The following is a 112,586-nucleotide window of genomic DNA, read 5'->3' as shown; positions in this document are numbered from 1 at the left end:
TGAAGTCCGGCGGGCGGGTCTCGCCTTCATCCTGATGCGCGAACGAATCGAGCGGCAGATGGAACAGCGCACGGCCATGCTGAACGGCGTCAGCCACGACCTGCGCACCATCCTCACCCGTTTCAAGCTGCAACTGGCTCTGGCAGGCGATAATCCGGACCTTGAAGGGTTGGACAAGGATGTCGAGGACATGCAGTCGATGCTGGAGGCCTATCTGACCTTTGCCCGCACCGATGTCGAAGAGGACGTCGGCACGCTCGAGCTTCCCGCACTTCTGGAGAAGATCGGCCATGATTTCGAGCTTCACGGCAAGAAATTCAGCTACGAGCTTTATAATATCGACCGCATCATCGCGCGCCCGAATGCTCTTTCCCGCCTCGTCGCCAATCTGGCGGAGAATGCCCGGCGTTATGCGACCAATCTGCACATCGATATCCGCAAGGCGCCGCGCTCCATCATCATGACCTTCGATGATGACGGCGCGGGTATTCCGGAAGCTTCTAGAGAGGATGTCTTCAAGCCGTTCTTCCGGCTGGATGAGGCGCGCAACCTCAACGCCTCCGGTACGGGACTTGGCCTCTCCATCGTCCGCGACATCGCCCGCAGCCATGGCGGCGACGTATCGCTGGATGACAGCCCCTTGGGCGGACTGCGGGTAATCGTCAAAATTCCGGCGTAGGACGCCGAACAGAAAACTGTCATGAGGCGTTCGGGAGTCCCGTGCTCAACCTGAAAGATCGAACGCCCGTGCTGCTGTCTCAGCACATTTTCTCGCCGTTCGGCACCGGCCGTTCAACGGCGGCAAGCACGATATCACCGTTACCGTCGGCAAAGCCGAGCGTCAGGACCTCGGAGCGGAACGGACCGATCTGGCGCGGCGGAAAATTCACCACAGCCAGCACCTGCCGGCCAACCAGACTTTCCGGCGTATAATGCACCGTAATCTGTGCTGAAGATTTCTTGATGCCGATCTCAGGTCCGAAATCGATTTTTACCTTGATTGCCGGCTTGCGGGCTTCGGGAAAGGGTTCAGCCTCAACGATCGTACCGACACGAATGTCCACCTTCTCGAAATCGGCGTAGGAAATTTCACCGCTCATGCCCTGCTCCCACCCGCCTGCAATGCTTCAACCAGCAAGTTCTTCGGCGCGTTTTTTTGCCGCCGCAACCGCCTTGTCGAACAGCGGCTGCATGCCATCCTCAGCCATCAGCACGGAAAGTGCCGCAGCCGTCGTGCCGCCCGGTGAGGTCACATTCTGGCGCAGCCGCGCCGCCTCATCGGGAGACTGGTGCAGCAACTCACCTGCGCCGGCCACGGTTTCTCGCGCCAGGCGCATGGCCACATCCGCCGGCAGACCGGCCTTACGGCCGGCTTCCGCCATGCATTCCACCAGATAAAAGACATAAGCCGGGCCGCTGCCCGAGACAGCGGTCACCGCGTCTATATCGCTTTCGGTTTCCACCCATTCGACCGGACCGCTGACCTTCAGCAATCCGTCCACCACAGCCTTAAGCTCCGGCGTTACCAGTTCATTGGCATAGGCGCCCGTCACACCGCGCCCCACCATGGCCGGCGTGTTGGGCATGGCCCGCACGGCGGCAACCGCGCCGAACTGCGACACGAAGGTGCCGATGGTCGTGCCGGCGGCAATCGAGACAACGACGGTATCCGGCCCCAGCAAGGGCTTGAGAGACGGTAGCACGGCTTCCATCATCTGCGGTTTCACCGCCACGAAAAGAATGCCTGCCTTGACGCCCTGCGGAACGCTTGGACTATGCGCCGCGCCGGCTTCGGCAATCGTCGTGCGCATGGCATCGGAAGGGCCCGGATCGACGACGATGACCTGAGATCCCGGCACGCCCTTTTTCAGCCAGCCCGAAAGCATGGCGCCGCCCATATTGCCGGCGCCGACGAGGACGAGCGGACCGGAAGCCTTGTACACCATCGTCACGCTTCTCCGACGGTCTCGAACATGACCGCTTCGATTGCACTTTTCGCATCCAGCCCCGACCAGACTACGAACTGGAATGCCTGATAATATTGTTCGCAGGCTTCCAGCGCGCTGGAAAGCAGCACTTCCACCTGCTGGTTGTTCGGTTCGGCACCACCAGCCAGAAGCAGGGACTGCCGGAAGATCACCACGTCTTCCTGCCGCCACAGATCGAAATGACCCATCAGCACCTGGCCGTTGATCTGCGAGAGCAGGCGAATGACTTCATTGACACGCTGGTCAGGTACCTTGATATCGAAGGCGCAAGCCAGATGCAGCGCTTCGAAATCCTCCATCCACGCAAAGGAAACGTGATAGTCGGCCCAGTGACCAGCCACCGTCATGGCGATCTCGTCTTCACCGGAACGCTCGAAAGACCAGTCGTTCGAGGCGGCGACAATCTCGATCATGTCCACGGGATTGGACTGACGCTCAATTTCAAATTCTATCAGGCTCATGCGGCACCTTCTCAGCCGGTATGGAATGTTCTGTTTTGAACGCCGGGCACAAAACGCACACACAAACCGGATTCAACATTTGAGACGATTGCCCGACACCAACAGAATTACGCATTCACCCTGTCCGGAGCTTACCAGGTCGTTTCGAATCATCATTTAAAATCAGTGTATAATGGCCGAGTCCTGCTGCCACCCCTCGTCCGCCATTTTTGCTTTTTGAACAGTGGATATCTTCTCCCCCATCACCTCAGGCGAGATACATAAGCGACTCTGGCGATTGCGTTTTTTGGAAGTGTCCACAGGCCCCAAAAAAATCGCGCTGGAGGCTGGTTACGGCAACCGGAGATTAGTTCGGGTTGCATGGCCCGCAAACAAAAAGTCCCGGAATCGCAGGCGATCCGGGACCCATCAGGAAAAAGCGCTAAAGAATCAGTCGTTAGTCGCCGAAAGCTTTGCTTCCAGAGCCTCGATGCGGGCGCGCAGCGCGTCGTTTTCATCGCGCGCCTTGATGGCCATTTCACGCACCGCGTCGAATTCCTCACGTTTGACGACATCAAGACTGTTCAGCCAGCGATCGGCCTGTGCATGAAGGGCGGCTTCCGCTTCCTTGCGCACGCCCTGCGCCGCGCCGGCCGCATCGGTCATCAGCTTGGCGAATTCATCCAGAATACGGTTGGTGCCTGTCGTGCTCATGGCGCTGTTCCTTCGTCGGTTCAGGGAGCGTTCCATTCCCTGCTGTTGATGCCTTTCAGGTAGGTGCTCGGCAGCCGCCTTGCAAGCGAAATCGAAAAATGCGGCCTTTCGCTGCAGCGCCCGGCATCGCAATCCGCTCACGAAAAATCACCTTGACCGCCGCCTCGGCAATCGCCATTTTCCTTGGCGTCAGGGAGACCGGTGAGCATCATCGCCCGGCCCCTTGAGGCAATGGATCATTCTGTTGTCCGCCCAGCAACGATGACGGAATATACGGATTGTTAGCCGCTCCCACTCAACTTGCCATCATGCCATTTCCCAATATCGATCCGGTTGCGCTCTCCATCGGGCCTCTGGCGATCCACTGGTATGGCATTGCCTACGTCGCCGGCATCATGCTCGGCTGGTTTTATGCCCGTCGCCTCGCCCGCACGGATCGCCTGTGGCCAAACGATACGTCGCCGATCTCGGCACAGCATCTTGACGATTTTATCCTGTGGGCAGCGGGCGGCATCGTGCTCGGCGGCCGCATCGGCTACATCCTGTTTTACGATCTCGGCGCCGTTGCCGCCAACCCGATACGCGCGCTGGAAATATGGAACGGCGGCATGTCGTTCCATGGCGGGCTTATCGGCACTACCATTGCCATGATCCTCTTTGCCCGCAAGAACGGCATCCCGGTCTGGAGCATGTTCGATGTCATTGCGGCCGTGGCACCCATCGGTCTGCTGTTCGGCCGCATCGCCAATTTCATCAATGGCGAATTGTGGGGGCGCATCGCCGACGTTCCATGGGCAGTCGTGTTCCCAACCGGCGGCCCGTTTGCGCGGCATCCGAGCCAGCTTTATGAAGCTGGCCTCGAAGGCCTTGTGCTCGTCATCATTCTGGCCATTGCCATCTATGCCTTCAAGGCGCTGAAGACGCCCGGCGTCGTCACCGGCATCTTCGTCTGCGGTTACGCGCTGTCGCGCATCTTCGTGGAATTCTTCCGCGAGCCGGACGCCCAGATCGGTTATCTGGCCGGCAACTGGCTGACCATGGGCATGGTGCTCTCCACACCCATGTTCCTTCTGGGGCTGTGGGCGGTCCTTCGCGCGCGCAGCGCGGCAAAAAGCGCCTGAGCGGTATGGCCTGCCATGACCACACCGCTTGCGCAACGCATCAAATCCCTTATCCGGCTCAACGGTCCGCTCAGCGTCACCGATTATTTCTCGCTTTGCCTCGCTGATCCCGAACACGGATATTACAAGAGCCGCGAACCCTTCGGCCGCTCGGGTGATTTCATCACCGCACCCGAGGTCAGCCAGCTTTTCGGAGAAATGCTCGGGGTTTTCGTTGTCCATGCCTGGCAGCGGCACGGCGCACCGGCTCAAGCGCAGCTGGTGGAAATCGGCCCCGGTCGCGGCACCATGATGTCGGACATGCTGCGCGTCATCCGCCGCATCGCCCCGCCGCTTTACGAAACGATGCGGGTACATCTGGTGGAAACCAGTCCCCGCCTTTCCGCAATCCAGAAGGAAACGCTTGCCGACCATGCCGACCGGCTGACATGGCATGAAAGTTTCGACGTGGTGCCCGAAGGCTTCCTGCTCCTCGTCGCGAACGAACTTTTCGACGCCATTCCGATCCGGCAATTCGTGAGAACACCGCAGGGTTTTCGCGAACGGGTCGTCAGTCTCGATGCGAATGACGAGCTTGTCTTCTCGACCGGCCTTGCCAGCATCGACCCGGCCCTTTTGCCGCCGCAGCCTGAACGACAGCCGCTTGGCACCATATTCGAAGTTTCACCCGCCCGCGAAGCCGTGATGACGGCCATCTGCCAGCGCCTGTCGGCCCATGGCGGTACGGCGCTCGCCATCGATTACGGCCATCTGGTCGCCGGGTTTGGCGATACCCTGCAGGCCATGCGCAACCATGCTTTCGACCCGCCATTGGCACATCCGGGCGAGGCCGACCTGACGAGCCACGTCGATTTCGAAAGCCTCGTAAAAACAGCGCAGGCAACCGGCGTCCATATCAATGGCACACTGAGGCAGGGTGACTTTCTCTATGGCCTCGGCCTTAAGGAAAGGGCGAGCGCACTTGCCGCAAAAGCAACACCTGACCAGACCCTGGACATAGCCGAAGCGGTCAACCGTCTCGCCGGCGAAGGGGCCGGCAAGATGGGGGAACTTTTCAAGGTCGTCGCCGTTTCGAGTCCCGCGCTTCATCTCATGCCGTTTCGTGCGGTGGATTGACAGCGCAATAACCTCTGGGCCAACATCGCCGCGACACACGAAGCAGGCACACTGCATCACACACGCCGCGCAACGCCGCAGCAACAGGAAACATCTCGCTTAACGCACCCACTGGCCAACAGCGATATTCTCCAAGGAACTCCCGCACCATGCAGAACGCAACGCTGCCGCTCCCCATCCAGAGTCCCCTGCTCGCCGCCTTTAGTGAAAACCGTGTTCGCCACGGTTTTTTCACCCGGCAGGGCGGCGTCTCCTCAGGGCTTTATCAGGGTCTCAATGTCGGTCTCGGCTCGCATGACGAGCCTGAACTTGTGCAGGAAAACCGGCGGCGCGTGGCGCAATGGTTCGGCCTGTCCGCGGAACGCCTCGCCACCGTGCATCAGGTCCATTCCCCTGATGTCCTCGTGGTCGACGAAAACTATGATGGCAACCGCCCGCAGGCCGATGCAATGGTGACGGCGACGCCGGGTTTCGTGCTCGGCGTGCTGAGCGCCGATTGCGGCCCGATCCTTTTTGCCGATGCCGAAGCCGGTGTCGTGGGCGCTGCCCATGCCGGCTGGAAGGGTGCATTGTTCGGCGTTCTAGAAAACACCATCGAGACCATGACAAAGCTGGGCGCCAGCCGCGAGCGCATCTCCGCCTCCCTCGGCCCCTCCATCAGCCAGAGCAATTACGAGGTCGGGCCGGAATATGTGGCGCGCTTCACCGATATCGATCCGGCTTACGCGGATTATTTCACCGAAGCGGATAAGCAGGGCCATGCCCTCTTCGATCTCAAGCGGTTCACCATCGACCGCCTGACCAAAGCCGGCGTAAAGGCGGAAAATCTCGGCCTCTGCACCTATCCTGACGAAGAACGTTTCTATTCCTACCGCCGCACGACCCACCGCGCCGAACCCGATTATGGCCGGCAGATTTCCGCAATCGCAATTCTGGAGGACTGACATGGCCCTGCACTTCGAGCTTTCGGAATTCGATGCCCGCCGCGAGCGGCTGATGGCGAAAATGGCGGAAGAGAAGCTGGATGCCCTGCTGCTTTTCGCGCAGGAAAGCATGTATTGGCTGACCGGTTACGACACCTTCGGCTACTGCTTCTTCCAGACGCTGGTGGTCAAGTCGGACGGCTCCATGACATTGCTGACCCGCTCGGCCGATCTGCGTCAGGCGCGCAATACCTCGATCATCGAAAATATCCTCATCTGGGTCGACCGGCCCAATGCCGACCCGACGCTCGATCTTAAAAATCTCCTGAGCGACCTCGACCTGCTCGGCGCAAAGATCGGCGTGGAATACGATACCCACGGCATGACCGGCCGTGTCGCCCGCCTGCTGGACAACCAGCTTGCCAGCTTCGGCCAGATGGTTGACGCCTCCTACCTCGTCAGCACGCTCAGGCTCGTCAAAAGCCCGGCCGAGATTGCTTATGCCCGCAAGGCCGGCCAGCTGGCTGACGACGCCCTCGACGCGGCGCTGCCGCTCATCAAGCCCGGCGCGGACGAAGCCGCAATTCTCGCAGCGATGCAGGGCGCGGTGCTGGCGGGCGGCGGCGATTATCCCGCCAATGAATTCATCATCGGCTCCGGTGCCGACGCGTTGCTATGCCGTTACAAGGCCGGCCGCCGCAGGCTCGATACCAAGGACCAGCTGACGCTGGAATGGGCAGGCGTCAGCGCCCATTACCACGCCGCGATGATGCGCACGGTGGTAATCGGCGAACAGGATTTCCGCCAGAAGGAGCTTTACAGCGCGTGCCTGCAAAACCTCACCGCCATTGAGGACGTATTGCGGCCGGGCAAGACCTTCGGCGATGTCTTCGACGTGCATGCCCGCGTGATGGACGAGCGCGGATTGACCCGTCACCGGCTGAACTCCTGCGGTTATTCGCTGGGCGCACGTTTCTCCCCTTCCTGGATGGAGCATCAGATGTTCCATGCCGGCAATCCGCAGGAGATTACCAGCGACATGACGCTATTCGTGCATATGATCGTGATGGACTCCGATGCCGGCACCGCCATGACGCTCGGCCAGACCTATCTGACCACGGACGGCGCTCCGGAGCCGCTCTCGCGCCATAGCCTCGATCTTCTCACAGCTTAAATCACTACCGGGTTTGACAGAGCGGGAAAACCGCCCTTACATTGCCGCCACCTTGGGCAAGAAGGAGCGGAACATGAGAGAAAACGTCACATGAGCCGGACGGGGTGTGTCTCCCCTTTCCCAGCCTTTGTCTTTCCAGCTCTTGCCGTTCCGGCACTGGTGCTGGCCCTTTCGGGCTGCAACACCACGGAGGCGCTGACCCCGCAGGTGGATGTTGGCCACAACGCCTCACAATCGACGCCGGTAACCCAGGGCGATCTCGACCAGATGGCCGCCGCTGCCGACCGCGCGCCGGCAGGCGCTTCAGCAACCGCATCTTCCGTGCCGGCCTATGCGCCGCAGAATTCCTTGCAGGCGCAGGCACAGGCGCTTTCCAGCGGCAGCCAGTATGGTGAGCCGCTTGGCCAGGCCCCTTCATCCGCACCATCCCCTGCGGGTGGCCAGCAACCGCCCCTGCAACAAACGGCCTCGCTTGCTCCTGCCGGTTCCGGCAATACCATCCGCTTCCTGCCGATCATCGGCGCGCCCGTTCAGGCCGTCACGCCACTCTCGCGGCAACTGGGTGCCGAAGCACGGGCGAAGGGACTGACCATCCGCGCCTCCAACGACAATTCGGCCGAAAACATCCTGAAGGGATATTTCTCCGCCTTCGCCGATGGCGGCAAGGTCAATGTCATTTACGTCTGGGACGTTCTGGATGCCAATGGTGTGCGGCTCCACCGTCTTCAGGGACAGGAGACAGTGGCCGCCAAAGGCAGCGATCCATGGGCCGCCGTGACCGACAGGGTCATGCAGGATATCGCCGCAAAAACGCTCAACGACTATTCATCATGGAAGCAGTCTCAAAGGGGATGAGGTGAAACGGCGGGAGAAGTCACAGAGATTTCATGAAAATCATTGCGAAAGCGCTGAGTCCTCTTGCAATCGGAAGCAACAGCGCTATTAAGGCGCGCATGGCAACAAGGCGTGTCCGGCAAAGGCTTTTCGGCCGGATGTTCCTCCCCTTGAACGACGCTTGGTTACGGCAGACAGACTTCCGTAGCGCAAGGCGATGGCATGGAAACAGGCGGCCGCAATGAAGGTTTTCGCAGGCAATTCGAACCGGCACCTTGCCGAAGCGATCTGCAAGTATCTCAACGTTCCTCTCGGAAATGCCACCGTAAAGCGGTTTGCTGATCAGGAAATATTCGTAGAAATCAGTGAAAACGTACGTGGTGAAGACGTTTTCGTCGTTCAGTCCACATCGTTTCCGGCAAATGATCATCTGATGGAACTGCTCATCATGATCGATGCCATGCGCCGCTCTTCGGCAAAGCGCATCACCGCGGTGCTTCCCTATTTTGGTTATGCCCGCCAGGATCGCAAAGCCGGCCCCCGCACCCCGATTTCCGCCAAACTCGTCGCCAATCTGATCACCGAAGCCGGCGCCGACCGCGTCTTGACGCTCGATCTTCACGCCGGCCAGATCCAGGGCTTTTTCGATATCCCGACCGACAATCTGTTCGCAGCCCCCATTCTGGCCCGCGACATCAAGGAACATTACGACACCAACAACGTCATGGTCGTTTCACCTGACGTCGGCGGCGTGGTGCGTGCCCGCGCCCTGTCGAAGCGTCTGGACTGTCTGCTGGCCATCGTCGACAAGCGCCGCGACCGTCCGGGTGAATCCGAAGTCATGAACGTTATCGGTGATGTTTCCGGCAAGGATTGCATCCTGATCGATGACATCATCGACTCCGGCGGCACGCTTTGCAATGCAGCCGAAGCGCTGCTGAAGAAGGGCGCCACCAGCGTCACCGCCTATATTACCCACGGGGTACTTTCCGGCGGCGCAGTTGCCCGCGTGGCCTCCTCGAAGCTGCGCGAACTCGTGATCACCGACAGCATCCAGCCGACCACCGGTGTGCAATCCGCGCATAATATCCGCGTCATCAGCACGGCGGGCCTGCTCGGTGAAGCAATCAACCGCACCGCGCAGGAACAGTCGGTGTCCGGCCTGTTCGACTGACGCTGCCGTTGCACATCATCTAAACGTCATCCTTGGGCTTGACCCAAGGATCTAAACACGTGAACGAAATCAAGCCGTTGCAGATCCTCGGGACAGGCCCGAGGATGACGTCGGAGTGCTTGGTAAGGTTTGCCATTCACCGGATGACACCCATACTTCATACGTGTCCGAAAGGTCGCGGCCTCTCTTCCCGGAAAATCATTGAAGCGCTAAAGCAGGGCCGCAAAAATTATTCTGCACCACTCAAGACGATGCCGCGCCCGCATCCGGCGGACGCTGCAGGCGTGTGGCGGCGGCCTTGATTTTCGGCCACCAGCGCCTGGCCCGCACACGCACGGCATGGCTGCCATTGCGCCACAGGCTGACGGTATCGGCCGTAACGGCATCACTCGTAAACAGATGTCGATGGCGACCGATTGCCAGCGCCCGGTAGAGAAACAGCGTCGTCAGGGCTGAAAACAGCACAGACATCACCACATCGCTGAGGAAATGCCCGCCGGCCGCGATACGAAGACCGGACATGAAGATGACTGCACCGGCGGCGAAGCTGCCCATCACAACACGACCGCGCCATTTCAGGCGGGGCCAGACAAGCGCGCAGAGCGGCAGGAAAAAGCTGGCGATCAGTGCCGTTTCCCCCGACGAAAACGAACAGTTCGAAAAACACTGCGTGCTGAACTGAAAGGGCGGCGTGAAAAGCTGCTGCCCGCCGAAATCGCTGACGCTGAATGGCCGGGCACGACCGACATTGGCTTTCAGCACGCCGTTGACCAGAAGCCCGGCACACAAAACAACCGGCCCACAGAGGAACGCCCAGACGCGCCAACCGGTACGCTGCACGGAACCGAGCCGGATGTTGCCGATAAAGACGATGAAGGCCAAAATGGTGGCGAGTTCCGTCAGCTCGCGCAATGTATCGCGAAACCACTCGGGAAGCGGTTCGCGGCCAGACCACAAACGCCCCTCGGGAGAAAAGAACAGGGAAGAAACCCCAAGATCGATAGAAGGAAAGGTCGCAAACAGGATGACAAGCGCCAGGGTAACGAACATTACCCAGATCGTGATCCGCATGTGCGAAAGATCATTGTCCATTGACGCCTCCCGGAATGCATTGCGGCGGCAGGCGCCATAGCCCGATTTCCCTGCCTTCGAGGAAGCCCGGCCCGGCGGTCCAGCGCACAACCGGCGCTTCGCCGGCCAGGCAGGCCGGCAGACCATCCATGCTTGCCAGGAACAGGGGATTTTTCGCCTCCCCGGCTTTCAACGGATAAAGAAGCGCGTAGTGGCTGGAAGGCACGCCGGTTTCCGGCAATGCGCGCGTCAGCACCTGTTTTTCGTCCCGCAACTGATAAAAAAGCTCGGCCAATATGGAGCGATCGGAAGCGACAATGGCATCCGCCCCCGTTTCCTTCGCCCGCGTAAAACCGGTAGACACCAATTCCGACCGGCCGAGATAACGCTTCATCGCCAGTTCACCGCTCGGTAGACGCAGTTCCGTCCCGGCAATTGTCATGACGGGCAGCACGACGGCGACAATACCACCAAGCACGAGGGTGGAAACCGTCAGCCAGCGTCGGGATGCCAGTACCGGCACCGCCAGAAGCACACCCGCCGCATAAGCCCCGACGGCCCAGTTGGCCAGCGCCCGCGACATCAACCCCTGCGCCGTGATCAACAGCACGATCGGCACCGAAAGAGCGACCAGCGCCCGGGTTTCGGCATTCTTGGCGCGCAATGTCGCTACAATCATGGCGACAAAGACGAACGGCCCGACAACACCCGCCTGCGAGAAGAAAAACTCAAGCGCCGGACCGATTTTCAGCTGAATGCCATGCCAGTTGGCATTGTCAGCCGTATGGCGCGCGGTCATGAAATCATGCGCCGCATTCCACCACAGATTGGGAGCGATGACCGCGACGCAAACAAGGGCGGCAACGCCTGCGTCCCGCAGCCGGATGCGCCAGCCCATGCAAAGCCAGCCAGCTGCGATGAAGCATGGCAGAAAATAGATCATCGCATATTTCGACATCAGGCCGAGGCCGAAACAGAGACCGAGCGCAACGCTCCAGCCCACCGCCGCCCTGCCCTCACTGCGGGCCTGCGCCAATTTGCGCACGCAGATCATCGACAGCACGATGAACAGCATCATCGGCGTATCGGTCGAGATCAGCAGGCTGCCAAGCGTCACGGCGGGCAGCGTCAGATAGACGACGGCGGCGAGCGAAGCCAGCCTGACATCGTAGATCATTCGTCCGAGAACAAGGATGGCCGCCGCAGCGATACCATGCACCACGGGTGCGGCCAGCCGCACCTGAAAAGTGCCCTCGCCGCCGCCCAGAATGCTGAAGGCGCGGATGAGCCAGCCGATCAGCGGCGGTTTGGAATAAGCGCCGAGAGCCATCTCCCGGCCCCACAGCCAATATTGCGCCTCATCAACGAACAGATCGGTTCGATTGAAGGCAAGACCGAGGACGCGCAGCGCCGTCACAAGCACGATGGCCGTAAGCGCCAGCGTCATCCATTGGCGCTGCTGGCTCGCCTGCGCATAGGGCAAAGCCGCTGTCCCGTCATGCATGCTGGCGGCGTTCTGCATGGATCAACCAGAGATTTCGGGCATAGATGAACAGGCCGGATGCCTGTCCGATGATAAAGACCGGGTCGCGACGCCACACCGCATAGGACAACAGCACCAGGCCGCCGAGAACGGAAAAATACCAGAACGCCACCGGGATGACCGAACGGTTGGCCCGTTCCGACGAAATCCACTGAACCAGAAAACGCATGGTGAACAGCATCTGGCCCATGAAGCCGGTCATGACCCAGAGAAATTCCTCCCAGCTGTTCACATGCAGCATGGACCATAAGGCCGGTGTATTCACGGCGATGTCTCCGTTTTGAAAGTTTCGGCCCAGCTTGCCCGCTTGCGCCGGCGCAACAGCCAGGCAACGCCGATCAGATCGTGGATGCCGACAAGCGCGCGGCCGATATTGGTGTAATGGGAATTGCCATGCTGCCGGGCACGGTGCGTCACGTCGACATGGGCGACCTGCCAGCCATCGCGATTAAACAACGCCGGGAAATAGCGGTGATGGTGATCGAAATAGGGCAAGGCGAGGTAGGCGTCGCGGCGGAAGGCCTTGAGGCCGCAGCCGGTGTCGCGCGTTCCGTCCTTCAATATCCGTGCCCGAAGCCCATTGGCGAAGCGGGAAGAAAGCCGTTTTCCAAGCGTATCGCGTCGGCCAACGCGTTGGCCGGCGACGAGCCCGAGACGGCCGGCGGCATTGGCGGAAAGAAGCGGCGCGAGAAGTGCAGGCAGATTGTCCGGCGGGTTCTGGCCATCGCCGTCAAGCATGCAGATAACAGGCGCGCGCGCCGCCTGTACACCACTATGGATCGCCGCCGATTGCCCGCCCTGACGGTTGTGCCGCACCAGCCGCAGCATGGGATAACGATCGCCGAGCGCAAGAACGGCATCCGCCGTGCGGTCGGAGGAGGCGTCATCCACCACCACGATCTCGAACTGGCCGACCGGCTGGCACGCAGCCACGATCTCCGCCACGAGCGTTTCCACACTCGCTTCTTCATTGTGCATGGGCACGATAACGGCGAAATCCGGCGTCGATCGCAAGGTGGCTCCGTCACATCCGTCTGCGCGGGTTCCGCAAACATCATCGATAGTGGCAGGAGATGGAGCGCGAAAAGCTTGCATGAACATGAACGACCGTTGAACTTTGCACGGTATGCGCCCGTTCTGTTGCAGTTTTATTACGGGCCCGACACCGCTGCAGGTCAGCGATTTTTTCGCGGTATGCGGGAAATAATCATACAAATTTCAGCCCTTTAACGTGGCCGTAAACAATTGTTGCGACGCTGCGGCAACGTTTTTTTGGGGGAGGAAACAGATGCCGGGTGCAAATCCGACTGCTGTCAGAGCTAAATCATTGTCAATCAAGGCTAAATTCGCGGCGCTCGTCACGGGCGCAACGCTGGTTTCCTGCCTGTCCGTGGGGCTGCTGTCCTATGAGATGGGCAAGTCGGGCCTGATCGACGCCAGCAAAATAAGGCTGGAGACGGTTGCAGGAAACCAGTCCAAGCAGCTTGATGCCTATACCCTGCGGGTTGAACAGAGCATTTCCGAACTGTCGCAAAATGCCGCTATCGCCCAGGCGCTGGAAACCATGACCAATGTCGTGCCGACGGAAAAGGATGCGATCATCCAGGCCTTCCGCCGCGAAGGTGTCTCCGAGGAGGAGCGCGCCTCCTTCAACGGCGAAGGATTGCGGTTGCTCTATGCCATTCGCCACGCGACAATCAACGCGACCATCGCCAGCGTCTGGCGCAACACCCGGGTCAGCGATATCTATGTGATCGACAAGACCGGGCTGATTATCTATTCCGTCACCAAGGGCAAGAACTTCCTGACCAATGTCACGGACCCGGAGAACAGCGCGATCAAGGAATTGTTCGACCGCGTGGAAGCCGGCAAGGACGGTATCGTCAGCACGACCGGATTTACCGGTGGAGCGAATGATTCGGCCATGGTCGGCATGCCGCTCGCGGTCTCCAACTGGGGCCAGTTGCAGCGCAAGGGCGCCGTCATCATGCGCATTTCAGCCGACCGCATCGGTGCGGTGGTCACGCCGGAGGAAACCGGCAAGTCCATCGATGACGCCGTTCTCTTGACTGCAGATGGCAAACGCCGGGCAGGCGTGCTTTCGGGCGGCGCAGACGCCGCCGTTTCCGAAAGCCTCGCGGCCCTCTCCGGCACCAGCGATGCCGGAACGCTAATGGCGCATACGCCTGCGGGCAACATCTTCTATGCCTATCGCCCGGTCTCCGTCTTCGGACAGAAGCATCTTCTGGCAATCGGCCAGCAGGAAAGCAAGGTTCTCGCCGCCGCCAATGATCTGGCCTTCTGGGCGACGCTGGCGACACTGGCGGTGCTCGCCGTCATGACACTTGTCGGTATCTTCGTGTCCGCCAGCCTCACCAAGCCGCTGACCGGCCTTGCCGGGCTGATGGAACGCCTGAACGGCGGTGAAAACAACATCGAAATCAAGGCGGTTTCCCGTGGCGACGAGATCGGCACCATGGCGCGCGCGCTGGAATCCTTCCGTCAGGGCATTCTGGACAAGCAGAACATGGAAGCCGAGTCCCATCGCAAGAGCGAGGAACTTGACGAGGAACGCGCCCAGCGGGAAATGGAAAAGGCGAGAAGCGCCAAGGAACTGGAAGAGGCGGTCGATGCGCTTGCCTCCGGCCTTGCCCATCTTGCAGCCGGCAGGCTCGATCTGCGTATTGAAAAATCCTTCGTACCTTCGCTCGATCATCTGCGCATCGACTTCAACAACTCGATGGCGGGGCTGGAAACGACAATCTCCAATATCGGCGAAAGCGCCAATGCCATCCGCTCCGGCTCCGGCGAGCTGAAAAGCGCATCGGAAGATTTGTCGCGGCGCACGGAACGTCAGGCGGCCGCCCTTGAAGAAGCCGCGGCGGCTCTCGGCGACATGACGCAGGCCGTCAATGTTTCGCTTTCACGCTGCGATGTCGCAGTCGGTACGACGGCGGAAACCATGCAGGACGCCCATAAATCCACGGCTGTCGTGAAAGAAGCGATCGTCGCCATGGAGCGTATCGAGACCTCTTCGTCCAAGATCCGCCAGATCATCGACGTCATCGACCAGATCGCCTTCCAGACCAACCTTTTGGCGCTGAATGCCGGCGTGGAAGCGGCGCGTGCCGGTGAAGCCGGAAAGGGCTTTGCCGTCGTGGCGCAGGAAGTTCGCGAGCTCGCCCAGAAATCGGCAGCCGCCGCCCGCGACATCACCACACTGATCGCCACCTCGGCGGGTGATGTGGAAAGCGGCGTGGCGCTGGTGCTGAAGACCGGCGAAAGCCTCGAGCAGATCCAGAAACGCATCCAGTCGGTCAACGACCAGATCGGCGCGATTGCCACCGCATCGCGCGAACAATCCGGCCGCCTTGGCGAGATCAATGCCTCGGTCAATGAACTCGATCATGTGACGCAGCAAAATGCGGCCATGGTGGAGGAAACCACGGCAGCAGCCTTCTCGCTGGCAAACGAGGCGGATGGCCTGACCGAACAGGTAGGGCAATTCTCCGTCGGCCATAGCCAACAGCGGGACCAGCGTTACGCGGCATAAGCCGCAACGAAAAAGGCCGGAGGCAAAACCTCCGGCCTTTTTATTTGTACCGGGCTCCCAGGGGCCAAAGCCCCTGGGAACGCGCCGGCGACGGGAGATCACGATGACCCTTGCCGGCTTCCGGGGAGGAGCTCAGAAGAAACCGACCTTGTTCGGGCTATAGGAAACGAGCAGGTTCTTGGTCTGCTGGTAGTGATCGAGCATCATCTTGTGGGTCTCGCGACCGATGCCCGACTGCTTGTAGCCGCCGAATGCCGCACCCGCCGGATAGACGTGGTAGCAATTGGTCCACACACGACCCGCCTCGATGCCGCGACCAGCCCGATAGGCGATATTGGTGTCACGGCTCCAGACGCCGGCACCCAGTCCGTAAACCGTGTCATTGGCGATTTCGAGCGCCTCTTCCACTGTCTTGAAGGTGGTGACGGAAACGACAGGGCCGAAGATTTCCTCCTGGAAGACGCGCATCTTGTTATTGCCCTCAAAGACGGTCGGCTGGATATAATAGCCGTCCTTGAGGTCGCCGGTCAGCGTCTTGCGGTCGCCGCCGGTCAGCACCTTGGCGCCTTCCTTCTTGCCGATTTCAAGATAGCTCATGATCTTGTCGAACTGTTCCTGCGAGGCCTGTGCGCCCAGCATGGTCGACGGATTGAGCGGATCGTCCTGGCTGATGGCCTGAACGCGCTTGATGGCCTTTTCCATGAAGCGGTCATAGATCGATTCATGCACCAGTGCACGCGACGGGCAGGTGCAGACCTCCCCCTGGTTGAGCGCGAAGAAGGCAAAACCTTCGAGCGCCTTGTCAAGGAAGGCATCGTCCTCGTTCATCACATCGGCAAAGAAGATGTTCGGCGACTTGCCGCCCAGTTCCAGCGTGATGTTGGTGACGTTGTCGGCCGCATAACGCATGATTTCCTTGCCGACCGAGGTGGAACCGGTAAAGGCGATCTTGGCGATGCGGTTGCTCTGCGCCAGTGGCTTGCCGGCTTCGAGGCCCGTGCCGTTGACGATGTTGAGGACGCCGGGCGGCAGCAGATCTTCGATCAGTTCCATCACCACCAGAATGGAAGCAGGTGTCTGTTCCGCCGGTTTCAGCACCACGCAATTGCCGGCGGCAAGCGCGGGTGCAAGCTTCCAGGCGGCCATGAGGATCGGGAAGTTCCACGGAATGATCTGGCCGACAACACCAAGCGGCTCATGGAAATGATAGGCGACGGTGTCGTTGTCGATTTGGCCGATCGTGCCTTCCTGCGCACGGATGCAGCCCGCAAAATAACGGAAATGGTCGATGGCCAGCGGAATATCCGCATTGGTGGTCTCGCGCAGCGGCTTGCCGTTATCCCAGGTTTCGGCCCGGGCGATGAGGTCGAGATTTTCCTCGATGCGCTGGGCGATCTTGAGCAGGATATTGGAACGCTCGGTTATGCTCGTCTTGCCCCATTTGTCGCGGGCCTTGTGGGCGGCATCCAGCGCAAATTCGATATCGGATGCATCTGAACGCGGAACTTCGCAGATCTTGTGGCCAGTGACGGGGGAAAGATTGTCCATGTAGCGGCCGGATTTCGGCTCCACCCATTTGCCGCCGATGTAATTGCCGTATTTCAGCTTGAAGGGCGCTTCGCCGGCTTTCTGCTGAACCTGAATATTCATGATTTCATCCTCCCTGATGAAAACGATCCGCGACGGACCGCATGAGAGGAAGGTGGGCCTAGATAGTACGGTCGGGTAGAGGGGCGGCGCGGTTCCGCAGCGCACATTGTCTCACATCTGCGACAGACCCGCCGCAGGACAGCTTAAACAGCCTCAATGCACGGCAAGCTTCTTCATCTTGCGATGCAGCGTGGCGCGGCTGATGCCGAGCAGGGATGCGGCCTGCGTGACATTGCCATTGGTGCGTGACAGAACCCGCCGCAGTGCCGAACGCTCCGCTTCCGCAAGGTCGGAACCGCTGTCATGACGCTCTTCCTGCAGAATATCGGCAGCGGGCAAACCCTGCGCGATGGCATGGTCGTCGAGCTTCAGCGCAAGACGGGCGGCACGTGTCGCACCGAGAACGAGATCGTCCTGATCCACCGCCAGCAGCGAAAGCGCCGCACCGAAACCGGTCGGCACAACGACGATGCGTGCGCCGGGAAAGGCACGGCGGAAAAGATTGCCCTCGATGCGCTGCGCCGCATCCCTCACCGCCTGGGTGACGAAGGAGAAAGTCATTTCATTGATGTCGTCACGGCAGGTGGAAATATCGAGCGCACCCGTCACCCGGCCGGTGTGATCGCGGATCGGCGCGGTGGTGCAGCAGAGTTCGGTGTTTGACGTGAAGAAATGCTGGTCGCGATAGACCACCACCGAGCGCTCGTCGACAAGCGCCGTGCCGATGCCATTCGTACCGACGCTCGCTTCGCTCCAGACGGCGCCGGACCAGAGACCGAGCGCCCGAAAATCCCGGTCGTCGCTGGCAGCACCCCGCCGTTCCAGCGCAACGCCCTGCGCATCGGTTAAAAGCAGGCAGCAGCCGGATTTGCCGACGCTGTGAAAGATACGATCGAGTTCGTCGGTGCTTTCGGCGATCAGGCCCGCAGCACTTTCGCGGGCGCGGCGAAATTCGAACTCGCTGAGGAAGATCGGTTTGCGGTTTTCCTCCGGCGCAAGACGATGCTTGACCATGCAGCGGCGCCATGAAGCGACAATCGGAGAACTTGCGGCTGCGGAACGGTGGCGCGCTGTTTCATACACGCGTTCTGCATGGGCGATGTCGGTCGGCATACGCTCCTCCCAAAGCTTTTCGGCGATGGTGCGCTGGAAGCGTTCATGTTTCAACTAAAAACTTTGCGACCGGCAAGGCCGGGCGCAACCGCGGGCTGCGGCCAGCCTATCGAGCCGTCTTGAAGTAACGCCGGCCGTCACTCACGTCGGTTTCCTCCTCAACCGAAAGAAACGTGTCATCGACGAGATTGGCGATGGAGTTCAGCGGACCGGGTTTGCCGAAAAAGAAGCCCTGCACCTGCAGGCAGCCTTCACGACGCAGGAATTCGATATGGGCCTTGGTCTCCACCCCTTCCGCCAGCACCGGAATATTGAGACTATGCGCCAGAATGAGCGTCGAGCGGACAATCGCCTCCGACTGCACGTTGGTCGCCAGGCCGTCGATGAAAGCACGGTCGATCTTGATCTTGTCGAAAGGGAAACTCTGCAGGGTCGATAGCGAAGAATAGCCCGTGCCGTAATCGTCCATGGCGATCTTGACGCCGAGCGCCTTGAGTTTGCGGATCGTGACAAGCGCGTGGCGATGGTCGGCGATGATGCTGCCTTCGGTGATTTCCAGCTCAAGCCTTTCCGGCGCAAGTCCCGTCTCCAGAATGATCCTCTCCACCTTTTCAGGGAAATCATTGTCCGCGAGCTGCTGCGGCGCGACGTTCACGGCGATGGCAAGCGATTTCTTCCACAGCGCCGCCTGCACGCAGGCTTCCCGCAGGACCCATTCGCCGAGTTCGACGATAAAGCCGGTCTGTTCGGCAATCGGAATGAACTCGGCGGGAGAGATCATGCCCCGCTCGGGATGTTTCCAGCGTAAGAGCGCCTCGAAACCGACGATGCTGCCGCTTTTGGTATCGTTCTGCTGCTGGTAATAAAGCTCGAACTCCTTATTGGCGAGACCACTGCGCATGGCAATGGCAAGCGCGTTGCGCTCGCGGGCGGCCTCGTCCATGGATTTGTCGTAGAAGCAGATCGTATCCGAACTGCCGCTTTTTGCCCGATACATGGCGACATCGGCCTGCGCCATCAGCGTATCGGCGTCAATGGCGCCGCTGTTGCGGACGGATATACCCACACTTGCGCCCACGGAAAATGTCTGCCCATTCCACTCGACCGGCTTGCTGATCTGCTCGATCAGTCTCTGGGCGAATTCCGCACCATCGGCGCGGGTATAATAGGAATGGGTCATCGCCACGAATTCGTCGCCACCCATACGCGCCAGAAACTCCCCGGCCTTCAGCACGGAACTCGCCCGGTCGGCAATGGCGCGCAGCACCGCGTCGCCCGCGGCGTGACCGTGCACGTCGTTGATCTCCTTGAAGCGATCGAGATCGATGGACAGAAGTGCGGTATGCGCGCCCAGGGAGAGATGGCGTGTGCGGCGGTTGAGATGTTCGATGAAGGCCGCGCGGTTGGGAATGCCCGTCAGCGGATCGTGCAGCGAAAGATGACGATAGCGGGCAACCGCCTGCTGGGTGGATTGGGCATCGATGACATAAGTGGAAAGACCGAGCGCCAGCAGCAGAAGCGTGACCGCGATGGCTCCTCCGCCCATAATGGCCGGCGGCAGCAGATTCTCGGGAATGACGACGCGAGGATCAAACGCGAAGGACATCGAGGCCATGCCGGTATAATGCATCGAGGCGATGGCCAGGATCAGAAACGTCACCGCACTATATTGGCAGAACCGGTTAAGCGGCCGCGCCACTCTGTTGACCGCAATCGCCCCCAGCACCGCCCCCAGCACCAGCGAGGCGATGACATAAGCCTGGTTCCAGAAAATCATGCCCTGTACATTATAAGCAGCCATGCCGGTGTAGTGCATCGCCGCAATACCAAGACCCAGGATGACGCCACCGGCTTCCACCAGCACGCTACGTCCGGCATAGGCGGAAATGCCGAAGCCGGCGGTCGTCGTGGTAATGGCGATAAGAAGCGAAAGTCCCGTCAGATAGGGATCGTAACCCACCTCGCCTGCCGCGGAATAACCCAGCATCGCCACAAAATGGGTGGTCCATATTGCAGCACCGCCATTCACGCCCGCCAGAAACAGCCAATTGACCTTCTGGAGCCCGGTCGCCAGACGCGCCCTCGAAAAAAGACGTATCGTCACGAAGCTTCCCAGCATGCAGACGAAGACCGCTGCGGCGGTGTATCGGAAGTCATGATCGATGGCGAGGCACTGGAGAACTGTCAGCATTGTTATCTACACAATTGGAATTTTGTGCAGCTTTATCATTTGCCAGGTTTTCAGCGAGTTTATATGCATGGATAAGCACATATTAAAAGTTGCAACAAACGAGTGAATTAGTTGTAACTAATAAAATCCTGACTAGACTCCCATGAAAAGCGGGCTGCTCTTGTCTTTATGGCCCTTTTGTATTATAGCGCCCGCACCCGTGTAGACACCCTTGGAGGCAACGCGGGCGGGATGGCTTTATGGCCTCTCCAGTTCAGGCCGCATTGTCGGCGTGAACTCTCCATATAACCTCGAAAGGAATTGCCATGAGCAAAGAATCGTATGAGCTCAAGGCCGAGGCGCGCGAACGAGTTGGTAAGGGGTCCTCTCGTGAACTTCGCCGCAACGGTTTGATTCCCGCTGTCATCTATGGTGACAAGCAGGCCCCCATTTCCATCGCCCTGTCGACAAACGAAGTCACCAAGCGTATCCACGCCGGCGGTTTCATGACGACGGTTGCGATCATCGACGTCGACGGCAAGAAGATCAAGGTTCTCCCGAAGGATTACCAGCTTGATCCGGTCCGCGACTTCACCATGCACGTCGACTTCCTGCGGGTTTCGGGCAACACGCTCGTCAACGTTGAAGTTCCGGTTCACTTCGAAAACGAAGAAAAGTCGGACATCAAGATCGGCGGCGTTCTGAACATCGTTCGCCACACGGTGGAATTCCACTGCCCGGCCAACGACATTCCGGAATTCATCACGGTTGATCTGTCTGGTCTGAAGATCGGCGACAGCGTCCACATTTCGAATGTGAAGCTGCCGAAGAACATCTCGCCTGTGATCGCCGACCGTGACTTCACGATCGCAACGATCGTCGCTCCGGCCGCAGGCGTTGCAGAAGAAACGACCGAAGAAGCTTCCGAAGAATAATCGGTGGCCGCAAGGCCGAATAGATTTGCGCATTGAGGCCCGTTCCGTTTTCGGAACGGGCCTTTTAGTTTTTATGAACTTTAAAGACAGAAAACCTGCGGACCATGCGGGATGCCCACCCTGTTTTAGCGTCGATTAACACTTCCATGAAACGATACCCTTGCGCCGTTGTGGAAACTCCGGACGGACGAAAATGGCGCGCAAAAATTCTGGGGCAAAGGGTAGCTGCAATCTAACATGGCTCATTCCGTCGAAAGCCGCTTTATCGCGATTGTTTCCGGCGCACTTCTTACAGTGGTCGCTCCGCTCTTTACGCTTTTGCTGACGCTCTCCTACAACGAGGCCATCCGTAGCCAGCGCAATCACCTTGAGATTCTGCTGTCGACAAATTCGCAGGCGCTCGCCCGTCCCCTTTGGGATATGGACGACGACACCATAAATCAGATTACCGGAACCCTTGTTTCCGACCCGATGATCAAGATGGTCGAGGTCAAGGATACGTCCGGCCAGCTCGATATCGTGCAGACGGCTGGTAGCGACATTATTCAGGATGCCGCCTCGACGACGCGCGAGGTGACCTACAAGACGACGAAGGGCACCGTCACCGTCGGTGAACTGACGGTCTATTACGACAATGTCAGCCTTCTCACCTCTCTCAGCCGCACCGAGATGGCTTTCATCACGATTTTCGTTCTGGCCATCTTGACCATCGTTCTGGCGGCCATTGCCGGCAACCGCTTCATGGTCATCCGCCCGCTGATGCGGCTTGCCGCAGCGATAGAGGCGACACGGCGTCTCGGCTCCCGCCACCATGTCGACTGGCGCTCAAAGGATGAAATCGGCCGGCTGGCGAAAAGCTTCAACGAAATGCAGACCCAGCTTGAAAAGGAAGAGCTGGAGATCAAGAACGCCCATGAGCGCAAGACGGAAATCTACAACCGGACACCCGCCATGCTGTTCTCGCTCGACAGGCATGATCGGATTGCCGCAGTCAGCGATTATTGGGTGCAGGCGACGGGTTATGACCGCGCCAGGATACTCGGCCTCAACTTCGCCGATCTTATCCACCCGGATGACCGTTCCCTGTTCCAGGAACGCAAGGCGACGCAACAGTTGCCCGAGGCTTCGCATGTCGGCATCACCATCCGCTTTCATTGCATGGGTGGCAGCGTCATGGATGCGCTCATCCTCGAAAAAGCCCTCGATTCCGGCGACGCGGCACAGCAGAGCACATGCCTCTGCGTCATGACTGACGTGACCGAATTGCGCCAGTCGGAAAAACGCAACCGCCAGCAGGCCATTTCCGACCATCTGACCGGCCTCTTCAACCGTCAGGGTTTTGAGTCGATCCTCGACCTGCAAATCCGTGAAGCGGACAGGAACGCTAGCGAGCTGGCCTGCCTGTTCATCGATCTGGACCGGTTCAAGGCCATTAACGACAATCTCGGCCATGCGGTGGGCGACGCGGTTCTGCGTGAATTCACGCTGAAACTCGAACCCCTGTTGACACCGCTGGACAGCGCGTCGCGTCTGGGCGGCGATGAATTCGCCATCCTGCTTGCCGGCGACACGGTAGAAGAGCGCGCCTTGCAGTTCTGCGAGCGGATTTGCGCCATACTGGATACGCCTTTTGAGATCGGCAGCAACAGCATCCGCCTCAGCGCCAGCATCGGCATGGCGGTTTATCCTCTGCACGCCAACAGCGCCGCCGAGCTTCTGCAAAATGCCGACATGGCCATGTATAGCCGCAAAAGAACGGGCAAGAACGGTTCGCAGATCTTCGACAGTTCGATCATGGACCGGGCGCGCGAACATGCGGAACTGGAGCGGGATATCGCACAGGCGCTTTCCGAAGACTGGTTCGAGGCGCATTTCCAGCCAATTCAAGACCTCGCAACCGGCGGAACGGCGGGCTTCGAGGCCTTGCTGCGTCTCAACCACCCGGAAAAGGGTCTGCTCTCCCCCGCCGCCATCATCAGCCTTGCGGAAGAAAACGGCACCATCCATCGCATCGGCAATGTCATTCTCGATCAGTCGATCGCCAATCTTGCCAGGCTGTCGCGTCTGCCGGGCCTGGAACAGACCTATGTGGCAGTGAATTTTTCACCGCTGCAATTCGAACCGGGCTTGCCGACGCGGATCGCCGGCGTTCTGCACCGGCACGGCATTCTTCCCAGGCGACTGGTCATCGAGATAACCGAGGCCGTCATCATGAAGGACGACCCGCAAATCCGGGCGATCCTCAACGCCATTCACCAGCTGGGCTGCCGCATCGCGCTGGATGATTTCGGCACGGGTTATTCCTCGCTCAGCTATCTCAGCCGTTTTCCGGTCGATATCGTCAAGATCGACCAGTCCTTTACCCGCTCCATCTGCGACGACGCAGTGGAAATCAGGCAGCGCAACCGCATGCTGGTCGAAGGCATAGCGGCCATCTCGCACAAGATGAACTGCACCGTCATCGCCGAGGGCGTCGAGACGGAAGAGCAGAAGGAACTTCTGACGGAAATAGGCGCTGACTACGGACAGGGTTATTTCTTCGCAAGGCCACAGCCCGTCGAACGGCTGATCACTACATTGGACACAATATCCAATATTGGCCGCGTCGCGGCACGGCAAGCGTGAGGCGGTGGGAAGAGCCATGGGATTGATCCGCATTTGTCTGATCTTTCTTGCTCTCGCACTCCCGTTCGCCCCATGGCCGGCCAGCGCGGCCAAGCTTTTCCTGACGACAGAAGTCTATCCCCCGTATAATCAGCAGGCTGCCGACGGCAGCGTCCACGGCGTTTATTTCGATCAGCTGAAGATCGTGCTGGAGGAAACCGGCACCAGCTATGAAGTCGCTGTCATGCCCTGGGCGCGGGCAATTGCCCTGGCCACGACACAGACCATGTATTGCGTCTTCGCCACAGCGCGGACGCCGGAGCGGGAAAAACTCTTCAAATGGGTATCGCCTATTCACAGCGATCGCAACATTCTCGTGGCGCGCCGTAAAGCGGATATCAATGTCTCCAGCCTTGAGGACGCGAAGAAATACCGCGTCGGCACCCAGCGTGGCGACTATACCGAAACCCTTCTGGAAACGCTCGGCTTCCCGCAGGTGGATGTCGGCGCTGATTTCCAGATCACGCTTCACAAGCTGAAAGCGGGGCGCATCGACCTGATGCCCATGTCGGAAAGTACCTTCAAAAGCCTGCCGGTTGGCACGTTCAGGGAAGTGATTACCCTGACGCGGCAACAGCTGGGCCTAGCCTGCAACAAAAGCGTTCCCGACGCGCTTATCGCAAAGTTACAGGCGCGGCTGGACAGGCTGATCGCTGATGGAACGCAGCAGCGGATATTCGACCGCTACAATCTCGTCAGCCCCTGAAGCGACATCCCGCAAATCCATAAAAAGATTGACAGCCGGCGGATTTCGGGATGGTGACAACAGCAGCATCAGGTAAAACGCGGACATGCCCCATGAAGATCATCGCAGGACTTGGTAATCCCGGCGCACAATATGCGGGAAACCGCCACAATATTGGTTTCATGGCCGTCGACGCGCTGCAGCGCCTGCCCTCCTTTTCGCCGTGGGCGAGAAAGTTCAAGGCGGAGATTTCCGAAGGTGAAATCGCCGGTGAGAAGGTTCTGCTGATGAAGCCGCTCACCTATATGAACCTTTCCGGCGAATCCGTCGGCGAGGCCATGCGCTTCTTCAAGCTGGCGCCGGGCGACATCATCGCCATCCATGACGAACTCGATCTTCTCGCCGGCCGCACGCGCATCAAGACGGGCGGCGGTCATGGCGGCCATAATGGCCTGAAATCGCTCGATGCCCATTGCGGCAAGGAATACCGCCGCCTGCGCCTCGGCATTGGCCATCCCGGCGACAAGGAGCGGGTGCACGGCCACGTGCTCGGCGATTTCGCCAAGGCCGACCGGGTCTGGCTCGATCCGCTTTTGGACGCCATTGCCGACAATGCCGCCATGCTGGTGAAGGGTGAGGATTCGCAGCTGATGAACAAGCTGGCACTTGCCACGGGCAGCAAGCCGGAGGCAGAAAAACCGGTGAAGGCGGCCAAACCCGCCGGGCAGTCCCACATCCATCAGGCGCGCAACAGCGCCCAGCCGAAAAAGCTGCCGGAAACCGGGCCGATGGCAGAAATGCTGAAGCGAATGTTCGGCAAGAAGGACTAGATCGCTAATGGCTTCAGAGACCATTGCCCTGCGCGACGCCGGTCCCGGCGATCTGCCCGGCCTGCTTGAGCTTTACCGGGCGCTCAATCCGTCGGACCCCGAATTGACGATGCATGAGGCTGGTGCGCCCTTCGCCGCCATGCTCAACCAGCCCGGCCTGACCGTGTTTTTGGCAATGCATGACGGACAGCCGGTTGCGACCGCCACGCTTCTGATTGTTCCAAACCTGACACGCGCCGCCCGCCCCTATGCTCTCATCGAGAATGTGGTGACGCTGGAAGCGCTGCGCGGCCGGGGATATGGCCGCATGGTCGTCCGCCATGCCATCGAGGCCGCCTTTGCCGTAAACTGTTACAAGGTCATGCTGCTGACGGGCCGCGACGACCCCGCGGTTCATGCCTTTTACGAAAGCTGCGGTTTTGTGCAGAACAAGACCGGCTTTCAGATCCGGCAGGACTAATGTTTACTCTTCCGGCTCGGTGGTGAACATCAGCGGAAAACCGGCCTCCTTGCCAAGATCGGTCGCTTCCTTGGCCTTGGTCTCGGCGATGTCGCGCTCACAGACGACAACCACCGCACTGCCGAAGCGATGCGCCGTCATCATCACCCGATGGCCGGTTTCCTCGCTCATGCGAAAGACGGCCTTCAGCACCACGGTGACAAATTCGCGCGGCGTATAGTCGTCATTCAGCAGCATGACCTTGTAGAGCTTCGGCCGCTCCAGCTTCGGTTTGACTTTCGGTTTCGGTTTGAGATCGACAGGACTGTCACTCATGATTGTCGCTCGTCATGGTGGTTCATCATCGTGGTTCAGGGGAAAATCCCGCTGGATGGCGAAAGATCGCGCTTTGGACCCGCTTATATTGCGCCGCAACCGCGCTATCGGCAAGCCTGCCCGGAAATCGTCACCTTTCGCAGGGCTTTGCCAGCCCAAATCGGCCCGCGGGCTTGACCTTGCCCTGCCCTTTCCGCAAAAGGCTCCTCAACGAATTCTTTCAAACGGACAGGTTTCAAGCCATGGGCTTCAAATGCGGTATCGTTGGATTGCCAAATGTCGGCAAGTCCACCCTCTTCAACGCGCTGACGAAAACGGCCGCCGCACAGGCCGCCAACTACCCTTTCTGCACCATCGAGCCGAACACCGGCGAGGTTGCGGTGCCCGATCCGCGTATGCAGCAGCTTGCGGCCATCGCCGGTTCGAAGGAAATCATTCCGACCCGCATCTCCTTCGTGGACATTGCCGGCCTGGTGCGCGGCGCATCGAAGGGTGAAGGTCTCGGCAACAAGTTCCTCGCCAATATTCGCGAAGTCGATGCCGTCGTACACGTACTGCGCTGCTTTGAAGACGACGATATCACCCACGTGGAAGGCCGCATCAACCCGGTCGGCGATGCCGAAACAATCGAGACCGAGCTGATGCTCGCCGACCTCGAAAGCCTGGAACGCCGCGTCGAGCAGACCCGCAAGCGCGCCAGCAGCAAGGACAAGGAATCCCTCGCCCAGCTTCCCGTCATGGAAGCCGTCATCGCGCTGCTGAACGACGGAAAGCCGGCACGCCTGCTTTTGAAGACGCTGGCGGCCGAGGAAATCGAAATCCTCAAAAGCCTCAATCTTCTGACGTCGCACCCGGTGCTTTATGTCTGCAACGTCTCGGAAGCCGATGCATCGTCCGGCAACGAGCACACCGAGGCCGTCGCAGCGATGGCAAAGCAGCAGGGCGCTGAATGCGTGATCATCTCGGCGGCGATCGAGGCTGAAGTTGCACAGCTTCCGGCCGATGAAGCCGAGGAATTCCTCTCGGCCCTCGGTCTTGACGAGGCCGGTCTCGACCGGTTGATCCGCGCCGGCTATCACCTGCTCGACCTCATCACCTATTTCACCGTTGGCCCGAAGGAAACACGCGCCTGGACGATCGTGCGTGGCACCAAGGCCCCCGCCGCCGCCGGCGTCATCCACACAGATTTCGAACGCGGCTTCATCCGCGCCTTCACCATCGGCTTTGACGACTACATCGCCTACAAGGGCGAAGTTGGCGCCAAGGAAGCCGGCAAGGGGCGCGACGAAGGCAAGGAATATGTCGTTCAGGACGGCGACGTCATCCATTTCCGCTTCAACACCTGATCTGGTTTGGGCGGGGTGGTGATCGGTCCGTTTCGTTATGTAACGCTAATCGAATTACCCCGGACATTGCCGCTTGTTTCTTCTCCCCGCCGGGGAGAAGGTGGCCCGAAGGGTCGGATGAGGGGGCAACGTTGCCGTACCTCTCGACCCTCGCCCCCTCATCCCGCTGCCGCGACCTTCTCCCCGGCGGGGAGAAGAAGCAAGACGCGCTAACTCTCTTCATATCACCTTCCCATTCCCACATTTCCGGCTTCGATTTGACCTTTACGTAAAGGGAAAAATCATCTTAGATGCGCCGACATTGACTGTGCGAAGGGAGGACGCCATGACGCCGGTCGCGATTTACACCTATGAGGATTTTTCCGTCGGGCGGGAATTCCCCCTCGGACCGCAATCGATTTCCGCAGAGCAGATCATTGCTTTCGCCAGCGAATTCGATCCGCAACCCATGCATCTTTCCGAAGAAGCCGGCCGTCAGAGCATTCTCGGCGGGCTGGCGGCTTCCGGCTGGCACACCTGCAGCCTGCTGATGCGGATGATGGCAGACAGCTATATTGCCAATTCAACCTCGCAGGGCAGCCCCGGCATCGATTACGTCGACTGGAAAAAGCCGGTTCTGGCCGGAGACACGCTTTCGGGAAAATCCATCGTTCTGGAACAGCGCCCTTCCGCGTCGCGCGCTGGCATCGGCCTCGTGAAATTCCGCCATGAGCTTTACAATCAGCGCGGCATTCTGGTCGCGCAGGGCGAAAACACCGTAATGTTCCTGATGCGGGCAGACGGAGGCCTTGCAGCATGAGACTGGCAGAATTATCCCCGATCGGCGAGCGCGTCACCCTCGACACGCTGCATTTTTCCGCCGAAGACATCATTCGCTTCGCCCGCGATTTTGATCCGCAGCCCTTCCATCTTGATGCCGAAGCCGCCAGGGACAGCGTTTTCGGCGGCCTCTGCGCCTCTGGCTGGCACACGGGCGCGGGCTGGATGAAGTGTTTCCTGTCCCATTGGGCAAAAGAGGTCAAAAGGCTGAAACAGCAGGGCATTGAGCCACCGCGGCTCGGCCCCTCTCCGGGGTTTCGAGAGCTCAAATGGAAGAAGCCGTTGTTTGCCGGTGATGATGTGACCTATTTCGTCACCCTGCTCGATGCCCGCCCGCTGGAATCAAGAGCAGGCATCTGGCTGAACACCACCTTCAATGAGGGCGTGAACCAGTCGGGCCAAACCGTGATGACCTTCCAGAGCGGCGTTCTGGAGTTCGAATAAACCCACCGGGGCAAAATGGCTGCTGCCGATTGCCCCGGACAGGCCTCAGAGCGTTTTCCCGACTCAAAAAAAGCGAAAACGCTCTGAGGCATGCGGGGCGTTACCCCCCCTCTGCCCTGCCGGGCATCTCCCCCTCAAGGGGGGAGATCGATTTGTGGCAAGGTCTCGCCCATCTCAACGTTTAAGAATGAAGCGGTGGGAGTACGTCTTGCCGATCTCCCCCCTTGAGGGGGAGATGCCCGGCAGGGCAGAGGGGGGTAACGCCCCGCACGCCTTAATGTCCCGAAAATTCCACCAGCGTCCGCACCTCGACGCCGAGGTCTTCGAGTTTCTTGCGGCCACCGAGATCGGGCAGATCGATGACGAAACAGGCGGAAACGATATCCGCGCCCATCTGCCGCAAAAGCTTGACCGCACCCTCCGCAGTACCGCCGGTCGCGATCAGATCGTCGACCAGAATGACCTTCTCGCCGGGCTGCACGGCGTCCACATGCATTTCCATTTCGTCCACGCCATATTCCAGGCTGTAGGCAACCCGTACCGTGGTGTGCGGCAGCTTGCCCTTCTTGCGGATGGGCACGAAACCGGCCGAGAGCTGATGCGCCACCGCCCCGCCCAGAATGAAGCCGCGCGCTTCCATGCCGGCGATCTTGTCGATCTTCGTTCCCGCATAGGGCTGCACAAGCTCGTCCACCGCCCGCCGGAAAGCCCGGGGATTGCCAAGCAATGTGGTGATGTCCCGAAAGATGATGCCCGGCTTCGGATAGTCGGGAATGGAGCGGATGGCAGCGGAAAGCTCCGAAGCGATAACGGTCATGGTATTTCCAGTTACAATGGGAAATGGATCAGAAGGTTCGGGGCACCCTATCAACTTGACGGCTGCGGACCAACTAAAAAGGACCAACGACCGTCAGCGCGCGACGCCACTGGCAGATATCGGGAGCGGATCACCGTCATGACATCCCAACACATGAAAAGGCCCCCAAGGTAAGACCGTGGGGGCCAGTGATTGCAGCCATTTAAAACCGGCTCAATGTTCCTTGCGGGCGTAGACCGATTTCTTGGTGAGATAGATCAGCGCCGTGAAGATGAACAGGAACACCATGACCATGAAACCGGTGCGCTTGCGCTGTTCCAGATGCGGCTCCGCAGCCCACATCAGGAAGGCGGACACGTCCTTGGAATATTGATCCACCGTCTGCGGCGCACCGTCGTCGTATGTCACCTGATCGGCGCTGATCGGCGGCGCCATCTTCAAGGAAGGACCGCTGACGAAATACGGGTTGAAGTGCGTGCCTTCCGGCACCTGGTAGTCCGAACCATCCGAGTTTTTGATACCCGTCGGCGCATCCTGATATCCGGTCAGCAGCGCATGGATATAATCCGGGCCGCCTTCCTGATAACCGCCGATGATCGGGATCATGTCGATGATGAATTGCGGGAACCCGCGCTCCACACCGCGCGCCTTGGCAAGCAGCGACATGTCGGGCGGTGCGGCCCCGCCATTGGCGGCGGCTGCCGCCTCATGGTTCGGGAACGGCGAAGGGAAATGATCGGAAGGCACAGCCTTGCGATTATACATTTCGCCATCGGCGTTCGGGCCGTCCTGCACTTCATATTCGGCAGCGAAAGCCTTCACCTGATCTTCCGAATAACCGAAATCTCCCAGCGTGCGGAAGGAAACAAGGCTCATCGAATGGCAGGCGGAGCAGACTTCCTTATAGACCTTGAGACCGCGTTGCAGCTGGCCCTTGTCGTATTTGCCGAAAGGTCCGGCAAAGGACCAGCTCTGCTCCTCGGGCTTGATGACCGGGAAGTGACTGCCGACAATAGCATGTTCGGTCTTGGTGGCGAGGTCGTGGCTTTCCTCCGCCGCAAAAGCGGCGGCGGAACAGCCAATGGCGGCGATAAGCGCGATGCTCGTGAGAAGCGTCTTCATTGTCGTCATCCTTCCTTCGCGCTCAGATCTGGGCGGCCGCTGGCGCGGCACCCTTCTTGGCGGCGTTCTTTTCAAGAACGGCCTCGGTAATCGAATTCGGAATACGCCGCGGCGTTTCGACCAGACCGAGGATCGGCATGATGACGAGGAAGAACCCGAAATAGTACAGCGTGCCGATCTGCGACATGACGACATAGAGGCCTTCCGCAGGACGTGAACCCAGCCAGCCGAGCAGGATGGCGTTGACCACGAAAATCCAGAAGAACAACTTGTACCACGGACGATAGACGGCAGAGCGAACCTTCGACGTATCGAGCCAGGGCAGGAAGAACAGCACGATGATCGCCCCGAACATCACGAGAACGCCACCGAGCTTGGAATCGATCGGCCCGACATTGAAGGTGATGGCGCGCAGCATCGCGTAGAACGGCAGGTAATACCATTCCGGCACGATATGCGCCGGCGTCGAGAGCGGATTGGCCATGATGTAGTTATCAGGGTGGCCGAGGAAGTTCGGCATGTAGAAAATGAACCAGGCATAGGCGATGAGGAACACCGAAACGCCGAGCGCATCCTTGAGCGTCGCATAGGGCGTGAAGGGAACCGTGTCGGTCTTGCTCTTCACTTCCACACCGGTCGGGTTGGTCTGGCCGGTCACATGCAACGCCCACACGTGCAGGATGACGACACCCGCGATCATGAAGGGCAGCAGGTAATGAAGCGCGAAGAAGCGGTTGAGCGTTGGATTATCCACCGCAAAGCCGCCGAGCAGGAACTGCTGGATCCATTCACCAATCAGCGGAAACGCCGTGAAGAAGCCGGTGATAACGGTCGCGCCCCAGAAGGACATCTGGCCCCAGGGAAGCACGTAGCCCATGAAGCCCGTCGCCATCATCAGGAGATAAATCACGCAGCCGAGAATCCAGAGGATTTCGCGCGGCGCCTTGTAGGACCCGTAATAAAGACCACGGGCAATGTGCAGATAGACCGCGATGAAGAAGAACGACGCGCCGTTGGCGTGCATATAACGCAGCAGCCAGCCGTGGTTGACGTCACGCATGATCTTTTCGACGGAATTGAAGGCAACCGTCGTTTCAGCGGCATAATGCATGGCAAGCACGACGCCGGTGAGGATCTGCACGATCAGCATGACGGAAAGCATCGCACCGAAGGTGTAAGCGTAGTTCAGGTTACGCGGGACAGGATAGGCAACGAAGCTGTCATAGATCAAGCGCGGCAAGGGAAGCCGCGAATCGATCCACCTCTCGATGCCGGTGGACGGCTGATAACTGGAATGGCCACTCATGAATATCTGTCCCCTTATCCGATCTTGATCACGGTATCGGATGTGAATGCAAATGTCGGGATGGCGAGGTTCTGCGGCGCCGGACCCTTACGAATGCGGCCCGCCGTATCGTAGTGCGAGCCATGGCAGGGACAGAACCACCCGCCGAAATCGCCGGCCTGGCCGAGCGGAACGCAACCGAGATGGGTGCAGGAGCCGATCATGACGATCCAGTTCTCCTTGCCCTCACCGGCCGAACGGTCAACATCCGTCGCCTGGGCGTCGACGGCGATATTGGCGTTGCGTGCCACCGGATCCTTGAGGTCGCCGAGAGCGACCGCCTTGGCTTCATCGATTTCCTTTTCCGTGCGGTTGCGGATGAAAATCGGCTTGCCGCGCCACTTCACGGTAAGCGACATGCCCGGCTCGACCGCCGCGACATTCACTTCGATGGAAGCGAGCGCCAGCGTCGATGCATCGGGACGCATCTGGTCGATGAAAGGCCATGCGACTGCAGCAGCGCCAACGGCGCCCGTCATTCCGGTTACTAGATAAAGAAAATCGCGACGGGTCGGTTCACCCGAGGCGTCGTGATTGGTTACGTGCTCGCTCACCGCTACACCATCCTCTGCGCTGTTTTTGCCGTAAATCGCATGAGTCCTCCCGCTATGATTTGATCCAGGACAAACTCCGTCCCATCGTCCTGGACACAACTGCGGCATCAAGAAACCGCGTCACTGTGTTTGATCGCAAAATATTGACTGACTTGGCAAGAGCAAAGCACACAAAGCTGCCGTAATTCTGCCTGAGGGGGCCGATTTGTTTCGCATTTTTCCCGAGCCTTGGCAGGTGGGCAACATTGTGCCCGCCTGTGCCCCATGTTACGAGACGCACAGGGAGAGCTCGGAAAGCAGGGATTCGAATGACGGCGAAGCTCGCTTGCATGGTCTCCACGATGGTGGCTGCCGTTCTTTTCATCGCCAGCCTGCGTTATGTGACGGATTTCTGGCTTCTCGCCTTCGTCACAAGTTTCCAGCTCCACATCGCCATTGTCTGTATCCTGTTGTCGTGCCTCGTCTTTTGGTTCACGCGCGACGCGGTTTCCGCCCTGCTCGTCGTCTGGTCACTGGCACTTGCCATCCACGCCATCGCCATGCTGATGGAATTCTCCACATCCGCCAATCCGGCATCGGATGCGAGGCCTTTCCGGCTTTTGTCCTTCAACGTGCTGATGGACAATGCCGCCAACGCGGATGCGATTGCCGACACCATTATCGAATCAGGCGCGGATGCGGTCTATCTGTTCGAGGCGGCAGCGCTGCAATCGGCTCTGCCACGGCTTGAGCAAACCTATCCCCACAGGCTCGGCTGTTATTCGGGAACGCCGACCTGCGACCTTTTGATCCTGTCGAAGCGGCCGTTGCTGGAAGGCCGTTTCCACAGCCTTAGCGATCTGCGCCGCGACCGTTTCGCAATTGCCAGCGTCGATGTCGACGGCACGGAACTGACGCTTGCCGCCGGGCACATCACCAAACCCTATTTCGACGATTATCACCGCGATGAGCTGGATGAGGTCAGCGAAATTCTCTTTCGCGTCACCGGGCCGCTCATTCTGGCGGGAGACTTCAATTCGGCGAGCATCGCCCCCGATATGCGCGCTTTCCTCGCCGCCAACGAACTGAAGAAAGCGACCTTCGAACCCGCCACCTGGCCAACGGAAGCCGGTCGCTTCGGCATCGCCATAGACCACATCTTCGCCCGTGCGCCGGCAATCCTGATGAAGACGACCCGCCTGCCCGACAGCCTCGGCTCCAATCATTACGGACTGATGGCGGATTTCATGATCGGAAAATAGCGCGCGCCTTTATTGGGCAGCTTCCTCGGCAGCGAGAAAACCACCCGATTGCCGCGCCCAAAGCTCCGAATAAAGTCCACCCTGCGAGACCAGATCGGAGTGGCTGCCCTGTTCGACGATGCGACCCTGATCCATCACGATCAGCCGGTCCAGCGCCGCGATCGTCGATAGCCGGTGAGCGATGGCGAGCACAGTCTTGCCCTGCATCAGCTCATCCAGATTGCTCTGGATCGCCGCCTCCACCTCAGAATCGAGCGCCGAGGTCGCCTCGTCGAGCACGAGGATCGGCGCGTCCTTCAGCATCACCCGGGCGATGGCAATGCGCTGCCGCTGGCCGCCGGAGAGTTTCACGCCGCGTTCGCCCACATGGGCATCGAAGCCGATGCGGCCGCGCTGGTCTTCCAGCCTCTCGATGAAATCATCCGCCTTGGCCCGGCGCGTTGCTTCCCGCAACTGCGCTTCGGTGGCATCCATCCGGCCGAACATGATGTTGTCACGGATGGAGCGGTGCAAAAGCGAGGTATCCTGTGTGACCATGCCAATATGGGCGCGCAGCGATTCCTGGGTCACTTTGGCAATATCCTGCCCGTCGATCAGGATACGGCCTTTCTCGACGTCGTAAAACCGCAGGAGCAGGTTGACGAGGGTGGATTTGCCCGCTCCGGAGCGTCCGACGATACCGACTTTTTCGCCCGCCTGGATCTCGAGATTGAGATTGTCGATGACGCCATTTGCCCGTCCGTAATGGAAGCTGACATTCTCAAAGCGGATACTCGGCTTTTTGACCTCCAGCACCGCCGCACCCGGCGCGTCAGTGAGGCCGATCGGTTGCGAGATCAACTCGGCGGCATTCTGCACCGTGCCGAAATTGCGCATGATGCCGTTGAACTGCGTCATCAACCGACCGAGCAGGAAGTTGAGGCGCAGCACCAGCGCCAGCGTGAAGGCCACCGCACCGGAACTGATCCTGCCGGACAGCCACAGATCAATGCACAGCGCCGCCATGGAGGTGATCATCACGCCCGACAGCAACGCCATGGAGGCGCGCACGCCGGTGATGAACCGCGTGAACGTCATGGTGGCATTCTGGAAGATGTCGAAGCCCTGCCGCATGTAGCGGTCATTCGCATCATCACGCCCGAACAGCCGCAGCGTCTGGATATTGCTATAGGCATCCACCATACGGCCGGAAAGCATGGAGGCCGCTTCCGCCGTCTCTTTTGAATGGTAGCGGATGCGCGGCACGAAATAACGCGCCAGCGCCGAAAAGATCAGCACCCAGACAAGCACGACGACCGCAAGCCGCCAGTCCAGCCCACCGATCAGAAACAGCATCGAGACGGAATAAATCCCGACGAACCAGACGCTTTCCATCAGCGAGGTGACGAGATCACCCGCCGCCTGCCCGCCCGACCAGACCTTGGTGACGATGCGGCCGGAGAAATCGTTCTGGAAAAAGGAAAGCGATTGCCGCGCCACATGCATGTAGGACTGCCAACGCACCAGATTGTAAAAGCCGGGCGTGATGATCTGCTGGTCCACCAGCGCCGTAATCATCGTGACGATAAAACGCACGACGCCGATCAACACCAGCATGCCCACCAGCTCGCCACCATGGGCGGAAAGCAGCCCGGCCCAGCCCTCTTCCGGCTTCACGGTCGAGAGAATATCCACCAGCCGCCCGACGAACCAGAACAGCGCCGCCTCGATGGCCGCCGTCAGCCCGCCCAGCACCAGCATGGCGAAAAACGGCGCCTTGGCCTGCGAAATATAAAACCAGATGAAAGCAAATGTGTTTTCAGGCGGCCGCAGGTCGTCCTTGCGGGCGAAGGGCCTAATCCAGTTCTCGAAGAACTCGAAGATGCGCGTAATGACCATCATCCGGATATAGGCGGATTCCCGTCGCCGGAACAGCCGCAGAGCCTTTGGGAAGAGATTATATTTCGGTAACATTCGTGAAATGAAAAGGGCGGGAATGAAAACGGATGTCAGGCGATCTTGCTACTTCAGGGCGATGAGTCCAGCGTCCGTAGGGCGGAACCCGCAGGCGTCGAAGTAGAATTGCCGGAGATGCGGGTCAAAATCCACGTGAAGCCACTCGCAGGCGGCATTTTTCGTCTGATTAACCGCCTCCCCTATCAGCACCTTTGCAATGCCCTGGCGTTGGAAAGCAGACGACACCATTGTATCGACAACAAACGCGTGGCCCCCGCCATCCCATGCGATGTTGACGAACCCGATGAGCCTCCCCAGATGGCGGGTGCACACCCAGCCGAGACTGAAGCGGTTGACCTGCGACCACCAGTCATCAGCGAGGAGCCGATGCGCAAAGCACTCGGCATGAAGGGCATTGACCTCAACATTCTCGAAGGCTCCACGCCACTCGGTCGTAAACTCGGAAGGGGTGGATTCTTGCGGTGATATCAGCTCCATTCGCATCCCTTTACTCCGGTTTCGAAGTCCGACACGTTCCGCGCCTGATCGCAAAAAAAATGCGTTTCTCACGGCGCAGACACGCCATGGCTGGATACCGGCTCAAGGCCGGCATGACGACAGAGAGGTTCAGGCCTTTGACAAAAGGGCGGGATCACTCCCGCCCTTTCTCTTTCTTTATTCCGCGGCCACTTCCGCTTCGTGGTCGGCGATGAAACCACCGGACTGGCGTCGCCACAGATCGGCATAGATGCCGCCCATCGCCACCAGCTCCGCATGGCTGCCCGCCTCGACAATCTGGCCCTTGTCGAGGATGATGAGTCGGTCCATTTCGGTCAGCGTCGAAAGGCGGTGGGCAATCGCAATCACCGTCTTGCCTTGCATCAGCGAGAACAGGTTCTCCTGGATCGCCGCTTCGACTTCACTGTCAAGTGCCGAGGTCGCCTCGTCCAGCACCAGAATCGGCGCATTCTTGAGGAACACGCGGGCAATCGCGATACGCTGGCGCTGGCCGCCTGACAGTTTCACGCCGCGTTCGCCCACCTGGGCATCGAGACCCTGGCGACCATGCATGTCGACAAGCGTTTCGATGAAATCCCAGGCATTTGCCCGCTTCGCCGCCGCGATCACCTGTTCGTCGGTGGCTTCGGGATGGCCATAGGCGATGTTGTCGCGTATCGAGCGATGCAGCAGCGAAGTATCCTGCGTCACCACGCCGATCAACTCGCGCAGGCTGTCCTGCGACACCTTCGAGATGTCCTGCCCGTCGATGGTGATCCTGCCTGCTTCCAGATCATAGAAGCGCAGCAGCAGGTTCATCAGCGTCGTCTTGCCAGCGCCTGAGCGACCGACGAGACCAACCTTCTCGCCCGGCTTGATATCAAGCGTCAGCCCGTCGATCACGCCCTTGTTCTTGCCGTAGTGGAAGCGGACATTGTCATAACGGATGGCGCCCTGCGGTGCCGCAAGCTGCGGCGCCTTGGCGACATCGACGATATCGTGCGGTTTCGTCATCATCGACATGCCGTCATAGACCGTGCCGATATTTTCAAACAGCGACGTGACTTCCCACATGATCCACTGCGACATACCGTTGACGCGCATGGCGAGGCTGATGGCGATGGCGACCGAACCGGCCGTCACCGAACCCTGCATCCAGAAATAAAGACCGAGCGCCGCCGTGGAAAACAGCACCACGGCATTGTTGAGGTCGATCAGGATGTTGAAGCTGGAGATCTTGCGCATCTGGCGGTGAACGGTTCCGAGAAACACATTCATACCCTCACGCGCATATCTCTCCTCGCGGCCCGCATGGGAAAACAGCTTGATCGTCGAGATATTGGTGTAGCTGTCGACGATCCGCCCCGTCATCATCGAGCGCGCATCGGCCTGTTCCTGCGCCAGCCGACCGAGTTTCGGCACGAAATAGGCGAGAATGCACATATAGATGCCGAGCCATGCCAGAAGCGGAATGACCAGCCGCCAGTCGGCCGCCGCCACCATGAACAACATCGAGACGACGAAGCTGATGGCATAGACGAAGACGTCAATCACCTTCAGCGCCACTTCGCGGATCGCCAGCGCCGTTTGCATCACCTTGGTCGAAACCCGGCCTGCAAATTCATTGGCGAAAAAGTTCATGGAGTGACGCAGCAGGAAACGATGCATTTTCCAGCGCGCGATCATGCCGAAATTGCCGGCAAGCGTCTGGTGCATCGTCATGGTGTGGACAGCACCCATCAGCGGCAGCACCACGAGCACCAGTCCGGCCATCACGATCAGATGCCAGCCCTCATCGGCAAAAAACGTCGCGCGATCGGCCGTGGAAAGCCAGTCGACGATATTGCCGAGGAATTTGTAGAGCATGGCTTCGGCAATGGCGATGCCCATGGACATCAGGCCAAGCAGCAGCAGCCACGGCCAGGCGGGCTTCACATAATGCCACAGGAACGGCAACAGCTTCTTCGGCGGCACATCCGGCGTCGAAGAGGGAAATGGATCGAGGCGTTTTTCAAACCAGCCAAACATAGGCCAAGCTCCGGCAATCAATCGCCCCATCGAAAGGTGAGCAAACGCAAATATGGCTCACGACGGAACGGAAAAGTCTTTGGATATGGCCGTGACAGCCACATGACGAATCGAGAAATGGGAAACGCGGTCAAACCGCGGAGTAACACCTAAGCCAGCAGCGGCACTACTGGGGCCGGGAGGCGAAAGCGAATGTGAATATCCATGAGAACCTCCCTAGCTGGTGTTGAAGATGTGGCCTTGTAGCGTAAAAATTAATCAATGACCAGTCGGAAAGATACTGGATGCGTCAGAAAACTCTCGATTGTGTCCAACAGAGCAAAATGGGCGGATTTACCCGCAAAGGTTACCGCCCATCACTCAATCTGAATATGTCGTCTTATTCGGCTGCGTCCTGCGCCTGCCCGCTTTCATATTCCGTAACGAGCTCAACCATGCCGGCCTGCGTATGACGCTTGAGTTCCCGGCGATCGCTGGGCTGCGGCGCGAAGGTGACAGTCAGACCGGTATCCCGCACCGTGCCGATGACAAAAGATGCACCCGACAGCATGCGTACACCCTCATGCAGCCACAGCGGATCGGTAGCGAAATGCTGGCCGATGCCGACGACAACGGGAATACCCTGCCAGTGCGACATGCGATCATAATGGATATGGCCCGCCAGAATGCCCATAACGTCGTGTTCGAACAGCACCTCGTCCAGCGCCTCGGTATCGTCGAAGGACAGGGATTCCCACTCCGCATCGGGACGGTCGAAATCCAGCGCCGGCGCATGGTGCATCACCAGAAGTTTCGGCAGGTCGGGATGGTTTTCGAGTTCTTCCTCGAGCCATTCGATCTGGCCGGGCTCGAAAGCGCCACCGACCTTGCCGGGAACGCTGGTATCCATGACGATGACATGGATATCCGAAATCACCTGCGAATGGTCGTAAGGTGCGTCCAGATCTTCGTGGCGGCCGAGCATGACGGGATAAAAACCGTCGCGGCGATCATGATTGCCAAGCGCGAAAAGCACCGGCACATCCAGTTCCGCCTCAGCCATCAGGCGCTTGAGTTCTTCATAGCTGCCGGCATCGCCCCGGTTGGTCAGATCGCCGCTGACCACGATGAATTCCGGCGGCGGCACCAACGCCTTGATCTGCGTGAGCGTGGCGGACAACGTAGCCGAGGTGTCGGAATAAAGATCATCATCCTGCAGCTGCGGATTGCCGATATGCAGATCGGTCAGATGGACAAAATTCACCCGTTCGGACATCGCGTCCTCCTGTTGTTATGTGCAGAAAATACGGCTCGAAAAGATATCGTGACGGCCACGACCGATGTTCCGGACAGGCCTGACGATGTGCTGGTGAATGGGTAGCCGCCCTGTGTGTCACGCGAATGAATATCCGGCCGACGACGGCACCGGAAAGGGACTTTTTGTGCCGCATCTGTTGCCCGCCCGCCGCTCGTGATAATCGGGCAGGCACTCCAATCGCCATGAGAAAACCATGCCCGAAATCAGAATCGCCCTTTATCAACCCGATATTCCCGGCAATACCGGCACCATCCTGCGATTGGCCGCCTGCCTCGGCCTCGGCGTCGATATCATCGAGCCGGCCGGCTTCGATATTTCCGACCGCAATCTGAAACGGGCGGGCATGGATTATATTGCCGCGGCGGCACTGACGCGCCATGTCAGCTGGGATCGCTTCGAGGAATGGCGTGCAGCCACCGGCCGCCGCCTTGTTCTCGCCTCCACCAAGGCCGCCCTGCCCTATACTGATATCAGCTACCGCACCGATGATATCCTGCTCTTCGGGCGGGAAAGTGCCGGCGTGCCAGACCACGTGCATGAAAAAGCGGATGAGCGAATCATCATCCCCATGGTGCCCGGACAACGCTCCATCAACGTCGCCATGTCGGCGGCGATGATCTCCGGCGAGGCCTTGCGCCAGACGGAATGGGCCTGACCTGCCATCTTTGCAGCCATTTTTTCAGGCAAATATGAAAATTGACCGATTTCATCGCGAAACTGTCGCAACATGGCCTGTACCGGACGCGTTCACGCTCCTATACTGATTAGCCGGGCAACTAAAAATCGCCCTCGCCGGGGCAATCCGCCGGCGGGTGTGAGGAGACGTAGCATGCAATCCACCATTGTCATCGTCAACCTTCTCGGCGCGGTCGCGCTGCTGCTTTTCGGCTTGGCGCAGGTCAAGGACGGCGTCACCCGCGCCTTCGGCATGAAACTCAGAAGCGTGCTGGCCACCGGCACCCAGAACGGCCCGCGTTCCTTCTTTTCCGGCTTCTTCGCCACCGTCGCGCTTCAAAGCTCGACGGCAACGGCGCTCACCGTCGCCTCCTTCGCCGAACGTGACTTCATCAAACCGCGCATGGCGCAGGTGGTGCTGCTTGGCGCCAATGTCGGCACCGCAGTCACCGCATGGATTGTGGCCGCCGGGGTGGAATGGCTGTCACCACTTTTGATCCTTTCAGGCATCATCCTCAAGAAAGGCAGTTCCAATGCCAGACAGGGCGGCGGAACGGCGGTGATTGGCATAGGCCTCATGCTCCTGTCGCTGCATCTTTTGAGCGGGGCCACCGAACCGATGCGCGCCTCCCCCGCCCTTGGCGTCTTCATCGGCCTGCTGGATGGCGCATGGCCCGTCGCGTTGATCTTTTCCGCGGTGCTGGCCTTCGTCTCCTCTTCCAGCCTTGCCGTCGTGGTGCTGATCCTGTCGCTGGCCGCCACCGGCACGCTTTCCGCCGGCCTCATCATCGTTCTCATTCTCGGCGCCAACCTCGGCGGCGCCATTCCGCCCGTCATCGCCACACTCTCCGGCCCCGCCTCTGCGCGGCGCATCACCATCGGCAACCTCGTGGTGCGTACCATCGGCTGCCTCATCGCCATGCCGCTCGCCTCTTACGGCGCGGCGTATTTGCAGCAATTGCCGCTTTCGCCCGCCAAGTTGCCAGTGGATGCGCATCTCATCTTCAACGTCATTCTGGCGGCGGTGGCCTGGCCCTTCTCCGGCCTGATATCCGACCTGATGGCGAAACTCGTGCCGGGCGATCCGAAGGCTGAAGACGGCCCGAATTTCCTCGACCAGCAGGCGCTTGATATGCCCGTCGTCGCGCTTGCCAACGCCACCCGCGAAGTCCTAAGCGTCGGCGACAGCATCGAGCGGATGCTGATCCGCGCCGAAAACGCCTTCAAGCACAATGATCTGGCGCCGCTTCAGGAAGTTTCCTTGCTCGAAAAGAAGGTCGACCGCCGCCAGCAGGAGGTGAAGGTCTATCTTTCACAACTGGGGCGCAAGGGGCTTGCCGACGAGGAAGCACGCCGTTCGATCGCCATCATCGACTATGCGATCAATCTCGAACATATCGGCGATATCATCGAAAAAGGCATCTGCGAGCAGATCCGCAAGAAGGTGCTGAACAGCTTCAAATTTTCCGACGACGGTTACGAGGAGCTGAAAACCCTGTTCGACATGACCATTGAAAATCTGCGGGCCGCGCAGAGCATTCTGGTCACCGGCGATTTCGATCTTGCTCGCCGGCTGATGGAAAGCAAGGTGGATATACGCCGCCTCGAAAAACAGTCCTCCAACCGCCATCTGGAGCGTCTGCGTGACGGGTTGGCAGAAAGCATGCAGACCAGCTCGCTGCACCTCGACATGCTGCGGGATCTGAAGCGCATCAACGCCCATATCGTTTCGGTGGCGCATCCCATTCTGGATGAAAGCGGCGTGCTGATCGAAAGCCGCCTGCGTTATGCCGAGCCGCGCGCCTGAGCCTTTCCAGGAAAAGCGGTCCTCGGTTTCCCGTCCGGAAATGCGAAACCGCTCTGAAACTCAATCGGCCGAGGGAAGCCTGCGCATGGTGAATTCAATGCGGTCGCCTTCCAGCAGCCGCCAGCTTTCCACTTCTGTCCAATAGGCGGCCTTCGGAAAGCTGTCGAACCATTCGCGCGCCTTGGCACGGGCCTCCTCACGCCCAAGACAGAAGGTCTGGCGCACGAACATGCCGTCCCGTTTTTGTTCGCCGCCGGCGCTTTCGCGTTCCTTGCGGTGATTGGCAATCCTGCGCTTCAGCCCGTCGAGGGGCGGTCCGGCAAATTTCGTCATGATATTCACCTCTGGCACCTACATCGATAAAGATAGTGTCGGCACGCCGCCTTGGCGAGTCGAATTTGTGCGCGGCGCAAACACCTGCTAGACGCGGCAGGGAACGGACTTCACCGCAGGAGAGAAGAGATATGGAACGGCCAATCTTGCCGAAGGGCTTGCCCGAGGACATCGAAGACAAGAAGGCCGTTGCCCAGGCGTGGTTCCAGCATCTGCGCGACACCATCGTCACCTCCTTCGAGACGCTCGAAAATGACCTGACCGGCCCCTTGTCGGATCAGGAGCCCGGCCGCTTCGTGCAGAAGGACTGGTTGCGTGACAATGGCGAAGGCGGCGGCGGCAGGATGTCGATGATGGAAGGCCGCGTCTTCGAAAAGGTCGGCGTGCACACTTCCACCGTCTATGGCGAATTTTCGCCGGAATTCCGCAAGCAGATACCGGGTGCGGAAGAAGACCCGCGTTTCTGGGCCTCCGGCCTCTCGCTGATCGCCCATCCGGTCAATCCCAATGTGCCGGCCGTGCACATGAACACCCGCATGGTCGTCACCACCAGCCACTGGTTCGGCGGCGGCGCGGATTTGACGCCGGTGCTGGGGCGCAGACGTGACGAACAGGACCCGGACACCCAGCTGTTCCACCGCGCCTTCGAGATCACCTGCAACCGTCATCCGGTCGCCGATTATCCGCGATACAAGACGTGGTGCGACGATTATTTCTTCCTGAAACACCGCAACGAGCCACGCGGCACCGGCGGCATCTTCTTCGACTGGCTGCACCCGGAAGAAGAAAAGGGCGGCTGGGACGCCAATTTCGCCTTTGTGCAGGATGTCGGCCGCGCCTTCAATCTGGTCTATCCGAAGATCGTCCGCGCCAATTTCAACCAGAACTGGACGGAAGAGGACCGCGACGAGCAACTTATCCGCCGCGGCCGCTACGTGGAATTCAACCTGCTTTACGATCGCGGCACCATCTTCGGCCTGAAGACGGGCGGCAACGTCGAATCGATCCTGTCGTCTTTGCCGCCGGTGGTGCGCTGGCCCTAAAAAACCTCACGCAAATTTGACGCTCATCAGCCAATTTGTCGCAAATGGCGCAAATTAGGACTTATGGAAAAATCAAGGCAGTGGTAGTCTCCTCCCGCAGACGTACTGGAGGAGCTATCGTCATGATTACTTCGAACAGCATGCCTATTTCTGCTTCCCCCGAGGCAGCACCGCAATCCATCGATACCCCTGATTTGATCGACCGCCTGGCAGCGGAAATGCGTGCCACGGGCGATCGCGAACTGCCGCATTCCTTTTATGTCGAACAGGTAAAGCGCACCCTTGCCGGACAAACGACGGCACGGCGGGCGGCCAATGACGAAATGCCTCGTACAAAAGTTCCGGCAGCCAGCACATCCTCTGTTTTCCAGTGCTGGGCGATGCCCGAATAGGGGCCTGAATAAGGTCGAAGGGCGCCGCTCTGGAACATAAGCGGCGAACATTCGTTTCTTGTGCGAGGGACAGCATGTTCATTCAATGCTGTCCCTCACTCGAAACAGGGAGGCAAAACCAATGAGACTGTTTGAATGTGGAACGCTCGTGCCCGGCTGTGCCTGGCATACACGCGCCGATGACGACGCAGAAGTTGTCCGCCGCACGGTGGAGCATATGCGCTCGGCGCATGGCGAAACCACGATCCGCGAAAATATGATCGACAACATCAAGGCCCGCATCCGCGATGAGGCAAATGCGGCTTAAGCCGAACCGCCGTCATCGCTGCGGCCTCAATTCTCCAGCATGGTTTTCAGCCGGGCGGTCAGCGCTGCCCGGTCCAGTGAGAAATTGACGTCGATCCACTTTTCCTCAAGGCTTTTCAGCACCTCGCCCACCTTCGGGCCAGATTCGACGCCGGCGGCCATCACATCCGCACCGCTCAAGGGAAATCCCGGCTTCTTGAATTTTTCCGCCCTCGTCAGCAGCGTCGAAAGACGCGCCACTTTCTGCATCGCCGCATCGCCCGCCGAAAGGTCGGCACGGGCCGAGGCAAGCGCGAGCTTCAGCCGCGTCTTCACACCCTCGACGCCCCGTCGATAAAGCAGCCGGTCAAGCGCCGTCTCCTTCATTTCAGGGTCGATAACCGGGGCGGAAGCCCAATTTGCAAGATATCCGGCCTCAGCCTTCGACAGCCTCAGGCGCGTTGCAAGCGCCGCCAACCGCTCCTTGTCGGGCGGCACGATGGCGGCAAGCCGCAACATGGGGTCCACGGCCCAGCCGAGGGACTGCTCCGTCGCCACCAGCCCGTGAATGGCATCGATGCCCCATTTCTCCGTTTCGGGCAGAATTTCCGCCAGAACACCCGATTGCCGCATCCACAGCAGGGCGCGGGAAGGATCGCGGGCGGAAAGCAGCTTTTTCAGCTCGCTCCAGACGCGCTCGGCCGAAAGCGTACCAAGCTTGTCCTTGGCCCGCGCGCTTGCCCGAAGACCATCTGCATCGGGGCGACCTGAGCCATAATGAGCGAAAAACCGGAAAAACCGGAGAATCCGCAGATAATCTTCCGAAATCCGCATCGCCGCATCGCCGATAAAGCGCACCGTGCGGGTTTCCACATCCGGAAGGCCATCGATGAGATCGATGATCTCACCCTTCTCGTCGGCATAAAGAGCATTGATGGTGAGGTCCCGCCGCTCGGCATCGGTCTGCCAGTCGGTGCCGAAGGCAACCTGCGCGTGGCGGCCATTGGTCTCGACATCACGGCGCAAAGTCGTGACTTCAAAACCTTCGCCATCGATCACCAGCGTTACCGTGCCGTGTTCGATGCCGGTCGGCACCGCCTTGATGCCCGCCGCCTTCGCCCGCTGAACCACCACATCAGGGGTAAGCGTCGTTGCCATGTCGACATCGACGACCGGCAGGTCCATCAGCGCATTGCGCACCGCGCCGCCGACGATCCGCACCTCGCCGCCATCGGCATTCAGAAGCGTGAAGATGCGCTTCAGCGCCGGTTTTTCGAACCAGTCACGCCCGGCAAGGCTATTCATGTATAAAACCTCTCGTAAATCGTCCTGACGATGCCCGCCGTAATGCCCCAAATGTAGCGTTCGCCATAGGGCATTTCGTAGAAAAACCGCTCCTTCCCCTGAAAGATGCGGCTGCCGCGCCCGTGATTGACCGGGTCCATCAAAAAGGACAGCGGCACCTCGAAAACCTCATCCACCTCCGTGGGATTAAGCGTCAAATCAAAGCCGGGACGGACGACGGACAGTACCGGCTTGATGCGAAAACCGGTCCCGGAAATATAATCCGGCAGTCGTCCGACCGTTTCCACGAAGGACCTGGAAAGGCCGATCTCCTCTTCCGTCTCGCGCAGTGCTGCCTCTTCCGGCGTGCGGTCCTCGGCATCGATGCCGCCGCCCGGAAAGGAAATCTGGCCTGAATGTTGGCGCAGGGTTGCTGTGCGCTGGGTAAAGATCACCCGCGCATCGTTGCCATCGTCGATAACCGGTATCAGCACTGCGGCATCCTTCAGCCGAATGCCGTTGCCAGAGAGCACCACGCCCGGATTGAGCACATGGTCGCCATTTTCCCGCTCGGCCACGCCCTCGCCTTCCTGCAGCACACGGCGGCGGAAATCGGCGGCGGTAAAAGCCTTGAGGCCCGTTGTCATCATCGTCATTGTGAAAGCCGTTCCAGTTCCTTTGCGGGCATCACCGGAAAGATTACCCCGCCCGAGCGCACCGCAAACATCTCGACGCCATCCACGTCGATCACCTCGCCGAGCGCAACGAGATCATACATCACGGCCCGCGAGACGAGCGCCTCCAACCGGCCGCGCACCAGAAGATAGGGTTTCAATTCGCGGTTTTCACCGAAAATTTCAAAGCGCAGCGGATGCTCCGGCCCCGCCTCCACAACGTCGCCGACATTGGTGCGAAAGGTCAGCAAGGATTCGCCATCCTCGACACCCGCATTCACCGTCATTTCCACCGCGACGAATGGTGCATCCACCACCCGGATGCCGACTTTTTCCACAGGAGTTACAAGATAGGTCTTGCCGTCCTCATCCTTGCGCAGAACGGTGGAAAACAGCCGCACCAGCGGCGCCCTGCCGATGGGGGTGCCGAGGTAGAACCAGGTGCCATCGGCGCGGATTTCCATGTCGAGATCGCCGCAAAAGGGCGGATTCCAGCGATCCACCGGGGCCGGCCCGCGCTTGGCGTCGCCGGTCTGTTCGGCGGCGCGGGAAATCATCGCCGCAAGCCCGGCCGCATCATCAGCCGAATTTATCGTCTCCGCTGCCATATTCGAGTCTCGCTTTGCCGATAAGGAAATACTAAGTCACGACATAGTCATTCGAATGGCGCTTGTCAGCGGCCAAGAGAGCAATAAGCTATATGCAGCGCAAAATCCGTCCCGGCCGACTGCCAGCAAAACCGGGATGCGACTGTGACAGCGGCGAAGGTATGAGGAGAGCGACATGGGCGTGATGAATACCGGCGAAACCCTCGATGAAAAGGCCATCGTCGCCGCGGCCGAAAAGGCGCTTTCCGACATCGCGGCCATCCGCACGGAAGTCTCCAAGGTCATTTTCGGCCAGGAAAAAGTGGTGCAGAACACGCTTCTCGCCATCCTCTCCGGCGGCCATGCGCTGCTCGTCGGCGTTCCCGGCCTCGCCAAGACCAAGCTCGTCACCACGCTCGGCACCGTGCTTGGCCTGGATGCCAACCGCATCCAGTTCACACCGGACCTGATGCCGTCGGATATTCTCGGTTCCGAAGTCATGGATCAGGACGAGAACGGCCGCCGTTCCTTCCGTTTCATCAAGGGTCCGATTTTCGGCCAGCTGCTGATGGCCGATGAAATCAACCGCGCCAGCCCGCGCACGCAGTCCGCACTTTTGCAGGCCATGCAGGAATATCACATCACCATGGCCGGCCAGACCTATGAGCTGCCGAAGCCGTTCCATGTTCTCGCCACCCAGAACCCGCTGGAACAGGAAGGCACCTATCCGCTGCCCGAAGCCCAGCTCGACCGCTTCCTGCTGCAGGTGGATGTCGGTTATCCCGAACTTGCCGCCGAACGCCAGATTCTTCTCGATACGACGGGCACCGCCTCCGGCGAAGCGCGCGGCGTGATCGATGCCGGGCGCCTGATGGAAATCCAGGCCCTCATCCGCCAGATGCCGGTCAGCGACAGGGTCGTGGATGCGATCCTCTCGCTCGTCCGCTCCGCCCGCCCCGGCCATGGCAACAAATTGACCGACAAGCACGTTGTCTGGGGACCAGGTCCGCGCGCCGGCCAGTCGCTGATGCTGACGGCTCGCGCCCGTGCGCTCTACGAAGGCCGGCTCGCCCCGTCGCTGGACGATGTCCATGCGCTGGCTGAACCGGTTCTGGAACACCGCATGGCGCTGACCTTTGCGGCCCGCGCCGAAGGCATGTCGGTGCGCGATGTCATCGCAGCCCTCGTGGAGCAGGCGAAGAACTAAAAAGACGCGTGCCTAACCTTTCGCGAAAGGAGTGCCTGTGGCATCCATCGGCCAGATCGTAGACAAGACGCCGGGTAGCGAAGTTCTGGCGCGCGCGCGCCAGCGTGCCGCACTGGTGCCGGACTGCATGGTCGAGGCAAAGCGCATCGCCAACACCGTCACCGCCGGCTGGCACGGCCGCCGCAAGCGCGGCATCGGCGAAAATTTCTGGCAGTTCCGCCCCTATGCCGAAGGCGAAAGCCTGTCGCGCATCGACTGGCGGCGCTCCGCCCGCGACGACCATACCTATGTGCGTGACCGGGAATGGGAAGCCGCCCACACCATCTGGCTTTGGGCCGACATGTCGCCATCGATGATGTTCAAATCCACCCTCGGCTCTGTCTCCAAGGAAAGCCGGGCGCTGGTGCTGATGCTGGCGCTGGCGGAAATCCTCGCACGCTCGGGCGAGCGCATCGGCTGCCCCGGCATCATGGAGCCGGTCTCGGCCAGAAACGCCGCCGAGAGGCTCGCCGCCGCCATCATGCATGCGCCGCTCACCACAGGCATGCCGGAAACGGGCATGATCCGCGGCGCGAGCGATATCGTCCTCATCGGCGATTTTCTCGATGATGCGAAAAACGTGATGGAGCGGATTTCGCCTCTGGCGCGACGTGGCCTGCGCGGCCATGTGGTGGAAATCGCCGATCCGGCCGAGGAAACCTTCCCCTATTCCGGCCGTACGGAATTCACCGATCCGGAAACCGGCGAAAAACTGGTGTCCGGCCGCGCCGAGACCATTCGTGAGGATTACACTCGCGCCTATCTCGCAAGGCGCGAGGCGCTGTCCTCATCGCTGCGCCGTCTCGGCTGGAACTTCGTCTTCCACCGCACCGATCATCTCGCTTCCGAGGCGCTTGTGGCCGTTCACATGTATCTTTCCGGCGCGCCAGCGCAAGACGGTGGGCACCGATGAGCGCATTGCCTTTCGTCTTCACCAGCCCCTATATCCTCTTCGGCCTCTTGGCGCTGCCCGCCATCTGGTGGCTGCTGCGGCTCACCCCGCCACGCCCCAAGGCGGAAGTCTTTCCGCCACTGAAGATATTGGCGACGGTGCTGAAGCGCGAGGAAACGCCATCGAAAAGCCCGTGGTGGCTGACCCTTTTGCGCATGGCGCTGGCCGCCGCCGTGATTTTTGCGCTGGCCGATCCGGTGGTGAACCCGCGCAACAACAGCATTGCTGGCAGCGGCCCGCTGGTGCTGTTGGTCGATAATGGCTGGGCCTCCGCACCCGACTGGGAAAGGCGCGTGGCCACCGCTCAGGCCCTGATCGGCGATGCGGAGCGGGCCGACCGCCCCGTCTCCATCAGCTTCACCGCCGATGCCGAACATGATGCCGTCTCGGGAACGACAGCCGTGGCGCTGGACAAGCTTGCCGCCGCCAAGCCGAAACCGCTGATACCGGACCGCGTGCGCACGGCCGAAGCCATCACCGAGGCGCTGAACGGCACGACCCCCGGCACGCTCGCTTATATTGCCGATGGTGTTCAGACCGCGCAGGATGAAAACGCGATGAGAACGCTTGCCAGCCTCTCACCCGCCGAATTCCGCATCGTGAAGGGCGACGGCAAGGCCATCGCCGCCATTACCGGCGCCACCAACAATGCCGATGCCATGAGCGTCACGCTTTCGCGGCTCGACACGGCCGAAGCCGCCCGGCTGACCGTCAATGCGCAAGACAGCCAGGGCCGCATCCTCGCCAATGGCATCGCGAACTTCGCGCCCGGCGCGGCCGAAACCACGGCAACGGTGGAAGCCCCCTTCGAACTGCGCAACGATTTTGCCCGCCTGTCCCTCGAAGGCGTGTCGACGGCGGGTGCGGTGCATCTTCTCGACGACGGCTTCCGCCGCCGTCGCGTGGCGCTGCTGGCCGGTGAAACCGGCAATGATTTCCAACCGCTGCTACAACCGCTTTATTACATCAGCCGCGCGCTTCAGCCTTTTGCCGATCTCATCCCGCAGCGGCAGGCCGATCTGGCGCAGGCGATCCCGGAAATCCTGCAATCCAACCCCTCCGTCATCGTCATGGCCGATATCGGCCGCCTGCCGCAGGAAACCTATGAGCCGATGCAGCGTTGGCTCGCCGGCGGCGGCACGCTCATCCGTTTCGCCGGGCCGCGCCTTGCCGCAGCCCCTGCAGACGATCCTCTGGTGCCGGTGACGCTCAGGCAGGGCGAACGTGCGCTTGGTGGCGCGCTCTCCTGGGCCGAGCCGCAGCCGCTTGCCGATTTCCCGAATTTCGGCGCTTTCGCCGGCATGCCGAAGGCGGATGGCATTCTCGTCAAACGCCAGGTTCTGGCCGAACCGACACCTGATCTGGCGGAACGCACATGGGCAAGCCTTGCCGATGGCACGCCGCTCGTCACCACCCGCACTGTCGAGGCTGGCCGCATCGTGCTCTTCCATGTCAGCGCTGAAGCAAGCTGGTCCGACCTGCCGATCTCGGGCCATTTCGTCGATATGCTGCGCCGTATCGTGCAATTGTCGAAGGCGGGCGGCGCTTCCGCCAACGCAAACGCCCCGGCCGCCGCCCTGCCCCCGTTCCGGCTGCTGACGGCCGAAGGCGCGCTTTCAGCCGAAATCGGCACTGCCCGGCCGCTGGAAATGCGCGCCGGCCAGCCGCCCCGCACCGGTTTCGACAATCCCCCCGGCCTCTATGGCACAGAGGATGGTTTCGTGGCTCTCAACCTCCTGCCGGCAGGTGCGACGCTGCGCCCGCTCGATACGTCCGTCGCCGGTGTCAGCACCACCAGCGAAGCGCTGATCGGCGAAACGGCGAAATCGCTGCGCCCGGCCCTGTTCATCGCCGCCTTTCTGATGCTGATTGCCGACAGCCTGATCGTGCTCTTCATGAACGGCGCCTTCGCACGCCTGCCGAAAGCCCGCAGCGCCACCGCCGCTACAATCCTCTTGGCCTTGGGCGCCTTTGCCGCCATGTCGCCAACGGATGCCCGCGCCGACGATCCGAAACCCGGCGACGAGCAGATTTTCGAGCGGCTGGATACGACGCATCTCGCTTATGTCCGCACCGGCGAAGACGATGTCGACCGCATTTCCGAGCAGGGTCTCCAAGGTCTCAGCGAATTCCTGACCTGGCGCACGACGCTGGAACCCGGTCAGCCGGTTGGCCTCGACATCTCCAAGGATGAATTGTCCTTCTATCCCATCATCTACTGGCCGGTTTCCGCCACGGCACCCATGCCGTCCAGCGCCGCCATATCGCGCATCGACGCCTATATGCGCGCCGGCGGCACGGTTTTGTTTGATACACGCGACCAGTTCACGTCGCTCGACACCGGCACGACAAGCGCTAATGGCGAGCGTTTGCAGGCGATCCTCGCCAATATCGATATTCCGCCGCTGGAGCCTGTGCCGGAAGATCACGTGCTGACGCGCTCCTTCTACCTGCTCACCAATTTCCCCGGCCGTTACAATGGTTCGCCGCTCTGGGTGGAATCCCGTCAGGGCGCGGCGAAGACCACCTCGGGCCTCTCCTCTTCCGGCGATGGCGTGACGCCGATCATGATAACGGGCAATGATTTCGCCGGCGCCTGGGCCGTCGATCCGCAGGGCGCACCGGTTCTGCCAACCGTGCCGCCGGACGAGATGCAGCGCGAACATGCCTTCCGCTCCGGCGTCAACATCATGATGTATATGTTGACCGGCAACTACAAGGCCGATCAGGTCCACGTTCCCGCACTTCTCGAACGGTTGGGGCAGTGACATGACATTGACCTTCTCCCCATTCCTGCCGTGGATCGTGATCGCCGTTCTGGCCGTCGCCGCTCTTGCGCTCTCCTTCATCGGCCTGTGGCGTGGCGTGCGTGGCGCATGGCTGCGCGGGCTGGCGCTTGCCGCCTTGCTGGCTGCCATCGCCAATCCGCTTCTGACGCAGGAGGAGCGCGAGCCGCTTTCCACCATCGTGCCCGTCATCGTCGATCGCTCGCAGAGCCAGGACGTGCAGGACCGGCCACAAATGACCGATACCGCGCTGGAGACGCTGAAAGACCGGCTGTCCCGCTTCCCGCGCATCGAACCACGCATCGTCGAAGTGCGCGACGATGGCGAGAGTGATTCGCCCTCGACGCAGCTTTTTTCGGCGCTCTCCTCCGCCGTGTCAGATGTCTCGCCGTCCCGTGTCGGCGGTGCGATCTTCCTCAGCGACGGCCAGATTCACGATATCCCGAATGCCCTGCCCAACGCCGAACAGGCGCTGGGCTTCCGCGCCCCCGTGCACGGGCTGATCACCGGCAAGGCCGATGAGTTTGACCGCCGTATCGAGATCGTCCGCGCCCCACGCTTCGGCATCGTCAACGAGGAACAGCAGCTGACGCTGCGCGTCTTTGACGACGGTCGCCCCGCAGGCGGCGGTGCGGCGGAAGTGACAGTGAAGATGAATGGCGAAGAAATCGCCACGCTTCAGGCCACACCCGGCCAGCCGACGCCGTTCAGCTTCAAGGTTCCGCGTGGCGGCAACAATGTCATGGAATTTTCCGTCGCCGAGCTTCCCGGCGAAGTGACGGCCGCCAACAACCGCGCCGTGCACCTGATCGAAGGCATCCGCCAGAACCTGCGCGTGCTGCTGGTCTCCGGCGAGCCGCATGCCGGCGAACGGGCGTGGCGTAACCTGCTGAAATCCGACGCCTCGGTCGATCTGGTGCATTTCACCATTCTGCGCCCGCCGGAAAAACAGGACGGCACGCCGATCAACGAACTCTCGCTGATCGCCTTCCCCACCCGCGAATTGTTCGTCGAAAAGATCGAGGATTTCGACCTCATCATTTTCGACCGCTACCAGCATCGCGGCGTGCTGCCGATCCTCTATTACGATTACATCGCCCAATATGTCGAAAAGGGCGGCGCGCTCTTGATCGCCGCCGGGCCGGAACATGCCGGTCAGGATTCGATCGCCATGACGCCGCTCGCCTCCGTTCTGCCGGCACAGCCGACCGGTCAGGTGCATCAGGCCGCCTTCTATCCGCGCCTTTCGGAAGCGGGCAAAAAACACCCCGTCACCCGCGGGCTGGATGGATCTGGCGTTGAGCCGCCGCAATGGGGCCGCTGGTTCCGCACCATCAGCGTCGACCCGCCGCAGGGCCAGACCGTGATGCTGGGCGACGGGCAGGACCCGCTGCTGGTGCTCAACCGTCAGGGCGAAGGCCGTGTGGCCATGCTGCTGTCCGATCAGGGCTGGCTCTGGGCGCGCGGTTATGAAGGCGGCGGCCCGCATGTGGCGCTTTACCGCCGCATCGCCCACTGGCTGATGAAAGAGCCGGAGCTTGAAGAAGAAGCACTGACGGCACGGGCCAATGGCCGCACATTGCAAATCACCCGCCAGACCATCGGCGACGATCCCGGTCAGGCAAGCCTGCGCTTCCCTTCCGGCAAGACCGAGAACATGGCCTTCACCAGCACCGAGCCCGGCCTCTACAGGATCGAGCGCCGTATGGACGAAACCGGCCTGTTCGAGATCAAAAACGGCGATTTCACCACCCTCGTCCATGTCGGCGCGGTGGATGCGCCGGAATTCAAGGCGATGATCTCGACCACCGAAACGCTGAAACCGCTGGCCGACGCCACCAGGGGCAGCGTGCACCGTGTCGCCGATAATTCCGGCCGCATCGCGCTGCCCGATATATTGCCGGTGCGGGGTGACATCAGGGTTGCCGACGAGGATCGCATGCTGATACGTCTGACCGACGAGACAGTGCTGAAAGGTGTCAACACCCTGCCGCTGTTTGCCGGTTTTGCCGGGCTTGCCGCCCTGCTGCTTGCCTTCTCCGCGCTCTGGTGGCGTGAAGGGCGGTAAGGGCGTTTCCAGCGAAGAGCTTAAGGCGCTTCACGTCTCGGAACGGAAAACGGGAAGCGGCCGCCGCCCGGCGGCCTGGGAAGATGAACATGAATTTCGTTTTGAGCGACGTCGCGGATGCAGAGGCCGAAAAGGCCATCCGCGATCCGCTGGTGGCCTATAATCTCGCCCGTTTCGGCGAAAGCGACAAACGCGACCTCAACATCACCATCCGCGATGACGAGAACACTGTGACAGGCGGTCTGGTGGGATATACCGGCCGCGGCTGGCTTTATGTGCAGCTTCTCTTCGTGCCGGAAACCATGCGCGGTCAGGGCACAGCTGCGAAGCTGCTTGCAATGGCGGAGGAGGAAGCCAGAAAGCGCGGCTGCATGGGGGCCTATATCGACACGATGAACCCGGATGCCCTGAGAACCTACGAACGCTACGGCTTCACCAGGATCGGCTCGCTCGGCCCCCTTTCCAGCGGCCAATCGATCACCTGGCTCGAGAAACGCTTCTAGCAGGCTGTTGAAAATCGTAGACGATCGCGCACGTCGTTACCCCCTCTGTCCTGCCGGACATCTCCCCCTCAAGGGGGGAGATCGGCAAGAGGCTTTCTCGCCGCTTCATTCTCGACCGTCGAGAGGTGCGAGACATCGCCACGGAACAATCTCCCCCCTTGAGGGGGAGATGTCCGGCAGGACAGAGGGGGTATAACGACACCCAGCGCCGTCGATGATTTCAAGTGTCGCGTACTGTGGAAGCAGATTAAATGCGACGCGCTTTATCTCTTTGTTTTTGTGCATGTCTCCCAAAACCGCTGCACAGTTTTGGGAGACATGCTCTAGGCGGCGATCCCCGAGACCCCAACATCCACATTGCGAACCATGGCCTCGCGGATTTGCTGGCGAAGCCACACGGCCCCGGCATCCGCGTCGGTCTGCAATGTCCAGACCATGGCAACGGGCGGGAAATTGAGCGTTACGGGCACCGGGCTTATCTCCAATCCGAGCATCGGCGCATAACGCAGCGCGATGCGCGAGGACACGGTGGCCAGCACCGCCGAAGATCGCGCCGTTGCCAGAACCGAGAGGAAATCAGGTGCGGCTGCGACCACATCGATTTCCAATCCGCTGAGTTCCAGCGCATCCTTGATGCAGCCATGCAGGCTGTCCGTCTGCGAGATAACCGCGTGTTTGGCCTCCATATAGGCGTCCAGTCCCACGGGATTGGGCAGATCGAGCAGGGCCGGGTTGAAACAGCAAAGCACGCTGGAGGAATAGAGCGGCTCGCAATGGTGACGCTGCTCTTTCGAATAGGTGCATCCCACCGCCATGTCGATCACACCCGTATCCAGCATCGCCGTGATTTCCTGCTCCTGCCCGCTGCGGGCGAGAATGCGGATGCCCGGGGCGATCTCGCGCAACCGCGCTGTCAGGTCCGGCAGCAGCAACAGTTCCACCTCGCTCGACAGGCCCAGCCGGAAGGTGCGTCGCTCCGTTGCCGGATCGAAAACATCCACAGTCATCACCGCCGCCTGCGCCTGCCGGAGCGCCTGCCGCACCGACCCGGCCAGATTAAGCGCCCGCGCCGTCGGCTTCATTTCCTGTCCCACGCGGATGAAAAGCTCATCCTGAAACAGCGTCCGCAGGGTGGAGATGTTGTGGCTCATGGCCGGCTGCTGGATTTTCAGCCGCCGCGCGGCGCGCGTGACATTCATTTCCTCCATCATCGCATCGAAAGCGATGAGAAGATTGAGGTCGAAGGAACGGAGATTGAAATGATCGATAGTTTGCATAAGTCACATCGATTTGATTGCTGGCCTCCCTACACTTAGCTGGAGTTCGGAAACTTTCAAGACGTTCCCCAAACCCAGGAGTTCCCCATGCCATCACGCCGCTCACTTCTCAAAGGCGCTGCCAGTGCCATCTTCGCCGCACCTTTCGTTGCGCCCACCGTCGCATTTGCCAAGGCGCCCCTGGCTGCCACGCAGGCACCCGCTTTTTATCGGCTGATGGTCGGCAAGGTGGAAGTCACCGCCCTTTCGGACGGCGTCATTGCGCTGCCGCTCGCCAAAATCTACACCAACACCACGCCGGAACATGCGGCCAAGGTGCTAAGGGATGCGTTCCTGCCGGAAGAGACACCGACGTCGGTCAATGCGTTTCTGGTCAACACAGGAGACAGGCTGGTGCTGATCGATGCGGGCACCGGCACCTATCTCGGCCCAAGCCTCGGCAGGCTCGTCGCCAATATCGAGGCCTCCGGTTACAAGGCCGACGAGATAGACGACATTATCCTCACCCATATCCATACGGACCATTCCGGCGGACTGTCGGCAGATGGCAAACGCGTCTTTGCCAATGCGACGCTCAGGGTCAATGCGCGCGAAGCCGCCTTCTGGCTTGACGAGGCAAAGGCCAAGGCAGCCCCTGAAGCGCTGAAGAAAGGTTATGCCGAAGCCAAGGAAAGCATCCAGCCCTATATCGATGCCGGTAAATTCGAGACCTTCAGCGATAATGCCGCACCGGTCTCCGGTCTCGGCTCGATCCTTTATGCCGGCCATACGCCCGGCCACAGCGGCATCGTTGTCGAAAGCGACGGCCAGAAGATCGTCTTCTGGGGCGATATCACCCATGGCGATATCCTCCAGTTCGATGAGCCTGATGTGGCCATCGAGTTCGACGTCGACCAGAAGGCTGCCGTCATCGCGCGTGATCTGGCGTTCAAACAGGCGGTGGAGGGCAGATATCTGGTGGCCGGCGCGCATATCGCCTTCCCCGGCATCGGCCATGTGCGCACCGACAGCACCAATTACGACTGGCTGCCGGTCAATTATACGACGCTGTAAGCGCAGAACAGAATGGTCTGATCGTGGATCAGATCAGGCCATCACCCCTAAGCGGCAGTCAGGTCAACGCCACCTGCCGCGTTTCCGCATTGATCATCGTGGCCGCGATGGCCGCCAGCACCAGCAGCCCGGCAAATATGCCGATCGCGACACCAAAGCCCTGCGCAATGGCATAACCGAGCAGAGACGGGGCCAGCAGGCCACCCAGCCTTGCCATGGCGCCTGCAGCCCCCATGCCGGTCGCCCGTGATTCCGTCGGGTAAAGCTCCGGCGTAAAGGCATAAAGCGCGCCCCAGGTGCCGAGCAGCGCAAAGCTCATGATGAGAAGCGAGGCGGCAATCATCGCACCGCCGGAAGCGAGCGTGAAAAGCAGGCATCCAAGCGCGGAGAGCAGGCAAAAACCGATCAGCGTCGGCTTGCGACCCCATTTTTCAACACCATAGGCGGCAAGCGCATAACCGGGAATCTGCGCCAGCGCCACCAGCACGAGGAACCCGTAACCGCGCACGAAGCCGAAACCGTCTCCCGCCAGCTTCGCTGGCATCCAGGTAAAGACGCCGTAATAGGAAACGGAGACGAGGAACCAGATGGTGAGGATCATCATGCTGCGCTGCCGGAGCGCCGGTGAAAATATCCCCTGCCCCTTGGCCACGTCAGGCTGGAAAAGTCCGGTCGCGGCATCGAGCGGCGCACGGCCATTCGTCACCAGCATACGGTTGACGACGGCCTTGGCCTCCTCCAATCGCCCGCTGCGCAGCAGGTAAAGCGGCGATTCCGGCACCAGAAAGCGAAGCCCAAGACCGAGGACGGCCGGAAAGGCCGTCACGGCAAAAATATAACGCCAGGCATCGGCGACGCCGGCGAGGCTGGCGCCCCAGGCCGCCAGCGCCACGATCAGCGTCCCGACGGCCCAGAAGCCTTCCAGAAAGACCAACCAGCGGCCGCGATTTTTGGCAGGCAGGAACTCGGCCATCATCGCGTAATCCACCGGCAGCGTGCCGCCCACGGCGGCACCGGTGAGAAAACGCAGGATGAGCAGAATGGTGAAATCGGGAGAGAATATCGAAAGCACGCCGAACAGGGCATCACAGGCCACGGTGACAATCAGCACCCGGCGACGGCCATAACGATCCGCCAGCCGCCCAAAACCGGCGGCACCCAGCAACATGCCGAAGAAGAACGCCGTTCCGGTCTGCAGCGCCTGCGGCACCGTCAGGCCAAAGGTTGCGGCAATCGAGGCGGCGGTGAAACCAACTGCCAGAACCTGCATGGCATCCGCCGCCCAGACGAGGCCGAAAATGCCCATCAGCCGCCGCTGATAGGCGCCTGCGCCCGCGCGCTCCAGCGCATCGTTCATGGTAATCGCCGTCATGCCCCGCCCCTTTGAAGAAATGTACTTTGATTTGCTATCGTATAGGGGGAGGAAACGGAATTGAATTCTGTGGAGGAGTGCGCTCGTTGAAACGAAATGCTCGGCGCAACGATAGGCGACCCCCTGCGCTCCCCCCTCATCCCTGTGCTTGTCACAGGGATCCAGCCAGCCTAAGTCCTTGGGCTGAAAAGAGTCTTCGCGTCGCGCGGACGCGCGTCGGCTAGATTCCTGTGACAAGCACAGGAATGAGGGAAGACAGAAGCACTGGCGAGAAAAGGCAAAGCTGCCCCTTCGGATAACCCCTCAGCCGTAAACCCTGAGCGGCTCCTCAAAACCCTCATCTTCCGCCGCAGCGGCCGGCATCACGGCCTCGCATTTGCGCCAGCCGATCCTGCCCTTCAGCCGCTGGTGCACGTCGTCACCGACAGGCACGACCAGCACCCGGTTCGGGTCGACCGGTCCCGGAAAATCGAGCGCCGCATAAGCGACCTTCTCGAAACCGAGCGGCATGTAATAGGGCGGATCGCCGATCAGGATCACGGCTTCGGAACCCTTCCGCCGGGCAGCCGCGATGGCGATCCGAACGAGTTCCCGGCCGATGCCCATGTTCTTGTGCGAGGGCCGAACGGCAAGGGGCCCGAGCATATGGCCCTTCACATCGCCCGCCAGAACCGGCGTCATGCGCACCGAAGCAATGGTTTCGCCGTCATCGGCGCAGACGAAGGACAGCGACCGGTCATGCGGCCCCTGCTCACGGATGCGTGCTGCCGCACGGGTGTGCCGGCCGGGACCAAATGCTTCTTCGTTGATGACGTCGATGATGGCGTCGTGCGACGCGTCCTCGGTGAGGTAGACAAGATCGTGCTTGGACATGAAGAGACCGAAACTTCCAGAATGCGGGTGCGACAATAGGTGACGGCTGCGCCGGTAAGGGCGTTCAGGAGCGTCAGCGTCGTCGGAGCATCCGTGGTTCGATCATAGTCAGTAATTTCCTCAGATTTGTGAAAATTGCAGTTATCAGGAAAATTCCCACCCGTCCAGAACAAATCTCGAAGCCATCTTATTCAGCCCAGGCAAGAGCGGAAACGCATTGTTCAACGCCTTGCGGGTTCGCGAGACGACAAGGAACGGTTAGGATCGCCGTCAAGGAAACAATCAAGGAGATCGTCATGGGCATGCTGGTGGAAGGCGTATGGAAAGACGTCTGGTACGACACCAAGGAAACCAAAGGGCATTTCAAGCGCGGCGCCTCGCAGTTCCGCAACTGGGTGACGGTCGACGGCACCCCCGGCCCTTCGGGCGAAGGCGGTTTCAAGGCGGAGAAGGATCGCTACCACCTCTATGTCTCCTTCGCCTGCCCCTGGGCGCACCGGACCCTGATCTTCCGCAAGCTGAAAAAGCTGGAAGACCTGATCTCGGTTTCCGTTGTCGATCCGCTGATGCTGGAAAATGGCTGGGAATTCAAGCCTGAGGGCGAACGCACCCCGGGCGCGACGGAGGACCACCTGTTCGGTTCCTCCACGCTCTGGCAGGTCTATACCCGGGCGGACCCCAAATATTCCGGGCGCGTCACCGTGCCGGTGCTCTGGGACAAACAGCGTGGCACCATCGTCTCCAATGAATCGGCGGAAATCATCCGCATGTTCAACTCTGCCTTCAACGACCTTACCGGATCGAACACGGATTATTATCCCGCAGCGCTGCGCGCCGAGATCGATGCGCTGAACGACGTGATCTATGACACCGTCAATAACGGCGTCTACAAGGCCGGTTTCGCCACCACGCAGGATGCTTATCAGCAGAATGCCGTGAAGGTGTTTGAAACGCTTGATACGCTGGAAGATCGCCTGAAAGACAGACGCTTCCTGTTCGGTACGGAGCAGACGGAAGCGGACTGGCGCCTGTTCACGACGCTGGTGCGGTTCGACCCTGTCTATGTCGGTCATTTCAAATGCAATATCCGCCGCATCCACGACTATCCGCACCTGACGGGTTACCTGCGCGACCTTTACCAGACGCCGGGCGTGCCTGACACGGTGGATATGCGCCACATCAAGGAGCATTATTACCGCAGCCACCGTACCATCAACCCGACCGGCATCGTGCCCGTCGGACCCGAGCTGGACCTGACCATGGCCCATGGCCGCGAGACGCTTGCCTGAAGGAAAGCCGCCGCCGTTACCAGTGATCGGTAACCGCCGCTCTGCCGGCAAGTTCCGCAAGGCGGCGGTGGGTGGCGGGTGTCACCCCTTCAGGCAAAGCCGAAAGGTCGAAAAAACCACTTTCGGCAATTTCATGATCCGGCTTTTTCGGCCGGGTCTGGATGACATCAAGCCGGTAAAGCGCGACATGGTCGCGATTGCTGCCTTCCAGATTGAGATAGACGTGGAAAAGCTCTGGCTTAGAAGCCGCTTCGAGATTGCCTTCCTCGCGGATTTCCTTGTGCAGCGCCGCAAGCAGGGTTTCGCCGCGCTCCACGCCACCGCCCGGCAGATACCAGCCGGGCAGATAGGTGTGCCGCACCATAAAAATCCTGCCATTTTCATCGAAACAGGCCGCACGCACCCCAAGCGTGGCGCCCCGCGTGAGCAGGAAAACGAAATGCAGAAAGCGGATGAAGACACGCATATGGAACGGACGGGCCTGTCGCTCGGTTGTCTCGTCATTCACCCTGGTTTCCCCCGCCGGCCGGCTTTTATTGGACGTGCGACATATCATAGGTTATCTCTGCCGCCATGTTCAAACTTGCGCATATTTCAGACGTCCATTTAGGGCCACTGCCGAAACTCACTTTCCGGGAACTTGCATCCAAGCGTATCACCGGTTTCGTCAACTGGCACCGCAACCGCCGCAAGCATCTCTTCACCGATACGCTGGAAAAACTGCTCGACGATCTCGAGAGCAAATCGCCGGATCATCTGGCTATTACCGGCGATCTCGTCAATCTTGCGACCGGCATTGAAATTCGTGCCGCCGCCGACTGGCTGGAGGAAGTGGGCGATCCTGAAAAGACGTCCGTCGTTCCCGGCAATCATGACGCCTACGTTTCCGGCGCGCACGACAAGGCCATGCAGGCCTGGTACCCCTATGTGCGCGGCGATGGCGACCCGCCGGAATGGGACGACGACCGCAAGATTTTCCCCTATATGCGCGTGCGTGGTCCCGTCGCACTGATCGGCTGCTCCACCTCGATTGCCACACCGCCCTTTTCGGCAACCGGCTATTTCGGCAACCGACAGGCGCGCGCGACGGCGGAGCTTTTGAAAAAAGCCGGTGAACAGGGCCTTTTTCGCGTTGTGATGATCCATCATCCGCCGATCCGGGGCGCCACTGCCGCCCATAAACGCATGTTCGGCGTTCGTCGCTTTGCCGCCGCTCTCGGCGTCGGTGGCGCGGAACTCGTGCTGCACGGTCATACCCATTTGAATACGGTGTACTGGCTGAACACCCATCACGGGGAAGACCACATCCCGGTCGTCGGCATTTCCTCCGCCAGCCAGGGACCGGGCGGTGAAAAACCGCGCGCGGCCTATAATCTCTTTCATATTTCCGGTGGTCCCGGCACCTGGAACGTCACCTGCGAGCGCCATAGTCTTGATGAGACGGGGACGGGCGTGGCGCTGGAGGATGTGCGGGTATTTTATGAAAACGGGCGGCCGCTGGGGTTTTCTTTGCCGAGGGAATAGGTTCGCGAGATCAAGGTTCGCGGGTGGGGCTTTACCCCCTCTGCCCGGCAGGGCAGAGGGGGTAAAGCCCCACCCTCAAAACAAGCTTACTTAGCCCGCTCTTCCAGCACCCGATTAGCCGCCGAAACAATCGCCTCCAGCGACGCCGCCACGATATTCGTATTGACGCCTGCCCCGAACAGCTTGCCGCCCGGATGCTCCATCTCGACATAAGCGATGGCCGAAGCATTGGAGCCATGCTGCAGCGAATGCTCGGAATAATCATTCACCGACAGATCAACCCCGAGATAGACCGACAGCGCATTGATGAACCCGTCGATCGGGCCGGTGCCCTTGCCCTCGATGCGCTTCACCTCGCCATTGTCGGTAATTTCGGCGGCAACGATGCGCACACCCTTGAAATCGCCGGCCGGATAGGTGTGGTGATCGACGAACTTGATGCGCGCATTCGGCTGCGTCACATAACGCTCGATAAAGCGTTCATAGATGCGCTTGGCCGGCAGTTCGACGCCTTCTTCATCGGTGATGCGCTGGATCTCCTCGCGGAATTCCACCTGCAGGTTGCGCGGCAGGTTGATGCCGTAATCCTGCTGGAGAATATAAGCGATGCCGCCCTTGCCGGACTGCGAGTTGATGCGGATGATCGCCTCGTAGGAACGGCCGACATCCTTCGGGTCGATCGGCAGATAGGGCACTTCCCAGACGGGATGGTTGGCAACCTTGATCGCCTTCATGCCCTTGTTGATCGCATCCTGATGCGAGCCGGAAAACGCCGTATAGACCAGTTCGCCGACATAAGGATGGCGCTCTGGAATCGTCATCTCGTTGGAATATTCATAGACGGCCTTGATGCGCTCGATATCGCGGCAATCCAGTTCCGGATCGACGCCCTGCGTATACATGTTCAGCGCCAGCGTCACGACGTCGACATTGCCGGTGCGCTCGCCATTGCCGAACAACGTGCCTTCGACACGGTCCGCACCAGCCATCAGGCCCAGCTCGGTCGCGGCGATGCCGGTGCCGCGGTCATTATGCGGATGCAGCGAGATGATGACGTTTTCGCGGTTGTCGATATTGCGGCACATCCATTCGATCTGGTCGGCATAGATGTTCGGCGTCGCCATCTCAACGGTGGAAGGCAGGTTCAGGATCAGCTTGTTGTCCGCCGTCGGCTTCACCACCTCGACCACGGCGTTGCAGATTTCCAGCGCCACTTCCAGTTCGGTGCCGGTAAAGCTCTCAGGCGAATATTCGAAGCGGAAACCACCACCGGCCTTGGCCGCCATGTCGGTGATCATCTTGGCGGCATCGACGGCAATCTGCTTGATGCCGTGCACATCCTTGCCGAACACGACACGGCGCTGCAATTCCGAGGTGGAATTGTAGAAATGGATGATCGGCTTGTTGGCGCCTCGCAGCGCCTCGAAGGTGCGGGTAATCAGCTCCGGGCGGCACTGCACCAGCACCTGCAGGGAGACGTCGTCAGGCACATTGCCCTCTTCCACGCACCAGCGGGCAAAATCGAAATCCGTCTGCGAGGCGGAAGGAAAACCGATCTCGATTTCCTTGAAACCCATTTCCAGCAGCAGCTTGAACATGCGGGCCTTGCGGTCGTGGCCCATGGGGTTGACCAGCGACTGGTTGCCATCGCGCAGGTCCACCGAGCACCAGATCGGCGCCTTGTCGATGGTCTTGCCCGGCCATGTACGATCGGGGATATTGATGGTCGGGTAAGGGCGATACTTCACGCTCGCGTCGTTCATGCCCTTGGAAATATTGGTGATCTTGCCGTCCATTTCGCTTCCTCCTTGCGCAGTCCGCGGGCTTCTTCAAGCCATCGGCGGATGCGCGGCCCTTTAGAGCCTAAATCCAGTATAAAATGAGATTTCGAGATGAGGAGCGTTTGCGCCAGCGGGCTTTCGGCCGCCGGGCGCTCCTCACTGGACCCGGCAACCGCGTGTAAGGTCGAGGCTAAGAAGCGAGAGTGCACCGCACGGCGAGGCCTTCGCAAAAATCTGCGCGCTCATGCCGAAAATGGTTGCGATGCTGTTGCTCATGGCGACGTGTATAAACAGCGGCTGGCGGTCTGACAAGTGATCTTGTGATGCGCAGGTTATTTTACTTGCCTGCCATTCTCTAGTCTTTCGGCGATCCACAATTTGACAAGCGACTGCCGGGTCACTCCGAGACGTCGCGCTTCGTTGTCGAGATCGTTGACGACCCATGTCGGAAAATCGATGTTGACGCGCTTGGGTTCGATGTTGAGATGCCGCGCCGTCGACCAGTCGAGATATTCGCTGATGTCTTCGCCATCATCGGCCACCCTGTCGAATTCTTCTACGCTTATGGTCTTCATAATGATGCCTCTCTAATTCACGGGCACGGCGCACGGAAATGATGCGAATACGGCCGCCTCGCAATGTATGGACAGCCAGCCACAATTTCTCTCCGAGAAGAGCGATGAGCGCGAGCCGCTCTTCTCCAATACCGTTCGCGGTAACCGTCAAACCGTATTTATCGTGCCACAATGCCTGCGCGTCGACAAAATCAATGCCGTGCTTGTCTTTATTCCCAGCGCTCTTTACCGGATCAAATTCGAATACCAGAAGAATATAATATAAAAACTATACCATTTCCACTACTTAACCACGCTTCACCAGCCGCTGCAACGCCATCATCAACCCGCCGCCGATCAGCCCCCAGAAAGCCCCGGAAACACCGCCGAAGGAGAGGCCCGAGGCCGTGATGAGAAAGGTGATCGCAGCCGCCTCTCGCGTCTCTGGCTCCTTGAAAGCCGCGACGGCAGAGCCAGAAAAGGCGCCGACCAGCGCCAGCCCTGCCACCGCCTGAATGAGAATGGGCGGCGCCAGCGCCACGAATGCCGTGACCACGCCAGCCAACAGGCCGAAGATGATATAACCGACACCGCCGATGATCGCAGCCCAATAGCGACGTTTGGGATCGGCATGGGCGTCCTCGCCCGCGCACATCGCCGCCGTGATCGCCGCAAGATTGACGGCATGGCCGCCGAAGGGGGCGGACAGCAGCGAGAAGAAGCCCGTCGTGGCGAAAAGCGGTCCGGGTTGCGGATCGTAATGATTGACCTTCAGCACCGCGATGCCGGGAATGTTCTGCGAGGCCATGGTGACGATGAACAGCGGCAGCGCTATGGAGACGACGGCGTGCAGGCTGAAGACGGGCGTTACCCATTCCATCGGCGGCGTCAGCGATTGCGCCACGCTATCGAGCGCGCCCGCCGGAATATCGACCCCGAAAATCATGACAAGCACGAAGGCAGCAAGCGCCGCAGGCACGGCGAAAAGCCGCCGGAAAGCCCCAACCACGATCCAGGCGAGAATGATCGGCAGGCCGAGCGCCGGGTTAAAGCCGATCGCCTTGATCGGCGCAAAGCACAGGCCGATGATGACACCTGACAGCATGGCATTGGCAAGCGGCGCGGGAATGGAGGCAACCGCGCGCCCGAGCGGCTTGAACAGGCCGGCGATGATGATCAGGACGGCGCAGATGATGAAACCGCCGACAGCCGCCGGAAATCCGCCTTCGATCACCCCGGTGGTTGCCAGAAGGGCCGCACCCGGCGTCGACCAGGCAATGCTGATCGGCAGCCGGGTGGTGACGGAAAGAACGATGGCGCAAAGCCCCATCGCCACCGAAAGTGCCATCAGCCCGGAGGCAGCCTCGAAATCCGTCGCGCCGACGGCTTTCAGTCCCTGCAGCACGACGGCAAAGGAGCTGGCAAACCCGACAAAGGCGGTAAGGCATCCCATGAACAGGCTCTGGACGGAAAAATCTTTCAGCATGAAGCACTCTGCGGGCCTGCTGCCAGTCGCAAGAACCGCAGCGGACCGCGGGGCGACAGGCAGGAACAAAATTTGAAGCGTAGGGCGCGAATCCGGACGGCGCGACACGCTTTGGATGAAGCATGACTATAGTCAGGATCAAAAAAGACAAGGCCTGGCAAGATGAACCGCCGGACTTCAGGTACGGAGATACGGAAAACGTCATCAAAGTTTAGCGGCAGGGCGCTAATCCTCGCGGCATCCATCCCAACAGGACCATCCGCCACAAGAGGGACCTTGCCATGTTTCGCATCGCCACCATCGCCGCTTTCTGCCTTGTGGCCCTTCCGGCCGCCGCCCAGACCCCGCCGCCGCCCGCCTTTCTCGGCCAAATCATCGTGCCTTCCGGCCTCTCGATCAATGGCGTCGCTTTCGGCGGCATTTCCGATCTGAGTTTTGATAGCGAAACCGGCCGTTATCTGGCTATTTCCGATGACCGTGTCGAAAAAGGCCCTGCCCGTTATTACGAGCTGGAACTGGCCGTCACGGAAGGTGTCGTCACGCTGAACATCGCCGCCACGCGCGAACTGAAGGACGAGACCGGCGCAGCCTTCGCGCTGAAGGGCATCGACGCCGAAGGCATCGCGCGCGACCGCAAGGCCGGCAAGCTCTACTGGTCCTCGGAACGCGACCTGAAAAACCAGCCGGCGATCTATGTGTCGGACCTCGATGGCGGCAATGTGAAACGGCTGGAACTGCCTGACGCCTATCTCGTCAATGATGCAAAGACCAGGGGCGTGCAGAACAATCTCGGCTTTGAAGGCCTGACCCTGTCATCCGACCGGCTGATCGCCGCCACGGAAAACGCGCTGACCCAGGACGGCCAGAAGGCAACCCCGCAGGCCGGCAGCCCGGCCCGTATCCTCGTCATCGACACGGCGACACTGAAGCCGGTCGCCGAACATGTCTATGTCACCGAGGCGATCTCCAAGACCCCGACAGCCGCCGAGCCGAAATACAACGACAATGGTCTCTCCGCCATCGCCGCCATGCCGGATGGTCGATTCGTCACTGTAGAGCGCAATTTCGCTTCCGGCGTCGGCAACCATATCCGCTTTTTCATTGCCGACCTGTCCGGCGCAGAAAACATCCTCGGCAAGGACAAGATCGAGGCGGCGAATGTGCGCGCCGTATCGAAAACCCCGTGGTTTGAGATCAACGAAGGCGATTTCGGGCTCGACATCGACAACATCGAAAGCTTCGCATTCGGACCGGTGGTGGATGGCAAGCAGCTTTTCTTCATCGCCTCGGACGATAATTTCAATCCTGGCAAGCAGTTCACCCAATTCGCAGCCTTCGCAATTCCCGCCAATCTGGGTCAGTGAAGTCAGTGACGGCATGAGATACCGGCTCCGGACCACGTTCGGAGCCGGCAAGAAAAGTGCCTTTCACCAGCGCAGAAAACGGGAACCCGCAAAGGCACCGATCAGGCCCATCATGAGAATGCCCAGCGAATACCAGATCAACACGAATGCCATGCCGTTTTCGGTGCAGAACCAGGAATAGACCCAGGCTCCCGCCGCACCCGCTGCAAGGCCACCGACAAAACCGGCAAGCGTGGGGTTAGCCGGGGCGGAGCGCTTGAGAACAGCGAAATTCGCCGAAAACACGGGAAGTGAAAAAGCCGCGATCAGAAACGGGCAATGCAGCGCCGACGATCCCAGAATAAGGGCGCGATAACTGCCCGGCACGGCAAAACCGAGTTGGACAAGCGCTATCGCCACCATCGCGACGAAAATCAGCGCAAGCCAAACAAAGAAAAGACCACTGTCCCCTTCGGGGCTGGAAAGGCGCCTGATGGCGACAAATGCAGCCACGGCCAGCACGGCATTGTAGGCTGACTTGATCCAGAAACCCAGTTCGGTGAAAGCATCATCCATATCGACGCGCAGCCCGAGAATGACGAGCATCAGCACCAGCGAAATGCCGAGTGCGGGCAAGACCGCAAGCGCGAGCCTGCGCTCCATCGCAAACGCGGATACGGGCCTGAGGTCACCCGCCAGTTGATCAATGATGTCGTCCGTCTTTCTCACGAATCTCCCCGCAATTTTGCCGCCAGGACTTTCAGCGTCCTGTGGATGCCGACCCTTGCCGCAAGCTCGGTCTGGCCGGATTTTTTTGCCGCTTCGGCAATCGACTGCCCCTCAAGCTTCACATTGCGAATGAGGTCGCGTTGCCGTTCCGGCAAGTCGTCGAGCAGCCGCTCCACATCCATGCGTGCCGTCACCGCATCGATGGTTGGCTCGGCCTCCAGCGTTTCATCGAGCTCGACTTCCGCCCGCATGCGCCCGCCCCTGCCACGATAGTGGTCGATGAGCTTGTAGCGCGCGATCGAAAAGAACCAGGCCGTGAACGGTCGCGCACGATCATAGGTCTCCCGTTTGGCGTGAAGCGACAAAAGGGTTTCCTGCACAAGATCTTCCACATCGCCTCTGGAAGTGGAGGCCATGCGCCGCCCGTAATAGGCAATAAGCAACCGGCGCAAGGCGTGGAGCAAATGCCTGTAGGCGCTATCGTCCCCGTCAAGGGAACGCAGCATCAATATCTTTAATGTTTCTTCCGAAAGGCTGCCTGTCATCGTCACTATCGGGTTATTCGCAGTCCGAAGGATATTGTTACATAATGGCTTTAAAAAAATCTCGCCCGAATATGCCGTCACAAGACCGTGAAGCTGTAACGATAGGCCGTTTCCGACCGAATGGAGAGTCGTGAACCCCCGGCACAACGCCGGCGGACACAAGATGACGTCCAGAGGAGACCTTTCATGACCCGCATTTCTGCAGCCGTTGCCGTCGCTTCCATGCTGTCCGCCCTGTCTTTCGCAGGCATCGTCCATGCCGACAGCATGAAAACCGATACGATGAAGAAAGACGCCATGAAGCCTGAGACAATGAAAATGGAACCGATGAAAAAGGACGGCATGTCCATGGCCAGCAAGAAGGACTGCATGCACAAGGCTGGCATGGAAATGGACAAGATGAAGAAGGCCGACATGATGAAGGCCTGCGACACCATGAAATGACACCAGAGCATTTTCGCTTTTCTCCGAAACGCGAAAACACTCCGTCTCTTTGTTTTTACGCATTGTCCTGACGTAAAACGATCCCGCTTTGGCTGGAAATGCTCTAGCCTGAATGAAAAAGCCCGCGCCGGTTTCCACCGGCACGGGCTTTTTCAACAGATAATCAGAAACTCAGAGTTCCGACTGGCTCTCGACGATCTTGCCGACGAGGCCGTAATCCTTGGCCTCGTCCGCGCCGAGCCAATAATCGCGATCGATATCCTTGGCGATCTTTTCTTCGCTCTGGCCGGTGGCCTTGGAGAAGATCTTGATCAGGCGCTGGTTCATCTTGATGATTTCGCGGGCCTGGATTTCGATGTCGGATGCCATGCCGCGCGTACCGCCGGAGGGTTGGTGCAGCAGGAAGCGGGTGTTCGGCAGGCAAAGGCGCCGTTCCTTCGGCACCGAAACATAGATCAGCGCGCCGGCGGAAGCGACCCAGCCCGTGCCGATGATATAGACCTTCGGCTTGATGAACTTGATCATGTCATGGATGGAATCACCCGATTCCACGTGACCGCCCGGTGAATTGACGTAAACGCGAATGTCATCGTCACTGGCGGCGGCAAGCGCGACCAGCTGCGTGCAGACCTTCTGCGCCAGTTCCTGCGTGATGCCACCATAGATGAAGATCGAACGCGACTTGAAAAGATTCGCTTCCGTTTCCTTGCCGATCGGCAGTTCCTTGCTCTTGTCGTCTTCGTCTTCGTTCATCAACGGCTCTCTCCAGCGTAATTCTTGCATGCCCTTCGGACATAGTGCGACTTGTTACGTAAGGCAATGAGCGAAAAAGACAAGGTTCGCGCCTGAACAATAAACAGCACCCCCGGCAGATGACGCATGGACAGCATATTTGCGTTCACGATATCGTTGACCCCTTATTGCAGCGCCGCCCGGCCCGGAAGCCCAGGATCCTGACCGGCGGCAACAATCAAAAGAGGGAAACATGCTGAAAAGACTAAGCCTTGCCGCTGCCGCGCTCGGCGTTACCGCCCTGCCCGCCTTTGCCCATTTGAACCCGGAAGAACACGGCTCCTTCATGGCCGGCGTTTCCCACCCCTTCTTTGGGGCGGACCATATTCTGGCGATGGTGGCCGTCGGCATATGGGCCTCGCAGATCGCTACGGCGGACAGTGACCGCAAAGCCCTGTGGATCGTGCCCTCCGCTTTTGTTGGCACCATGGCCGTCGGGTTTCTGATGGCGGTTTACGGTATCGGTCTTCCCTTCGTCGAACCCGCCATTCTCGCCTCCGTCATTGGTCTCGGCCTGCTGGTTGCCGCAGCGGCAAAGCTTCCCGCGGCGGCGGCGGCAGCGGTTGTCGGCGCGTTCGCGCTTTTCCATGGCTACGCCCATGGTGGTGAACTGGGCAGTGCAGGCGCCTGGCAATTCGGCCTTGGCTTCATGATCGCCACCACGCTGCTGCATCTGGCCGGCATCGCGCTTGGCCTTGGCATTTCCCGTTTCGGCTCGGCGGCAAGCCGCACCATCGGCGCGCTGACGGCAATCGCCGGCCTGTCGCTTGCCCTGGGCGGCTGACGATCATTACCGAAATTTAAAATTCGACCGCTTTGAAAAGCCAAAATTGAGGCCTACCTCCTTATCGTGGATTTACGCTTCACGGTAAGGAGGCAGCATATGTCACCGGAAGAAAGCCAGCTTCTCAAGGCCCTGTTCGACAGGACCAAAACCGCATCCGCCACCCCGCGTGACCGCGAGGCGGAAACATTGATCGCAGACGCCGTGCGCGATCAGCCCGCAGCCCCCTATTATCTCGCCCAGGCGGTGATCGTTCAGGAAAAAGGGCTGGAAGCGGCAGCAGCCCATATCAGGCAGCTCGAAGAACGCATCCATGCGCTGGAAAGCGGCAATGGCGCCCCGCAGACGGCCGCACAGGGCGGGTTCCTGAGTTCCATTTTCGGCACCGGCCAGCCTCAGCCACCCGCACCAACGCCAGCCCCTGCTGTGGCGCCAACCTCATGGCGCAACGATACCGCCGGTCAGACGGCCGGTCCGTGGGGATCTCAGGCGGGTCAACAGCAACCCAGCGGCCCCTGGAGCCAGCAACCTACTGCCGTTGGGCGTTCAGGTGGTGGATTTCTGCAGGGCGCGCTCGGCACGGCCGCCGGCGTCGCAGGCGGCATGCTGCTTGCCAATTCGTTGAGCGGCATTTTCGGCAGCCACATGTCGTCGCTCGGGCTCGGTTCACCCTTCGGCGGCGGTAATGCGGCGGGTAACGCCCCCGTCGAGGAAACCGTCGTCAACAATTATTACGGCGACAGCGCCAGCCAGCAGAATAACGACGACGATGACGACAATACACAGCAGGCCGATTATGATGACAGCGCCGACGATATGGATTCCGATTCAGGCGACGACGGTTCGTTCGCCTGAATCTTGATGCGTCTAAACAGCCGGATCAGCCCCGACCGCGATAAGGCGCGACGCCCTGATCCGGCAGCCACACGCCTTCGGGCGCCGCTCCGGTCTGCCAGAAGACGTCGATGGGAATGCCGCCACGCGGATACCAGTAAGCGCCGATGCGCAGCCATTTCGGCTGCAGCAGCTCCACCAGACGCTTGGCGATATAGACCGAGCAATCCTCGTGGAATGCGCCGTGGTTGCGGAAGGATTGCAGGAAAAGCTTCAGCGACTTCGATTCCACCAGGAAATCACCCGGAATATAATCGATGACGATATGAGCGAAGTCCGGCTGGCCGGTCATCGGGCAAAGCGAGGTGAATTCGGGCGCGGTGAAGCGCACGACGTAATCGGTGCCGGCATTGCCGTTCGGCACTTTTTCGAGAATGGCCTTTTCCGGGCTCTCGGGCGTATCGACCTTCGTGCCCAGCTGCGACAGGCCGGAAACATCCGTCACGGACATGGAAAACTCCTGTTCATTCATACAATGACTTTGACGCCATGCGCCTTTTCGCCTTCCGGCTCGACGTGAATGGCAAGGCTGGCGCCCGGTATGACCTCCCTTATGGCATCTTCAAGGCGGTCGCAAATATCATGCGCCTCCCGCACCGTCATCGTGGCGGGAACGACCACGTGGAAATCGATGAAAGCCGCAGAACCGGCGCGCCGGGTTCTAAGGTCATGCACGCCCATGACGCCGCCGGAATGTTCGGCAATCGCCTTCTTGATCGCCTCGTCTTCTTCCGGCTCCACCGCCCGGTCCATCAGCCCGCCAAGCGAATGCAGGATGACCTTCGATCCCTGAAACAGGATGTTGATGGCAACCAGTATGGCGAGCAGCGGATCGAGAATGGCGTAACCCGTCAGAAGCGCCAGAATGAGGCCGACGAGAACGCCCGCTGACGTCACGACATCGGACATGATGTGATGACCATCGGCGGCAAGCGCCGGGGAAGCGTATTTCCTGCCGACACGGATCAGGGTCGTCGCCCAGACGGCATTGATGACCGCTGCAAATGCGTTGATGGCAAGACCGAGAACCGGCGCTTCCGGCAGCCTCGGATTGAAGAGGCCGCCCCACGCTTCCTGCACGATCAACAGCGCGGCAACAACGATCAGCACGCCTTCCACGACGGCGGAAATATATTCCGCCTTGTGATGGCCGAACTGGTGGTCGTCATCGGCAGGTTTCTGCGCATACCGGATGACGAAATAGGCGATGAAGGCCGCGACCACGTTGACGGTCGATTCCAGACCATCAGACAGAAGTGCGACGGACCCCGTGACCCACCAGGCCAGAAGCTTGAGGCCCAGCACGCCGAAAGAAAGTGGAATGCCCCAGAATGCGAGCTTCCTTACCAGTGCATTGCCTTCACTGTTCATTTTTGCCCCCGTGCGGATGCGAACGAATTGCATGACCGACTGCCAAAACGCACGAACCGCGCGCACGGGGTCTCCGTGCGCGCGGTTCGCTATTGGGTTTTCTATCGTTCAAACCGCCGGCAAGGTCAAGAGCCTCAAGGTCGCATCAACGACCTCAATCCTCGCTTTTCTGTTCGCAGAAACGGATGCGGTTGCCGAAGGGATCGGTGATTTCCATCACATCGCCCCATGGCAGTTCTTCGACGCCCGGCTTCATGAAGCGATAATCATGTGCCGCCAGTTCCTGTTGAAAAGCGTGAACGCCGCGCATGGTGACAAAGATGTTGGAGCCCGGCGTCGCATCGCCGTGGTGGCCGCTGAGGTGCAGCCCCATTCCGGCGCGCGATACCTGCATATAAAGCGGGAAATTGTCGCCGAAGCGATGTTCCCAGTCGACCTCGAAACCGAGAAAATCGACATAAAACTCCCGCGCCTTGGCCTCGTCGAAAATCCTGACGATCGGGAATGTCCGCTCGAAACCGATTTCTGAAAGGCTGTGCTTCCCGGCGTCGCCCATTCTCACTGCCCCTTTTCAGGCCATAAAAGAAGACCGGCCGCAACGGGTGCGGCCGGTATCGTCAACTTATTCGGCGGCGACGATCTTGCCGTCCTGCCACTTGAAGAGCGAGAAGGTCTGCGACGTCAGGTCGCCATTCTCGCCATAGGTGACCTTGCCGATGGCCGTGGCGAAAGCATCGCCGCTCTTCAGAGCCTTGACAACCGCTTCGGCATCCTTGGCGCTTCCAGCCTTCTCGATGCCGGCCTTCAACACTTCAACGGCAGCATAGGCATTGAGGGTGAAGGCTTCCGCCGGAATGTTGGCGGCCTTCAGCGCTTCGGCTGCGGCCTTGCTGTCATCGTTCTTCAGCGCGTCGGAGGCGTTGGTGAAGATCGTGCCTTCGCCAGCCTGCGAACCAATGTTCCAGAACTCGCTGTTCGACAGGCCGTCACCGCCGATGACGGCGGCCTTGGAGCCGATGTCCTTCAGCTGGCGCACCAGAAGACCGGCTTCCGGATGGTAACCGCCGAAATAGACGATATCGGCATTGTCGGACTTCAGGCGGGCCGTCAGCGCGCCGAGATCCTTTTCGCCCGGTGTCAGCGCATCATAGAGAACTTCGGTCACGCCGCCGGCATTCAGCGTTGCCTTGAAGGCATCCGCGAGACCTTTGCCGTAAGCGCCCTTGTCGTGAATGATGGCGATCTTCTTGTCCTTGAGGTTGGCGAGAACGTATTTCGCCGCAACCTCGGCCTGCTGGTCGTCACGACCGCAGGTGCGGAAGACGTTGGAAAGGCCACGGTTCGTCAGGCCCGGCGCAGTTGCCGTGGGAGTGATCATCAGCACGCCGTTTTCGGCAAAGACATCCGATGCCGGAATGGCGACGCCCGACGTCACCGGACCAACGACGAAATGAATGCCTTCGGCAACGAGCTGGTTGGCCGCGGAAACGCCCTGCTTCGGCTCACCGCCATCGTCGGCCAGCTTCAGCACGATCTGTTCGCCGAGGATACCGCCCTTTTTGTTGATTTCATTGACTGCCGTCTGGGCGCCGTTCTTGACCTGGTCGCCATAGGCGGCGACAGGGCCGGTCAGCGGCGCAATCAGCCCGATGACGATTTCGGCATGGGCAAGGGGTGCGAATGCGAAGGACGCTGCAAGCGTCACGCTGGTCAATGTCTTCAGTTTCATCCTGGTGTCTCCTTAAAAGGGGTCGCGGACCCGGTGAGCGCCATGGGCGTTGATCGAATGAAACCTATCGGACGCCTCCCGGCGAAAACTCGTTCCATGTTTGAATTCCGAGCCTTCAATCTCAACTCATACGGAAGGTTTGATGATTTATGCAAGTCACCTTTGTTGGATAAGGTCTATTACCTGTAAATCAATCGCCCCGCCCGTCATGATTGCGCCATCAGAACCGATAATCGACCCTTCGTAAACCCTTGGCGTTTGCCTGCCAGAAGAGGATAATGCCGGCATGATCGCAGCAGATGACGCATTTCTGACGGGCCTCCCCGTCTTCCGGCATTTTGAAGACGTGGCAGACCCGGCGCTTTACCGCGCCCTGCCGCCGGGATGGGGATTGGCCATCGCCGATATCGTCGATTCGACGGCCGCAATCGGCGCCGGCAGATACAAGTCCGTCAACATGGCCGGCGCGGCGGTCATATCAGGCGTCTCGAACAGTCTTGGCCGCCACGACCTGCCCTTCGTCTTCGGCGGCGATGGCGCTGCCGTCGCCGTGCCCGCAAACGGACTGCCGCTTGCAGGCATCGCTCTTTCGAACGTGCAGCGCTGGGTGAAGGACGATCTCGACCTTTCGATGCGGGTCGCCCTGGTCCCGATCGAAGACATCCGCACAAACGGCTTCGATGTCAGGGTCGCACGCTTTCAGGCAAGCGAAGATGTTTCCTACGCCATGTTTTCGGGCGGCGGCAACAGCTGGGCGGAAGCGCGGATGAAAGACGGGCAATATACCCTGCCAGCCGCCGCAGCCGGTGAGCGGCCGGATCTCACTGGCCTCTCATGTCGCTGGAACCCCATTCCGGCCACCCATGGCAAGGTGGTGTCGATCATCGCCGTGCCGGGACCGTCGCAGGATATGCCCGCCTTCCGGCAACTGGTCGTCGATCTCGTTGACCTGGCCGCACAGGATGCAAGACATGGCCACCCCGTGCCGGAGGACGGACCGAAGCTCGGTTTTGTTGGAGAAGGCCTCGATCTGGAAGCAAAGGCCGGCGCGGCCTATCACGATGGCTGGGGGCAGAAGCGCCGTTCGCTGCGCATCCTCGGCGAAAGCCTGCTCGTCAATCTCCTCGGCCGGACGGGACTATCGCTTGGACGGTTCAATGCCATGCGTTACCGGCGCTCGGTGGCCAGCAATACCGATTTCAGAAAATTCGATGACGGGCTGAAGATGACGGTGGACATAGACGCCGCGCGGCTCGAAAAAATCCATGCCCGGCTGGAACAGGCCCGCTTGTCCGGAACCTGTTATTTCGGCCTGCACGAGCAGGGGGCTGCCTTGATGACCTGTATCGTTCCCTCGCCGCTTTCGCGAGATCACATGCATTTCGTGGACGGCGCAGATGGCGGATATGCGGCTGCGTCGAGCCGCCTCAAACGACAGATGCAGGCGGCGCCATCCTCCTGAAACCCGCCGGTGTGAGAGGCGCATCTCTTTGCCCTATGAACCCTCTGATGCAAACGCAGGACCCGAAAACGAAAAACCGGCGTCGTGCGCCGGTTTCAACGGATATGTTGCCGTAAAGGCCTGAAAATGGCCGTGGGATCAAGCGGCAGTCTTGCTGCTGCTCTTCTGCACCTGGCAATAAATTTCCTCGAGGGATGCGAGGATTTTTTTGACGGATTCGGAATTGCTGGAATAATAGATGGTCTGCGCATCCCGTCGTGTCTTGACCAGCCGTTGCGCACGCAATTTGGAAAGATGCTGCGAAAGAGCGGACTGGCTGAGACCAACCTGCGAAGCGAGAACACCGACCGGCACTTCCGTATCCACCAGCGTGCATAAGATCATCAGGCGCTTGGGATTCGCCATCGCTGAGAGCAAGTCTGCAGCGGCGATGCTATGTTCCGACAGAGATTGGTTATCCATACGCTCAAGTCTCCTGATGACAGTCGGAAAGACCGTCATGGTGGCTATAATAGGTGTTCCAAAAGAAGTTTTTATAATTCGGCGGATACGTTGTATATACCTAAATCTTGCTTATATCGTGTCCCTTTCAAAGACTATTCTTGATCATTTATTTACTTAAGACATCGCGACTAAATTATAATCTTTTTGCCTGATTTTTATCAATTTATCAATAACCTTATGTATTAGCGGTAGTATTTATAAGCAGCAAACGATCAGAATTTGAGCGTATAAATCCTGACGACCAGTGACCGGTTTTGAGGCTGCAATCTTATACCACCTTAAATTTAGCAACGGCCTACAGAATCTAGATTAACTTTGCGCAATTTTCTCGAAATTTGCAATATGATTTTTATTAGTAATTATTTTCATGCATAACTTGTGATACCAAAAATATTCTTTGCTACCATGGGAAGGTATAACTTGCGCTGCAAGGTCCGTTTAAAAGCATAAAGGGCCATCCATCACGGAAGGCCCTTTATGCTGTTCTCGCAGAAAAAAATATTATTTTTTTCGGTGACGGGTCAGCCCGGTCACGATCTCATCTGCGGAAATCGTGCCTATGATGGCGCCATTGTCGACGACACCGATCGCGCCCGAATGCTTCGCAAGCGCATCGAGAATGTCGATCAGCGGCGATGACGCAAGCGCAGTGGCCGCCACGGTCAGCCGCCCGTTTCGTTCGTCCACACCCGGCTTCATCACGTCGGCGGCGGTGAGCATCGAGATAGGGTTCATGTTCTGCACGAAGTCAGCGACATATTGCGTGGCCGGCTGCTTGACGATCTGCTGTGGCGTACCGCACTGGATGATGCGCCCGCCTTCCATCATGGCGATGCGATTGCCGATGCGGAATGCTTCGTCCAGATCGTGGCTGACGAAGAGAATGGTCTTCTTCAGCCGGCTCTGGAATTCCAGGAGCTCGTCCTGCAAACGGCTTCTGATGAGCGGATCGAGCGCCGAAAACGGCTCGTCCATCAAGAGAATCGGCGCTCCGGTGGCAAAGGCCCGGGCCAGCCCCACGCGCTGCTGCATGCCGCCGGAAAGCTCCCCCACCTTGCGGTCGGCCCAGGCGGACAGGTTCACCAGCTCCAGCTGCTCGGCCACCATGCGTTTGCGCTCTGCTTCCGGCACGCCGGAAAGCTCAAGCCCGAAGCCGACATTGTCGGCCACATTGCGCCAGGGCAGAAGGCCGAATTGCTGGAACACCATCGAAACCGTATGCGTGCGCAGGTCGCGCAGCGTCTTCGCCGGGCAGCGATAGGGATCGACATAACCGGACTTGGTCTTCACACCGACATTGCCGCGCACCACCGGCGCCAGACCATTAACGGCCCGAAGCAACGTCGATTTTCCGGATCCGGAAAGCCCCATGAGCACGAGGATTTCGCCTTCACTCACCGACAGCGAGGCATTGGCAACACCGAGCACCAGCCCGGTCTCGCTATTGATCTCGTCACGGGTACTGCCTTTGTCGATCATCGGCAGGGCGGCATCGGGCCGGTCACCGAATACGATATCGACATTTCCGAAGATGATGGCATCACTCATAGGTCATCCTCCGCACCGGGAAGTCGGAAAAGCCGGTCGAGAACGATCGCCAATATGACGATGCATAGTCCCGCCTCGAAGCCCATGGAGATATTGACGGTGTTGAGCGCACGCACCACCGGTACGCCGAGCCCGTTGGCGCCGACGAGAGCGGAGATGACCACCATCGACAGCGACAGCATGATCGTCTGGGTCAAGCCCGCCATGATCTGCGGTGCGGCGAAGGGAAGCTCCACCTTGCGCAGAACCTGAGAGGGCGTCGCACCGAAGGCGACCGCCGCCTCCACCAGCGCCGGCGGCGTCGAGACGATGCCGAGGCGGGTAAGCCGCACGGGGGCCGGAATGGCGAAGATGACGGTGGCGATGAGCCCCGGAACCATGCCGAGGCCGAATAGCACCAGCGCGGGAATGAGATAAACAAAGGTCGGGATGGTCTGCATCAGGTCCAGCACCGGGCGCATGCCGGCATAGATCCATTTACGCCGTGCCGCCAATATGCCGAGCGGTATGCCGATGATCATGCACACAGCGCTCGCGGCAATCACCAGCGCCAGCGTTTCCGTCGTGGCTTTCCAGTAACCGAGATTGATGATGAGCAGCAGGCCGAGCGCCGTGAAGAGCGGCATGCCGACCGAGCGGCGTGTCCAGGCCGAAAGCGCCGTCAATATCGCGACGATGATCAGCGGATGCGGCGCCTGCAAAACATAAAGCAGGGCGTTGATGACGCTTTGGAAGATGAAAGAAAGCCAATCGAAGAAAAAAGCGAGATTGCCGGTCAGCCAGTCGATGGCCTCCTTGGCATATCGGCCGACAGGCAGGCGGTTTTCAGGAGCGCTGAGCCATTCCACGGTAAGAAAAGACCTTTCGTGAACAAATGCAGAAACGACGGCCGGCAGCGAGACTGCCGGACGCGGTGCTGGCGCGTGACCTGCGATGCGATAAAATTCGCCGGCTGAGGTCATGCATGGGCATCGTTATTTCCCGCTGCGTCCGGCCTGTCGCACAGGCCGGACGCAGTCATGCATAGTCTTGCGTTAAAGGCCCAGTGCCTTCTTGGCGGCGGGCAAGGCGTCGGCACTGCCGTCCCTGGTCTTGACGTTGGCGAGCCAGGGCTCGATCGCTGCCGGATTGGCTTTCAGCCAGGCGGTCGCGGCCGCTTCGCCCTCAAGGCCGTCATTCAGGATCTTGCCCATGATCTCGTTTTCCATGGGCAGGGAAAATTGCAGGTTCTTCAAAAGAGTGCCGACATTCGGGCATTCCTCGACATAACCCTTGCGGACATTGGTATGGATCGTCGCGCCGCCGAGATTGGGGCCGAAGACCTCGTCGCCGCCGGTCAGATAGGTCAGCTTGAAATTCGCATTCATCGGATGCGGCTCCCAGCCGAGGAAGACGATCGGCTCGCCGGATTTTTCCGCACGGGCAACCTGCGACAGCATGCCCTGTTCGGAAGACTCCACCACCTCGAATGATTTCAGGCCGAAACTGTCCTTAGCCACCATGTCGAGGATCAGGCGATTGCCGTCATTGCCCGGCTCGATGCCGTAAATCTTGCCGCCAAGATCGGCGCTATGGGCGGCGATATCCTTGAAGTCCTTGATGCCGAGTTCCGCGCCCTTGGCGTTGGTCGCCAGCGTGTATTTCGCGCCCGTCAGGTTTTCACGCACCGTCTCAACAGATTTGTCCTCGCGGTAAGGCGCGATATCGCCTTCCATGGTCGGCATCCAGTTGCCGAGGAAGACGTCGATGTCCTTGTTTTTCAAGGATGTATAGGTAACGGGTACGGAGAGAAGCTTGACGTCGGTTTCATAACCCAGGCTTTTCAGAAGTACGGTGGCGGTCGCCGTTGTGGCCGTGATGTCGGTCCAGCCAACATCTGAAAAACGCACCGTACCGCAACTTGCCGGCTCGGCGGCACCGGCCACGCTGAACGTCATGGAGGAGATTGCTGCGGCCAAGGCCAGACAGCGACTTTTATTTGCAAACATCGCTTGCTCCCTGTTTTTTCGTTCCCTTGCCATTATCAATATCTGCCGGCCACAATCAACTCGCGTGCATTTGCGTGCTTTGGCCCACCGTTTGCGACAAAACCGTGAAAATGTCGGTCTTTAACGGCGTAAAGGCGAGAATGGCAGGCCGTGGAAATCTGTGTTTTTTCCATCGCCGCACTTTTCAACCCGCTTGTTCGCCGTCAAAAGACGCAGATTGCAACATCGTTCAGGAATGAGAATCGGTTTTGCGCAGGCGCGATGCGCCGATTCAAGAGGTTGGAGCATTGTTACGGCGCGTCCGAAGGACGCAAAGGCGCTTCGGGAGTGGATAATGGCAAAACTCTATTTCAATTATGCGGCAATGAATGCCGGCAAATCGACCATGCTGCTGCAGGCGTCCTATAATTATCAGGAACGCGGCATGCGCACGCTGATCTTCACGGCCGCCTTTGACGATCGGGCGGGTGCCGGCCGGGTGGCATCGCGCATCGGCCTTTCTTCCGACGCCCGGACCTTCGACGAAAGCACGGATATCTTCGCCGAAGTATCGGCCCTCAATGCCGAAGCGCCGGTCGCCTGCGTATTCATCGACGAAGCCAACTTCCTTTCGGAACACCATGTCTGGCAGCTGGCCGCCATTGCCGACCGGCTGAACATCCCGGTCATGACCTATGGGCTGCGCACCGATTTTCAGGGCAAGCTTTTTCCGGCCTCGAAGGAACTGCTCGCCATTGCCGACGAGCTTCGCGAAATCCGCACAATCTGCCATTGCGGCCGCAAGGCGACGATGGTTGCCCGTTTCGATAATGCGGGCAATGTCGTCAGGGAAGGCGCGCAGATCGATGTCGGCGGCAACGAAAAATATGTTTCCTTCTGCCGCCGCCACTGGGTGGAAACGGTGAAGGGCGGCTAGAGCATTTCCAGGAAAAGTGCCCCCATTTCCGTCCTGAAACGCGACTAAACAAAGAGTTAGAGTTTTTCGCCATCCGAAGAAAAGTGAAAGCGCTCTAAATCTGCGTCCGGTTGCCGCATTTGATTTTTCGCAAAGATGGCTGCCCTGCTCCTGCGCTAAGACCACCGAGACACATTCGCGTGGATGTGCTTTCTCTCAGGAGCAAAATTATGCAGAACAAAACTGCCAAATTCGCCAGCCTCGCCATCATCGCAGGCCTTTTCGCCTTTCCCGCCCTGTCCGCTGAAATCGAAGTAAAGATGCTCAACAAGGGCAGCGACGGTCAGGCGATGGTCTTCGAACCGGCAACCGTCAAGGCCGCCGTCGGTGACGTCATCACCTTCGTCCCGGTCGACAAGGGCCATGATGCGGCAGCCGTCAAGGAAATGATCCCCGAAGGTGTCGCCGACTTCAAGGGCAAGATGAACGAGACGGTGAAGGTCACTGTCGACAAGGAAGGCGCTTATGTCATCAAATGCACGCCGCATCTCGGCATGGGAATGATAGCGCTGGTCGTCGTCGGCGATGCGCCGCCAGCCAATCTGGATGCCGTCAAGAATGGCAAGCTGCCTAAAAAAGCCCGCGACCGGCTGAACGCCGAGATTGCCAAGCTCGGCCTGTAACAGCATATCCCCGCGGCTCCGCGACGGTAGTATCCGGTGAAGCAGTCTGAGCATGCCGGAACAGCCGACGCGGACCGCAGGTTGAGAAAAGTTTCGCAATCATGTTGTATCCCGGTTGACCGGGACATATCTGGAAGACAGTAAATGACCGTGGTTTTTCCGAAGCGCCGAAGGGCGCCCGGTTGAGCCGCGGATTTTCTTCCGGCGTCCAGCCCCACGGGCAGAGGAGACTATGACGACATGATCGACCGGATCACCGCATTGATTCAGGCAGCCTTCAGCGCCATTGGCAAGGCCGCCGGCATGGTCGTCGCCTGGCTTTTGTGGCCCTTCATGGCCGCCCATGGCTGGTATCGCGATCGCAACTGGATCATCAAGGGGCCGATTGCTCTGGTTCTCATCCTGCTTGCCGGCTTTTATGGATATTTCGTCTGGCAGACGCAGGTCTGGAGCAATTTCGACCCGGATTACATTTCCCGCTACAAGCTAGCCGAACGCACCGTGCCGCCCGGACAGGAATTGCCGACCGCCACCCCGGCTGCGGCCGCCGGCGCCACCGGCGCTGCCGCCAACACGTCCGCACCGGTGTGCCAGCGATCCGCCATCGTTGATGCCGCCGCCGATCTCACCGATTTCAACGTCAACCAGAACGCATGGATTTCCTCCATGCTGCTCTACCGTCTCGGCCTTTTCGGCATGGACTGGGACAGCACGCCGTTTCTGGACAACAAGGCGTCATTCCAGCGTGGTGTGAACCAGGCCGTGCGCCGCACCTCGGTGGAACTGGTGGATACGCTCGGCCGCGTGCGCGGAACCTCTGGTATCAACAACAATCTCCAGGAAGCGCGTGGCAACATGCAGTTTAGCGAATATTCCTGGTATTTCGGCCTTGATCCCTTCGGCCCGAAGACGCCGACGCCCAGCTATTACCGCGCCGCGATCCGCAGCTTCCAGGCCTTTAATGGCGAACTGACCGCCTGCAAGGCCGTCTTCGATACCCGTGCCGACAACCTCATCCAGTTCATCGACCGCATCGCCGGCGATATCGGCTCCACCTCTGCAATTCTGCGCGAGCGTTCGGAGAATTATAATGGCGGCTGGTTCGACACCCGCGCCGATGACCGTTTCTGGTTCGCTTATGGCCAGCTCTACGGATATTACGGCGTGCTTTCCGCCGCCGGATCGGACTTCGCGCAGGTCATCCGCGAGCGCAACCTGACCAACCTGTGGAACGACACGCTGGCGCAGACCCGCGCGGCGCTGCGCATCCAGCCGGCGATCATTTCCAACGGTGAGGAAAGCGGCTGGATCATGCCCTCGCATCTCGCCACGATGGGATTTTACGTGCTGCGGGTGCGCTCCAACCTCGTCGAGCTCCGTTCCGTCCTCGACCGCTGACAAGGGAGCCGGCTCTTCGCGGCCGGCTCAATCTATCAGGCGCTGACGTATGGTTTTTGCCACCAGCTGCGTACGGTTGACGCAGTCGAGCTTGCGCATGGCATTGTTCATATAGGTATTGACGGTGTGCTCCGAGATGGAGAGAAGCTCGGCGATCTCCACGGAGGTCTTGCCCTGCGCGGTCCAGCGCACCACGTCAAGCTCCCGTTTCGTGAGGGGCGACGGGCCTTTGGAGCCGATGCGGCAAAGACGATCATAGACCTCCAGAGCATGCAGCACGATCATGCCCAGCTCATTCAGCGATGCCTGTGACAGGGTATCACGATCACCCGCAAAATTCATCAGATGCCGGTTTCCGCTCATGCCGCTCACCGGCACCATGAGCCCGGAGGTGATGCCGATGCTGCCGAGCGAGGCCCCCGCTTCCGCCAGCGTTCCGCAGGCAATATCCGCGTCTTCCAGCGACCAGTATTGCGGCATCATCGATGAGGCGCCGCGCTTGATTACCGGACACTCGCCAAGCGCGCCATTCGCGGTCATCGCATTCACAACCCAGACCGGCAGGGTGCTTTCAACAACTGTTGGCAAGGCATAAGCATTGCTGCCACCGGGTAATTTCATCAGCGTCACATGCGCATAGCCGAATGCGTGCATTACCTCTTGCAGCGCCATCAACCATTGCTGCCTGTCGGCGGCGGCGGACAGGTCACGGCAAAGTCTGGCCTGGCGCTCCGTCTTCGACATTCAGCCACCACCACCCGATGGGCGCAAAATGTCCCAATGTGAGGAACAGACAGCAGAGGCGAAGACGGTTGCGACCTTCATGACGGGCGGACCACCTGGATTAAAGCGCGGGGTTTTCGGACTTGTCCTTCGGCTTGGCCATCAGTTTTTCCAGAAAACCGAGCATAACCGCCGAGACGACAAAAGCCAGATGGATGATGGTGAACCACATCAGCTTGCTGTCCGAATACTGGTTGGCGTTGAGGAAAATCTGCAGCAGATGGATCGACGAAATCGCCACGATCGACGATGCGACCTTGATCTTCAGACTGCCGGCGTCGAGCTTGCCCAGAAAAGAAACCTCGTCATCCGCATTGTCGAAGCGGCTGACGAAATTCTCGTAACCGGAAATCATCACCATGACGATCAGGCTGGCGACCAGCGCCGCATCGATCAACCCAAGCATGGCGAGGATCATATCCGACTCGTCGTAAATAAAGACGTTTTTTGCAACCTTCAGGAACTTGAGCGCGAAGGAAAACGCGTAAACCGCCAGCGCCGCGACAAGCCCGAGATAAAAAACGACGAGCAGCCAGCGGCTGGAGAGGATGATCCGCTCGACGAGCAGTTCAAGAGACTTCATTTCCGTATCCGATTAATAATCTGTTTATTGTTGGAGCATGCTTTCTTTCGCCATGTAAACTGGCTGCGAATATCCTAGCAAGCGGCAATGTCGGGACTTTGGCGGCACCGTGGCGTTTTTGCCGCATTCAGCACCTGGAAGACGCCACGGCGGCCCGTAACATTTCTGCAACATACCGTTATGCTTTAAAACATGATGCGAAAAGTCATATATAATATGTTGACAGTTATCATCATGTTTTCTAGTCCTCGCTTATCGGCTCGCCCGTAACAATTCAGAACATTTTAAGCCGCGCACAAGTGCGGCGCGTTTTCGCGCGCCGTGTCTATCCGCGCGCCTACCGGGGGTACTTAATGTCCATCTCGCGCACCCATTCCGCGCTGCTTCTGTGCACTGCCATGTCTCTTCTGCCGCTTGCCGGCCCCGCACGGGCACAGGATGCCGCGTCGCAGGCGGACGGCGCTACCACGCTTGAAAGGATCGTCGTCAAGGGCAAGCGCGTCAAAAGCGCCAATGCCGCCGCCGATACGCCACTGGCGAGCCAGACCACGGCGGAAGACATCCGCAAGAAGGACATCGGCAGCATCAAGGACCTTGGAAACAGCACGGAACCGGGCGTCGATTATGTGGATTCCAAGCCCGGCCGGCCCGGCGGATTGTTCATTCGCGGCCTCGGCGGCGCACGTGTCGTAACGCTGATTGACAATATTCCCGTTCCCTTCTTCGAAAACTTCGCCCGGCAGGGTCAGGCCACCACCACATTGAGCAATACGAATTCGAGCTTCGATTTTTCCTCGCTCTCGACGGTTGACGTGGTGCGCGGCGCAGATTCCAGCCGTATCGGCTCCGGTGCTCTCGGCGGCGCGCTGGTGCTGCGCACCCTCGAGCCGGAAGACCTGATCGGCGAAGGCAGGGATTGGGGCGGTGTCGCCAAGACCACCTATGACAGCGAAGACAGAAGCGTCGGCGGATCCCTCGCCGTCGCCAAGAAGATCGAGAACACCTCGGTCCTGTTCCAGGGTTCCTACAAGCGCGGCAACGAGACGGACAACAAGGGCACGGCCGATATCTACGGCACGCGCCGCACCAAGCCCAATCCCGCCGACACCTATGAAAGTAACCTGATGTTCAAGATCCGTCAGGATCTTGAAGGCGGCCATCGCATCGGCCTGACAGCCGAGCGCTATTCGCTGAGAAACCGCAGCGACATGAAGACCCTACAGGGCGTCAGCGTTTCGGGATCGACCTACCGCATCGGCGACTATAGGGGCTACGAGGATACCGAGCGTGATCGCGTATCCCTCGATTACGAATACGAAGCGCCCTCGACCGACGGCTTCATCGACGCCGCCAATCTTTCGCTTTACTGGACGCGTCTTTCCAAGGAGTCCGGCGCCGGAGACCGACTGACCAACAATTCGCTCTATATTCGCGAAGACAGCATGCGCAACAGCGCATTTGGCATCGTTGGCGGCCTTGAATCCGGTTTCGAACTCGGCGGCGTGCAGCACACGGTCCGTTTCGGCGGTAACGCCATGACGACCGATTTCAGCCAGGAGCTTTTCGCCAACACGGCTGGTTCAACCTCTTCGTCGCAATCAGACATGCCTGACGTGAGCGGCAAGAGCCTCGGCCTCTATCTCGATGACGAAATCGCATTTGGCAACGGCTTCCGCCTTACCCCCGGATTGCGCTTCGATTCCTATGATTACGATCCGGATGGTTCGGTATCCAGCAACAGCGGCTACAACACCTTCGGCCTGCCGAGCGGCAACAGCGGCTCGCGCTTCTCGCCAAAACTGCTTGCCACCTATGACGTGACACCGGAACTTCAGCTCTTCGCACAATGGTCCATGGCCTATCGTGCACCGACGATCAATGAATTGTACCTGAACTTCTCCAACGTCAGCTCCGGTTACGCAGTGGTCGGCAATTCCGCCCTCAACCCCGAGACCAGCAATGGTTTTGAAATCGGCGCGAACTATGCCTCCGGTGACCTCACGGGAAGCCTGACGCTGTTCCACAACAAGTACAAGAACTTCATCGAGCAGTACACGACCTCGACGACCCTGTTCCCCGGCTTTGGCGGTAGGGGCAACGGATCGCTCTTCACCTATCGCAACCGCAACAATGTCGAAATTTCGGGTGTGGAAGCAAAGGTCCGCAAGGACCTTGCAAACGGCTTCTTCGCCCATGCCTCGCTCGCTTACGCCTATGGCAAGGACACAGACACCAACGAGTTCATCCGCACGGTGGCCCCGTTCAAGTCCGTGCTCGGCATCGGCTACGCGCAGGAAACCTGGGGCACGGAATTCACCGGCATCTTCTCGTCCGGCATGCGTGACGACAAGGTCGCGACCACCTTTGACGCACCCGGTTACGGCATCTTCAACCTGACTGGCTGGTGGGAGCCGGAACAGACCAAGGGCCTGCGCATTCAGGCCGGCATCTACAACCTGTTCGACAGGCAATACTGGAATGCGGTCGGCGTTCGTGACGTCAATCCCAACACCGTCAGCAGCGTCAACCAGCCGGTCGACTTCTATACGGAAGCCGGACGCAGCTTCAAAATCTCTCTGACCCAGAAATTCTAAAACCGGGCCAGAACCATCATCTCCGGAACATCATCTCCAGTCGGGGCGGCCTTCGGGTCGCCCCTTTTTTGTCACCGGCAATAAAGGTATCCGCCCTTTCGCTCCAGGACGTCAAGATGCAGGTGATCCTGATGGGTGGCATCGCTGCCGGGAGAAAGAACGGTGCGGAAGAACAGGCAGGCAGCGGCCGTAATCGTGCGTTGGAAGGCGCCTTCCGGCGTTCCGTCCTCGCCGCGCGGCTTCATCACCAGCGGCTCGCCCTTATCGAAGGCGATGGTGGAAATATCCACCGCATTGCCCTTGGCATGTTCGGAAATCTTGCCCGTTTCGGCACTGTTACGGTTGCGGCAGATATAGGTCGACGCATTGGCGATGGCCGTCACCTTTTTCTCCGGCAGGGCAAGGGCCGCCGCCGGCAACACCATCTCCTTGGTCCAGCGGGAAAGGGCAAGCGCGGTTTCGCAGCGCATGGTGCCTGAAGGTTCAAGCTTTATATCAGGCAGAACCACGGAAAGCTCAATTGGCGCTTCAACGCCGCAGCCCTGCTCTTCGTCACGGATCGGCTCAAGTTTTTTGAATTCCGCGCCGATTTCCTTCAGCGCACCAAGGCAGGCCTCAAGTGCTGCCGGGTCTTCCGGCTTTACCGGCTCCGGTGGTTTCTCCGGTTTTGCCGCTTCGTCAGCTGGTTTCTGTTGTTCCCCGCCATCCTTGCCCTCGCTTTTCCCCTTCGCGTCATCGGCCCCCTTATCAGCGGGTGTCTTTTCACCATCCGGTTTCTGTTCTTCCGGAGCCTGCGGCTTCGGAACCGGTTTCGGCGCTTCCACCGGGTCTTGCGCCTTCCCGTCCGATGGCTTTTCCGAAGGGGTGGAGGATTGCCCCTCACCCGGCTTGGGCTGTGGCACAGGCACCTGGGGGGGCGGTTCCGAGGCGGAAATCAATGCAAGGCTGGCTACCAGAAGACACAGGCGATGAAGCATTATACGGGGTACTCCTGACCGTTTCGGCAGGAGAGCAACGCAGCAGCGGCAGGTAAGGTTCATTCCCTCACCGAAATCCGCTTGCCAAGGCGGATCGTGCACGCTAACAATTTTCCCATGAATATCGTGTCTATGAACATTGCTAACTGGTGGTGGAGCAGCTTTACGCGGCCTTGACCAGTCATGTCTTCAGACGAAGTCCAAGCCGCCCGAATTTTCAGGCGGCTTTTTTGTTATTTTGCCGCCTGTCATCGGGCTTGAACAACAGAAAGCATGCGCGCAAAAGTGCTTGGCGGTTTTGCGATAACGACATGCGACAAAATGAGTACGAAAGAAATGGTAACGATCATTCAGGATGACGGAGCGGAAACCTACGAGACGAAAGGCGACATAAAAGTCAGCCGGAAGCGTCGACCCGCCGATTATGCGACCGCCATCGATAATTACATCGAAAAGCTCGATTCTCACCGCGGCGCGGTTTTTTCGTCCAACTATGAATATCCCGGCCGCTACACCCGCTGGGATACGGCCATCATCGACCCACCGCTCGGCATTTCCTGTTTTGGCCGCAAGATGTGGATCGAGGCCTATAATGGCCGTGGCGAAGTGCTGCTCGGCTTTATTACCGAAAAGCTGAAGGCGACGCCCGATCTCACGCTCGGCGCATCCTCCGCCCGCCGTCTCGATCTTACCGTCAACGAACCGGACCGCGTCTTCACCGAGGAAGAACGCTCGAAAATCCCGACGGTCTTTACCGCGCTGCGCGCCATCGTTGACCTTTTTTATTCGAACGCGGATTCGGCCATCGGCCTGTTCGGCGCCTTCGGTTACGATCTCGCCTTCCAGTTCGACGCGATCAAGCTGTCGCTTTCGCGCCCGGAAGATCAGCGCGACATGGTGCTCTACCTGCCGGATGAAATCCTCGTCGTTGACCACTATTCCGCCAAGGCCTGGATCGACCGTTACGATTTCGAAAAGGACGGCGTAACGACGGACGGCAAGTCCTCCGACATCACGCCCGATCCCTTCAAGACCACCGATACGATCCCGCCCAAGGGCGATCACCGTCCCGGCGAATATTCCGAACTTGTCGTGAAGGCCAAGGAGAGCTTCCGCCGCGGCGACCTGTTCGAAGTCGTTCCCGGCCAGAAATTCATGGAGCGTTGCGAAAGCAATCCGTCGGCGATTTCGCGCCGCCTGAAGGCGATCAACCCGTCGCCCTATTCCTTCTTCATCAATCTCGGCCATCAGGAATATCTGGTCGGCGCTTCACCGGAAATGTTCGTGCGCGTTTCCGGCCGCCGCATCGAGACCTGCCCGATTTCAGGCACCATCAAGCGCGGCGACGATCCGATTGCCGATAGCGAGCAGATCCTGAAACTGCTCAACTCGAAGAAGGACGAATCCGAACTCACCATGTGTTCGGATGTGGACCGCAACGACAAGAGCCGCGTCTGCGAGCCGGGTTCGGTAAAGGTCATCGGCCGCCGCCAGATCGAGATGTATTCGCGCCTCATCCACACCGTCGACCACATCGAGGGCCGCCTGCGCGACGATATGGACGCCTTTGACGGTTTCCTCAGCCACGCCTGGGCCGTCACCGTCACCGGTGCACCCAAACTGTGGGCCATGCGTTTCATCGAAGGTCATGAAAAGAGCCCGCGCGCCTGGTATGGCGGCGCAAGCGGCATGGTCGGCTTCAACGGCGACATGAATACGGGGCTCACGCTGCGCACCATCCGCATCAAGGACGGCATCGCCGAGGTGCGTGCGGGTGCGACGCTGCTCAACGATTCCAACCCGCAGGAAGAAGAAGCCGAAACCGAACTGAAGGCGTCGGCCATGATCGCAGCCATTCGTGACGCAAAAGCCACCAACTCGGCGGCCACCAAGCGCGATGCCGCCAAGGTGGGCACCGGCGTCAAGATATTGCTCGTCGACCACGAAGACAGCTTCGTCCACACGCTGGCGAATTATTTCCGCCAGACGGGTGCCACGGTCTCCACGGTCAGATCGCCGGTCGCCGCAGACGTGTTCGACCGCTTCCAGCCCGATCTCGTTGTGCTGTCTCCCGGCCCCGGCAGCCCGACGGATTTCGACTGCAAGGCGACGATCAAGGCCGCCCGCGCCCGTGATCTGCCGATTTTCGGTGTCTGCCTCGGCCTTCAGGCTCTGGCGGAAGCCTATGGCGGTGAGTTGCGCCAGCTTGCAGTGCCGATGCACGGCAAGCCTTCGCGCATCCGCGTGCTGGAACCCGGTCTCGTCTTCTCCGGTCTCGGCAAGGAAGTGACCGTCGGTCGTTACCACTCGATCTTCGCCGACCCCGCCACCCTGCCGCGTGATTTCATCATCACCGCGGAAAGCGAGGACGGCACGATCATGGGCATCGAACACGCCAAGGAACCGGTGGCCGCCGTTCAGTTCCACCCGGAATCGATCATGACGCTCGGCCAGGACGCCGGCATGCGCATGATCGAGAACGTCGTGGTGCATCTGACCCGCAAGGCGAAGACGAAGGCGGCATGATGGCCGCAGCCGGCGCCATTGCCATAGAACCCATCCGGGCGGAGCACGTTGAAAGCTTTCACCGTGCTCTCGATACGGTTTCGCGTGAGCGGAAATATCTGAGCTTCCTGGAGGCGCCGCCGCTCGATTCTGTCCGCGCCTTCGTTCTCGACATGATTGAAAACGACCATCCGCAATTCGTGGCGATTGCGGATGGCGAAGTGGCCGGCTGGTGCGATATTCGCCGCCAGAGCAGAGCAACCCGCGCCCATTGCGGCACGCTCGGCATGGGCATCCTGCCCGCCTATCGCGACAAGGGGCTGGGTGGACGGCTGATGCGGCAGACACTCGATGCCGCCCGTCAATGCGGGCTGCATCGTGTCGAGCTAAGCGTACATGCGGACAATGCCAGAGCAATTGCGCTTTATGAAAAGATCGGTTTTGTGCATGAAGGCCGGGGCCGTGACGCCGTTCTGATCGACGGGCGTTACATCGACAGCCTGAACATGGCGATCATTTTCGGCACCTAACCCCTCGGCAGCGAGGCGGAAATACACAGCGCGAATTTCTTCAGAAGCTGCATGTCGAAATGCCCTTCCCGCCGCAGCATCCAGGTCAGCGCGTCATTCGCAGTCCAAGGCTTCTTGTAGGGCCTGACCGAAGTGACGGCATCATAAACGTCGCAGATCGCCGCGATACGCGCGTAAAGGCTGATCTCGCTGCCCGCACGGCCACTCGGATAACCGCCGCCGTCCATTCGCTCATGATGGTTGAAGCAGACATCAAGCACCATGCCAGGCATCTGTGCGTTGCGCGACAATATATCCCGGCCGAATACGGGGTGAAGATTGATGATCTCCCGCTCATTGGCGCTCAGCCCCTCCGCCTTGTTGAGGATAGAAGAGGGGATTTCCACCTTGCCGATGTCGTGCAGCAAGCCGCTGATGCCGAGCAGATCGACCGCTCCCCTGTCCAACCCGAGATAATTACCGAAAAGAATCATCAGACCGCTGACGGAGACCGAATGAACGAAGGTCGTTTCGTCTTTCGATTTCAGGCGGGTGACCCCGATGAAAATCGCCGGGTTCGACTGCACCGCATCCGAAATCTTGCTCGCCGCGGCAGCCATGCCCTTCAACGAAACACAGCCGCCAGCTTCGGCGGAGGCGAAGGTCTCGGCAATCGCATCGGCGGCCGAGCGCACGGCATGGGTAACGGCGGCGACGGTTTCCGGGCAATTGTCCGATTGCGGCGAAACGGTCGCGGAGCGAGCGCTGCCTTCGGTATCATGTCCCTTGGCCGTATTGATGATAATGCTTTCGGCGCCGCTTAATTTCAATTGACGCATTAATTCCTCGTGCCGCAAAAGAAAGCGGTGCCGCTTTAAAAATCCCTGGTTCGAAAGCGTTCCTTCGACCGCTTCGATAAACATGCCAATCGTCAGTTGCTGGCTGGAAATTCGTTTGAGCATCAGATGCTTTTATTTTCCTTCCCGGGAATGATAACCTGAAACCGTAATTCGTAAAAAATGTCGGCACGCAACCGCCTAAAATATAAAGGTGAAGTTAAGCCTTCCCGATTTTACCTAAACTTGGACCTCGAAAGATTAGATAACACAAATATGAAAATATTTTACTCCGGATATATTTAAAACTCAAAGCATAAATTCGAATAGACCAATAATCAACCTTGGAATGTAAATAGTGAAAATTCTCGCATACGACGTAAACCAGGAGCCGAAGAAACCCGCATGAATTCCAGACTTGAAACGCGCATCGATCAGGGTACGGGCCGTGAACCGGCGGACATGGTTCTCAAGGGCGGACGTTTCTTCGACCTCGTCACCGGAGAACTCGTCGCCTCGGACATCGCCATCTGTGGCGACACGATCGTCGGAACCTGCGAGAACTATAAAGGCATCAGGGAAATCGACATTTCCGGAAAGATCGTCGTTCCGGGTTTCATCGATACACATCTCCACATCGAATCGTCACTGGTGACACCACACGAATTCGACCGCTGCGTTTTGCCCTATGGCGTTACCACCGCCATCTGCGACCCGCATGAGATCGCCAATGTTCTCGGTGTGGAGGGGCTTCAGTTCTTCCTCGACAGCGCCATGGAAACAATCATGGACATCCGCGTGCAGCTTTCCTCCTGCGTGCCCGCCACCCATCTGGAAACCGCCGGCGCCGATTTGCCCATCGAAAAGCTGCTGCCGTTCCGCGATCATCCGAAGGTCATCGGTCTTGCCGAATTCATGAATTTTCCGGGCGTCATCCACAAGGACCCGGTGTGCATGGCAAAGCTTGCGGCCTTTCAGGGCGAGCATATCGACGGACACGCGCCGCTTCTCTCCGGAACGGCGCTCAACGGTTATCTCGCCGCCGGCATCCGCACGGAACATGAATGCACCAGCGCCCCGGAAGCAATGGAGAAAATCCGCAAGGGCATGCATATTCTGGTGCGTGAAGGCTCGGTCTCAAAAGACCTGCACGCCCTGATGCCTATTATCACCGAGCGCCTGTCGCCCTATCTCGCGCTCTGCACCGATGATCGCAACCCGCTCGATATCGCCGAACAGGGCCATCTCGATTATATGATCCGCACCGCCATCGCCAGCGGTGTGGAACCGCTCGCCATCTACCGCGCCGCTTCCATTTCCGCCGCAAAAGCCTTCGGCCTGCGCGATCGCGGCCTCGTCGCACCCGGCTGGCGCGCCGATCTCGTGGTCATCGACAGCCTGCAGAACTGCAAGGCCAGCATGGTGTTATCAGGCGGACGGATCGTCGATGACGCCCTCTTTGCCACACGCAAACCGGTCGCCCCCGTCGGCCTCGACAGCGTCAAGGCAAGACCGGTGCTCGCTTCCCATTTTGGCGTGCCTGTCACCGAAGGCGAAACACCCGTCATGGGCGTGCTTCCCGGCAAGATCATTACCGAGCACCGCCGCTACAAGCTGCCAACGGATGGCAACCAGACCACCGTCGATCTTGCGAACGACATCATCAAGGTCGCCGTCATCGAACGCCACGGCAAGAACGGCAACCATGCCAATGGTTTCGTTCAGGGCTTCGGCCTGAAGAAAGGCGCCATCGCCTCCACTGTCGGCCATGACAGCCACAATATCTGCGTCGTCGGCGTCAACGAGGACGACATGGCGCTCGCCGCCAACCGGCTCGGCGAAATCAAGGGTGGTTTCGTGGTGGTGGAAGACGGCAGGGTAACCGGCGAGATCGCTTTGCCCGTCGCGGGGCTGATGAGCCTCGAACCCTATGAGACGGTGCGCGACACGCTGCATACGCTGCGAAAGGCGGCCTATGCACTCGGCACAACGCTGGAGGAGCCTTTCCTGCAGGTGGCCTTCCTGCCGCTGCCCGTCATTCCGCATCTGAAGATTTCGGATATGGGCATGGTGGACGTGGACCGGTTTACGCTGATTTGATGGTGGTTTAGCGACCAGAGGCGGCGGATACGCTCAATCTGCGTTGAGGCCGCGAGAGCGGCCTCATGCTTTCGTCTCCGAAGGCCAGGTGACGTAATAATATTTGCCTGCAACCCTGCCAAAATAGGCGTGTTTTCCCGTCGCCTTGTCGACATAGCTGCCGCTTCCATCCCTGGAAAGCGCGCCGTCTTCGCTGCGCTTCAGCTGCGTGTTGAGGAAGTCGACCCAATTGGTCTTGGCGATGTCAGTGGCTGTCGTCGGCTTGGCGTTTTTCTGGTTCGGATCCCAGGCGTCGATCGTTTTGCCCTGGGTGGGGGTCGAAACCTGCAGGGCCCCGCGCTCGAGAGCGCCCATCATCGACCGGGCGCCCAGATATTGCGCCGGATCGTCCCCCGCCAACGAAAGCTTGGCCTTCAGATTCCGCATGAAGGCCGGCGATGCGATATAGTCGGCTGAAGCGGTTTTCGGGGCTGGATTCGGTGTGGATGCGCGGGCCGCCGACTGCCCGGAAAGGAAGACGTCTCTGATGGATGGAGGGGCGGCCTGAGCTTTGGCACGGGAGGATGTGGCATTAGCGGTACTGGACTGATTAAAACTCTTGATTGAAACGGACATGACAATCCCTGCTTCACTTTATGGGTGGAAACCGAAAATCTGTGGGTTTCAATTCATTAATAATGGAAGCTTGCCCGAGGATCGCTAACAACGAAGTAATTATGAAAAAATTACTTCGCGGTATCTATTAATAAGAACATACATAGGTTTTTACCATGAACTAATTTAAGTTTAAGATATTATAAAATTCACAAATACCTAAATAGTACTATTCAACACCCGAGACGCGACTATGGTTCCGCATTTGGGCGTCAGAACGCACCCGCGAAGACTGACATCGTCTGCTGGCTGAACAGTGCCGGGAGGTTATGAACCCAGAGGCAGAGACTTACGGAAATAAACCACCCGCTGCGTTTCCTCAAACCCCAGCGCCGCATGCATGCGGTGTGAATCGACATTGGAAATATCGGCATCGGAAGCAAGCTCGCTCACGCCCCTGCTGATCGCCCAACGGGTCACCTCGGCAATCAATGCAGCCGCAACGCCCAGTTTGCGAAACGCCTCCTCCACATAAACACCTTCGAGAAACGCCACGGGCGAGGTGTCGCATCCGTTGACATAGTCCTGCCGCAGGCTGGCTTCGGCAAAACCGATGGCCGCACCCGCCGGATCATGGGCAATAAATCCAACTTCATTGTCGGAGAAGTCCTGCAATTCCGCCCGGTATTCAGCGGGTGAGGCGTCGGGCCACAAGCGGTGCCGCAGGAGGGACCAGTCATCGAGCGATGTTTCGCCCGCAGTCTCGATGACAAATTGCCGGCTCATGCGACGACCCCGCAAAACACATCCAGCCCATCGAGCTTTACAATCCCCCCATCGAACAGCGGCGAGAAACCGGGCATCGGCAATATATCCGTGACCCGCATCGCCTTCGGTATCGGGAATTCCACCGCCTCACGGGTCAGGTTGAAAACGAACAGCAATTTTTCATCGCCCTTCTGGCGTGTGAAGGCCAGCACGTCGAGATTGGTCTTGATGAAGTGCATGTCGCCATCGCGCAGCGCGCCGTGACCTTTGCGGAAAGACAGAACCGCGCGATAATGATTGAGTACCGACTCCGGTTTGCGCTCCTGCGCATCAACGGCCTGCATGGCATGGGCATAGGGCACCGGCAGCCAGGGCTTTTCAGCGCTTGAAAAACCGGCATTCGGCTTGCCGGTCTCCCAAACCATCGGCGTGCGGCATCCGTCCCGCCCCTTGAAGGCGGGCCAGAAACGAATGCCATAGGGGTCGCGCAAATCCTCAAAGGCAAGTTCGGCCTCCGTCAGCCCCAGTTCCTCGCCCTGATAGAGGCATATGGAACCGCGCAGGCTGGCGAGAACGCAGATGGCGAGCTTCGCTACCCGTGTCTGCTCCTCCACGCTTTCGGAAAAGCGGCTGAGATGGCGCACCACATCATGGTTGGAAAAGGCCCAGCACACCCAGCCATCCGTCACCACCTTGCCGAAGGTCCCCACCGAGCCGCGCAGGTGTTTTGCGCTGAAATCCGGCCCGAGAAGATCGAAGGTGTAACACATGTTGAGTTTGTCATTGCCGGACGTATAGGCCGCAACCGTCTTCAGCGAGCGAGCGCCGTCTCCCACCTCACCCACGGTGGCGCGGCCCTCATAGTCATCGAGCAGTGCGCGAAAACGCTTCAGGAAAGCAACATTTTCCGGCCGCGTCTTGTCGTAGAGATGGTCCTGCATGCCATAGGGATTGACGTCGGAGGCATCGAGACCAAAGCTCTCCTCGTCAAAAAGCGGCGGGTTGTCTCGCAGCAGCTTGTCATGGAAATAATGGTTGACGGTATCGAGCCGGAAACCGTCCACGCCGCGATCCAGCCAGAAACGCACGGTTTCCAGCAGCGCATCCTGAACCTCGGGATTATGGAAATTCAGATCCGGCTGCGAGGCAAGGAAACTGTGCATGTAATATTGCTTGCGCACGCCGTCCCATTCCCATGCCGGCCCGCCAAACACGGAAAGCCAGTTGGTGGGTGCGGTGCCATCCGGCTTGGGATTGGCCCAGACATACCAGTCGGCCTTGCTGTTGGTGCGGCTGGCGCGGCTGTCCACGAACCACGGATGCTGATCTGACGTGTGTGAAATGACCTGGTCGATGATCACCTTCAGCCCCAGCCGATGCGCCTCGGCCATCAGCGCATCGAAATCGGCAAGCGTGCCGAACATCGGATCGACATTGCAATAATCGGAAACGTCATAACCCATATCGGCCATGGGCGAAGTGAAGAACGGCGACAGCCAGATGGCATCAACGCCGAGCGAGGCGATATAGGGCAGCCGTTTCGTCACCCCGGCAAGATCGCCGTAACCGTCACTGGTCGTGTCCTGAAACGAGCGCGGATAGACCTGATAGATCACCGCTCCCTTCCACCAGTCCGATTGCGCGTGGGGTTTGTGGACCGGGGCATGGGTTGGCGTCATGGGCGATCTCCTGATGGCGGTTCATTCGAGAATATAAAGCCGTTGCGCCCGCGTAAACCGGAACTTCGCAGATGCACAATCGGCCAGAACCGCCCTTGTCAGCGGCGCGCACTCGTCGTAAGCCGCATGGCTGGAAAAAACGGGAGGATGACGGCGTGGGCGGACGGTTTCTGTCGATTGGCGAATGCATGGTGGAATTGTCGCAGGCCGGCAACGGGCTGCTGCGCAAGGGTTTTGCCGGGGATACGTTCAATACCGCCTGGTATGCCCGCGCCTGCCTGCCGCAAGACTGGTCGGTCGATTATTTCACCGCGCTCGGCGACGATCCGCTTTCGGAAGACATGCTGGCCTTCATTGCGGAAGCCGGCATCGGCACGGAAACAATCCGCCGCATCAAGGGCGGCACGCCCGGCCTTTACCTCATCAACCTGAAAGACGGCGAACGCACCTTCAGCTATTGGCGTAATGCCGCCGCCGCAAGGCAACTGGCGGCCGACGCTGACCATCTGCGCAGAACTGTTGAGAGCGCTGACGTCATTTATTTCTCCGGCATCACCCTCGCCATCCTCGCCTCCGCGCATGATGTCGATACGTTTCTGGCCGAGCTGCGCCGCGCCAAGGCGGCGGGCAAACCCGTGGTCTTCGATCCGAACATCCGCCCGCGCCTCTGGGCCGACAAAGACGTGATGCTCGCGACAATTACCAACGGCGCACGCGCCGCAACGCTTGCGATGCCGAGCTTCGATGACGAGGCCAGCCATTTCGGCGACGGATCGGTCGAAGCGACCATCGACCGTTACCGTTCGCTTGGCGTCGAGAACATCGTGGTGAAAGACGGCGCGAAGGGTGCGACGCTCGATTTCGGCGGCAGCCGCAGTCACGCCCCGGCGGTGAAGGCCGTGGACGTGGTGGATACGACAAGCGCCGGCGACAGCTTCAACGGCGCTTTCCTCGCCCGTTATGTGACCGGCAGTTCGCCGGAGGAAGCGGCCACCTTCGCGGCAAGGGCGGCGGCAACCGTCATCGGTCACCACGGCGCGCTGATCAGCCCCGAGCTGCTGCCGCTGGTGGGATAAGGCTCCGCCGCACTGGGAAGCGCCGTGAACAACCGCAAACTTCTGCACGAAAACCCCACTTCCCCACCGTCACATGGCCTGACATGATCCTGTAACACGCGCGCCGCATATACGGGCGGAAGCCGGGCAATGGGGAATCGCCTGCGCGCAGATGAGCAGGATCAGTGTTTCATGACGAGAATCACGATTGTCACAGATGCCTGGCACCCGCAGGTCAACGGCGTGGTTCGCTCGATAGAAAACACCAATACCGAGCTGGCGCGGCTGGGTGTGGATGTGAACATGGTCACGCCCCAGAGTTTCTACAGCATTCCCTGCCCCACCTATCCGGAAATCCGCCTCTCGGTCGCCGGCTATCGCCGTGTTGCGGCCGAGATCGAAAAAAGCCAGCCCTCCTTCGTGCATATCGCCACCGAAGGGCCGCTGGGTTTCATGGCGCGGCGCTGGTGTGTGAAGAACCATATGCGTTTTTCCACCAGCTATCACACCCGCTTTCCCGAATATGTCGCGGCGCGTTTTCCAATCCCGGAAAGCTGGCTTTATGCTTTCGTGCGCTGGTTCCACAATGGCGGCAACACCTGCATGGTGGCGACGCCGAGCCTCGAGACCGAGCTGGAAGCGCGCGGCGTCAAGAACCTGAAGCGCTGGAGCCGGGGCATTGATGCCGAACTGTTCCATCCGCGCCCGAAAACCACGCTGCCTTTCGATCTGCCACGGCCGATCTTCATGACGGTCGGTCGTGTGGCGGTGGAGAAGAACCTGCCGGAATTCCTGGAACTCGACCTGCCCGGATCGAAGGTCGTCATCGGCGATGGCCCGGCCCGCCATGAGTTGCAGGAAAAATATCCCGGCGTGCTGTTTACCGGCGTCAAGACCGGCGAAGAGTTGGCCGATGCCTATGCGCAGGCGGATGTCTTCGTTTTCCCCTCGAAGACCGATACCTTCGGCAACACCATTCTGGAAGCGCTGGCAAGCGGCGTACCCGTTGCCGCCTTCCCCGTCACCGGGCCGATTGACATTCTCGGCGGCAACCCGGCCGCCGGCGCGCTGGATGACAATCTTCGCAATGCCTGTCTGGCCGCACTTCATTGTTCACCGCAGGAGGCGCTGGCGCTTTCCAAAAGCTACAGCTGGGAAAAGGCGTCGCGGCAATTCCTCGACAACGTCATTCACGCGGCTGGAAAATCCCTGCCGCTCCTGTCCCGTTCACGGCTGGCCTGAAGGTAAACACATCCCCCGGTTTTTTCTGCAAGGACAGTGGACGAAACATGACGGGAATGTCACAAGGCGATCAGGACGCGACTGCCGTTATCTTTAGAACGGGGTCGGGCTGCTGATTGACGTCAGGCGGTTGCCGCGAGATTACGCTGGCCGTCCTATTTCCAGATGATACCCCGCCAGCTCATTGGGATGCCGCTTCAGGATATAGGAAGAAGCTCTTTTTGCTGGGCTGCGGACCATTGGTTGATCTTCTCGATAATGTCCTTTGGAGCGATCGGCAGGGCGCTGTTCGGTATGACAGCCACCGTTCCGTGAAAAACCAGCACCAGACTGTCCGGCGGCGTGATTGCGAGATGATAGCGCGCCCAGCTTAAGTGCACGGTGTCCAGCCGTGTGACCTGCTTGAAGCCTTCGGGCCCGATTTCGATCAGCGAATGAGGCGAATACATGCGCTCGTGCGCGATATTCCAGTGTGCCAGAACCTCGTAATAGGATTTCGCCTCCCGTCTCGCGCCCTGCCAGATAATGCACCATATGACGAGGGCCACGATCGGTGCGGGTGCAAACACCCAATAACCGACCACCGGCCAGACACCCGGGAACCATGGCAGGCTTAGGGAATAGATGAAACCGGCAGCCAGTCCCGCAAATATCGACAGCTTCACTCTTGCCGAGGCAAGATGGCGCGTCCACGACTTGTCGAGAATCATGCTGTAATTTTCATACGCCTGATGTTGATAACCGTGGACATAGTCGGGGATATGTTTCGGGTCGGGCGTGAAGCTTATTGAAATCGTTTCATCGGCCATAGGAGCACGTCATCCCGTCCCTGTGCAGTTTAATCTGCGTAGCAGGGTTGCCCTTATAAATCAAAAGACCTTTCGCTGCCGAAACCTTTGGGGATCAGCGCCGTGCGGCGGAACCTGCCTTCACCATGCTCCGGTAAGCATTTGCCCGGAAAGCGGCACAGTCCGCGGCTTGCCGTCCTTATCCGTCACCGACAGCGATGCCGACATCTGCTTCGGCGATTTGCGGAACCAGTTGGCGGCGACGCTTGCCATATCCCCGAGCATGGCGTGGTGGTGCCAGTCGGCAAAGCGTCTTGCCGTCGCTTCAGGTTCTGAACGGTAGAAGAAATCACCGGATTGCCCGAGATCGTTGATTGATGCCGCCATCGTGGATAGTGGGCGTTGAAACATCTTCGGCGGCACGGACAATCCCCGGGCACCATCGGCAAAAGCCGGCGCCATGAAATCGATCGCCCATCCATCCGCCTCGACCCAGCAATGGAAATTGTCGCCCGCACCCGTCACGTAACCATCGTCACGATGATCCGCAAACAGCAGGACCTTTCCATCCAGATTATAGGCGGCAAGCCCACCCTTCGGCAAAGCCTTGACCTTGTAGTGCTGCTTGAGGATGAAAGCGCCGAAGGTACTGAAATACATCGAGGCCGAAGCGGGATCGGCATTCTGGCTGAGGAGCAGGCTGTTGATGACCCGGTAAATCCGGTGATAGTCGGTCTGCTTGATCAGCATGGTCTTTTACTCTTCAAAACAAGACGTTGGACGAGCACCCGCCGCTTGTTTCTTCTCCCCGGGGGGAGAAGAAATGCGCGGCGACCCTTCACGTCAAAATCAACGCCTCTTCTTCGCCTTGCTCTCGAACGGATTATCCGACCCACGATAATGCACCCGGATCGGCACGCCAGGCATGTCGAAATCCTTGCGCAAACCGTTCACCAGATAACGCGTATAGCTCTCGGGAATGGCTTCCGGGCGGGTGCAGGAAATCATGAAGGCGGGCGGGCGAGCCTTGACCTGCGTCATATATTTCAGCTTCAGACGACGGCCGGAAACGGCCGGCGGCGGATGCTGCGTGGTCTGCCCATCCAGCCAGCGGTTGAGCCTGGCGGTGGAGATACGGCGGTTCCAGACCTTGTCCGTATCGATGATGCTCTGCATCAGCCGGTCGAGGCCATAACCCGTCTGACCGGAGATCGGCACGGCGCGGATGCCACGCGCCTGCGGCAGCAGCCGCTCGGTCTTTTCACGCAGATCGGCCAGATAGGCCTGCGGGTCTTCCACCAGATCCCACTTGTTAAAGGCGAGCACGGCGGCGCGGCCTTCGCGGATAACGAGGTCGACCAGCTGCAGATCCTGTTTTTCGAACGGGATGGTGCTGTCGAACACAATCACCACCGTCTCGGCAAAACGGATGGAGCGCAGCGAATCCGCCACCGAGAGCTTTTCCAGCTTCTCCGTCACCTTGGCCTTGCGGCGCATGCCGGCCGTATCGAACATCTTGATGGTGCGGCCGCGCCAGTCCCATTCGACCGAAATACTGTCGCGGGTAATGCCGGCTTCCGGGCCGGTCAGCAGCCGGTCTTCACCGAGGAAACGGTTGATGAGTGTCGATTTGCCCGCATTCGGTCGGCCGATAATGGCGACGCGCAGCGGCTTGGTCTCGTCATAGACGGGCTCTTCGTCTTCCTCTTCCTCGCTGCCCGGCTCCGTGCGTGGCAGAACGATATCCGTCTCCGCCTCGTCCACTTCAGGCGGGAAGGCGGCGTCTTCGCCGATCGCCGCAACGATGGCGTCGCGCAGGTCGATCATGCCCTGACCGTGTTCGGCCGAGATCGGGCAAGGCTCGCCAAGACCGAGCGTGAAGGCATCGTAGAAACCGGCGTCAGAACCGCGCGCCTCGGACTTGTTGGCCACCAGCACGACAGGCTTGCCGCGACGGCGCAGCATTTCGCCGAGCGTCTCGTCGGCGGGCGTCAGCCCCGCCTTGGCGTCAACCACGAACAGCGTTACATCGGCTTCATCGATTGCGGCTTCCGTCTGCGCCCACATGCGGCCCTGAAGCGTTTCCGGCCCGGATTGCTCCAGACCGGCGGTATCGATGATGGTGAAACGCAGATCGACAAGCTTCGCGTCGCCGGGGCGGCGGTCACGGGTCACGCCTGGCGTGTCGTCCACCAAGGCCAGCTTCTTTCCGACCAGACGGTTGAAAAGCGTGGACTTGCCGACATTGGGGCGCCCGACTATGGCGACGGTGAAGCTCATTGTTGTCTGTTCCTTAGAGCAAGTCTGCCCAAAACGTTACCTGTTTTGGGCAAAAGACATGCGTAAAATAATCAGTTGGATCGCTTTGGCAATGCGAAGAAATGCCGGGGCGATAGCTCGGAGAGCGGCTTTAAGCAGCTTTGCCCGAAGCGGTGATATTGTCGAGCATGATCTGCGCACGGCTCGTCACGTTGCGCGGTGCCTGCGTGTCGTTGACGATCTGCTCGAACCATTGTTTGGCCTTGACGAAATCACCAGCCTTGTAGGCAGCAAGGCCGAGTGCCTCGCGGGCCGACGCCCGCATCGTCTGGCCTTCGGCGCTTAACGGCTCGGCCAGCGCAACCACCTGATCATAGGTGCCGTTATCGACCAAAAGCCAGGCCGCCCGCACCTTGGCCGTGTCGCGGAAGACCTGCGGCGCAGATGTATCGTTGCCGATGGCGGTGAAGGCAGCGATGGCGCCGGCCGCATCACCCTTCTGCGACAGCAGCGTGGCCGAACGGAACTTCGCCAGCACAGGATAATTGCCGTGACCGGAGGTTTCGAGATCGGCAAAGGCCTTCAGCGCCTCATCCGTCTTGTTTTCAGAAGCGAGCGTCAGCGCCGCAAGGAACTGGTCACCGGAATTGGAAGCGCGGCTGGTGTTCCAGTATTCGTAAATGCCGGCGCCGGCAGCGCCGAGAACCACGAGAACGGCGGCGCCCGCAACCACGATACCGTAACGGCCCCAGAAGCGCGACAGCTGCTCGGAGCGGATCTGCTCGTTCACTTCGCGGATAAAGGTATCATTTTCGTTTGCCATCAAATTCTCCGTTACCCGCGCGGAGATCGTCGCCGATCCATCCGTCCGCGGACATACCAAGCCGCTTACCCGGGCAAGCACAAGCGTGGCCGACCGGGTCATGGTCGGCCTTCTAGCCTATTTTGCCTGATATGTAAGGGGGAAACGTTGATTTCCTACATCGCGATCGGCTGAACGCCGATCAACCATTCGTGCAGTTTCAGGATGAAAGCCCCCCAGAGAACGATGCCGCCGACAATGGCCACCACATCATAGCGGCCCGAGACGAAGGGACGGAGTACTTTTTCGCCCGCCCTTTCGCGCCGCTTCAGCGAAATGCGCATCACCACACCCCAGGCAAGGAACGACGCAAAAAGCAGGATCGAAGAGGTTTCGCCATTCGCCAGAAGATGGGCGAGCGCCCAGATCTTGACGGAGAGAATGAGCGGATGCTTCGTCTTCACCGCGATGTGGCCAGCCGGTATGAGGCTGGCGATAAGACAGATCATCGCCGGCAGCATCAACGTCACGGCAAGATGGCTCGTCCAGACCGGCGGATACCACAACATGCCCGTCTCCTGCCGGGCTTCCCCAAAGGCATAGATGACGAGGCCGAGCGTGATGAGGCTGGCGACGGAATAAAGCCCCTTGAAAGGACCTTCACCCAGCTTCGCGATCATCCGCGCGCGAAACTGCGGCGCAAACACCTTCAAAAGATGCGTCAGGAAAAACAAGGCAAGACAGAGTACGAGAAAAAGCATGGAACACGGTCCCCCGGTGGATCGGAACGCGGCCCTATCACCGCGAGGCAGAACAGGAATTAGGCTGAAAGACGTAAAAAAGCCAGACTATTCAAAGCTTCGCCTTATTCCACCCGCAAAAGGCCACGGTGTATCATATGACGGATGACTGATGTTTCGCCCATTTACCGCTTTTTCCCTGTCGCTTCTCACCGCCCTGCCCGCTTTCGCCGAAAATACGGAAAAGCCGAAGCAGCTCGTCATCGTCTCCTTTGACGGTGCGGGCGACAATACGCTGTGGGAAAGAAGCCGGGCGACGGCGAAGGAAGTCGGCGCGCATTTCACCTATTTTCTCGCCTGCACGCTGGTCATGGACCGCAAGACCAGCGCCAAGACCTATCAGGGTCCGGGCCAGAAGGCCGGTCGCTCCAATGTCGGTTTCGGCCAGTCGCCGGAAGAGGTGGAGACGAGGCTCAGAAACATCTGGGCCGCCTATCGTGAAGGCAACGAGATCGGCAACCACACCTGCGGCCATTTCGATGGGGGCCAATGGACCGCCGAACAATGGGACGGCGAATTCACCACCTTCACTAGCACGCTGGAAAATGCCTGGCAGATGATCGGCAAGAAGGGCGAAGAGCCCGAAGGCTGGCGCGACATGGTGAAGAACATCAACGGTTTCCGTGCGCCCTATCTGTCGCAGGGACCGGCTTTGACCACCGCCCAGAAAAAACACGGCTTCGTTTACGATGCCACCAGCATCACCAAGGGGCCGGAATGGCCGGCGGAGCGCGACGGCATAGAGCATTTCGGCCTGCCGCTCATTCCCGAAGGGCCGGGCAACCGTCCCATCATCGCCATGGACTACAATCTCTTCATCCGCCACTCCATCGGCGTCGAGACGCCGGATCGCGCCAGGGAATTTGAAGACCGCGCCTATGCGGCCTTCCGCAATGCCTTCGACAGACAGTACAATGGCGAGCGCATTCCGCTACAGATGGGCTTTCATTTCGTGAAGATGAATGGCGGCGCCTATTGGAACGCCTATGAACGCCTGCTGCGCGAAGTCTGCCGGAAAGACGATGTCGCCTGCGTGAGTTATGCTGAGGCCATGCCGATGATCGAGGCCCGCAAGAAGCAGAAGACCGAGGGCTGAAACCTCTTGGCACCCGACAAAAAAGGCGGCCATCCGGCCGCCTTTTTTGTTTGCCTCAGGGCCGATTGGCCTCCATCGGACCACCCTCTGCCTCGCGCTGCAGATAGCGCTGGTCGATATCGGGCAGCGGCTGATCGTCGATCGCGGACTCGAAGGCCACCAGACGCTTGCGGATCGACAGAAGCTCGATGATCGTCGACCAGGAGCTCACCAGATACTGGAAACTATCGCTTACCTGCCCAAAGGCGGTGGCGATCTGCTGCCAGATACCCATCGTGATCTTGGCTGCCACGATGGTCGGGATCAACATGAAGGTTAGAATGAGAGCATCAAGCTGGCCGAATGTGTAGCGGGCAACGTTGAAATAGAGATAGTGCCAATACATGCGGAAATAATTCTTGCGCACATTGGCAAAAAGCTCCCGCATGGTCGGCGGCTGAGCACGGTCCTCATGGTCTTCGCCATAGACCAGTTCCTTGCGGAATGCCGCCTCGACACGCTGGTTGCGGAACTGCAGTCCCGGCAGCTTGATACCGACAACGGCAAGCAGCACCGTGCCGAAAACTGACCACAACAAAGCCAGCCAAAATAGCGAATGCGGAATGGCGCCAAGGAAGGGCAGCTCCGTCACATGCGCCGACATCTGGAACAGCAGCGGCAGGAACACCACCAGCGTCATGACCGAGTTGATGAGCACGACACCAAGCCCCTCGACAATGGACGCAAATCGCATCGTATCTTCCTGCACACGCTGCGAGGCACCTTCGATGTGACGCAGCTTGTCCCACTTTGACAGGTAGAAATCATTCATGGCCGTGCGCCACCGGAATACATAGTGGCTGGTGAAAAAAGCGGTGATGACGTTCATCGCGACGCCAACCATGCCGATTTCAAGAAAACGCAACTGAAGTGAATAGAATTGGTCTGCCGTAATACCGGGCTGCTTTTCTAGCGCGCGCTGGAAAAGGTCGAAGAACGGACCACGCCAATTATTGATCGCAACCGAAACCTGCACCGCAAAATAGGCGATGAAAATGATGAAGGCCGAACCCCAGATCGACCAATTCGTCCAAGGGTGGTCTCTGGCGATCAATTGCCAGGCGACGCCGAAAATCCCGACGAAAATCGTGAAATAAAGATAGAACCAGACATTATCTCGCGAAAAGAAAAAGGCGATACCGAGAGGCGCGCTTTCTCCGGGAGCCAGAGGTGGCATACCGAGGGCGGCGCCCATTTGCGGACCGACGCTGTACCAGACAAGAATACAGACAACAGTCCACAGCGCAGCGGAGGTGAAGAACAATTTCGGCTTGGGAAAGAAAGAATGAAACACGTTTTCGAACTCACGCGCGTTTGAAATCAGCCATTATTGGCGAAGCACTAGATGGCCCGAACCTAGGGCAGAAATTTGTGCACAGCAACGGCGAAGCGCGGACCTTAACAAGATGTAAGACGAAGTTGGCGAAACGAGCCAAGATGGAACACCGCAGAAAGGCTGGGAAAGACGGCCCGCGCCTAACGCTTCCGCTCTGTGGCGAGCACCGGCAGCATCAGCACAATACTGACGACAAGCACGGCGGAGGCGAGAATGCTGGGTGCGGTAAAACTGCCCGTCACCTCGGCGATCCAGCCGGCGGCCAGTGGCCCGACGATCTGGCCCGTTCCGAAGGCCGCCGTCATCAGCGCGAAGGCGCGGCGCGGGCTTGGCCCGGCAAATTCCCGGCCGAGCTGCAGGCCATAGGCGGTGATGACCATGAAGGTCAGCCCCAAGAGCAGGCCACCCGCCAGAACGCCCGGCACGGGTGGCAGCATCACGGAAGCAAAAACACCGATGGCTTCGACGGCAAGAACGATCACGAAAGCGCGCTTCAGCCCCTGTGACTTCAGCACCGGTTTCCAGAGAAACAGGGAAACGGCGGCGGCGCAGCCGGTGATGAACCAGGCCAGAAATTCCACGAAGGCACCGGCAGCAGCCATGCGGGCAATCGCCACAATGAAGGTGGCGGTGATGACATAACCAAAACCGAAAAGCCCATAGGCGAGCGTTGTCAGAAACAGCGGCCGCGTCCAGTTGAGCGGCGGCTCCGCCGCCGAGGATGCATGTCGCGGCGGGCCTGCGGGCAGCACCCGCCAGACGAGAAGGAATGTGGCGAAGGAAAAGGCAGCACCTGCGATCCACTCCTCACGCCATGAGGAACCCCCGCCATCAAAAACGACGCCGATCAGATAGACCGCAAGCGAGGAGATGGCGATGCCCGCGCCGACACCGCCATAATGCAACGCCTGGATATTATCCCTGCCCGCTTTGACGGCATGGCCGATGACGATCTGCGAGGTGAAGATCATGGTCAGTGCGCTGGCAACACCGGCAAGAAACCGGATGACGGTGAAGGCCGCGACGGAATTGAAAGCCGCCATGGCCAGCAGCAGCGCAGCGGTGGAAAACAGACCGCCAAGTGCTACCAGCCGCTCCCGTCCAGAGCCCCAGGAATAGGCCGAAAGCACCGCACCCGCCAGATAACCGGCAAAATTGCCCGCCGCCACAATGCCCGCATCCCCCGCCGAGAGCGGCACATCCGCCATCATGCCGGGCAGGATGGGGGTGAAGGAAAAGCGGCCGAAACCCATGGCGGATGCCATCATCAGCGCCCCGGAAAATCCGAGTGCGGTCAGATGTCTGGCGGAAAGTGGCTTGTCGGTGATCATGCATGGCTTATCGCAACCGGGCGGATGAGGGACAAGCGAGTTATTTTGATCGGCCTCATAAGCCGACTTTATCTGTCACGCGGCGATGCGTTCGAAGGGTGCCGCGTATTCTTCTCCCCGAGGGGGAGAAGGTGGCCCGAAGGGTCGGATGAGGGGGTACGTTGCCGGAATTCGGGGAACTTGCCCCCTCATCCCGCTACCGCGACCTTCTCCCCCTCGGGGAGAAGAAACGAGCGGCACGCGCTCGCTCCGACCTTAAAATCGAGGATGACGGAGGCAGGTGTAGCTGTCACTCCGCAAGCGTCAGAACCAACGGCCCGTTCTTCGTCGCAACCACGGTGTGCTCATACTGCACCGTCGGCGCGCTCGGGTCGCTATAGAGCGTCCAGGGATCGTCATCGCCGTCTTCAGCCCAATAAGCGCCTGTCGAGAGAAATGGCTCGACAGTGAACACCATGCCTTCCTGCATGATGCGCCGTTCGTCCTTGTCGGGCCAGGTCGCCAGTTCCTTCGGCTCTTCATGCAGCGAGCGCCCGATACCGTGGCTCGCCAGATTGGTGATCAGCGTATAGCGGTTCTTTTTCGCAAAAGCGCCGATGGCATTGCCGATATCGGCAAAGGGCCGGCCGGTTTTCACCTGCTGCAGGCCTGTCCACATGGCGCGTTTGCCATCGCGGCACAGCCGTTCGATCTCCTTCTTCACCGGCGGCACGGCGAAGGACGAACCGGTATCGCCAAAGAAGCCGTTCTTCACCGCCGAGACATCGATATTGACGAGATCACCCGCCTTGATGATGCGTGGCCCCGGAATGCCGTGGGCCACTTCCTCGTTGACGCTGATGCAGGTCGCGCCGGGAAACTTGTAGCAGAATTCCGGCGCCGATTGCGCACCGTTATCCTCCAGAACCTTGCGGCCGATAGCATCCAGCTCGGCCGTGGTGATACCGGGTTCCAGCGCGTCCGCCATGGTCTGCATGGCAACGGCGCACAAACGGCCGATATCCTTCAGCAGAACCAGTTCTTCTTCGGTGGAAATGACCATGTCTCTGTCCGTCGTTCTATATGGCGGGTCTCAAAACGCCCGCCTTGGTAATCATCAGGCCGTGGCTTTCACCGGATCGGCACTCCCCGTCAATTCTTTTCTGACGATCGGCGCGACTTTCGTACCATAAAGCTCGATGCCGCGCATAATCTGGTCGTGCGGCATCAGGCCGATGGCCATCTGCAACAGGAAGCGATCATTCTTGAACACGCCATGTGCCTTGATGATCTTTTCCGCCACCAGTTCGGGCTCGCCGAGGAAGAGATTGCCCTCCGGCCCGCGCGCCGCATCGAAATGCGCGCGGTTCGTCGGCCCCCAGCCGCGCTCGCGGCCGATGCGGTTCATCACCTCCGCCTGCGGGCCGTAAAACTGGTCCGCCGCCTTGTCTGTTGTGTCGGCAATGAAGCCGTGCACATTGATGCTGGTGCGCAGCGCGGTCTTTTCTTGACCGGCCCGGCGCGCCGCCTCATGGTAAAGATCGAACAGCGGTGCGAAGCGGCGGTATTCGCCGCCGATGATGGCAAGCGCCACCGGCAGGCCCATGGCCCCGGCACGCGCGACCGATTGCGGCGTGCCGCCCACCGCGATCCACACCGGCAGACGCTCCTGCAGCGGGCGCGGATAGACCCCACGCCCATTGATGGCCGGATGTTTGGTGCCGGACCAGGTGACGATTTCCTGTTCGCGCAACGCCAGCAGCAGATCGAGCTTTTCGGCGAAGAGCACGTCGTAATCTTCAAGATCGTAACCGAACAGCGGGTAGGATTCGATGAAAGAGCCGCGCCCGGCCATGATTTCGGCGCGACCGTTCGACAGAAGGTCGACGGTCGAAAATTGCTGGAACACCCGCACCGGATCATCCGAACTCAACACCGAGACGGCGCTGGTGAGACGGATGTTCCTGGTTTTCACCGCCGCCGCCGCAAGCACGGTGGAGGGTGAGGAAGCGACATAATCCGGGCGGTGGTGCTCGCCCAGACCGAAAACATCGAGCCCGACCTGATCGGCAAGCTCGATTTCCTCGAGAAGATCCTTCAGACGGCGCGCGCCTTCCGGCCCGCGGCCATCGGCGGGATTGGGATTGACATCCGCGAATGTGTAAAGACCGAGTTCCATAAACGATACCTCTGTTTGCTTGCCACAGAGATAGGCACGGACAGCCCCCCAGACAAACGCAAAATCTGGAAGCTTAGCTTCGAAAAAATGGATAGGCGCAGCCGGATTCACCACCGCGCCAGCCTTCCCTGAAATGCCCCCCGAAATCGCGCCCCAAATGACGATTGCCAGCCCGCCCCCTTTGGGCATAACCTGCTTAAACATGTGCGAAGTAATGCAAAAAGGGGAAAGCATGCATCGGACAGTTATCGTGACAGGCTCCACAAGCGGTATCGGCCTTGGCATCGCCCAGCGGTTTGCAAGGGAAGGCGCCAATCTCGTACTGAACGGTTTCGGCGAAGAGGACGAGATCGAAAAACTTCGACTTTTGCTGGAAGCCGAAAGCGGCGGGCGCGTGCTTTATCACCCGGCGGATATGACGAAACCGGACGAGATCGCCGACCTCATCAATTCCTCCCATGAAAAGCTCGGCTCGGTGGATGTGCTCATCAACAATGCCGGTATCCAGCACATCGCGCCCATCGAGGACTTCCCGACGGAAAAATGGGACTGGATCATCGCCATCAATCTGACCAGTTCCTTCCATACCATGCGCGCCGCGATACCGCTGATGAAGAAGGCCGGCAAAGGCCGCATCATCAACATTTCCTCGGCCCATGGTCTCGTCGCCTCGCCGTTCAAATCGGCCTATGTGGCGGCCAAGCACGGCATCATGGGCCTGACGAAGACGGCGGCGCTGGAACTTGCGCAGACCGGCGTCACCGTCAACGCCATTTGTCCCGGTTACGTGCTGACACCGCTGGTCGAAAAGCAGATACCGGAAATGGCCAAGGTGCGCGGCATCAGCGAAGAGGCGGTGAAGAACGACGTGATGCTGGAATTGCAGGCGACCAAGCAATTCGTCACCGTCGATGACGTGGCGGCGGCGGCCCTGTTTCTGGCAAGCGACGCCGCAAGCAATATCACCGGCACGCATATTTCCGTGGATGGCGGCTGGACGGCGCAATAATTGCCGGATTTTCTTTCCGTTCTGGAAACAATGAATTGCCAAAACGGAAATCGATATGCGCGCACGGGCGTGCATAGATGTATCGGGAAAATGACAAGAAACCGGCTCGGCAGCCGGACAAAAAGCAGGGCATTGCATGAAAGACGCGATCAGCTTCATCCTCAACAGCGAAACCATCTCGCTGAAGGATTTCGGACCGACGGACACGCTTCTCGATTACCTCCGCATCAGCAAGCGGTTGACCGGGACAAAGGAAGGCTGTGCGGAAGGCGACTGCGGCGCCTGCACGGTGCTGGTCGGGCGGCTGCTCGATGGTTCGCTGCGTTATGAAAGCGTCAATGCCTGTATCCGCTTTTTGGGCTCGCTGCACGGCACTCATATCGTCACGGTGGAGCATCTGGCCGCGCGCGACGGCACGCTTCACCCCGTGCAGCAGGCCATGGTGGATTTCCACGGTTCGCAATGCGGCTTCTGTACGCCGGGCTTCATCATGTCGCTTTATGGCCTCTGGCTATCAAGCGAAAAACCCGGCCGCGCCGATATCGAAAAGGCGCTGCAAGGCAATCTCTGTCGATGCACGGGCTACGAGCCGATCGTGAAGGCCGCCGAAAAAATCGCCGCGGCCCGCCCGAGTGCGCTCTTCGACCCGCTGCAACGTGACCGCACCGACATCATGGCAAGGCTCTGGGCGATCCGCGAAAACGAGACGATCACGGTCACCAGCGGTGAGGATCGCACCATCATTCCGGCGACGCTTTCCGATTTGACCGAGATTTACGCCGCTGAACCAAAGGCCACCATCGTCGCGGGCTCCACCGATGTCGGCCTGTGGGTGACGAAGCAGATGCGGGCGCTGAACCCCGTCATCTTCATCAACAATCTCGGCGATTTGCAGGCGATTACGGTGGATGAGGAGGGCGTGACACTGGGTGCCGGCGTCACCTACAGCCAGGCCTTCAAGACCATTGCGACGCATTTCCCGCCGCTTGCACAGTTGTTTAACCGCCTTGGCGGCGAACAGGTCCGCAATATGGGCACCATCGGCGGCAACATCGCCAACGGCTCGCCCATCGGCGACACGCCGCCGGCGCTGATTGCGCTTGGCGCGACGCTGACCCTGCGCTCGTCTTCCGGCGGCCGCAGCCTGCCGCTGGAAAGCTATTTCATCGACTACGGCAAACAGGACCGGCTGAGCGGCGAATTCGTCGAAAAGCTCTTCATCCCGTTCCAGAAGCCGGAAAGCCATTACGCCGTCTACAAGATTTCCAAGCGGCGCGACGAGGATATTTCCGCGCTCTGCGCCGCTTTCAATCTGACGCTTGATGCCGATGGCGCGGTGGAAGACATCCGCATCGCCTTCGGCGGCATGGCCGGCACGCCGAAACGGGCCGCGCATCTGGAGGCAGCCCTTCTCGGCAAGGCGTGGTCGCAGGATACCATCGATGCGGCGCGCGATGCGCTGGATGAGGATTTCACACCGCTGACCGACTGGCGCGCCACCGCCGAATATCGGCAGCTGACGGCCAAAAACCTGCTGACGCGGTTTTTCCTCGAGACTTCGGGCGAAAAGCAGGAACTTGTACGTTTTGCACTGGAGGAGGCTTGAACCATGGACACCACAAGCTTCGACAAGACCAAGACCGAAATCGACGGCCCCATCCACACGTCGCTCCGGCACGACTCCGCCCATAAGCATGTGACCGGCAGCGCCGAATATATTGATGATATCCCTGAGCCCGCCGGCCTCATCCACGGCGCGCTCGGCCTTTCCGACCGGGCGCACGCCGAAATCGTCTCGATGGACCTTTCCGAAGTCGAGGCCACACCGGGCGTCCTGTGGGTCATGACAGGCAAGGACGTGCCCGGCGAAA

Annotated in this window: 107 protein-coding genes (2 of these 107 only partly in view); 48 read left to right on the top strand and 59 right to left on the bottom strand. The window is 59.6% G+C overall.

Features of this window, described 5'->3' with window-relative positions:
* Positions 1–679, top strand: partial view of an ATP-binding protein gene (locus ACQZ5F_RS01885; protein WP_225246569.1) — the 3' portion only. The gene continues 701 nt to the left of window position 1, outside the view; only the last 679 of its 1,380 coding nucleotides appear in the window; the start codon falls outside the window, past its left edge; the stop codon is at positions 677–679.
* A 79-nt stretch (positions 680–758) separates the two neighbouring features.
* On the opposite strand, the gene ACQZ5F_RS01880 is transcribed toward ACQZ5F_RS01885, so the two are convergent.
* From ACQZ5F_RS01880 to ACQZ5F_RS01865, 4 genes are all read right to left on the bottom strand, one after another.
* A complete protein-coding gene (locus ACQZ5F_RS01880) occupies positions 759–1,100 on the bottom strand; it encodes a tRNA-binding protein (protein ID WP_046797977.1) in 342 nt (113 codons plus the stop codon).
* Positions 1,101–1,127: 27 nt separating this feature from the next.
* Complete coding sequence (proC, locus tag ACQZ5F_RS01875; RefSeq protein WP_052818066.1) at positions 1,128–1,946, bottom strand: pyrroline-5-carboxylate reductase; 819 nt, start codon at positions 1,944–1,946, stop codon at positions 1,128–1,130.
* A gap of 2 nt (positions 1,947–1,948) precedes the next feature.
* The gene (locus ACQZ5F_RS01870) at positions 1,949–2,449 is read right to left on the bottom strand and encodes a type III secretion system chaperone family protein (protein WP_046797975.1); all 501 of its coding nucleotides are present in this window, start codon (positions 2,447–2,449) and stop codon (positions 1,949–1,951) included.
* A 429-nt stretch (positions 2,450–2,878) separates the two neighbouring features.
* Positions 2,879–3,142, bottom strand: a complete 264-nt coding sequence (locus ACQZ5F_RS01865) for an accessory factor UbiK family protein (RefSeq protein ID WP_046797974.1) — start codon at positions 3,140–3,142, stop codon at positions 2,879–2,881.
* 308 nt (positions 3,143–3,450) lie between these two features.
* Here ACQZ5F_RS01865 and lgt point away from each other — a divergent pair, with 308 nt between their 5' ends.
* The 6 genes from lgt (at position 3,451) to ACQZ5F_RS01835 (ending at position 9,484) form a co-directional block, all read left to right on the top strand.
* Positions 3,451–4,263, top strand: coding sequence for a prolipoprotein diacylglyceryl transferase (gene lgt / locus ACQZ5F_RS01860; protein WP_225246591.1), 813 nt, complete (start codon positions 3,451–3,453; stop codon positions 4,261–4,263).
* Between the two features lie 15 nt (positions 4,264–4,278).
* A complete protein-coding gene (locus ACQZ5F_RS01855; protein ID WP_309581578.1) occupies positions 4,279–5,379 on the top strand; it encodes a class I SAM-dependent methyltransferase in 1,101 nt (366 codons plus the stop codon).
* Positions 5,380–5,528: 149 nt separating this feature from the next.
* Positions 5,529–6,323: a peptidoglycan editing factor PgeF gene (gene pgeF, locus ACQZ5F_RS01850; protein WP_448731013.1), complete on the top strand. Its 795-nt coding sequence runs from the start codon at positions 5,529–5,531 to the stop codon at positions 6,321–6,323.
* Position 6,324: 1 nt separating this feature from the next.
* Positions 6,325–7,476: a M24 family metallopeptidase gene (locus tag ACQZ5F_RS01845; protein ID WP_046797970.1), complete on the top strand. Its 1,152-nt coding sequence runs from the start codon at positions 6,325–6,327 to the stop codon at positions 7,474–7,476.
* 90 nt (positions 7,477–7,566) lie between these two features.
* Positions 7,567–8,331 carry a hypothetical protein gene (locus tag ACQZ5F_RS01840; RefSeq protein WP_225339678.1) on the top strand — a complete coding sequence of 255 codons (765 nt, stop codon included), beginning with the start codon at positions 7,567–7,569 and terminating at the stop codon, positions 8,329–8,331.
* A 220-nt stretch (positions 8,332–8,551) separates the two neighbouring features.
* Entirely contained in the window at positions 8,552–9,484 is a 933-nt protein-coding gene (locus ACQZ5F_RS01835; RefSeq protein ID WP_046798416.1) for a ribose-phosphate pyrophosphokinase, read from the top strand.
* Between the two features lie 243 nt (positions 9,485–9,727).
* On the opposite strand, the gene ACQZ5F_RS01830 is transcribed toward ACQZ5F_RS01835, so the two are convergent.
* Genes ACQZ5F_RS01830 through ACQZ5F_RS01815 form a run of 4 tightly spaced genes read right to left on the bottom strand, consistent with a single transcriptional unit; the run spans position 9,728 to position 13,199 of the window.
* Positions 9,728–10,576, bottom strand: a complete 849-nt coding sequence (locus ACQZ5F_RS01830) for a phosphatase PAP2 family protein (RefSeq protein WP_046797968.1) — start codon at positions 10,574–10,576, stop codon at positions 9,728–9,730.
* Positions 10,566–12,059, bottom strand: coding sequence for an ArnT family glycosyltransferase (locus tag ACQZ5F_RS01825; RefSeq protein ID WP_225339677.1), 1,494 nt, complete (start codon positions 12,057–12,059; stop codon positions 10,566–10,568). The genes ACQZ5F_RS01830 and ACQZ5F_RS01825 overlap by 11 nt, the downstream gene beginning before the upstream one ends.
* The gene (locus ACQZ5F_RS01820) at positions 12,052–12,339 is read right to left on the bottom strand and encodes a lipid-A-disaccharide synthase N-terminal domain-containing protein (protein ID WP_046797966.1); all 288 of its coding nucleotides are present in this window, start codon (positions 12,337–12,339) and stop codon (positions 12,052–12,054) included. The genes ACQZ5F_RS01825 and ACQZ5F_RS01820 overlap by 8 nt, the downstream gene beginning before the upstream one ends.
* A 20-nt stretch (positions 12,340–12,359) precedes the next feature.
* Positions 12,360–13,199, bottom strand: a complete 840-nt coding sequence (locus ACQZ5F_RS01815; protein ID WP_046797965.1) for a glycosyltransferase family 2 protein — start codon at positions 13,197–13,199, stop codon at positions 12,360–12,362.
* A gap of 187 nt (positions 13,200–13,386) precedes the next feature.
* Between ACQZ5F_RS01815 and ACQZ5F_RS01810 the strand changes: the two genes are divergently transcribed.
* Positions 13,387–15,651, top strand: a complete 2,265-nt coding sequence (locus ACQZ5F_RS01810) for a methyl-accepting chemotaxis protein (protein WP_349506711.1) — start codon at positions 13,387–13,389, stop codon at positions 15,649–15,651.
* 132 nt (positions 15,652–15,783) lie between these two features.
* Here ACQZ5F_RS01810 and adh read toward each other — a convergent pair whose 3' ends face one another.
* The 3 genes from adh to ACQZ5F_RS01795 all read right to left on the bottom strand — a co-directional run bounded on the left by adh (position 15,784) and on the right by ACQZ5F_RS01795 (position 20,605).
* On the bottom strand, positions 15,784–17,301 hold the full coding sequence (adh, locus tag ACQZ5F_RS01805) for an aldehyde dehydrogenase (protein WP_046797963.1): 1,518 nt from the start codon (positions 17,299–17,301) through the stop codon (positions 15,784–15,786).
* 153 nt (positions 17,302–17,454) lie between these two features.
* Positions 17,455–18,414, bottom strand: a complete 960-nt coding sequence (locus ACQZ5F_RS01800) for a helix-turn-helix domain-containing protein (protein ID WP_046798415.1) — start codon at positions 18,412–18,414, stop codon at positions 17,455–17,457.
* A gap of 106 nt (positions 18,415–18,520) precedes the next feature.
* A complete protein-coding gene (locus tag ACQZ5F_RS01795; RefSeq protein ID WP_046797962.1) occupies positions 18,521–20,605 on the bottom strand; it encodes a putative bifunctional diguanylate cyclase/phosphodiesterase in 2,085 nt (694 codons plus the stop codon).
* A gap of 305 nt (positions 20,606–20,910) precedes the next feature.
* Here ACQZ5F_RS01795 and ACQZ5F_RS01790 point away from each other — a divergent pair, with 305 nt between their 5' ends.
* The 5 genes from ACQZ5F_RS01790 (at position 20,911) to ACQZ5F_RS01770 (ending at position 26,158) form a co-directional block, all read left to right on the top strand.
* Positions 20,911–21,519: a 50S ribosomal protein L25/general stress protein Ctc gene (locus tag ACQZ5F_RS01790; RefSeq protein ID WP_046797961.1), complete on the top strand. Its 609-nt coding sequence runs from the start codon at positions 20,911–20,913 to the stop codon at positions 21,517–21,519.
* Between the two features lie 237 nt (positions 21,520–21,756).
* Positions 21,757–24,144, top strand: coding sequence for an EAL domain-containing protein (locus ACQZ5F_RS01785; RefSeq protein ID WP_225339675.1), 2,388 nt, complete (start codon positions 21,757–21,759; stop codon positions 24,142–24,144).
* Positions 24,145–24,160: 16 nt separating this feature from the next.
* Positions 24,161–24,889, top strand: coding sequence for a substrate-binding periplasmic protein (locus ACQZ5F_RS01780; protein ID WP_046797959.1), 729 nt, complete (start codon positions 24,161–24,163; stop codon positions 24,887–24,889).
* Between the two features lie 92 nt (positions 24,890–24,981).
* Entirely contained in the window at positions 24,982–25,698 is a 717-nt protein-coding gene (gene pth / locus ACQZ5F_RS01775) for an aminoacyl-tRNA hydrolase (RefSeq protein ID WP_225339674.1), read from the top strand.
* Between the two features lie 7 nt (positions 25,699–25,705).
* The gene (locus ACQZ5F_RS01770) at positions 25,706–26,158 is read left to right on the top strand and encodes a GNAT family N-acetyltransferase (RefSeq protein WP_225339673.1); all 453 of its coding nucleotides are present in this window, start codon (positions 25,706–25,708) and stop codon (positions 26,156–26,158) included.
* A gap of 3 nt (positions 26,159–26,161) precedes the next feature.
* On the opposite strand, the gene clpS is transcribed toward ACQZ5F_RS01770, so the two are convergent.
* Positions 26,162–26,473: an ATP-dependent Clp protease adapter ClpS gene (gene clpS, locus ACQZ5F_RS01765; RefSeq protein WP_046797956.1), complete on the bottom strand. Its 312-nt coding sequence runs from the start codon at positions 26,471–26,473 to the stop codon at positions 26,162–26,164.
* A 242-nt stretch (positions 26,474–26,715) separates the two neighbouring features.
* Here clpS and ychF point away from each other — a divergent pair, with 242 nt between their 5' ends.
* The 3 genes from ychF (at position 26,716) to ACQZ5F_RS01750 (ending at position 29,082) form a co-directional block, all read left to right on the top strand.
* The gene (ychF, locus tag ACQZ5F_RS01760; RefSeq protein ID WP_448731014.1) at positions 26,716–27,819 is read left to right on the top strand and encodes a redox-regulated ATPase YchF; all 1,104 of its coding nucleotides are present in this window, start codon (positions 26,716–26,718) and stop codon (positions 27,817–27,819) included.
* 325 nt (positions 27,820–28,144) lie between these two features.
* Positions 28,145–28,618 (top strand): MaoC family dehydratase, encoded by a 474-nt coding sequence (locus tag ACQZ5F_RS01755; protein WP_052818077.1) that lies wholly within the window; start codon positions 28,145–28,147, stop codon positions 28,616–28,618.
* Positions 28,615–29,082 (top strand): MaoC family dehydratase, encoded by a 468-nt coding sequence (locus tag ACQZ5F_RS01750; protein WP_448731015.1) that lies wholly within the window; start codon positions 28,615–28,617, stop codon positions 29,080–29,082. Before ACQZ5F_RS01755 ends, ACQZ5F_RS01750 begins: the two co-directional genes overlap by 4 nt.
* Before the next feature lie 274 nt (positions 29,083–29,356).
* Here ACQZ5F_RS01750 and ACQZ5F_RS01745 read toward each other — a convergent pair whose 3' ends face one another.
* The 4 genes from ACQZ5F_RS01745 to petA all read right to left on the bottom strand — a co-directional run bounded on the left by ACQZ5F_RS01745 (position 29,357) and on the right by petA (position 32,920).
* Positions 29,357–29,899 carry an adenine phosphoribosyltransferase gene (locus ACQZ5F_RS01745; RefSeq protein ID WP_045019026.1) on the bottom strand — a complete coding sequence of 181 codons (543 nt, stop codon included), beginning with the start codon at positions 29,897–29,899 and terminating at the stop codon, positions 29,357–29,359.
* A 213-nt stretch (positions 29,900–30,112) separates the two neighbouring features.
* Positions 30,113–31,021, bottom strand: a complete 909-nt coding sequence (locus tag ACQZ5F_RS01740; protein ID WP_149900039.1) for a cytochrome c1 — start codon at positions 31,019–31,021, stop codon at positions 30,113–30,115.
* 22 nt (positions 31,022–31,043) lie between these two features.
* Positions 31,044–32,327 (bottom strand): cytochrome b, encoded by a 1,284-nt coding sequence (locus tag ACQZ5F_RS01735; protein ID WP_149900038.1) that lies wholly within the window; start codon positions 32,325–32,327, stop codon positions 31,044–31,046.
* A 14-nt stretch (positions 32,328–32,341) separates the two neighbouring features.
* A complete protein-coding gene (gene petA / locus ACQZ5F_RS01730) occupies positions 32,342–32,920 on the bottom strand; it encodes a ubiquinol-cytochrome c reductase iron-sulfur subunit (RefSeq protein WP_046797949.1) in 579 nt (192 codons plus the stop codon).
* Between the two features lie 308 nt (positions 32,921–33,228).
* On the opposite strand from petA, the gene ACQZ5F_RS01725 reads away from it, so the two are divergent.
* On the top strand, positions 33,229–34,161 hold the full coding sequence (locus ACQZ5F_RS01725) for an endonuclease/exonuclease/phosphatase family protein (RefSeq protein ID WP_052818079.1): 933 nt from the start codon (positions 33,229–33,231) through the stop codon (positions 34,159–34,161).
* 9 nt (positions 34,162–34,170) lie between these two features.
* Here ACQZ5F_RS01725 and ACQZ5F_RS01720 read toward each other — a convergent pair whose 3' ends face one another.
* The 4 genes from ACQZ5F_RS01720 to ACQZ5F_RS01705 form a co-directional block, all read right to left on the bottom strand.
* A complete protein-coding gene (locus tag ACQZ5F_RS01720; RefSeq protein ID WP_062654279.1) occupies positions 34,171–36,039 on the bottom strand; it encodes an ABC transporter ATP-binding protein in 1,869 nt (622 codons plus the stop codon).
* A 123-nt stretch (positions 36,040–36,162) separates the two neighbouring features.
* Positions 36,163–36,594 carry a GNAT family N-acetyltransferase gene (locus tag ACQZ5F_RS01715; RefSeq protein ID WP_225246582.1) on the bottom strand — a complete coding sequence of 144 codons (432 nt, stop codon included), beginning with the start codon at positions 36,592–36,594 and terminating at the stop codon, positions 36,163–36,165.
* A gap of 177 nt (positions 36,595–36,771) precedes the next feature.
* Positions 36,772–38,622: an ABC transporter ATP-binding protein gene (locus tag ACQZ5F_RS01710; RefSeq protein WP_225339670.1), complete on the bottom strand. Its 1,851-nt coding sequence runs from the start codon at positions 38,620–38,622 to the stop codon at positions 36,772–36,774.
* Positions 38,623–39,001: 379 nt separating this feature from the next.
* Complete coding sequence (locus ACQZ5F_RS01705) at positions 39,002–39,877, bottom strand: phosphodiesterase (RefSeq protein WP_225339669.1); 876 nt, start codon at positions 39,875–39,877, stop codon at positions 39,002–39,004.
* A 235-nt stretch (positions 39,878–40,112) separates the two neighbouring features.
* On the opposite strand from ACQZ5F_RS01705, the gene ACQZ5F_RS01700 reads away from it, so the two are divergent.
* Together ACQZ5F_RS01700 and ACQZ5F_RS01695 are read left to right on the top strand one after the other, a co-directional pair.
* Positions 40,113–40,574 carry a tRNA (cytidine(34)-2'-O)-methyltransferase gene (locus ACQZ5F_RS01700; protein WP_046797945.1) on the top strand — a complete coding sequence of 154 codons (462 nt, stop codon included), beginning with the start codon at positions 40,113–40,115 and terminating at the stop codon, positions 40,572–40,574.
* A gap of 174 nt (positions 40,575–40,748) precedes the next feature.
* On the top strand, positions 40,749–42,401 hold the full coding sequence (locus ACQZ5F_RS01695; RefSeq protein WP_448731016.1) for a Na/Pi cotransporter family protein: 1,653 nt from the start codon (positions 40,749–40,751) through the stop codon (positions 42,399–42,401).
* Positions 42,402–42,461: 60 nt separating this feature from the next.
* On the opposite strand, the gene ACQZ5F_RS01690 is transcribed toward ACQZ5F_RS01695, so the two are convergent.
* Positions 42,462–42,734: a hypothetical protein gene (locus ACQZ5F_RS01690; protein ID WP_046797943.1), complete on the bottom strand. Its 273-nt coding sequence runs from the start codon at positions 42,732–42,734 to the stop codon at positions 42,462–42,464.
* A 131-nt stretch (positions 42,735–42,865) separates the two neighbouring features.
* On the opposite strand from ACQZ5F_RS01690, the gene hemF reads away from it, so the two are divergent.
* The 3 genes from hemF (at position 42,866) to ACQZ5F_RS01675 (ending at position 44,476) form a co-directional block, all read left to right on the top strand.
* Positions 42,866–43,777, top strand: coding sequence for an oxygen-dependent coproporphyrinogen oxidase (gene hemF / locus ACQZ5F_RS01685; RefSeq protein ID WP_225339668.1), 912 nt, complete (start codon positions 42,866–42,868; stop codon positions 43,775–43,777).
* A 122-nt stretch (positions 43,778–43,899) separates the two neighbouring features.
* The gene (locus tag ACQZ5F_RS01680; RefSeq protein WP_046797941.1) at positions 43,900–44,169 is read left to right on the top strand and encodes a hypothetical protein; all 270 of its coding nucleotides are present in this window, start codon (positions 43,900–43,902) and stop codon (positions 44,167–44,169) included.
* Positions 44,170–44,290: 121 nt separating this feature from the next.
* Positions 44,291–44,476 (top strand): DUF1059 domain-containing protein, encoded by a 186-nt coding sequence (locus ACQZ5F_RS01675; RefSeq protein WP_046797940.1) that lies wholly within the window; start codon positions 44,291–44,293, stop codon positions 44,474–44,476.
* 26 nt (positions 44,477–44,502) lie between these two features.
* Here the strand turns inward: ACQZ5F_RS01675 and ACQZ5F_RS01670 are convergent, their stop codons facing one another.
* From ACQZ5F_RS01670 to ACQZ5F_RS01660, 3 genes are read right to left on the bottom strand one after another with little or no spacing between them, the layout of a single operon-like run.
* Positions 44,503–45,759, bottom strand: coding sequence for a CCA tRNA nucleotidyltransferase (locus ACQZ5F_RS01670; protein ID WP_225339667.1), 1,257 nt, complete (start codon positions 45,757–45,759; stop codon positions 44,503–44,505).
* Positions 45,756–46,394 (bottom strand): NUDIX hydrolase, encoded by a 639-nt coding sequence (locus ACQZ5F_RS01665; RefSeq protein WP_046797938.1) that lies wholly within the window; start codon positions 46,392–46,394, stop codon positions 45,756–45,758. Before ACQZ5F_RS01665 ends, ACQZ5F_RS01670 begins: the two co-directional genes overlap by 4 nt.
* Positions 46,391–47,020, bottom strand: a complete 630-nt coding sequence (locus ACQZ5F_RS01660) for a DUF1285 domain-containing protein (protein WP_137084976.1) — start codon at positions 47,018–47,020, stop codon at positions 46,391–46,393. Before ACQZ5F_RS01660 ends, ACQZ5F_RS01665 begins: the two co-directional genes overlap by 4 nt.
* Before the next feature lie 175 nt (positions 47,021–47,195).
* Between ACQZ5F_RS01660 and ACQZ5F_RS01655 the strand changes: the two genes are divergently transcribed.
* From ACQZ5F_RS01655 to ACQZ5F_RS01635, 5 genes are all read left to right on the top strand, one after another.
* On the top strand, positions 47,196–48,206 hold the full coding sequence (locus tag ACQZ5F_RS01655) for an AAA family ATPase (protein WP_225339666.1): 1,011 nt from the start codon (positions 47,196–47,198) through the stop codon (positions 48,204–48,206).
* A gap of 37 nt (positions 48,207–48,243) precedes the next feature.
* Entirely contained in the window at positions 48,244–49,158 is a 915-nt protein-coding gene (locus tag ACQZ5F_RS01650; RefSeq protein WP_052818086.1) for a DUF58 domain-containing protein, read from the top strand.
* Positions 49,155–51,965 carry a DUF4159 domain-containing protein gene (locus ACQZ5F_RS01645; protein ID WP_225339665.1) on the top strand — a complete coding sequence of 937 codons (2,811 nt, stop codon included), beginning with the start codon at positions 49,155–49,157 and terminating at the stop codon, positions 51,963–51,965. The genes ACQZ5F_RS01650 and ACQZ5F_RS01645 overlap by 4 nt, the downstream gene beginning before the upstream one ends.
* Before the next feature lies 1 nt (position 51,966).
* Complete coding sequence (locus ACQZ5F_RS01640) at positions 51,967–54,051, top strand: hypothetical protein (protein WP_225339664.1); 2,085 nt, start codon at positions 51,967–51,969, stop codon at positions 54,049–54,051.
* Between the two features lie 89 nt (positions 54,052–54,140).
* Entirely contained in the window at positions 54,141–54,554 is a 414-nt protein-coding gene (locus tag ACQZ5F_RS01635; RefSeq protein ID WP_225246589.1) for a GNAT family N-acetyltransferase, read from the top strand.
* 323 nt (positions 54,555–54,877) lie between these two features.
* On the opposite strand, the gene ACQZ5F_RS01630 is transcribed toward ACQZ5F_RS01635, so the two are convergent.
* Entirely contained in the window at positions 54,878–55,831 is a 954-nt protein-coding gene (locus tag ACQZ5F_RS01630) for a LysR family transcriptional regulator (protein ID WP_448731017.1), read from the bottom strand.
* 87 nt (positions 55,832–55,918) lie between these two features.
* On the opposite strand from ACQZ5F_RS01630, the gene ACQZ5F_RS01625 reads away from it, so the two are divergent.
* Positions 55,919–56,884: an MBL fold metallo-hydrolase gene (locus tag ACQZ5F_RS01625; RefSeq protein ID WP_448731018.1), complete on the top strand. Its 966-nt coding sequence runs from the start codon at positions 55,919–55,921 to the stop codon at positions 56,882–56,884.
* Between the two features lie 58 nt (positions 56,885–56,942).
* Here the strand turns inward: ACQZ5F_RS01625 and ACQZ5F_RS01620 are convergent, their stop codons facing one another.
* Entirely contained in the window at positions 56,943–58,256 is a 1,314-nt protein-coding gene (locus ACQZ5F_RS01620) for an MFS transporter (protein ID WP_046797932.1), read from the bottom strand.
* Positions 58,257–58,559: 303 nt separating this feature from the next.
* Positions 58,560–59,129: a GNAT family N-acetyltransferase gene (locus tag ACQZ5F_RS01615; protein ID WP_046797931.1), complete on the bottom strand. Its 570-nt coding sequence runs from the start codon at positions 59,127–59,129 to the stop codon at positions 58,560–58,562.
* Between the two features lie 296 nt (positions 59,130–59,425).
* Between ACQZ5F_RS01615 and ACQZ5F_RS01610 the strand changes: the two genes are divergently transcribed.
* Positions 59,426–60,418, top strand: a complete 993-nt coding sequence (locus tag ACQZ5F_RS01610) for a glutathione S-transferase family protein (RefSeq protein ID WP_448731019.1) — start codon at positions 59,426–59,428, stop codon at positions 60,416–60,418.
* 16 nt (positions 60,419–60,434) lie between these two features.
* Here the strand turns inward: ACQZ5F_RS01610 and ACQZ5F_RS01605 are convergent, their stop codons facing one another.
* Positions 60,435–60,926, bottom strand: coding sequence for an NUDIX domain-containing protein (locus ACQZ5F_RS01605; RefSeq protein ID WP_052818093.1), 492 nt, complete (start codon positions 60,924–60,926; stop codon positions 60,435–60,437).
* A 65-nt stretch (positions 60,927–60,991) separates the two neighbouring features.
* On the opposite strand from ACQZ5F_RS01605, the gene ACQZ5F_RS01600 reads away from it, so the two are divergent.
* Positions 60,992–61,942 (top strand): metallophosphoesterase family protein, encoded by a 951-nt coding sequence (locus ACQZ5F_RS01600; RefSeq protein WP_046797928.1) that lies wholly within the window; start codon positions 60,992–60,994, stop codon positions 61,940–61,942.
* A gap of 86 nt (positions 61,943–62,028) precedes the next feature.
* Here the strand turns inward: ACQZ5F_RS01600 and leuA are convergent, their stop codons facing one another.
* From leuA to ACQZ5F_RS01580, 4 genes are all read right to left on the bottom strand, one after another.
* On the bottom strand, positions 62,029–63,738 hold the full coding sequence (leuA, locus tag ACQZ5F_RS01595; protein WP_225339210.1) for a 2-isopropylmalate synthase: 1,710 nt from the start codon (positions 63,736–63,738) through the stop codon (positions 62,029–62,031).
* A 317-nt stretch (positions 63,739–64,055) separates the two neighbouring features.
* Positions 64,056–64,298 (bottom strand): type II toxin-antitoxin system BrnA family antitoxin, encoded by a 243-nt coding sequence (gene brnA / locus ACQZ5F_RS01590; RefSeq protein WP_046797926.1) that lies wholly within the window; start codon positions 64,296–64,298, stop codon positions 64,056–64,058.
* On the bottom strand, positions 64,255–64,548 hold the full coding sequence (locus ACQZ5F_RS01585; RefSeq protein ID WP_080841934.1) for a BrnT family toxin: 294 nt from the start codon (positions 64,546–64,548) through the stop codon (positions 64,255–64,257). The genes brnA and ACQZ5F_RS01585 overlap by 44 nt, the downstream gene beginning before the upstream one ends.
* 36 nt (positions 64,549–64,584) lie before the next feature.
* Entirely contained in the window at positions 64,585–65,763 is a 1,179-nt protein-coding gene (locus ACQZ5F_RS01580) for a benzoate/H(+) symporter BenE family transporter (RefSeq protein WP_225339211.1), read from the bottom strand.
* Positions 65,764–66,044: 281 nt separating this feature from the next.
* On the opposite strand from ACQZ5F_RS01580, the gene ACQZ5F_RS01575 reads away from it, so the two are divergent.
* Positions 66,045–67,127: an esterase-like activity of phytase family protein gene (locus tag ACQZ5F_RS01575; RefSeq protein WP_225339212.1), complete on the top strand. Its 1,083-nt coding sequence runs from the start codon at positions 66,045–66,047 to the stop codon at positions 67,125–67,127.
* 63 nt (positions 67,128–67,190) lie between these two features.
* Here the strand turns inward: ACQZ5F_RS01575 and ACQZ5F_RS01570 are convergent, their stop codons facing one another.
* Together ACQZ5F_RS01570 and ACQZ5F_RS01565 are read right to left on the bottom strand one after the other, a co-directional pair.
* A complete protein-coding gene (locus ACQZ5F_RS01570; protein ID WP_225246173.1) occupies positions 67,191–67,835 on the bottom strand; it encodes an NrsF family protein in 645 nt (214 codons plus the stop codon).
* Positions 67,832–68,347, bottom strand: coding sequence for a sigma-70 family RNA polymerase sigma factor (locus tag ACQZ5F_RS01565; protein ID WP_046797921.1), 516 nt, complete (start codon positions 68,345–68,347; stop codon positions 67,832–67,834). Before ACQZ5F_RS01565 ends, ACQZ5F_RS01570 begins: the two co-directional genes overlap by 4 nt.
* Before the next feature lie 219 nt (positions 68,348–68,566).
* Here ACQZ5F_RS01565 and ACQZ5F_RS01560 point away from each other — a divergent pair, with 219 nt between their 5' ends.
* Positions 68,567–68,824, top strand: coding sequence for a pentapeptide MXKDX repeat protein (locus ACQZ5F_RS01560; protein WP_046797920.1), 258 nt, complete (start codon positions 68,567–68,569; stop codon positions 68,822–68,824).
* 171 nt (positions 68,825–68,995) lie between these two features.
* Here the strand turns inward: ACQZ5F_RS01560 and ACQZ5F_RS01555 are convergent, their stop codons facing one another.
* Entirely contained in the window at positions 68,996–69,577 is a 582-nt protein-coding gene (locus tag ACQZ5F_RS01555) for an ATP-dependent Clp protease proteolytic subunit (RefSeq protein WP_046797919.1), read from the bottom strand.
* Between the two features lie 232 nt (positions 69,578–69,809).
* Here ACQZ5F_RS01555 and ACQZ5F_RS01550 point away from each other — a divergent pair, with 232 nt between their 5' ends.
* Entirely contained in the window at positions 69,810–70,400 is a 591-nt protein-coding gene (locus ACQZ5F_RS01550) for a HupE/UreJ family protein (RefSeq protein WP_225339213.1), read from the top strand.
* Between the two features lie 99 nt (positions 70,401–70,499).
* Complete coding sequence (locus tag ACQZ5F_RS01545) at positions 70,500–71,255, top strand: DUF2076 domain-containing protein (protein ID WP_225246171.1); 756 nt, start codon at positions 70,500–70,502, stop codon at positions 71,253–71,255.
* A 25-nt stretch (positions 71,256–71,280) separates the two neighbouring features.
* Here ACQZ5F_RS01545 and queF read toward each other — a convergent pair whose 3' ends face one another.
* The 4 genes from queF to ACQZ5F_RS01525 all read right to left on the bottom strand — a co-directional run bounded on the left by queF (position 71,281) and on the right by ACQZ5F_RS01525 (position 74,394).
* Positions 71,281–71,745 (bottom strand): preQ(1) synthase, encoded by a 465-nt coding sequence (gene queF, locus ACQZ5F_RS01540; RefSeq protein ID WP_052818355.1) that lies wholly within the window; start codon positions 71,743–71,745, stop codon positions 71,281–71,283.
* A 17-nt stretch (positions 71,746–71,762) separates the two neighbouring features.
* Complete coding sequence (locus tag ACQZ5F_RS01535) at positions 71,763–72,665, bottom strand: cation diffusion facilitator family transporter (RefSeq protein ID WP_225339345.1); 903 nt, start codon at positions 72,663–72,665, stop codon at positions 71,763–71,765.
* 154 nt (positions 72,666–72,819) lie between these two features.
* A complete protein-coding gene (locus ACQZ5F_RS01530; RefSeq protein WP_225339214.1) occupies positions 72,820–73,221 on the bottom strand; it encodes a glyoxalase superfamily protein in 402 nt (133 codons plus the stop codon).
* Positions 73,222–73,287: 66 nt separating this feature from the next.
* Positions 73,288–74,394, bottom strand: coding sequence for a branched-chain amino acid ABC transporter substrate-binding protein (locus ACQZ5F_RS01525; protein ID WP_046797915.1), 1,107 nt, complete (start codon positions 74,392–74,394; stop codon positions 73,288–73,290).
* Positions 74,395–74,680: 286 nt separating this feature from the next.
* On the opposite strand from ACQZ5F_RS01525, the gene ACQZ5F_RS01520 reads away from it, so the two are divergent.
* Entirely contained in the window at positions 74,681–75,856 is a 1,176-nt protein-coding gene (locus ACQZ5F_RS01520) for a DUF3095 domain-containing protein (protein WP_046797914.1), read from the top strand.
* Positions 75,857–75,994: 138 nt separating this feature from the next.
* Here ACQZ5F_RS01520 and ACQZ5F_RS01515 read toward each other — a convergent pair whose 3' ends face one another.
* From ACQZ5F_RS01515 to ACQZ5F_RS01500, 4 genes are all read right to left on the bottom strand, one after another.
* Entirely contained in the window at positions 75,995–76,318 is a 324-nt protein-coding gene (locus tag ACQZ5F_RS01515; protein ID WP_046797913.1) for an ArsR/SmtB family transcription factor, read from the bottom strand.
* A 543-nt stretch (positions 76,319–76,861) separates the two neighbouring features.
* Positions 76,862–77,908 carry a choline ABC transporter ATP-binding protein gene (choV, locus tag ACQZ5F_RS01510; RefSeq protein WP_046797912.1) on the bottom strand — a complete coding sequence of 349 codons (1,047 nt, stop codon included), beginning with the start codon at positions 77,906–77,908 and terminating at the stop codon, positions 76,862–76,864.
* Positions 77,905–78,756: a choline ABC transporter permease subunit gene (gene choW / locus ACQZ5F_RS01505; RefSeq protein WP_046798408.1), complete on the bottom strand. Its 852-nt coding sequence runs from the start codon at positions 78,754–78,756 to the stop codon at positions 77,905–77,907. The genes choV and choW overlap by 4 nt, the downstream gene beginning before the upstream one ends.
* 186 nt (positions 78,757–78,942) lie before the next feature.
* A complete protein-coding gene (locus tag ACQZ5F_RS01500; protein ID WP_432704568.1) occupies positions 78,943–79,845 on the bottom strand; it encodes a choline ABC transporter substrate-binding protein in 903 nt (300 codons plus the stop codon).
* A gap of 385 nt (positions 79,846–80,230) precedes the next feature.
* On the opposite strand from ACQZ5F_RS01500, the gene ACQZ5F_RS01495 reads away from it, so the two are divergent.
* The 3 genes from ACQZ5F_RS01495 to ACQZ5F_RS01485 all read left to right on the top strand — a co-directional run bounded on the left by ACQZ5F_RS01495 (position 80,231) and on the right by ACQZ5F_RS01485 (position 82,872).
* A complete protein-coding gene (locus ACQZ5F_RS01495) occupies positions 80,231–80,812 on the top strand; it encodes a thymidine kinase (RefSeq protein ID WP_137085008.1) in 582 nt (193 codons plus the stop codon).
* A 209-nt stretch (positions 80,813–81,021) separates the two neighbouring features.
* Positions 81,022–81,474, top strand: coding sequence for a pseudoazurin (locus tag ACQZ5F_RS01490; RefSeq protein WP_046797909.1), 453 nt, complete (start codon positions 81,022–81,024; stop codon positions 81,472–81,474).
* A gap of 240 nt (positions 81,475–81,714) precedes the next feature.
* The gene (locus ACQZ5F_RS01485) at positions 81,715–82,872 is read left to right on the top strand and encodes a DUF2333 family protein (RefSeq protein ID WP_046797908.1); all 1,158 of its coding nucleotides are present in this window, start codon (positions 81,715–81,717) and stop codon (positions 82,870–82,872) included.
* Positions 82,873–82,899: 27 nt separating this feature from the next.
* On the opposite strand, the gene ACQZ5F_RS01480 is transcribed toward ACQZ5F_RS01485, so the two are convergent.
* Both ACQZ5F_RS01480 and ACQZ5F_RS01475 read right to left on the bottom strand, forming a co-directional pair.
* Positions 82,900–83,616 carry a helix-turn-helix transcriptional regulator gene (locus ACQZ5F_RS01480; protein WP_052818119.1) on the bottom strand — a complete coding sequence of 239 codons (717 nt, stop codon included), beginning with the start codon at positions 83,614–83,616 and terminating at the stop codon, positions 82,900–82,902.
* A 100-nt stretch (positions 83,617–83,716) separates the two neighbouring features.
* Positions 83,717–84,238: a TIGR00645 family protein gene (locus ACQZ5F_RS01475; protein ID WP_046797906.1), complete on the bottom strand. Its 522-nt coding sequence runs from the start codon at positions 84,236–84,238 to the stop codon at positions 83,717–83,719.
* 353 nt (positions 84,239–84,591) lie between these two features.
* Here ACQZ5F_RS01475 and ACQZ5F_RS01470 point away from each other — a divergent pair, with 353 nt between their 5' ends.
* Positions 84,592–86,832 (top strand): TonB-dependent hemoglobin/transferrin/lactoferrin family receptor, encoded by a 2,241-nt coding sequence (locus tag ACQZ5F_RS01470; protein ID WP_225339216.1) that lies wholly within the window; start codon positions 84,592–84,594, stop codon positions 86,830–86,832.
* Between the two features lie 71 nt (positions 86,833–86,903).
* Here ACQZ5F_RS01470 and ACQZ5F_RS01465 read toward each other — a convergent pair whose 3' ends face one another.
* Positions 86,904–87,809: an extensin family protein gene (locus ACQZ5F_RS01465; RefSeq protein ID WP_225339217.1), complete on the bottom strand. Its 906-nt coding sequence runs from the start codon at positions 87,807–87,809 to the stop codon at positions 86,904–86,906.
* Between the two features lie 336 nt (positions 87,810–88,145).
* On the opposite strand from ACQZ5F_RS01465, the gene ACQZ5F_RS01460 reads away from it, so the two are divergent.
* Positions 88,146–90,335 (top strand): anthranilate synthase, encoded by a 2,190-nt coding sequence (locus ACQZ5F_RS01460; protein ID WP_448731044.1) that lies wholly within the window; start codon positions 88,146–88,148, stop codon positions 90,333–90,335.
* Positions 90,332–90,844, top strand: coding sequence for a GNAT family N-acetyltransferase (locus ACQZ5F_RS01455; protein WP_046797902.1), 513 nt, complete (start codon positions 90,332–90,334; stop codon positions 90,842–90,844). The genes ACQZ5F_RS01460 and ACQZ5F_RS01455 overlap by 4 nt, the downstream gene beginning before the upstream one ends.
* Here the strand turns inward: ACQZ5F_RS01455 and ACQZ5F_RS01450 are convergent.
* Positions 90,841–91,785: an HD-GYP domain-containing protein gene (locus ACQZ5F_RS01450; protein WP_448731020.1), complete on the bottom strand. Its 945-nt coding sequence runs from the start codon at positions 91,783–91,785 to the stop codon at positions 90,841–90,843. The two genes, ACQZ5F_RS01455 and ACQZ5F_RS01450, sit on opposite strands and share 4 nt — an antisense overlap.
* 279 nt (positions 91,786–92,064) lie before the next feature.
* Here ACQZ5F_RS01450 and ade point away from each other — a divergent pair, with 279 nt between their 5' ends.
* Positions 92,065–93,759, top strand: a complete 1,695-nt coding sequence (gene ade / locus ACQZ5F_RS01445; protein ID WP_444552238.1) for an adenine deaminase — start codon at positions 92,065–92,067, stop codon at positions 93,757–93,759.
* A gap of 63 nt (positions 93,760–93,822) precedes the next feature.
* Here ade and ACQZ5F_RS01440 read toward each other — a convergent pair whose 3' ends face one another.
* The 3 genes from ACQZ5F_RS01440 to bglA all read right to left on the bottom strand — a co-directional run bounded on the left by ACQZ5F_RS01440 (position 93,823) and on the right by bglA (position 96,800).
* Positions 93,823–94,185 (bottom strand): hypothetical protein, encoded by a 363-nt coding sequence (locus ACQZ5F_RS01440; protein ID WP_448731021.1) that lies wholly within the window; start codon positions 94,183–94,185, stop codon positions 93,823–93,825.
* A 495-nt stretch (positions 94,186–94,680) separates the two neighbouring features.
* The gene (aac(6'), locus tag ACQZ5F_RS01435) at positions 94,681–95,139 is read right to left on the bottom strand and encodes an aminoglycoside 6'-N-acetyltransferase (RefSeq protein ID WP_448731022.1); all 459 of its coding nucleotides are present in this window, start codon (positions 95,137–95,139) and stop codon (positions 94,681–94,683) included.
* Positions 95,136–96,800, bottom strand: a complete 1,665-nt coding sequence (gene bglA / locus ACQZ5F_RS01430; RefSeq protein WP_448731023.1) for a beta-galactosidase BglA — start codon at positions 96,798–96,800, stop codon at positions 95,136–95,138. The genes aac(6') and bglA overlap by 4 nt, the downstream gene beginning before the upstream one ends.
* Positions 96,801–96,955: 155 nt before the next feature.
* On the opposite strand from bglA, the gene ACQZ5F_RS01425 reads away from it, so the two are divergent.
* A complete protein-coding gene (locus tag ACQZ5F_RS01425) occupies positions 96,956–97,876 on the top strand; it encodes a sugar kinase (RefSeq protein WP_448731045.1) in 921 nt (306 codons plus the stop codon).
* 171 nt (positions 97,877–98,047) lie between these two features.
* Positions 98,048–99,097, top strand: a complete 1,050-nt coding sequence (locus ACQZ5F_RS01420; protein ID WP_080842530.1) for a bifunctional monoglucosyl/glucuronosyl diacylglycerol synthase — start codon at positions 98,048–98,050, stop codon at positions 99,095–99,097.
* A gap of 197 nt (positions 99,098–99,294) precedes the next feature.
* Here ACQZ5F_RS01420 and ACQZ5F_RS01415 read toward each other — a convergent pair whose 3' ends face one another.
* The 5 genes from ACQZ5F_RS01415 to ACQZ5F_RS01395 all read right to left on the bottom strand — a co-directional run bounded on the left by ACQZ5F_RS01415 (position 99,295) and on the right by ACQZ5F_RS01395 (position 103,707).
* Positions 99,295–99,906, bottom strand: coding sequence for a hypothetical protein (locus ACQZ5F_RS01415; RefSeq protein WP_225246163.1), 612 nt, complete (start codon positions 99,904–99,906; stop codon positions 99,295–99,297).
* A gap of 120 nt (positions 99,907–100,026) precedes the next feature.
* A complete protein-coding gene (locus tag ACQZ5F_RS01410) occupies positions 100,027–100,635 on the bottom strand; it encodes a DUF2026 family protein (protein ID WP_225246162.1) in 609 nt (202 codons plus the stop codon).
* Between the two features lie 99 nt (positions 100,636–100,734).
* Positions 100,735–102,165, bottom strand: a complete 1,431-nt coding sequence (der, locus tag ACQZ5F_RS01405; protein WP_225339223.1) for a ribosome biogenesis GTPase Der — start codon at positions 102,163–102,165, stop codon at positions 100,735–100,737.
* Between the two features lie 130 nt (positions 102,166–102,295).
* Complete coding sequence (locus tag ACQZ5F_RS01400) at positions 102,296–102,967, bottom strand: tetratricopeptide repeat protein (protein ID WP_052818143.1); 672 nt, start codon at positions 102,965–102,967, stop codon at positions 102,296–102,298.
* Positions 102,968–103,122: 155 nt separating this feature from the next.
* Entirely contained in the window at positions 103,123–103,707 is a 585-nt protein-coding gene (locus tag ACQZ5F_RS01395) for an NnrU family protein (protein ID WP_046797890.1), read from the bottom strand.
* Between the two features lie 151 nt (positions 103,708–103,858).
* Between ACQZ5F_RS01395 and ACQZ5F_RS01390 the strand changes: the two genes are divergently transcribed.
* On the top strand, positions 103,859–104,842 hold the full coding sequence (locus ACQZ5F_RS01390) for a polysaccharide deacetylase family protein (protein WP_225339224.1): 984 nt from the start codon (positions 103,859–103,861) through the stop codon (positions 104,840–104,842).
* A gap of 55 nt (positions 104,843–104,897) precedes the next feature.
* Here the strand turns inward: ACQZ5F_RS01390 and sbmA are convergent, their stop codons facing one another.
* The 4 genes from sbmA to ACQZ5F_RS01370 form a co-directional block, all read right to left on the bottom strand.
* Entirely contained in the window at positions 104,898–106,175 is a 1,278-nt protein-coding gene (gene sbmA / locus ACQZ5F_RS01385) for a peptide antibiotic transporter SbmA (protein WP_225246159.1), read from the bottom strand.
* 182 nt (positions 106,176–106,357) lie between these two features.
* The gene (locus tag ACQZ5F_RS01380; protein ID WP_225339225.1) at positions 106,358–107,548 is read right to left on the bottom strand and encodes an MFS transporter; all 1,191 of its coding nucleotides are present in this window, start codon (positions 107,546–107,548) and stop codon (positions 106,358–106,360) included.
* Between the two features lie 289 nt (positions 107,549–107,837).
* A complete protein-coding gene (gene map / locus ACQZ5F_RS01375) occupies positions 107,838–108,590 on the bottom strand; it encodes a type I methionyl aminopeptidase (RefSeq protein ID WP_003510360.1) in 753 nt (250 codons plus the stop codon).
* Positions 108,591–108,644: 54 nt separating this feature from the next.
* A complete protein-coding gene (locus ACQZ5F_RS01370) occupies positions 108,645–109,706 on the bottom strand; it encodes an LLM class flavin-dependent oxidoreductase (protein ID WP_137085028.1) in 1,062 nt (353 codons plus the stop codon).
* 232 nt (positions 109,707–109,938) lie between these two features.
* Here ACQZ5F_RS01370 and ACQZ5F_RS01365 point away from each other — a divergent pair, with 232 nt between their 5' ends.
* The 3 genes from ACQZ5F_RS01365 to xdhB form a co-directional block, all read left to right on the top strand.
* Positions 109,939–110,715, top strand: a complete 777-nt coding sequence (locus ACQZ5F_RS01365) for a 3-hydroxybutyrate dehydrogenase (protein ID WP_225339226.1) — start codon at positions 109,939–109,941, stop codon at positions 110,713–110,715.
* Between the two features lie 136 nt (positions 110,716–110,851).
* Complete coding sequence (gene xdhA / locus ACQZ5F_RS01360) at positions 110,852–112,321, top strand: xanthine dehydrogenase small subunit (RefSeq protein ID WP_225339227.1); 1,470 nt, start codon at positions 110,852–110,854, stop codon at positions 112,319–112,321.
* A gap of 3 nt (positions 112,322–112,324) precedes the next feature.
* Positions 112,325–112,586, top strand: partial view of a xanthine dehydrogenase molybdopterin binding subunit gene (gene xdhB / locus ACQZ5F_RS01355; RefSeq protein ID WP_225339228.1) — the 5' end (the start) only. Its footprint extends 2,078 nt past the window's final position; 262 of the gene's 2,340 nt are visible here — the first part of the coding sequence; it begins with the start codon at positions 112,325–112,327; its stop codon lies off the right edge, out of view.

It is taken from the genome of Agrobacterium sp. 22-210-1, from assembly GCF_053522525.1.
This window is presented reverse-complemented; position numbering and strand designations above follow the sequence as displayed.

Excerpts from the sequence above, each read along its gene's own strand:
- ACQZ5F_RS01790 (WP_046797961.1), top strand. The coding sequence starts at position 20,911 with ATGAGCAAAGAATCGTATGAGCTCAAGGCCGAGGCGCGCGAACGAGTT.
- ACQZ5F_RS01740 (WP_149900039.1), bottom strand. The coding sequence starts at position 31,021 with ATGAAGACGCTTCTCACGAGCATCGCGCTTATCGCCGCCATTGGCTGT.
- ACQZ5F_RS01750 (WP_448731015.1), top strand. The coding sequence starts at position 28,615 with ATGAGACTGGCAGAATTATCCCCGATCGGCGAGCGCGTCACCCTCGAC.
- ACQZ5F_RS01495 (WP_137085008.1), top strand. The coding sequence starts at position 80,231 with ATGGCAAAACTCTATTTCAATTATGCGGCAATGAATGCCGGCAAATCG.
- ACQZ5F_RS01515 (WP_046797913.1), bottom strand. The coding sequence starts at position 76,318 with ATGGATAACCAATCTCTGTCGGAACATAGCATCGCCGCTGCAGACTTG.
- ACQZ5F_RS01420 (WP_080842530.1), top strand. The coding sequence starts at position 98,048 with ATGACGAGAATCACGATTGTCACAGATGCCTGGCACCCGCAGGTCAAC.
- ACQZ5F_RS01635 (WP_225246589.1), top strand. The coding sequence starts at position 54,141 with ATGAATTTCGTTTTGAGCGACGTCGCGGATGCAGAGGCCGAAAAGGCC.
- hemF (WP_225339668.1), top strand. The coding sequence starts at position 42,866 with ATGGAACGGCCAATCTTGCCGAAGGGCTTGCCCGAGGACATCGAAGAC.
- bglA (WP_448731023.1), bottom strand. The coding sequence starts at position 96,800 with ATGACGCCAACCCATGCCCCGGTCCACAAACCCCACGCGCAATCGGAC.
- ACQZ5F_RS01780 (WP_046797959.1), top strand. The coding sequence starts at position 24,161 with ATGGGATTGATCCGCATTTGTCTGATCTTTCTTGCTCTCGCACTCCCG.
- ACQZ5F_RS01735 (WP_149900038.1), bottom strand. The coding sequence starts at position 32,327 with ATGAGTGGCCATTCCAGTTATCAGCCGTCCACCGGCATCGAGAGGTGG.
- ACQZ5F_RS01670 (WP_225339667.1), bottom strand. The coding sequence starts at position 45,759 with ATGAATAGCCTTGCCGGGCGTGACTGGTTCGAAAAACCGGCGCTGAAG.
- ACQZ5F_RS01680 (WP_046797941.1), top strand. The coding sequence starts at position 43,900 with ATGATTACTTCGAACAGCATGCCTATTTCTGCTTCCCCCGAGGCAGCA.
- pth (WP_225339674.1), top strand. The coding sequence starts at position 24,982 with ATGAAGATCATCGCAGGACTTGGTAATCCCGGCGCACAATATGCGGGA.
- ACQZ5F_RS01830 (WP_046797968.1), bottom strand. The coding sequence starts at position 10,576 with ATGGACAATGATCTTTCGCACATGCGGATCACGATCTGGGTAATGTTC.
- ACQZ5F_RS01645 (WP_225339665.1), top strand. The coding sequence starts at position 49,155 with ATGAGCGCATTGCCTTTCGTCTTCACCAGCCCCTATATCCTCTTCGGC.
- ACQZ5F_RS01600 (WP_046797928.1), top strand. The coding sequence starts at position 60,992 with ATGTTCAAACTTGCGCATATTTCAGACGTCCATTTAGGGCCACTGCCG.
- ACQZ5F_RS01865 (WP_046797974.1), bottom strand. The coding sequence starts at position 3,142 with ATGAGCACGACAGGCACCAACCGTATTCTGGATGAATTCGCCAAGCTG.
- leuA (WP_225339210.1), bottom strand. The coding sequence starts at position 63,738 with ATGGACGGCAAGATCACCAATATTTCCAAGGGCATGAACGACGCGAGC.
- ACQZ5F_RS01795 (WP_046797962.1), bottom strand. The coding sequence starts at position 20,605 with ATGCTGACAGTTCTCCAGTGCCTCGCCATCGATCATGACTTCCGATAC.
- ACQZ5F_RS01370 (WP_137085028.1), bottom strand. The coding sequence starts at position 109,706 with ATGGAACTCGGTCTTTACACATTCGCGGATGTCAATCCCAATCCCGCC.
- ACQZ5F_RS01380 (WP_225339225.1), bottom strand. The coding sequence starts at position 107,548 with ATGATCACCGACAAGCCACTTTCCGCCAGACATCTGACCGCACTCGGA.
- ACQZ5F_RS01855 (WP_309581578.1), top strand. The coding sequence starts at position 4,279 with ATGACCACACCGCTTGCGCAACGCATCAAATCCCTTATCCGGCTCAAC.
- ACQZ5F_RS01815 (WP_046797965.1), bottom strand. The coding sequence starts at position 13,199 with ATGTTCATGCAAGCTTTTCGCGCTCCATCTCCTGCCACTATCGATGAT.
- ACQZ5F_RS01705 (WP_225339669.1), bottom strand. The coding sequence starts at position 39,877 with ATGTCCGAACGGGTGAATTTTGTCCATCTGACCGATCTGCATATCGGC.
- ACQZ5F_RS01625 (WP_448731018.1), top strand. The coding sequence starts at position 55,919 with ATGCCATCACGCCGCTCACTTCTCAAAGGCGCTGCCAGTGCCATCTTC.
- ACQZ5F_RS01820 (WP_046797966.1), bottom strand. The coding sequence starts at position 12,339 with ATGCTGCATGTGAACAGCTGGGAGGAATTTCTCTGGGTCATGACCGGC.
- ACQZ5F_RS01490 (WP_046797909.1), top strand. The coding sequence starts at position 81,022 with ATGCAGAACAAAACTGCCAAATTCGCCAGCCTCGCCATCATCGCAGGC.
- ACQZ5F_RS01460 (WP_448731044.1), top strand. The coding sequence starts at position 88,146 with ATGGTAACGATCATTCAGGATGACGGAGCGGAAACCTACGAGACGAAA.
- ACQZ5F_RS01665 (WP_046797938.1), bottom strand. The coding sequence starts at position 46,394 with ATGACGATGATGACAACGGGCCTCAAGGCTTTTACCGCCGCCGATTTC.
- ACQZ5F_RS01800 (WP_046798415.1), bottom strand. The coding sequence starts at position 18,414 with ATGCCGACCGACATCGCCCATGCAGAACGCGTGTATGAAACAGCGCGC.
- queF (WP_052818355.1), bottom strand. The coding sequence starts at position 71,745 with ATGTCCGTGACGGATGTTTCCGGCCTGTCGCAGCTGGGCACGAAGGTC.
- ACQZ5F_RS01400 (WP_052818143.1), bottom strand. The coding sequence starts at position 102,967 with ATGGCAAACGAAAATGATACCTTTATCCGCGAAGTGAACGAGCAGATC.
- ACQZ5F_RS01710 (WP_225339670.1), bottom strand. The coding sequence starts at position 38,622 with ATGTTTGGCTGGTTTGAAAAACGCCTCGATCCATTTCCCTCTTCGACG.
- ACQZ5F_RS01455 (WP_046797902.1), top strand. The coding sequence starts at position 90,332 with ATGATGGCCGCAGCCGGCGCCATTGCCATAGAACCCATCCGGGCGGAG.
- ACQZ5F_RS01720 (WP_062654279.1), bottom strand. The coding sequence starts at position 36,039 with ATGGTCATTACGCGCATCTTCGAGTTCTTCGAGAACTGGATTAGGCCC.
- ACQZ5F_RS01395 (WP_046797890.1), bottom strand. The coding sequence starts at position 103,707 with ATGCTTTTTCTCGTACTCTGTCTTGCCTTGTTTTTCCTGACGCATCTT.
- adh (WP_046797963.1), bottom strand. The coding sequence starts at position 17,301 with ATGAATATTCAGGTTCAGCAGAAAGCCGGCGAAGCGCCCTTCAAGCTG.
- ACQZ5F_RS01450 (WP_448731020.1), bottom strand. The coding sequence starts at position 91,785 with ATGCTCAAACGAATTTCCAGCCAGCAACTGACGATTGGCATGTTTATC.
- ACQZ5F_RS01475 (WP_046797906.1), bottom strand. The coding sequence starts at position 84,238 with ATGAAGTCTCTTGAACTGCTCGTCGAGCGGATCATCCTCTCCAGCCGC.
- ACQZ5F_RS01440 (WP_448731021.1), bottom strand. The coding sequence starts at position 94,185 with ATGCGGAATCTGAAGGCCAAGCTTTCGTTGGCGGGGGACGATCCGGCG.
- ACQZ5F_RS01845 (WP_046797970.1), top strand. The coding sequence starts at position 6,325 with ATGGCCCTGCACTTCGAGCTTTCGGAATTCGATGCCCGCCGCGAGCGG.
- ACQZ5F_RS01715 (WP_225246582.1), bottom strand. The coding sequence starts at position 36,594 with ATGGAGCTGATATCACCGCAAGAATCCACCCCTTCCGAGTTTACGACC.
- xdhA (WP_225339227.1), top strand. The coding sequence starts at position 110,852 with ATGAAAGACGCGATCAGCTTCATCCTCAACAGCGAAACCATCTCGCTG.
- ACQZ5F_RS01835 (WP_046798416.1), top strand. The coding sequence starts at position 8,552 with ATGAAGGTTTTCGCAGGCAATTCGAACCGGCACCTTGCCGAAGCGATC.
- ACQZ5F_RS01485 (WP_046797908.1), top strand. The coding sequence starts at position 81,715 with ATGATCGACCGGATCACCGCATTGATTCAGGCAGCCTTCAGCGCCATT.
- ACQZ5F_RS01390 (WP_225339224.1), top strand. The coding sequence starts at position 103,859 with ATGTTTCGCCCATTTACCGCTTTTTCCCTGTCGCTTCTCACCGCCCTG.
- ACQZ5F_RS01785 (WP_225339675.1), top strand. The coding sequence starts at position 21,757 with ATGGCTCATTCCGTCGAAAGCCGCTTTATCGCGATTGTTTCCGGCGCA.
- ACQZ5F_RS01410 (WP_225246162.1), bottom strand. The coding sequence starts at position 100,635 with ATGCTGATCAAGCAGACCGACTATCACCGGATTTACCGGGTCATCAAC.
- ACQZ5F_RS01575 (WP_225339212.1), top strand. The coding sequence starts at position 66,045 with ATGTTTCGCATCGCCACCATCGCCGCTTTCTGCCTTGTGGCCCTTCCG.
- brnA (WP_046797926.1), bottom strand. The coding sequence starts at position 64,298 with ATGAAGACCATAAGCGTAGAAGAATTCGACAGGGTGGCCGATGATGGC.
- ACQZ5F_RS01675 (WP_046797940.1), top strand. The coding sequence starts at position 44,291 with ATGAGACTGTTTGAATGTGGAACGCTCGTGCCCGGCTGTGCCTGGCAT.
- ACQZ5F_RS01825 (WP_225339677.1), bottom strand. The coding sequence starts at position 12,059 with ATGCATGACGGGACAGCGGCTTTGCCCTATGCGCAGGCGAGCCAGCAG.
- ACQZ5F_RS01700 (WP_046797945.1), top strand. The coding sequence starts at position 40,113 with ATGCCCGAAATCAGAATCGCCCTTTATCAACCCGATATTCCCGGCAAT.
- clpS (WP_046797956.1), bottom strand. The coding sequence starts at position 26,473 with ATGAGTGACAGTCCTGTCGATCTCAAACCGAAACCGAAAGTCAAACCG.
- ACQZ5F_RS01655 (WP_225339666.1), top strand. The coding sequence starts at position 47,196 with ATGGGCGTGATGAATACCGGCGAAACCCTCGATGAAAAGGCCATCGTC.
- ACQZ5F_RS01725 (WP_052818079.1), top strand. The coding sequence starts at position 33,229 with ATGACGGCGAAGCTCGCTTGCATGGTCTCCACGATGGTGGCTGCCGTT.
- ACQZ5F_RS01545 (WP_225246171.1), top strand. The coding sequence starts at position 70,500 with ATGTCACCGGAAGAAAGCCAGCTTCTCAAGGCCCTGTTCGACAGGACC.
- ACQZ5F_RS01365 (WP_225339226.1), top strand. The coding sequence starts at position 109,939 with ATGCATCGGACAGTTATCGTGACAGGCTCCACAAGCGGTATCGGCCTT.
- lgt (WP_225246591.1), top strand. The coding sequence starts at position 3,451 with ATGCCATTTCCCAATATCGATCCGGTTGCGCTCTCCATCGGGCCTCTG.
- proC (WP_052818066.1), bottom strand. The coding sequence starts at position 1,946 with ATGGTGTACAAGGCTTCCGGTCCGCTCGTCCTCGTCGGCGCCGGCAAT.
- der (WP_225339223.1), bottom strand. The coding sequence starts at position 102,165 with ATGAGCTTCACCGTCGCCATAGTCGGGCGCCCCAATGTCGGCAAGTCC.
- ACQZ5F_RS01520 (WP_046797914.1), top strand. The coding sequence starts at position 74,681 with ATGATCGCAGCAGATGACGCATTTCTGACGGGCCTCCCCGTCTTCCGG.
- ACQZ5F_RS01480 (WP_052818119.1), bottom strand. The coding sequence starts at position 83,616 with ATGTCGAAGACGGAGCGCCAGGCCAGACTTTGCCGTGACCTGTCCGCC.
- ACQZ5F_RS01470 (WP_225339216.1), top strand. The coding sequence starts at position 84,592 with ATGTCCATCTCGCGCACCCATTCCGCGCTGCTTCTGTGCACTGCCATG.
- ychF (WP_448731014.1), top strand. The coding sequence starts at position 26,716 with ATGGGCTTCAAATGCGGTATCGTTGGATTGCCAAATGTCGGCAAGTCC.
- ACQZ5F_RS01745 (WP_045019026.1), bottom strand. The coding sequence starts at position 29,899 with ATGACCGTTATCGCTTCGGAGCTTTCCGCTGCCATCCGCTCCATTCCC.
- ACQZ5F_RS01630 (WP_448731017.1), bottom strand. The coding sequence starts at position 55,831 with ATGCAAACTATCGATCATTTCAATCTCCGTTCCTTCGACCTCAATCTT.
- ACQZ5F_RS01690 (WP_046797943.1), bottom strand. The coding sequence starts at position 42,734 with ATGACGAAATTTGCCGGACCGCCCCTCGACGGGCTGAAGCGCAGGATT.
- ACQZ5F_RS01640 (WP_225339664.1), top strand. The coding sequence starts at position 51,967 with ATGACATTGACCTTCTCCCCATTCCTGCCGTGGATCGTGATCGCCGTT.
- ACQZ5F_RS01500 (WP_432704568.1), bottom strand. The coding sequence starts at position 79,845 with ATGACGTTCAGCGTGGCCGGTGCCGCCGAGCCGGCAAGTTGCGGTACG.
- ACQZ5F_RS01610 (WP_448731019.1), top strand. The coding sequence starts at position 59,426 with ATGGGCATGCTGGTGGAAGGCGTATGGAAAGACGTCTGGTACGACACC.
- ACQZ5F_RS01580 (WP_225339211.1), bottom strand. The coding sequence starts at position 65,763 with ATGCTGAAAGATTTTTCCGTCCAGAGCCTGTTCATGGGATGCCTTACC.
- ade (WP_444552238.1), top strand. The coding sequence starts at position 92,065 with ATGAATTCCAGACTTGAAACGCGCATCGATCAGGGTACGGGCCGTGAA.
- ACQZ5F_RS01525 (WP_046797915.1), bottom strand. The coding sequence starts at position 74,394 with ATGAAACTGAAGACATTGACCAGCGTGACGCTTGCAGCGTCCTTCGCA.
- ACQZ5F_RS01880 (WP_046797977.1), bottom strand. The coding sequence starts at position 1,100 with ATGAGCGGTGAAATTTCCTACGCCGATTTCGAGAAGGTGGACATTCGT.
- ACQZ5F_RS01695 (WP_448731016.1), top strand. The coding sequence starts at position 40,749 with ATGCAATCCACCATTGTCATCGTCAACCTTCTCGGCGCGGTCGCGCTG.
- ACQZ5F_RS01550 (WP_225339213.1), top strand. The coding sequence starts at position 69,810 with ATGCTGAAAAGACTAAGCCTTGCCGCTGCCGCGCTCGGCGTTACCGCC.
- ACQZ5F_RS01755 (WP_052818077.1), top strand. The coding sequence starts at position 28,145 with ATGACGCCGGTCGCGATTTACACCTATGAGGATTTTTCCGTCGGGCGG.
- ACQZ5F_RS01615 (WP_046797931.1), bottom strand. The coding sequence starts at position 59,129 with ATGTCCAAGCACGATCTTGTCTACCTCACCGAGGACGCGTCGCACGAC.
- ACQZ5F_RS01810 (WP_349506711.1), top strand. The coding sequence starts at position 13,387 with ATGCCGGGTGCAAATCCGACTGCTGTCAGAGCTAAATCATTGTCAATC.
- map (WP_003510360.1), bottom strand. The coding sequence starts at position 108,590 with ATGGTCATTTCCACCGAAGAAGAACTGGTTCTGCTGAAGGATATCGGC.
- ACQZ5F_RS01465 (WP_225339217.1), bottom strand. The coding sequence starts at position 87,809 with ATGCTTCATCGCCTGTGTCTTCTGGTAGCCAGCCTTGCATTGATTTCC.
- choV (WP_046797912.1), bottom strand. The coding sequence starts at position 77,908 with ATGAGTGATGCCATCATCTTCGGAAATGTCGATATCGTATTCGGTGAC.
- ACQZ5F_RS01530 (WP_225339214.1), bottom strand. The coding sequence starts at position 73,221 with ATGGGCGACGCCGGGAAGCACAGCCTTTCAGAAATCGGTTTCGAGCGG.
- ACQZ5F_RS01840 (WP_225339678.1), top strand. The coding sequence starts at position 7,567 with ATGAGCCGGACGGGGTGTGTCTCCCCTTTCCCAGCCTTTGTCTTTCCA.
- ACQZ5F_RS01870 (WP_046797975.1), bottom strand. The coding sequence starts at position 2,449 with ATGAGCCTGATAGAATTTGAAATTGAGCGTCAGTCCAATCCCGTGGAC.
- ACQZ5F_RS01555 (WP_046797919.1), bottom strand. The coding sequence starts at position 69,577 with ATGAACGAAGACGAAGACGACAAGAGCAAGGAACTGCCGATCGGCAAG.
- ACQZ5F_RS01660 (WP_137084976.1), bottom strand. The coding sequence starts at position 47,020 with ATGGCAGCGGAGACGATAAATTCGGCTGATGATGCGGCCGGGCTTGCG.
- ACQZ5F_RS01560 (WP_046797920.1), top strand. The coding sequence starts at position 68,567 with ATGACCCGCATTTCTGCAGCCGTTGCCGTCGCTTCCATGCTGTCCGCC.
- ACQZ5F_RS01620 (WP_046797932.1), bottom strand. The coding sequence starts at position 58,256 with ATGACGGCGATTACCATGAACGATGCGCTGGAGCGCGCGGGCGCAGGC.
- ACQZ5F_RS01770 (WP_225339673.1), top strand. The coding sequence starts at position 25,706 with ATGGCTTCAGAGACCATTGCCCTGCGCGACGCCGGTCCCGGCGATCTG.
- pgeF (WP_448731013.1), top strand. The coding sequence starts at position 5,529 with ATGCAGAACGCAACGCTGCCGCTCCCCATCCAGAGTCCCCTGCTCGCC.
- ACQZ5F_RS01415 (WP_225246163.1), bottom strand. The coding sequence starts at position 99,906 with ATGGCCGATGAAACGATTTCAATAAGCTTCACGCCCGACCCGAAACAT.
- ACQZ5F_RS01535 (WP_225339345.1), bottom strand. The coding sequence starts at position 72,665 with ATGAACAGTGAAGGCAATGCACTGGTAAGGAAGCTCGCATTCTGGGGC.